Source organism: Gemmatimonas sp., assembly GCF_027531815.1.
Classification (GTDB): domain Bacteria; phylum Gemmatimonadota; class Gemmatimonadetes; order Gemmatimonadales; family Gemmatimonadaceae; genus Gemmatimonas.
Genome location: NZ_JAPZSK010000002.1, coordinates 288358 through 403700 on the forward strand (window position 1 = coordinate 288358; position 115343 = coordinate 403700).

The following is a 115343-nucleotide window of genomic DNA, read 5'->3' on the forward strand; positions in this document are numbered from 1 at the left end:
GGGGACATTCGCCAGGGCGTGACGCTCGAGGTGATGGGTGAGGGCGAGTCGATGGGACCGCTTTCCGATACCCTGCGCGCGGAGATGCTGTCGCAGCAGGGTGACATCCGGTACCCCATCACCTGGCGCACGCTGCGCGGCTATCAGGATTCCCTCGTGAAGAAGGGGATCAGCACCAACATCGCGTCGTTCGTGGGAGCGACCACCCTCCGCATCAATCACGTGGGGTGGGACAACCGTGAGCCCACCGCGGCGGAGTTGGCCGCCATGCAGGCCGATGTGCGGACGGCGATGGAAGAGGGCGCGCTGGGCGTAGGCTCATCGCTCATCTACGCGCCGGCGTTCTACGCGAAGACCCCCGAGCTGGTCGCGCTCATGAAGGCCGCCGCGCCCTACGGGGGCATGTACATCTCGCACCTGCGCAGCGAGGGAGGGCGCTTCGACGAGGCGGTCGAGGAGCTCATGACCATTGCGCGAGAGAGTGGCGCGCGCGCCGAGATCTATCATCTCAAGGCGGCGGGCGAGGCCAACTGGCCGAAAATGGCGGGGGTCCTGGCGCGCATCGATTCGGCACGGGCGGCGGGGCTCGAGATCACCGCCGACATCTACCCCTACACCGCCGGTGCCACCGGGCTCGACGCCGCCATGCCGCCCTGGGTGCAGGAGGGCGGGTATGCCGCGTGGGCGAAGCGATTGCGGGACCCGGCCATTCGCCGGAAGGTGGCGCAGGAAATGCGCACGCCAACGGACCAGTGGGAGAGCCTGCTGTTGGCTGCCGGCTCGCCGGAGCGTGTCGTGCTGGCGGGATTCAAGGCCGATTCGCTCAAGCAATACACCGGCAAGACACTGGCCGCGGTGGCGGCGCTGCGCGGCACCACGCCCGAGGAAACGGCCATGGATCTGGTGGTGAAGGATGGTACGCGTGTGGGCACCATCTACTTCATCATCAACGAGGACAACATCGCCGCTCAGCTGCGCAAGCCGTGGGTGAGTGTGGGGTCCGACGCCGCCTCCATGGCTACCGAAGGCGCGTTTCTCAAGAGCAACACGCACCCGCGAGCGTACGGCACCTTTGCGCGCTTCCTGGGCAAGTACGTGCGCGACGAGCAGGTGCTCACGCTGCAGGAAGGCATTCGCCGACTCACGAGCCTCCCCGCCACCAACTTGCGTATCGCACGGCGCGGCTGGCTCAAGCCTGGGTACCACGCCGACGTGGTGGTGTTCGACCCCCGGACCATCCGGGACAACGCCACCTTCGAACAGCCGCACCAGTACGCCACGGGTGTGCGCGACGTGTTCGTGAACGGTGTGCAGGTGTTGAAGGAGGGGGAGCATACGGGGGCCACCCCCGGCCGTGTCGTCCTCGGCCCGGGAGCGAAGCGATGACGCCGCTCTCCCGGCGCGCGTTCCTCGTGCAGGGGACGGCGGCCGCGTGCGCCGTGCCCGCGATGGGCGCGGTCGGGCCGTTCCTGCATGTGCCCGGGCGACAGGCGCCCGATCTGGTGCTGCGCGGCGGCGCGGTCTTCAATGGGTTGGGCGAGGCGGCCCGCGAGATGGACGTGGCCGTGCGCGCAGGGCGCATCACGGCCATGGCGCCACGGCTGGCGGCGCGCGGTCGCGAGGAGATCGATGCGCGCGGGCTGGCGGTGGCGCCGGGCTTCGTGGACATCCACTCGCATGGCGACAGCAGCCTCCGCGAGGATCCCCGGGCCGAGTCGGTCATTCGTCAGGGGATCACCACCATCGTGGTGGGCGCCGACGGGAGCTCGCGCTTCAGTGGCGCGGTGGGCCGGTCGTTCAGTGATTGGGAGCGCGACGTGGCGGCCATGGCGCCGGCCGTCAATGTGGCGAGCATGATCGGTCTGGGCAGCGTACGTGGAGCGGTCGTGGGAGAGGCCGACCGCCGGGCCACCACCGATGAGCTGGCCCGCATGGTGGCCATGGTCGAGCGCGCGCTCTCGGAGGGCGCCTGCGGCACCAGCTCGGGACTCGAGTACACCCCCGGGGCCTTCGCCACCGTGGACGAACTCGTGGCGCTCTGTCAACCGCTGGCGCAACGGGGGCTGCCGTACGCCACCCACATGCGCAACGAAGATGATCAGCTGCTCGAAGCCATCGACGAATCCATCGCCGTGGCGCGCGGCGCTCGCTGCGCGCTGCAGCTGTCGCATCTCAAGCAGCAGGGCACCCGCAACTGGGCCAAGCTCAATGCCTCGCTCGCGCGCCTGCGCGAGGCGCGTGCGGCGGGTGTCGACGCGTGGTTCGACGTGTACCCGTACGAAGCCTACCAGACGGGGCTCACCAATCTCTTCCCGGTGTGGGCGCGTGATGGCGGCGACGCGGCTTTTCTCAAGCGGCTCGACGACCCCGGCACCGCCCCCCGCATCAGGTCCGAGTCCTTGGCCAAGGTGGAGATGATCGGTGGCTGGGACAACGTGCAGATCGCACGGGTGCGCAACACCGCCGATCGTGATGCCGAAGGGCAGCGTCTCGGGGCGTGGGCTCGCACTCGGGGAGCGGATCCCTACGAGGCAGCGGTGGGGCTGTTGCGCCGCAACGAGGCCGATGTGGGCATGTTGGGCTTCGCGATGAGCGAGGAGAACATCGACCAGCTGCTCGCGCATGCCTATGGCATGGTGTGCAGTGATGGCGGCGGCTTTGCGATAGACGGCCCCACACGGCGTGGCAGCCCCCATCCGCGTGGCGCGGGCACCATGCCGCGGGTCCTCGGTCGATTCGTGCGGGAACGCCAGGCGCTGCCGCTGGCCGATGCCATTCACAAGATGACGGCGCGTCCTGCCGATCGGGTGCACCTGCGCGATCGCGGGCGGCTGGCGGTGGGCATGGCGGGTGACGCCGTGGTGTTCGACCCCGCCACGGTGGCCGATCGCGCCACGTTCGCCAATCCGTTTCAGTACCCGGTGGGCATCAGCACCGTGGTCGTCAACGGCGTGGTGGCCATTCGTGACGGGCAGCAGCTCGCCCGCACGGGGCGGGTGCTGCAGGCGGGGGGGGCAGCACCCGCGTTAGAATGGATGGCGTTGGGCGTTGTCTCCCGACGGCATGACGATGGCGGGTTCACACTTCGAGACCATGATATGACATCACGTCGCTCGGTCGTTCGGCAGCTCACGCTCGCGGCCCTCGCCGCCCCCTTGGCACCCTCGCTCGTTGCGGGCGCCGGGCGTCCGTTCACGCCGGCGCGGCGCAAGGTGCAGCAGCTGCGCATCACCATTCTCTCCACGATGCTCGCCGACAGCGGGCTCGGCGAGTGGGGCTTCGCCGCCCTGGTGGAGGTGGACGGACGTCGCCTGCTCTTCGATACCGGCGCGCACGACGACGTGGTGTCGCGCAACGCGCGCGACCTGCGGTTGGCACTCGATACGGTGCCCGAGGTCATCCTGAGTCACAATCACGGCGACCATACCGTTGGCCTGGTGCCGCTGCGCCGTGAGTTGGCGGCGACGCGCGCCGACGCGTTGGGGCGTGCGCATGTGGCCGAGGGGATCTTCGCGCCGCGGCGGCGCGAGGGCGAACCCGCCGATCTCAACGCGATGAATCGCTTCCGGCCGCTGTACGAAGCCACGGGTGGCGTCTTCGTGGTGCACAGGCAGGCCGGCGAAGTGCTGCCCGGTGTCTGGTTGACCGGCCCGGTGCCGAGGCGATACCCGGAGCGCAACTGGGGCGGCGCGGCGGCGGGACGCCTCGAGACCAAGGTGGAGATCGGCGGGCGCCTCGTCGAGGATACGGTGCCCGATGACATGTCGATGATCTTCGATACGGAGCAGGGGCTCGTGGTGCTCACCGGATGTGGACACGCCGGTGTCGTGAATACCATCGAGCACGCGCGCGCCGTGGTGCGGCCGGCGCCGGTGCACGCCCTGATTGGCGGCATTCACCTGTTCAATGCCTCGGAGCAGACGTTGACGTGGACCGAAGAGCAGCTGCGGGGCTTTGGCGTGCGCCATCTCATTGGTGCCCACTGCACGGGGGTGGAGGTGGTCTACCGCTTCCGGCAGTCACTCGGGCTCGACCGTTCGCGCTGCGTGGTAGGGGCGGTGGGGCAGGTGTTCGACCTCGCGTCGGGAATCCGCGCCGGGGCGATCGCCCGATAGCGGGCAGCAGGGGCCCGGTTGCCGCCGGCGGCGGCCGGCAGCGCGGCGCGACGCTCAACGCGGGGCGGAATCGGGCGTAGCTTATCTGTGTCCGGCGCACTGGCCGGACCCTCCCTCAACCGCCTCTCCGCATGATTCGCCGCCCCGCCCCGGTTCTCTTCGCCCTGCTTGGCGTGGCCCCGGCTCTCGCCGGTGCACAGCCGGCCAAGCCGGCGTCGCGCCCCGCCGCCGCCAGCGCTCGCGCTGCGGTTGCCCCCAAGGCCCCCTTCATGGCGTCGGTCGATCCGGCGCTCTTCCGTGGCATGCAGTATCGCCTCGTGGGGCATTCCCGCGGTGGCCGCGTCACCACGGTCGCCGGCGTGCCGTCGCAACCCAAGACGTTCTACATGGGGGTGGCCAGCGGGGGACTCTGGCGCACCACCAACGGCGGCGAGAGCTGGGAGCCCATCACCGACGGCAAGGTACCGGTCGGGTCCATGGGCTCCGTGGTGGTGGCGGACAGCGACCCCAAGGTGATCTGGCTGGGCACCGGCTCCGACGGCGTGCGCTCCAACGTGTCCACGGGGCGCGGCGTGTATCGCTCCACCGATGCCGGCGCCACCTGGGAGTTCAAGGGCCTCTACAACGCCGGCCAGATCGGTGCGGTGCGCGTGCACCCCACCAACCCCGACGTGGCGTGGGTGGCGGCCTACGGCGACATCTTCAAGCCCAACACCGAGCGCGGCATCTTCAAGACCACCGACGGCGGGAAGTCGTGGAAGAAGACGCTGTACGTGAGCGACAGCACCGGCGCCATGGATGTCGAGCTGCAGCCCGGCAACCCCGATGTGCTGTTCGCGTGGATGAACCGCATCGAGCGCAAGCCGTGGAGCATCATCTCCGGTTCGCGCGAAGGGGGCTTCTACAAGAGCACCGACGGCGGCGACACGTGGAAGCGCATCCAGACCACCGGCCTGCCCAATCAGCTCATCGGCAAGGGCAACGTGGCGGTGACGGCGGCCAACCCCAACCGGCTGTATGCGCTGGTCGAGGCGTTGCCCGGCGGTGGCCTCTACCGCAGTGACGATGCCGGCGAGAACTGGCAGCTGGTGAACAGCACGCCGGGGCTCATCACGCGTCCCTTCTACTATACCTCGCTCGGGGCCGACCCGACCAATGCCGACGTGGTGTACGGCGGTGCCGAGACCTTCTACAAGAGCACCGACGGCGGCAAGACGGTCACGCCGTTCCGCACGCCGCACGGTGACAATCACGACATCTGGATCAACCCGAAGGACGGCAACACGATGGTGCAGTCGAATGATGGCGGCGCCAACGTGTCGTTCGACGGCGGCAAGACATGGAGCTCGCAGGATATCCAGCCTACGGCCGAGTTCTACGGCGTCTGGCTCGACAATGCGTTCCCGTACAACCTGTACATGGCGCAGCAGGACAACAGCACGTACATCGTGCCGAGCCTCAACAACCCCTTCAACATGGGCGCCGTGCGCGTGGGCCCCGGGTGCGAAACAGGGCCTATCATTCCGCATCCGTCCGACGAGAACATCATCCACGGCAACTGCAAGGGGCAGTACGCCGTGATGAACGTGAAGGCCGGCGTCACCAAGAACTACTGGATCGGCGCGCAGTCGCTCTATGGCAATGACGGCGGCGATCTCATCTTCCGCATGCAGCGCACGACGCCAATGGCGACGTCGCCGCACGATCCCAAGGTCATCTACTACGGGTCGCAGTATCTGCACCGGTCGCGCAACAACGGGGCGAACTGGGAGAAGATTTCGCCCGACCTCACCGCCTTCCCCAAGTGCTGCCAGGGGGGCAGCGGCGAACCGATCACGCGCGACGTCACCGGTGAGGAGTTCTACAGCACGTTGTACGCGATCGCCGAGTCGCCGCTGGAGAAGGGCGTGATCTGGACCGGCTCCAACGACGGCCCGTTTTCCGTCACGCGCGACGACGGCAAGAGCTGGACGCGCGTCACGCCCAAGGGGCTTGGTGAGGGTGGGCGCGTGGCGTGGATCGATGCGTCGCCGCATCGCAAGGGCTCCGCCTACTTCGCCACGTACCGCTATCTGCTGGGCGACTACAAGCCGTACATCTACCTCACCAACGACTACGGCAAGACCTGGACGCTGCTCACCGACGGCACCAACGGCATTGCCGCCGACGTGCCGGTGCGCGTGGTGCGCGAGGATCCGGTGCGTGAAGGGTTGCTGTACGCGGGCACCGAGTTCGGCCTGTACATCTCGTTCGACAACGGCGGGCACTGGCAGCCGTTCAACCTCAACATGCCGATCATCCCGATCAACGACATCCGCGTGCACCGCGGGGATCTCGTGATCGCCACGCAGGGGCGTGCGGCGTGGATTCTCGACAACATCGCGCCGCTGCAGCAGCTGGGCCCCACCACGACCAGCGCCTCGTACACCGTGTTCCGTCCCCGCGACGGCTATCGCACCACGACGGGGCAGTCGATCCTTGGCCCCACCATCGACTACTACCTGCCCACGGCGCCCGCCGATACGGTGCGCATCGAGATCGTGGACGCGGCAGGCAAGGTGGTGAACAGCTTCAAGAGCGGCGTGGCGCCGGTGCAGCCGCCGCGGCGGCGCGGCGGCGAAGACGACGATCCCGACGAATCCATGATGGCGGGGCGTGGCGGCCGCGCCCCCGCCATGACGGCCGGACCGACGATGAACCTCGTGACGAAGAACGCGGGGCTCAACCGGTTCGTGTGGAACGTGCAGCACCAGAACGGGCTCGGCGCCCCGCCGGGGCAATACACCGCCCGTATCACCGTGGGCAATGACACCCAGTCGGTGCCGCTGCGCGTGCGCATCGATCCGCGACTGGCGGCCGACGGTACCACCGAAGCCGACCTGCAGGCGCAGTTTGCGCACAACGTGAAGCTGCGCGACATGGTGGCGGACGTGAATGCGCTGCTGGCCCGTGTGCGCGCCGCGGAGACCCGCTACAAGGGGGCCACCGGCGCCGCGGCCGACACGGCCAAGCAGGTCAAGGAGGTGAGCGAGACGCTCAACACCCAGCCCATCCGCTACGGCAAGCCCGGCCTGCAGGCGCATATCACGTATCTCGCCGGCATGACGGCGCGGGCCGATCAGAAGGTCGGTCAGGATGCCATCGATCGGTACGCGTTCCTGCGCAAGGAACTGGAAGCGGCCAAGGCCAAGCTGGACCGTGCCATCGGTCCGCAGCGCCGCATGTAGGACAACGGACCATCACATGTTCGATGCCCTTCGACGGTTGGTGAGCGACAGCGTCCCCGGAACCCCGGGGGCGCATTCGCGGGTGTACCCGCACGATGTGCGCATTGCCGCCTGCGCCCTGCTGGTGGAGCTCTCGTGCGCCGACGGCACCTTCAGCGATGCCGAGCAGCATCGCATCATGGAAAGCCTGCAGCGGCACTTCGGGGTCGACGAGGCGGGAGCGCGGGAACTGCTCGCGGAGGCGGCCTCGGCCAACCGGGACGCCGTCGACCACTTCGTCTTCACCCGTCAGGTGGTCAAGGAGTACAGTCTGGCCCAGCGTATCGTGCTGGCGGAGCTCATGTGGCAGGTGGTGCTGGCCGACGGGCACTTCGACGACCAGGAGGCCTACCTCATTCGCAAGCTGGCCAACCTGCTGGAGTTGGAACCGGCCTTCCTGTCGCAGGCCCGGCGGTCGGCCGAGTAGCGGGGGGGCGGGGAACAACCCGCTGGGGGGTGGTGATAACATTCAGGCGGCGTCCGGTGGGCGCCGCCTGATGTCTTTCCTCTACCTCACCATTCCTGCCATGACGATCTCTCGCTCGCTGGTCCGCGGTGCCTTTGCGCTCGCTGCTGTTTCGGTGTTCTCCGTGTCGGCCTCCGCGCAGGGGGGCATGCAGATGGGCGGTGGCCGCGGTCAGGCCCCCGCGTCACCGCGTGACTCGCTCACGGCCAGCGTCTCGGGCGCCGAGATCAAGGTGAACTACGGCCGCCCGTCGAAGCGTGGCCGCGTGATCTTCAACGGCCTGAACGACATGAAGTGGGGCATGGTGTGGCGCACGGGCGCCAATGAAGCCACGCACTTCACCACCAGCAAGGCGCTCGACTTCGGCGGCAAGTCCGTGCCGGCCGGTACCTACACGCTGTTCACGCAGCTCGAAGCGAACGGCAAGTGGGAGCTCATCGTGAACAAGCAGACCAAGCAGTGGGGCACCGCGTACGACAAGGCGCAGGACCTCGTGCGCATCCCCATGACGGTCACCGACAAGAACGCGGTCGTGGAGAAGATGGAGATCCAGGTGAAGCCCGCCGGCAAGGGCGGGGAGATCATCGTGATGTGGGACACCTACAAGGCGGTGGCGGGCTTCACGGTGAAGTGAGTCGGTCACAACCCGACTGTCACGATCCAAATGCAAAACCCGGAACTTCGCAGTTCCGGGTTTTGCATTTGGGGACGGGCGCTGAGGGGAACCGCTCAGTGATGCCCCGCAGCCCCCGCATCGCGATCACGCGGATCCGCGGCGCCTAGGCGCGCCCCAGTGCGCGGATCGATGGCAATGGAATGCGCCGTCCCCTGCTGGCTGCCGATGCGCACGAGGTGGCCCTTGGCTCGCAACGCGTCGAGGGTGGAGGCGGGGAATCCGTCACGCTCCACGCTGATGGCGTTGGGCAGCCACTGATGATGCAGGCGCGGCGCGTTCACCGCCTGCTGGATGGGCATGTCGAACGCCACGACGTTGAGCACGACCTGCATGACCGTATTGATGATCGTGCGCCCGCCCGGACTGCCCACGACCGCCACGAGCTTGCCATTCTTCGCGACAATGGTGGGGGTCATGCTCGACAGCATGCGCTTGCCCGGCTGGGCCACGTTGGGGGCGGTGCCGATCAGACCGGTGCTGTCGGTGAGTCCCGGCTTGCCGTTGAAGTCCCCCATTTCGTTGTTGAGCAGGAACCCCGCGCCCTCCACGACCGCGCCCAGGCCGTAGCCGGCTTCGAGCGTGTAGGTCACCGACACCGCCACGCCGTCCTTGTCCACCACGGAGTAGTGGGTGGTTTCGTCGCTTTCGTATCCCTGGTTCACGTCGGCCGGTGACGACGGCGAGGCCTTCGTCAGGTCGATGCCTGCCCGCAGGGTGTTCGCGTAGGCCTTGCTGGTGAGTCGCTCCACGGGGGGCTTGGTGAAATCCGGATCGCCCAGGTGGACCGCACGGTCGCGATACGCGCGCCGCATGCTCTCGGCGAGCAGGTGGACATACTGCGGCGAGTTGTGTCCCGCAGTCTTGAGGTCGAAGCCCTCGAGGATGTTCAGCATCTCCACCATGGCCACCCCACCGCTGCTTGGCGGAGGCATGGTGATGATGTCGTGGCCCATGAACGTCCCGCGAACGGGGGCCCGCTCCCGCGCCTCGTAGGCGGCGAGGTCCTGCTCGGAAATCAGCCCGCCGTACTTCTTCATTTCGGCCACGATGAGGTGCGCCGTCGTGCCCTTGTAGAAACCATCGCGCCGCAGGTCGCGAATGCGCCCCAGGGTATTGCCCAAATCAGACAGCCGCATGCGGTCGCCGGCGGCGTACGGCTTGCCGTCGCGATAATAGGCAGCGATGGTGGCGGGGTAGGCGCTCAGTCGCTCCTGCAGCCGCGCATTGCCCAGTGATGCGGCCAGGCCAACAGGAACGACGAAGCCGGTGTCGGCCAGGCGTGCGGCGGGATCGACGAGCTTCGACCAGCTCACCTTGCCGTACTTCTGATGCGCGAGATCGAAGCCCGCCACGGTGCCCGGCACGCCAACGGCCTTGTGCGAGCCGTGGTGAATGCGGGAGGAATAGACGCCGGTGCTGTCGGTGAACATGGTGGGAGTCGCCGCCGCCGGCGCCCGCTCGCGAAAGTCGATGGTGGTCGCGCGTCCGTCAGGGAAGCGAATGACCATGAACCCCCCACCGCCAATGTTGCCGGCCGTGGGGTAGGTCACGGCGAGGGCGAAACCGGTGGCGATGGCCGCATCCACAGCGTTCCCGCCGTTGGCCAACACCTCGCGCCCCACCTGACTGGCAATGGCGCTGGCCGACACGACCATGCCTTTGGCCCCCTCGGCGGGTGCGGCGGGCTTGGGCGCGCTCTGGGCCCGTGCTGGGGGGGCAAGGAGCCCGGGAGCAAACAACGCAACGACGGCGGCGCTGCGGAGCGCGCGCGAGAGGCAGGGGATGACGGACATGGGGCGGGGCAGGTGGCCACAGGAGGGAGCAACGGTATGCACAGACTACGTTGGGGGCCCCCGCTCTGCTGCCGGACCGCCTCGGTTTCCGCGGGCGGGGCGCCCCTGCGCCCACGGGCTGGCTGGCCGGGTTGAATACCGCTCCGTCAACCGGTTATATTGCTAGGCTACCCGGGTTTTTTTCCCGGGACGGGTGCACGCCGGAAACGCCGGTGATGCGAGGAGCCCGGAGCAACGTCACGTTGCCCAGTTGCACACACTGCCTGAGAGATTCGCATGGCCGTCAAGATCCGTCTCCGCCGTGAAGGCCGGAAGAAGACCCCGATGTACCGCATCGTCGTTGCCGATTCGCAGAGCCCGCGCGACGGTCGCTTCATTGAAATTCTCGGGCAGTACCAGCCGCGTGGTGGCGAGAACGCCATCAACCTCGACACCGAGCGCGTGAACTACTGGCTCAACGTGGGCGCGCAGCCTACCGACACGGTGCGCTCGCTCATTCGTCGCGCCGGTATCCTCAAGGCGCGCCACGAAGCCCGGCTTGCCGCCAAGCTGCAGTCGGCCGCCGTGGCCCTGCCTTCCGGCGAGGCCTGAGCTGGCCGAGTACATCGTCGTCGGTCGGGTCCGCCGCGCGCATGGTGTGCGCGGCGCCTGGGCCGTCGAATCGCTGAGCGGTGCGCCGGACGTGATGCTCGCGTCCGGCGCGTTGCTTTTCGCGGGCGATCGGGAGGGCAATCTCGCCCCCGATGCGGCGGCGCAGCCGCTCCACGTGGAGGATGGCCGCCCCATGAACAAGGAGTGGCTCGTGCGCGTCACGGAAGTGACCGATCGCGACATCGCCGACAGTTGGCGAGGGCGGTACCTCCTGGCAGACGCCGCCACGCTCCCCGAGGCCGACGACGACGAGATCTACGTGGGCGATCTGATCGGCATGCGGGTGGAGGTGGAGGGGCGCGGACTGGTGGGACATGTGCGCGACGTCTACGACGCCCCCCAGGGCTACATTCTCGAAGTCGAGACGGCGACCGGCCGTCCGCTGGTGCCGTGGAACGACGATCTGGTGCTGTCCGTCGATGAGAGCGCCGGCACCATCGTGTTCGCGCCGCTCGACGGCCTCTTCGACTGAGCGCACTGCCTGCGATGCTGCGCATCAACATCGTCACGATCTTCCCGGAGTTCTTCGCGGGACCGCTGGCGCTCAGCATCCCGGCCAAGGCCGCCGCAGCGGGCGGCGTGACGTACCAGCTGGTGAACCTGCGGGACTTCACCCACGATCGGCATCGCACCGTGGATGACTATCCCTTTGGTGGAGGGCCCGGCATGGTCATGAAGCCGGGGCCGTTCTTCGAGGCGGTGGAATCCCTCGGCGCCACGGCGCCCATCGTCCTGCTCTCTCCGCGGGGCCGCCGCTTCACCCATGCCGATGCCATGCGCTTCGCCGCGGGGCAGGAGCTCACCCTGCTGTGCGGGCACTACAAGGACATCGATGAACGCGTGGCCGCGCACCTGGCCACCGAAGAACTCAGTCTCGGTGATTTTGTCCTCAGCGGGGGCGAGCCGGCGGCACTGGCCATCGTGGACGCCACGGTGCGCCTGCTCCCCGGCGCCATGAGCGACCTGGAGAGTGCACGGACCGACTCGTTCTTCGATCGCGGCATCAGTGCGCCCAGCTACACCCGGCCGGCAGAGTATCGGGGCCAGTCGGTGCCGGAGGTGTTGCTGGGGGGCGACCACGCGCGGGTTGCCGCGTGGCGTGACGCGGAGAGCCTGCGTCGTACGCGGGAGGCGGAAGCGCGCGATGGCGCCGCGTGGGCCGCCCGCGCCCGTGACATCGCGGCCCGCGACGCCCGCCTGGCCGAAGCGGAGCGGCTGGCCGCCGAGAAGGCGGCCCGGAAGGCGCGCGCCAGGGCGGCGCGGGCGCGAGCCCGGACACGAAACGAGGACGCCTCGTGAGCGTCCGCATCATCGTCACCGGCGGCACCTTCGACAAGGAATACGACGAGCTGACCGGCACGTTGCACTTCGAGCAGACACACCTGCCCGAAATGCTGCAGCGCGGGCGGTGCATGCTCGACGTGCAGGTCGATGTGCTCATGATGATCGACAGCCTCGAGATGAAGGAAACGCATCGGCAGCGCATCGTGCAGGCCTGCCGCGATGCGCACGAGTCACGCCTGCTCATCACGCACGGCACCGACACCATGGTCGAAACGGCGCAATACCTCGCCGCTGCCGCGTTGCCCAAGACCATCGTGCTCACGGGAGCGATGGTCCCGTATGCGTTCGGCAGCTCCGACGGACTGTTCAACCTCGGGAGCGCCCTCAGCTTCGTGCAGTGTCTGCCCGCTGGGGTGTACGTGGCCATGAACGGCCGCTACTTCACCGCGGACAACGTGGAGAAGAACCGCAACGTGGGCGTGTTCGAGGAACGGCGCTGACCCGTACGCGGGACGCGACAGTGGTCCGTTGAACGAGCAGGTCGGCGCTGCCCCAAACGATCTGGAGCCGCGCCGTGTGCCTGTCGTGGGGAGACCGCTCAGCGTCTGGCTTTCACCACCGACAGCGTGATGCTCGAGGGCGTGGCGCCACCGTGGTGCACGGCATTGTGCGCCACCACCCCGCGCGTCTCCGTCACGTTGTCGCCCCCGGTGTTCAGGTTGCGGTCGAAGCGCGGGAAGTTGCTGCTCGACACCTCGATGCGTACCCGGTGTCCTGGCCGGAACAGATTGCTGGTGTTGAGTGGCCCGAGTGTGACCTTGTACACCCGGCCGAGTTCCATGCGCGTCTGCGGCCGGTCGTAGCCGGTGTGATAGCGCATGCGCTGGATCGTCTCGTCGAGATTCCATGCCCGTCCGGCGCTGTCCACATCGATCAGCTTCACGGTGAAGTCGGTGTCCTTCGCATCACTCGACACGTACAGCGTGAGGCTCACCGGGCCGGAGACCTCCATGGGCTCCTCGAGTGGTTCGCTCGTGTACACGAGGATGTCCGGGCGTGTCTCGCGCACGCGCTGGTCGAACGAACCCGCCTGGATGGCCGTGCCGGTGCAACACACGTTGCCGCCATAGCTCATGACGGGGTTGGCGGGGTCGTAGCTGAACGTATCCCGCTGTGCGCGGCGCGCCTTGGGAAGCAGCACCCCGCTGCCGTTCATGGTGTTGGCGTTGCCGGCGCTCGACAGGTACCACGTAACGGGGGCAGCCCCCCGCGGTGGCCAGCTGTCGCTGGCCTGCCACTTATTGCTGCCCATGGTGAAGTAGCGGATACGCGGCAGCGTATCCAGCAGGCCGGTGTTCTCGCCCTTGAGGAAGGTGTCGAACCAACCGTAGGTGAGCGCGTCGTAGTCGAGGCGCGGATCCCCCATGGGGCGTTCGCCCACCACCATGTTCGCGCTGGCACGGGTGTACGCACAGTGCGCGACCGGGGCGATGACGGCATGCTGCTGCTTCGCCACCTCAGGCGACGCGGTCTTCATGGCGTGCTGCCACAGCGCAATGTTGGGCCCCACCGACACATCGTACCAGGACATGAACCAGAGCGCCGGCGTGTCGAAGGGCATGTCGTCATGGTACAGGCCGCCCTTGTACCACGCCGGATCATTGGGGGTGCGGTAGATCATCGCGCCCCCCGTGGCCACGGGCATGGTGTCGGCATAGATGCCGCGCGGCCCATCCACCGCCCGCATGAGGTCCTTCATGGGGAGGTGCCAGAGCGCCTTCGACCAGTCCACCCGTGGCTGCTGCTGCGCGAGATCGAACGACTTCCGCAGGCGGGTCAGGTCGTCCTGGGAAAGGCTGGCAGGGAACAGGGGACGCTGCGTGTTCTGCTCGCCATACAGCCAGGCGATGAACAGCATCTGCACGGCGCCCCCACGATACCAGTTCCCCTGCTCGTACCACGGGCCAATGCGTCCCACACCGGCGCCGTATCCCTGCGGGATGATCGCCGCCAGCCCCTTGGGCTTCGTGCTCGCTACGGCCATCTGGTACTCGGCCGTGCTCGAGCAGCCAATCAGCCCCACCTTGCCGTTGCTCCACCCCTGCCGCGTGAACCAGTCGATGGCGTCGCGCCCATCGGTGATTGGCGGTCCGAGAATGTCGTACTCCCCCTCGCTGAAGAAATGGCCGCGTTCGTTCTGCAGGGCGTACGCGTAGCCGCGCTTCACCGCCGTCAGCGCCGCACCGAGGTCACGGGGGGCCCCGTTGCGCACGTCCCACCAGTTCATGTTGTACGGCGTCTTGCTCAGGATTAGCGGCACCCCGGAGGCCGGCCGCTGCTTGGGGACATAGACGTCGGTCATGAGCCGGGTGCCGTCACTCATGGGCATCATCACGGAACGATGGACCTCGGCCAACGCACGCAGTTCGCGCTCCTGCGCTTCGCGGGCGGCCACCAACTGGGCGGACGGGGCCGGGGCCTGGGCATCGGCCACCGTGACCAGAGTGCCGAGCGACAGAGCGCCGCCCAGCAGGAGACCCAGACGGCGGCGCCACGCCGGCAGGGGAGGGGAGAAGGGCACCATGGCGAAGTCCTGTGGGAAGGGGAAAGGGCAGGAGAAGTGTACGGCGCGCCGCCCGTGTCTGCCGTCGGGGGCGACCCGACGGCGCCTGCGCTCGCCCGACCGGCAGTTGGGCCACGAGGCCGGGTCCGCTTCCAGCCCCCTGTTCCCGTCCCCATTTTCCGTTCAGCAGGATTCCACGGCCGCTTCGGCGGCTCAGGCCGCATACCACCCCCGAATCTCCGGCACTCCCCGCATGGCGAAGATCAAGGTTGTGAACCCCGTCGTCGAGATGGACGGCGACGAGATGACGCGCATCATCTGGCAGTTCATCAAGGACAAGCTGGTGCTGCCGTACCTCGATGTGCAGCTCGACTACTACGACCTCGGGATCGAGCATCGCGACGCCACCGGTGATCAGGTCACCATCGATTCCGCCGAAGCCACCAAGCGGCATGGTGTGGCGGTCAAGTGCGCCACCATCACGCCCGACGAGGCGCGCGTGAAGGAGTTCGGGCTCAAGAAGATGTGGAAGAGCCCCAACGGCACCATCCGCAACATCCTCGGTGGCGTGATCTTCCGCGAACCGATCATCATCTCCAACATCCCGCGCCTGGTGCCGGGGTGGACCAAGCCCATCGTGGTGGGGCGCCACGCGCACGGCGACCAGTACAAGGCGACCGACTTCAAGGTGCCGGGGCCGGGTACGGTCACCATGACCTACACGCCTGCCGACGGCAGTGAGCCGATGCAGTTCGAGGTCGCGAAGTTCGGCCAGGACGGCGGCGTGGCCATGGGGATGTACAACTTCAACGACTCCATCAGGGACTTCGCGCGGGCCAGTTTCCGCTACGGCCTCCAGCGCAACTTCCCGGTGTATCTCTCCACCAAGAACACCATCCTCAAGGCGTACGACGGCCAGTTCAAGGATCTGTTCGAGGAGGTGTTCGCGGCCGAGTTCAAGGCGGAGTTCGATGCCAAGGGGCTCACCTACGAGCACCGCCTCATCGACGACATGGTCGCCTCCGCGCTCAAGTGGGAGGGCGGGTACGTGTGGGCCTGCAAGAACTACGATGGCGACGTGCAGTCGGACATCGTGGCGCAGGGCTTCGGTTCGTTGGGGCTCATGACAAGCGTGCTGCTCACCCCCGATGGCAAGACGATGGAGGCCGAAGCGGCGCACGGCACGGTCACCCGTCACTTCCGCGAGCACCAGAAGGGAAACAAGACCTCCACCAATCCCATCGCGAGCATCTTCGCGTGGACGCGCGGCCTCGCCCATCGCGGCAAGCTCGATGGAACGCCCCAGGTGACGGCGTTCGCCGAGACGCTCGAACGGGTATGCATCGAGGCGGTGGAGGCGGGGGAAATGACCAAGGATCTCGCGATCCTCATCTCGAAGGACACGCCGTACCTCCACACGGAAGACTTCCTCGACGCCATCGACCGGCGGTTGCAGGCCAAGATGGGGTGAGCCTGCGGTGCGAGGCACGAAGGAGCGGAGGCACCAGGGGGCGGAGGCACGGAGAACACTCCCTGTGCCTCCGCGTCCCTTTTGACGGGAGAGGGAGCGGGCGGTAGCATGGGTGGTCCCCTCCACCTCGAGACCCGTCATGCACCGACCACTCGCCGCCCTGCTGGCACTGGCCGCCCTCCCCGTCGCCCTCCCCGTCGCCCTCGGCGCGCAGCGACCCGCGCCCCCCGCCCCGCAACCCGTCGTTACGCCGGCGTTGTACCAGGGGCTCACCTGGCGACACATCGGTCCCGAAGGCAATCGTTTCAGCTCGGCGGTTGGCATACCGGGCGATCCGCACACGTATTACGTGGGCGCGGCCTCGGGCGGCATTTACAAGACGACCGACGGTGGGGTGCATTGGAGCGAGATCTTCGATGACGTGCCGGTGCAGTCGATCGGCGCACTGGCCATTGCCCCCAGTGATCCGAACATCGTCTGGGCGGGCACCGGCGAAGCGCACATTCGCAGCCATATCTCGATTGGCCAGGGGATCTACAAGTCCACCGATGCCGGCAAGAGCTGGCAGCTCATGGGGCTCGAGAAGACGGGGCGCATTGCGCGCGTGGTGGTGCACCCCACGAACCCCGATGTAGTCCTGGCGTGCGCGCTGGGAACCGCCTACGGCCCGCAGCAGGAACGCGGCGTGTACCGCACCACCGATGGCGGATCCACGTGGACGCGGGTGCTCTTCACCACCCCCGACGCCGGCTGCAGTGACCTGGCCATGTCCCCCGCCAATCCGCGTACGCTCTACGCGGGCATGTGGCAGATCGAGATTCACACCTGGGGGCGTCGCAGCGGTGGGCCGGGGAGCGGCCTCTTCAAGAGCACCGACGGTGGCGTGACCTGGACGAAGCTCGTCGGGAACGGCCTGCCGACGAAGATCACCGGCAAGCACGCGCTGGCGATCGCGCGCAGCAACCCGTCACGCGTCTACGCCCTCATTGAGACGGGAGATGGGCTGCCCTTTGAGGGAGAGGCAACCGAAAGCGGGCAGCTCTGGCGCACCGACGACGACGGTGCCACCTGGCAACTCATGACCCGTGACCGCAATGCCATGGGGCGCGCGCACTACTACTCGCGCACCGCCGTGGCCACCGACAACGACAACGAGCTCTACTTTCTTACCGCGAGCTATGCGCGGTCGATCGACGGTGGACGCACGCTCACCACGCTGACCGGTGGCGAAGCGCCGGGCGGAGACCATCACGATATCTGGATCGATCCCACGAACGCCAACCGGCAGATTGTGGCGCACGATCAGGGACTGTCCATCACGATCAACCGCGGCCGGACGTGGTTCCGCCAGCGCCTCAGCAACGCCCAGATCTATCACGTTACCGTCGACAACAACGTGCCGTACAACGTGCTCGGCAACAAGCAGGATGAGCCGAGCTATCGCGGACCGAGCAACAGTCGGGTGCAGAGCGGGCGCAGCGCCGGCATCTCGCGTGGCATGTGGCACTCCGTGGGGGGCGGCGAGAGTGGCTGGGCCACACCCGATCCGGTCGATCCGAACATCATCTGGAGCACGGCCTCCGGCAGCGGCATGGTCGGTGGCATCGTGGTGCGTTTCGAGGAAAACCGTCGGCAGTTCCGCAACGTCGAGGTGTGGCCGCAGCAGTCGAATGGGCCGGCCGAGGGGGTGAAGTACCGCTTCGTGTGGGACGCCCCCCTGCTCATCTCGCCGCACGACCGCAACACGCTTTACACGGGCAGCCAGCATGTGCATCGCACGCAGGACGGCGGCAACAGCTGGCAGGTGATCAGCCCCGATCTCACGCGCAACGACCGGTCGCGCATGAAGAGCTCTGGCGGCCTCACCCCCGACAACATCGGCGTGGAGTACTCCGGCGTGGTGTACGGCATTGCGGAGTCCCCCAAGGCCAAGGGCACGATCTGGGTGGGCACGAACGACGGACTTGTGCAGCTCAGCCGCGACAATGGCGCGACCTGGACCAACGTGACGATGAACGTGCCGGGGATCCCCTTCTGGGGATCGGTGCGCTCCATCGCCGCCTCCAAGTGGGATGCCGCCACGGCGTACATCACCGTGGATGCGCATCAGGAGAACGATCGCGACCCGCACGTCTACCGCACCACCGACTACGGCAAGAGCTGGACGAAGATCGTCACCGGCATTCCGCGCAGCATGCTGAGCTACGCGAAGATCATCATCGAGGATCCGGTGCGGCAGGGCATGCTCTACCTCGGCACCGAGAACGCGATCTACCTGTCGTACGATCGCGGCGACACGTGGTTGCCGCTGCAGAACAACCTGCCGCACGCGCCGGTGTCGGGCATCATCGTGCAGGAGCACTTCAACGATCTGGTGATCTCCACGTACGGCCGCGGCTTCTGGATCCTCGACGATCTGTCGCCGTTGCAGCAGCTCGATCCGGCGGTGCTGGCCAAGGGAGCGCACCTGTTTGCCCCGCGCGCTGCCTATCGCTTCCGCCCCATCACGGCCCCCAGCACGACGTACGACGATCCCACCGCGGGCAATGATCCGGAGTACGGCGCCGCCATCAACTACTACCTCAAGGCACCGGCCAAGGCGGCGCCGATCGTGGAGATTCTCGACAACGGACGTGTGGTGCGCACGCTGCGTGGCAGCAACCGGGTTGGGCTCAATCGCCTGCATTGGGATCTGCGTGACGAACCGGGCCTCGAGGTGCGCCTGCTCACGAGTCCGCTGTTCGCGGAGCACATCGTGACGGGACCGCAGGGGCGCGTGGCGCCGGGCACGAATCGTCTGCAAATCCTCATGCCACCGGGGACCTACACCGTGCGCCTGCGCGTGGACGGTGTGACGCAGGAACATCCGCTGGTTGTGCGCAAGGACCCGAACAGCGCCGGCACCGAGGCGGAGATCACCGCCCAGGTGCGCGTGCTCATGGCACTCAAGGCGGAGCTCGACAAGGCGGCCACCGCGGTGGCGCGCGTGGAGAACGTGCGGCTCCAGGTGCAGCAGCTCCTCGGGCAACTGCAGCGGGGGGGCGGTGACGCCGATGCCGCCACCCGCCTGCGCGCGCTCGATCAGCAGCTCATCGATGCTGAAATGGCGCTGGTGGACCTCCGACTCACGGGCACCGGACAGGACGGGGTGCGATTCGGTTCCAAGCTCATCGGCAAGATGGGCTATCTCAGCAATGGGGTGGCCGTGGCGGACTTTGCCCCCACGACGCAGCATGTCGAGGTGCAGGGTATTCTCGCCAACGAGCTCGGCGCGGCGCTGCGCACGATCGACGGCATTCTGGCCAGCGAACTGCCGCCGGTGAACACCATGCTCGACGCGAAGGGATTGCCGAAGATCGTCGACCGGGGCGCGTCGGCAACCCGCATCGTGCCGTGACGCGAACCCCTGCACGCAGGTGACCTCCACCGATCGACATGCGGTCGGTGGAGCAAGGCTGGGTGTCTGGCTGGTGGTTGCGGCGGCCTTTCAATGGGCGCTGTTGGGACCCGTTGCGCGTGTGGCGTTCGCCGAGGGGATCGCGCCGCTCACGGTGGCCTTCTGGCGCGCGACGGTGGCCGCCCTGCTCTTTGCCACGCACGCCTCGGTGACCCGCGCCCACGCCCTGCGGCGGCAGGACCGCTTGCCGGCCATGCTGTTGGGGGTCGTGGCAGTCGCCGGGCTGTACGTGTCGTACTTCGAGAGCGTCCAGCGCGGTGGTGCGGCGCTCGCGGCCATTCTGCTGTACTCGGCGCCGGTGTGGGTGGCGCTGGGCGCGCACTTCGTCATGCGCGAGCGCGTGCCTGCGCGCGAGGCGGGCGCGCTGCTGCTGACGTTCGGTGGGGTGGTGCTGGTGGCGCTCTTCCCGGCCTCGGGAGCAGCGGACATTGCGGCCACGCCGGCGGCCGTGAGTTGGGGGCTCGCCTCTGGCCTGGCCTACGCGTTGTACTTCCTGCTGGGGCGGTCGCTGTTCGCGCACAACGCCCCGGCGCGTGTGATGGCGTGGGCGCTGGCAACCGGCGCCGTGGTGCTCGCCCCGTTCGTGCAGTGGGGCACGCTCACGTGGCGTGCCTGGGCGGCCATCGCCTTTCTGGCCACGGTGGCCACGTACGGCGCGTATCTGTCAAACGCCAATGGCCTCAAGCGCATTGGTGCGTCGCGGGCGTCCACCATTGCCACCTTGGAGCCCATTCTCGCCGTGGGGGCGGCGTTCCTGCTGTGGGGGGAGCGGCTCTCGATCCTGGGGGTGGTGGGCGCCAGTGCCGTTGTTGGCGGTGTCGTGCTGGCGGCTACGGCTTCGCGGCGCACAACCACGTAAGCGCCACATCGGCCACCGATCCCTTCGAGACCGGTCCGAACCCCGGGATCTTCACTTCGCGGTGCATCCCTTCCTTCGTGCCCGCCTCATCGAGGTAGTACCAGCTTTCCTTCGTGGCCACCACGCGCTTGGCGCAATCGTACATGCCAATCGTCCGGGAGCTCTTGAGTTCTCCCTTGGGATGCTTGAGCGGAGGCACGAGGGCCACGCGCACGGCCGCCGTCACCACCGTACCGGCGCGAGACACCGTGCCCGGTTCCACCAGCACCGCCGTTGGCGTGCCGATGCTGGTGCGGCCGATTTCCTTCGTGCCCTTGCGCCCCTGCGCCAGCAGGAGCGCCGGGGCGCACATCAGGAACACGAGTCGAACCGAGGCAGCACGCAACGCGGACGGGGATAACGCGTGGATCATGGTCATCACTTGCGGCGGCGGGCAGTGGAATCGGGGACGAACTCGAACGGCAGCTGCATGACCTGCTGTACGATACGCCCCTTGCGGACCGCCGGTGCAAACCGCTGCTCGCGCACGGCGCGGCGTACCGGCTCCACGAACAGGCGATTGGTCGTGGTGACCGCACTGAAGGTGTCCATGTTGGCTTCGCCGGTCATGCTCACCACGAACTCCGCCAGAACCCGCCCGGGTGCCTGCGCATCGAAGAGCGAGTCGGGGTAGATGGGGCGAATCAGGTTCACGGAATCGGGGCGCGCGGCGGCGTCCACGTCGTTGGCGACGTAGGCTTCCCCCGCTTCGATCATCTGGGCAATGCGCATGGCGGGGGTGGGCTCGTCCTTCTTGCGCTTGCGCTCACGCGGCTCGCCGCGCTTCGACCAGAGTACAATGGTCCCGCAGGCGCTGCTCATGCGCTGGTTTCCCTGAAACTCCACCGGAACCGACGCCGCGCCACTGTAGATCTCGATCCCCTCGAACGTTCGCGGGTCGAAGGCGTCGAGGTCCACTTCGCCGGCATAGAGCGGCTGGGCGTCGAGCCAGACGAGCGGCGCGCAGCGGCTGCCGCGAATGCGCACGGCGTTCTGCAGGCCGCGCGATTCGATGCGCATGCCGGGCACCATGCGGAAGACGTCCGTCATGCGCGCCGCATTGCGGCTCGCGAGGTCGGACGCCGTGAAGAACCGCCCGCTCCCGTAGCCCATGCGCCGGTAGAAGCCGGCCATGGGACCGTTGACCTCGCGTCGGCCCACCACCTGGACGGTGCTCAGCTCCACGGCAATGCGCTCCAGCCGCACGGTCGCGCGCGCGGGCTCGCCTGCCGTGATCTCCACGGCAACCGAGTCCGGACGGTAGCCAATGCGTCGGGCCACCAGCCACGCCGACCCAAGCGGCACCCCCGCCGCCGTGAACGTGCCGTTGTCGTCCGACTCCACCGACGTGGTCGTCCCGCGTCCCTGAATGCGAAGGCGTACCTGCGCGCCGCCAATGGGGAGCCCCAACGTGGTGTTGACGGTGCCACGAACCGTTCCCGTTGCCCCGCCAGCGGACTGCGCACGCGCCACCGTCGCGCCCACGCCGGTGAGGGCGATCATCGACCAGGCAGGGACGAGCCGATACATCAAACGGGGCATGCGCATAGAGGGCGCGCTCAAGGGCGCGGACTTGTGTGGGCGCGCGGGCGGGCTACGATGAATCATGATTCGTGCCTCCTGTGTGGGCAAGCGCCACTGGCTCACGCTCTGTTCCCTCGTGGCGTTGCTCTCAGGGTGTACCCCGCTGCGCCGCGCCGTTCCCCCTGAGGAGCTCCCGAGGCGGGTCGTGCTGGCGCTGGACGGCCTCGACTACCGTGATGTGCTCGACGCCCGGCGGCGCGGACGCTTTGCCGCCTTCCATGAGCCCGCGCGACTGTTTTCGACCTTCCCGTCGATCAGCGACATTGCCTGGCATGCCATCTTCGGCGTGAAACCTCCGCCGGGGTACCAGCGGGTGTACTACAGCACGCGGCACCGCCGGGTGCTGGGTGATGCGCTCTCGGCCATTCGCCCCATCGAGTACGAGGAGCGCATGGACCAGGCCTTCGATACCAAGTTCCACCATCTGGGGGCCTATCTCATCTCCTGGCCGGTGGCCAGGAAGGAAGTGGACACCGACGTTGAGCATGTGCTCCGCTCGCGCGGTCGCGAAACCGTGTATCTCTACAATGTCGGTCCCGACGCACTGCAGCACACGCGCGGCGACATTGCGCCCTACCTCGATCACCTCAGTGATCGACTCGACGCCTTGCAGCAGCGATATCGACAGCGCACGGGACGTTCGCTGGACATCGTCGTACTCTCCGATCACGGCCACAATCGCGCCCGCGAGGCGGCCTTCGTGCCGATTGCCGAGGCGCTGGCGGCGCACGGATTCGAAACGGCGCGCGTGCTCGATGCCCCAAACCGGGTGGCCTTCAGTGTCGACGGCGTCACCACCGGGTTCGGGGTGTTCTGTCATCCCGACTCCGTGGCGCGTGTGGCTGCCTTGCTCACCACCGTGCCGGGTGTGGAAATCGTCACGGCGCACGTCGCGCGCGATCGCTACACGGTATCGGCACGGCGCGCCGACGGCTCCGTGGACGACGCGGTCATCGAAGAGACGGCCCCCGCGGGTGGGCGGGAGGCCCGTTATCGCTACTTGCAGCAGCGCGGCGATCCGCTGGAGCTGGCCGGTACCGTGAGACACCTGCAGGCGGCCGGGTTGCTCGATGCGAACGGGTTTGCCCCCGAATCGGTGTGGGTGCGCGAGACCGCATCACACAGATATCCCGCGGCCGTTGTGCGCATCGTGCATGGACATGTCCGCGCCACGCAGAACCCCGCGCCTGTGCTCGTGTCCGTGGCCGACGACCATCGCGTGGGTTTGGGGATGGTCTCGGTGGCCAATCGCATGCGACCCCTGGGCGGCACGCACGGCGCGCTCGGCGCCACCAACGCCGTGGGGATGGTGCTCAGCAATGGCGTCGTGCCGCACGACGACGTTGCCTGGCGGGTACGCGAACAGTTCGGCGGCTTTGGGGATCTCAAGTCCCGCCCGTCGCACGACGGCACGTTGCAGGTGGTGGCAGGGCAGGAGCTGCGCCGCGACCGCTTCGTGCAACGTGCGTGGCCGCAGTGGAACGCGATGCCCGACACCGGTGCCGTGGTGATGCTGACACTCCCCAGGCGCGTGCTCGACGACGACCCGCGTGGCCGTTTCCTGCGCTTCGAGGTGCGCGTGCGCGATCAGTCGTCGGTGGACGGACGGACGGTGCGCACGGTCGCGGTACCGCTGACGCAGGCGTGGCGCAGCACTGAAGAACGGCAGGTGGCCTTGCCGGCGGGAATGGTCGGCCTCACGGCCCTCGATGCCGACAGCGATCTCACGCTGCGGGTGGTGCTCGAAGTGCGGCGCCCCGACAAGGATGGCTGGGTGATTGCCCGTGAGCAGACCGTGCTCACCATGGCGTTGCGGGTCGCCCCCGACGGGATTCCCTGGAGCTACTGACCGGGCTGCAACAGCCCTTCTGTCGGTGCCGAGCGCGGCGTAACGTTGATCGGCGGGCAATGGTGTCCGTCCTCACTTGCCAACCGAGCATGTCCCTCCTGCATCGTTCGCGTTCGCGCGGCGCGGCGTTCGGCCTCGCGGCTGCTGTGCTGTTGACCGGCTTTCGTGCCCACGCCCAGTCGCCCACTCGGCTGCTGCGCACCCCCAGTGTGAGCAGCCGCCATATCGCCTTCGCCTACGCCAACAACGTGTGGATCGTGGAGCGCGCGGGCGGTAGCGCGCGCCGGCTCACGAGCTTTCAGGGGCAGACGCAGAATCCCAAGCTGTCGCCCGACGGACGGCTGGTGGCGTTCAGCGCGGAGTATGCCGGCAATACCGACGTATATGTCGTGCCGGTGGAGGGCGGCCAGCCGACACGCCTGACCTGGCACCCCGGCGCCGACGTGGTGCAGGGGTGGACCCCCGACGGCAAGCAGGTGATGTTCGCCTCACCCCGCGCCACGTGGGCGCCCAACGCGGCTCCGCGCTTCTTCACGGTGCCCGTGACCGGCGGCGTGGAAACCGCCCTGCCGCTGCCGCGCGCATATCAGGGGAAGCTGTCCCCCGATGGTGGGCGCATTGCGTATCGCATGCCCACGTCATGGGATGAAGAACGACGCAACTACCGCGGCGGACAGAACAAGCCCATCTGGATCGTCGATCTCAAGTCCATGGCGCTCGACAGCACGCCATTCGCCGGCACGAAGGAGATGGATCCGGTGTGGGTGGGTGACGCGGTGTACTTCCTGTCGGATCGTGATGGCGTCTCGAACGTGTGGGCATTCGACACCCGCAGCCGCCGCCTGTCGCAGGTCACGCGGTTCACCGATTTCGATGTGAAGTCCTTGGACGCCGCGGGCACGACCGTGGTGTTCGAACAGGCCGGGTACATCCATGAACTCGAGACGCGTACCGGCGCGAGCACGGTGGTGCGCATTACTGCCGCGGGGGATTTCCCGTGGATGATGCCTGCCTGGAAGGAGGTAGGTGGGCGGGTCACCAACCTTGCGCTGTCGGCGACCGGCAAGCGTGCCGCCATTGAGGCACGCGGTGAGGTGTTCACGGTGCCCGCGGAGAAGGGAGACGTGCGCAACCTTACCGCCACCAGTGGCGCCGCCGAGATTGCGCCGCTCTGGTCTCCCGACGGTCGATCGGTGGCCTACTTCAGCGATGCCAGCGGCGAGTACCAGCTGGTGATCGCCCCGCAGGATGGCCTCGGGGCGCGGCGCACCATCGCGTTGCCCGAACCGAGCCGCCCCTATTCGCCAAGCTGGTCGCCCAACGGTCGGCACATCGCCTTTCAGGATACGCACTTCCGCATCTGGCTGGTGGATGTGGCGAGCGGGCAGGCGAAGGTGGCCGACCACGATCCGTATTTCATGGCCGATCGCAGCATCGTGCCGGTCTGGAGCCCCGACTCGCGCTACCTCGCGTACCCGAAGCGGCTCAAGTCCCTCATGCGTGCGCTGTTCGTGTACGACGTACAGGCCGGCACCGCCCGGCAGATCACCGATGGCATGGCGGACGCGACGAGTCCGGCGTGGGACGCGAGCGGCAAGTACCTGTGGTTCTTTGCCAGCACCACCTTCGCGCTCAACTCGTCGCTGCTCGACATGACGAAGTACGAGCGTCCGGAAACCAAGGCGCTCTACCTGGCGGTGCTCGCGAAGGGAGAGCCGTCGCCCCTGCTCCCCGAAAGCGACGAGGAAGCGCCGCGCGCCCTCGCACCACGTGACTCGGGGGTGACAACCACACCGGCCAGCGCGCGTCCGCGGGCGGACAGCGCGCGCGGTGATGCCATGAGCACGGCCGTGCGACCGGTGCGGATCGACTTCGACGGACTGCAGCAGCGCATCGTGGTGGTGTCGGGGCTGGCCGAACGCGACTACGGTACGCTCGTGGCAGGGCCGGCTGGTACGGTCTTCTTCCTCGAGCCCATTCCCGCCACGGGCACGTCAGCGGGAAGCGCCGCCGGCACCGGCAACACGCTGCATCGCTTTCAACTGTCCGCGCGTCGTGCCCAGCTCTTCGCCAGCGGTGTGGCGCAGTACACGGTGAGTGCCGATGGCCGCCGGCTGCTGTATCGCACGGCCGGGCAGAACGGTGGGCTGTACCTGGTCGATGCCGACAAGACGGTGCCCGCGCCCGGCAGCGGTCGCCTGGCGGTCACGCTGCGCGCCTACATCGATCCGCGTGAGGAGTTTCGGCAGATCTTCAACGAAGGGTGGCGCAATCAGCGCAACAACTTCTACGTGAAGAACCTGCATGGCACCGACTGGGCGGCGGTGAAGACGATGTACGAGCCGCTGCTGGCGCACGTGAATCACCGGGCCGATCTGAACTACCTCATCGACAACATGGGGGCCGAAACGGCGATCGGGCACTCGTACGTGCGCGGCGGCGACCTGCCCGACGTGCCCAACGCCAGCGGCGGATTGCTCGGTGCCGACTTTACCATCGAGGGGGATCGGTATCGTATTGCCCGCGTTTATGATGCGGAGAGCTGGAACCCGGAGTTGCGGGCGCCGCTGGTCACGCCAGGGGTGAACGTGTCGCGCGGCGACTATCTGCTCGCCATCAACGGCGTGGAGCTGCGCGCGCCCGACAACGTGTACCGGCTGCTCGATGGCACGGCCAACCGTCAGACCGTACTGACGGTGAACAGCCGCCCCGATTTGCAGGGAGCACGGCTCGTTACGGTGGTCCCCGTCGCCAACGAGCAGGGGCTGCGGACCCGCGCCTGGGTGGAGTCGAATCGTCGGTACGTGGACAGCGTGTCGAAGGGGACGCTGGCCTACGTGTATCTCCCCAACACGGGCGTGCCGGGGTATACCAGCTTCAACCGCTACTACTTTGCCCAGCAGGACCGGCTGGGGGTCGTGGTCGACGAGCGCTTCAACGGGGGCGGATCGGCGGCCGACTACATCGTGGACCTGCTTGGCCGTGACTTCGACGGGTACTTCAACAATCCGGTCGGCGACCGCTTCCCGTACACCAGCCCGGCCAATGGCATCTGGGGGCCCAAGGTCATGATCATCAACGAAATGGCCGGTTCGGGTGGGGATCTCATGCCCTACATGTTCAAGCGGCGCAAGCTGGGACCGCTGGTGGGGGCACGTACCTGGGGTGGCCTGGTGGCCACTACCGACACGCCGCCGTTCGTCGACGGCGGATCGATGATTGCGCCGCGCTTCGGCTTCTTCTCCCGCGAGAACGCCTTCGCGGTGGAGAATGAAGGCGTGGCCCCGGACATCGACGTGGAGAATTTTCCGCGCGAGGTGAACGCGGGGCGTGATCCGCAACTCGAGCGCGCCACGCAGGAGGCGCTGCGTCTGCTGTCCACCTGGAAGAATCCGCGAGCCACCACGGAGCCCACGCCTCCCGTGTGGGGGAAGCGAGGTCGCTGAGCCATGCCCAATCCTCGTATTCTCAATCGCAAGCTCCACCGCTGGGGGGCCATCGCCACGGCGCTGCCGTTCCTGCTGGTCATCGTCACGGGCCTGCTGCTGCAGCTCAAGAAGCAGCTGCCATGGGTGCAGCCGCCCGAGCAGCGCACGGCGAACACGGTCCCGAGCCTCAGCATGGAGCAGATCCTGCGCGCGGCGAAATCGGTGCCCGAGGCGGCCGTCACCGATTGGCGCGATATCGATCGGCTCGATGTGCGCCCCGCCAAGGGCATCGTGAAGGTGACCGCGAACAACCGATGGGAAGTACAGGTGGATCTGGGCACGGGTGCCGTGCTGCAGGCCGCGTACCGGCGCTCCGATCTCATCGAGCAGCTGCACGATGGTTCGTGGTTTGCCGATGCCGCGAAGCTCTGGCTGTTTCTCCCGTCGGGGGTGGTGGTGCTTGGGTTGTGGATCACCGGGCTCTATCTGTTCGTGCTCCCCTTCCTCGCGCGCGCGCAGAAGCGCCAGCGCGAGTCCTGAGTCAGGGGCCATCATGCCGGTGCGGCATCCTTCGGCAGTCGTGACCTCTCCCCGCGACGTGCTGCGCTGGAGCGTGGCCCGCGCCCGGGCACGATTGCCACATCCCCCGCGCGCGCCCATCGAAGGGGTTGCTCCGGATCTGTCGTACCTGCACGCCAATCGCCACGAGCCCGCCTACACGTGGATTGGCCATTCGTCGGCGCTGCTGCAGATCGGCGGCGCCAACCTGCTGCTCGACCCGATGTTCAGTCGGACGGCGTCGCCGTTCCGCTATTTCGGGCCACGTCGGCATCAACCGCCCGGACTCACGGTGGCGCAGCTTCCGCACATCGATGCGGTGCTGCTCACGCACAATCATTACGACCACCTCGATCGGTGGTCGGTGCGCGCGGTGGCCCAGCAGGCTGGCGGGGCACCGGCGTATTTCGTGCCGCGCGGGCTCGAACGCTGGTTCGCGCGGAATCTGCCGCGGCGCCGGGGCGTGCTGCCGCACATCGAGGGGTTGGCGTGGCACGAAGGCGCGCAGCTGCCGGCAGGGAATGGGCCGCTCGGCTTGCACTTCCTGCCGGTGCAGCACTGGTCGAGTCGCACGGGCTTCGATCGCAACGCGTCGCTCTGGGGCAGCTGGGCGGTGCTGCACGACGGTTTCCGGTTCTGGTACTCCGGGGATCTCGGGTACTCGAACGAGCCGCGCGAGATCGGCGAGCGCTACGGCCCCTTCGATGCCGCGGCGATTGCCATTGGGGCGTACGAGCCACGCTGGTTCATGCGCGCCCAGCATGTAAATCCCGAAGAAGCGGTGCAGGTGATGCTGGACGTGCGGGCCGCACACGCGATTGGCGTGCACTGGGGCACGTTCTCGCTGACCGACGAACCGCTCGATCAGCCGCCGGTCGACCTGGCGTTGGCGCTGGAGGCCCGAGGCATTGCACCAGAGCGGTTCATGGTGCTGCGGCACGGGGAAACCAAGCGGCTACACGCCGAGGGGAATCGCATCCACCCACCACCCTGAACACACGACCCTCGACGCTGAACGGGTGTGCTGTCAGTCGGATACGCGAACGCCACGTGGGCGACTGCCGGTGATTCCCGTTCAGGGTCGGGGGTCGTGAGTTGAGGGTCTGGGGTGTGGGTACATTCCCAGGTACACCAGCAGCGGCGGACACCCCGTGAGCAAAGTGGCGACCCACCAGATCATGCTCCGCCCGCTTCGCCTGAGCTCACGCCAGAACCACGTGAGCACGATCGCCGTGAAGATGCCCATGTCGTTCCAGGCCATGAACACCATGGGATCCTGGCGCAGCGTCATCCATGCGTGGGCAAGGCCCACCGAGACGGAGCCGTGCTGCTGCATCCACGTGTAGAACGCCCACTGTTCATAGGCGAAGAAGAGCACCGCCGCGGTATAGAGCAGGGGACGCCGCATCAGCCGGGGGGACGCTCGTACTGTTCGGTGGGCAGGGCGAAGGCCTTCCTGAGCTTCGCATCGCCTTCGATCCCCACGACCCGTTGCGCGATGTAGTCGCCCACTACGGGACCGAACTTGAAGCCTTCCGCCTGCCCAAGGCCGGCGATCCACGCGTTGGTGGCGCCCGGCACGAAGTCGACGATGAAATTCTGGTTGATGCTCGACTCGTAGTGGCAGGCGCGCGTTTCCAGCAGCGGCGCGTTGGCGAGCAACGGGAACCGCGCCGCGAGAAACCGACGGGCGCCATCCACCCGATCCTGATTGGTCCAGCGCGGACTCAGGTCGGGATCCTGCAGCGCGGGGTCGGCCGGTGCCGGGGGCGGGGCAGGTGGCGGCGTGGTGCCGGCTGGCGGCGGCGGCGGGGCAATGGCGCCGCGCACGCGAAAGCCGCGGCTGTCCACCGGCAGCATCGGCCACCCGGTCACCCCGGGGAAGTTGAAGCTGGGCAGGTTGGGAAACTGGAAGCGCGTGTCGCCGACCGGCACGCCGAAATAGAGCGCGTGGCCAATGGGAATGCGCGCACGGTTCTCCATGTAGGGGAACAGCTTGCGCAGCCACGGCCCGCAGGCGAACACGTAGGCGTCGCCCCGAATGACGGTGCCGTTGTCGAGGATGACCCCGTCCATGCGGCCGTCCACAATGGGGCCCGGCCGCACGCGACCGATGACCAGCTCGGCACCCATCTTTTGCGCCACCGCCGCCACGGCCTGCGTCGCCGCACGGCAGCGCACGACACCGGCATCGGGTTCGGTGATGGCGACGGTGATGTCGTCGGCCTTGATGACCGGCCAGCGCTTGCGCGCTTCGTCACCACTGAGGACTTCGTGCTGGACGTTGTTCGCCTTCCAGAGGTCCACCGTCCTGGTGATGAACGGTTCGCGGGTGGCGCGCATGATCACGTCGCCCGTCTCGTGAAAGAAGGACGTGCGGAAGACCGGCGCCCATTCCTTTTCGAACAGCTTCCAGCGGGCAATGGCCGTGCGAGCCCACGGCGTCCACAGTTCGCCGCTGGCGCGATCGCCGTAGGACGAGCGGATCCCGCGCGTTTCGTCACCGCTGGTGGAGCGCGAGTTGCCGGGGCCGTACTGATCGATGAGGGTGACGCGCGCACCGCGAGCGCGGAGGTGGTACGCGGTCCACCCGCCCCAGGCTCCGGCGCCGATGACCACGATGTGCTGGCTGTTGCCGCCGCGAGCCTTCCCCGGCTGGATGCCAGGGGCCGGTGCCGCCGAGAAGGCCGCCGGTGGCGCGCACCCGGCGGCAAGGAAGGCGCCGGCGCCCACTCCGGCGAGACGGAGAAAATCGCGACGGGGGAGCGCGCCGTCCGCCGTGGCGGTGTCGATCAACGGGTCGGTGGCGTCGGCATCCGGCTGGGGCGCGGCGCGTTCGGGAACATCCGGGGTAGCAAAAGCGTCCATCGGCCGAAAATGTCGGTCGCACCGGTCCCTCGCAATGCAGACCGCCCGATTGCCTCGGCGGCGCTGCATCGCGAGGCCTCGTGGCGCGACTTGCCAGCGAAACGCTCCTCTTGCACGTTCATCCGCCATGCCCCGTCTCTTCCGAAATCCCAGCCTGTTCCTGCTTGCCGTCGTGGCGGTAAGCGTCGCCGCGGCCGCCCGCAGCACCGCGCAGTCCCCCCTCGCCCCCGGGCGGGCCGTGCTCAACGATCAGGACACGGTACCGGTGTACAGCGACTCCCAGGCAACCGCCGGTCAGGCGGTCTGGGGCAAGGCGTGCGCGGAGTGCCACGAAACGAAAGATGTGACCGGAGCGGACTTCCGGACGAAGTGGGCGGGGCAGCCGGTGTTCACTCTCTTCGAGCAGATTCGCACCACGATGCCCGACGGCAATCCGGGGTCGCTGCCGAAGGAGGAGTATGCGGCGGCGCTGGCGTACATCCTCAAGTTGAATGGGCTGACCGCCGGAGCCACGCCGCTCGCGACCGATTCCGTGGCGCTCGCGGGGGTGAAGTTGGTGCTCCCCGCTGCGCCTCCGGGGCTCTAGCCCCGCGCCACCCGGGCGGTTACCGGCAATCGGACAACGCGACCTCGAACGCCGGTTCGAGGTCGCGTTTTTCGTTGTTACGGTGGCACCATCCGCATCCGTTCCGGGATTCGAAAGAAATCGATAGGACAATGCCCCCCAAGTATTGACAGCCCGTTGTGTGAGTCGTACCCTCCGGCCACCGATACACCGGCGTCACAGGGCAGACGGAAAATGTTCCGCGTTTGGTCCCAGTTGGTGACGCGAAGCCTGCGTTCTGTTGTTCTCGGCGTGTCGGTCCTGCCTGTACCTCCCGCCTTTCCGCGAGCGCGATCATCCGCGCACGCGCTGCAGTGCCCCAACGAGCCTTCACGGAGCGGACTGTTGGTGTGTCCGCTGCCGAGCAAACCAGTGGCCCTGTCATTCCCGGTCGACTCGTCGCGCCTCCACACGTGCCGAGCCGCCGGCTGACGTGTGGCCATAACCGGTCACAACATCGGGTGGCCGGCGGGTGATCCTGATACGGGGAGTCACGAGATGCGATTGTTCGTTCCTGCTGCGTTCGCGCGTGGCGAGCGAGGTGGTGCACAGCCCAGCTGTGCTGCCAGCTGCTCGCCACCACACACCACCACGGCCCGTGCGCCGCTGATGCGTCGTCTGGTCACATCCGTTCTTTCGGCTGTCGCGGCCATCGGCTTGGCGTTGCCATCCGCCCTGACGGCTCAGGGGGCAGGGGGGACCGTCGTGGGGCGCGTGACCGACGCCAGCACCGGACTCCCCATTCAGCAGGCGCGCGTCCTGGTGCAGGGGACGCAGGTCGGCGCGCTGACCGCCGAAAACGGGCGGTACTCGCTTCGGGTGCCCACCTCCGGCGCCGTGGTGCTGGAAGTGAGCCGCATCGGCTATGAAGCCAAGCGGGTCACCGTCACCATCGGTGGCAACGCGCCCATCACGCAGGATGTCGCGCTTACGCAGGCGGCATTCTCACTGTCCGCCGTCGTTACTACGGTAACGGGGCAGCAGCGCAAGGTCGAACTGGCCAACGCCACCACGCAGATCGCTGTCGCCGAAAAGGTGGCCGAGCTCCCGGTGTCGAACATGGGCCAGCTGCTCTCCGGCCGCGCGGCCGGCGTGCAGGTCACGTCGGGCGGTGCCACCGGTTCCGGCTCGCGTATCCGTATTCGCGGCCAGGCCTCGCTGTCGCTCTCCAATGATCCGGTCGTGATCATCGACGGCGTGCGCATGACCTCCAACACCGGCAGCTCCTCCATTGGCGTGGGCGGGTCCACACCGTCGCGTCTCGATGACCTCAATCCCGAGGAAATCGAAAACATCGAAGTCGTCAAGGGGCCGTCGGCGGCCACGCTGTACGGCACCGAAGCCGCCAACGGCGTGATCAACATCACGACCAAGCGCGGCAAGGCGGGCAAGACGCGCTGGAACGTGTACACGGAAAACGGCCGGATCACCGATCCGAACACGTACCCGCTCATGTACTATGGCTGGGGCACCCAGCTCAGCGGCGCCGCGGCCGGCACGCGCGTGCGCTGCCCGGCCATTTCCATTGCCGCATCGCTCTGCCGTGCCGACAGCCTCCGCGTGGGTAACGCGTTCCTCATCGACAGCCTGAGTCCGGTCGATCAGGGCTCGCGCCAGCAGTATGGCATGCAGGTGTCGGGTGGTACCGATCGCGTGCAGTACTTCGTGTCCGGCGAGACCGAAGTGGAAACGGGCATCTACCGCATGCCGGAGATCGAAATCAACCGCCTCAAGACCGAGCGCGGCGTTTCGAGCATTCCGTCGTCGCAGATTCGCCCCAACGCGCTCGACCGCAATAGCCTGCGCGCCAACATCACGGCGCAGCTCTCGCCCAAGGCCACGCTGCAGGTCTCGTCCGGCTTCATCAACAGCCGTCAGCGCCTCCCGCAGAACGAGGACAACGGCAACGGGCTCATGGTGGGCATGCTGGGCGGCGAGTGGCGTGAAGACCTGCGAGACGGTCGCGGTGTGCCGCTCCTTGGCTGGCGCGCGTTCCCCATGGGCGACATCCTGTCGCGTACCACCAGCCAGTCGATCAACCGCTTCATCAACAGCGTGCAGCTGCAGTACAACCCCATCAGCTGGCTCACCACCCGTGCCATCGTCGGCTCCGACTTCACGGCGCGCAGCGACCAGGGCATCAACCTGTTCGACCAGGGCCCGCTGGGCGTGAACCGCGTGGGGCAGATCAACGCCAACCGGGCCGAAATCAATCAGCAGACGGTGGACCTTGGTGGGACGGCCAACAAGCAGGTGTTCTCCTGGCTGAACTCCAAGACCTCCGTGGGCATGCAGTACATCCGTAACTCCTTCGCCCAGTCCGAAGGCACGGGGCAGGCGTTGGTACCGGGCGCCACCACCATCACGGCGGCCGCCATACGCAACGCGTCGGAGGCGTTCGATGAGCGTCGCACGCTTGGCTACTATGTGGAGCAGGTGTTCAACGTCAACGAAAAGCTCTTCCTCACAGCTGGCTTGCGCCGCGACGCGGCCAGTGCCTTCGGTAAGGACTTCCGCGCCGTCAATTATCCCAAGATCGGGGCGTCGTGGGTGATCTCGGATCAGGGCTTCTTCCCGGCGTACAGCTGGCTCAATACCCTGCGCCTGCGTGCCACCTACGGCGCCTCCGGCCAGATCCCGGGGACCACGGACGCCCTCCGCTTCTTCTCGCCCTTTCCCACCACCATCTCCGGCAGCACGGACCAGCCGGGCGTCTCGCTCGGCGCGCTGGGGAATGCCACCCTCCGCCCCGAGTTCACGGCGGAAACTGAGGCCGGCTTCGACCTCACGATGTTCGACGGCAAGTCGAACTTCGAGTTCACGTACTACGACAAGAACACGACCGATGCTCTCATCGAACGTCGTGTGGCGCCCTCCATTGCCGGCGTGACGGCGCGCTTCGAGAACATCGGCAATGTGCGCAACACGGGGGTGGAGCTTGTGTACAACCAGAAGGTGATCTCGAACGACAATATTGGATTGGATTTCGTGCTCACCGGCTCCACCCTCCGGAACGAGCTCATCACGCTGGGTGAGGGTGTGAGCCCCATTCCCACCGGCAACCGCAACACGCAGTTGAACACGCCGGGTTTCCCGGTGTTTGGTCTCTGGGGGCGCCCCTACACCTACAACGATGCAAACGGCGACGGCATTCTGGTGGCCAGCGAGATGACGTACGGCGCCAACTCGTTCATCGGACCGACCCTCCCCACCCGCGAACTCGCCTTCACGCCCACGCTCGAACTGTTCGGCCGCAAGCTGCGCATCTCGGGGCAGATGGACAGCAGGTGGGGCATGAAGAAGCTCAACAACACCAAGCGCCATCAGTGCCAGGCCGGATTCTCATGCCAGGGGCTGTATGCCGGCGCCCCGTTGGAAGAGCAGGCCAAGGCGGTCGCGGCGGCGGCGTCGGTGTTCACCGGCTTCTACGAAGACGGGTCGTTCACCCGCTTCCGCGAACTGTCGCTGTCGTACCAGATGCCGAACGCCTGGGCCAAGGCCCTCAAGGCCGAGCGCTGGAACCTGGTGCTTACCGGCCGCAACCTGGGCGTCTGGACGCCCTTCACCGGCGTCGACCCCGAAACCACCGTCGGCAACGGCGACCAGCGCGGCAACGAGGAGTTCTTCTCCACGCCACCGATGCGCTACTGGACGTTCCGCATGAACTTCAACTTCTGATCGAGGCGAGCACGCTTTTATGCGATTCCCCTTCGTGACTCGTCGATTCCTCCGTCCGGCGAGTGCAGCATTCCTCGCGGTCGGTGTGGCGGCGGGGTGCACCACCGATACGCTCGAGATCACCGATCCCGACGTGCTCAACGTCGACGCTTACTCCACGGCCGCCGGGGCGACGCCGCTGCGGCTTGGCGTCATCCAGGACTTCCAGAACGTCTTCAGCGGGAACGTCAATCTGGATAACGTGATCGTCGTGACCGGCAACGTCTCCGACGAGCTGTACTCCACCGATACGTTCGACGACCGCCTGTTCCCCAATCAGCGGGCGATGAACGACAACCTGCCGGCGCTGGACGCCTTCTACCGCAACCTGCACCGCGCCCGGTCGGGCGCGACACGTACCATCAACGTGCTGCGGCGCGTGGCGCCCACGCCGGTGCAGAACATCGGCGAGATGTACGGCGTGCGCGGCTTTACCGAGACGCTCTTCGCCGAGACCTACTGCTCGGGGGTGCCGTTCTCCGAGGAGACCGACTCGGGCACGCAGTTCGGTGATCCGCAAACCACCACGCAGATCTACGCCCGGGCCCTTGCCAGCTTCGACTCGGCGTTGGCGAGTAGCGGCACCGACACGCGCGTGCAGAACATTGCTCGCATTGGCCGCGGCCGTGTGCTGCTCAACCAGGGGCGCTTCGACGATGCGGCAGCCGCCGTGTCGGCGGTGCCCACGAACTTTGCGTGGGTCACGGCGCACTCCACCGGGTCGCCGCGTCAGGAGAACGGCATGTGGCACGCGCTCACCGTGCCCAATTCACGCTACGCCATCGTGCTCCCCGACGCGCAGGGGCGCGGCGAGGGGCTCAACGGTGTCGCGTTCCTCACCTCGCCCGCCGACCCGCGTATCCCGTGGGTGCCGTCCACCCGCACCGGGTTCAATGGCTCCAGCCGTAACCTCCCCACGCAGCTCAAGTACGACCGTACCACCGGGGCAGTGGTGGCCAACGGCATCGAGGCGCGCCTGATCGAACTCGAGGCGCGTGTACGCCGCGATAACCAGGCCGATCGTGACGCGGTGTTCGCCGGGCTCAACAACCTCCGCGCCACGGCCATCTCGCCGGCCATGGCTCCGTTGCCGGGGTCGGCGCCCACCACGCAGGCAGCGGCGGTTTCGCTGCTCTTCGAGGAGCGCGCCAAGTGGCTGTATCTCACCGGCCACCGCCTGGGCGACCTGCGTCGCCTCGTGCGGCAGTACGGCCGTGCGGCCAACACGGTGTTCCCCACCGGCAACCTGCCGGCGCCGCTGGCCGGCGTGTACGGCAACGACGTGAATCTCCCCATCCCCTTCGACGAAAGGAACAACCCGAAGGCGACGGCGGGCTGCCTCGACCGCAACCCGTAAAGACCACGCCGACATGCACGAAGGGCCGCCGGACACTGTCCGGCGGCCCTTCGTGTTTCGCGCCTACGCTCAGCGACCGCTGGCCGCGCGACCGAGATCCACCGCCTTGAACCCCTGCTCGCCCCAACCAATCACGAAAACGCTGAAGCCCTCCTTCATGCGCTTCTCGATGTCCGGTGCGCCAGCGGGATAACCACACGGTACCTTGAACTCCTTGCAGGCAGCCAGCACACTCTGAATGGCCGCCTCCCACGCCGCTTCGTCAAACTTCCGCTGACCGTTCGCATCGGTGGTGGTGAACACCCCACGCAGGGTGCCGGCACCGGGGAAGAGCACACCCACGCCGGGCACGGCGGCGATCTCGCGAATGTGAGCGAGTCCTTCCTTGCTCTCCACGATGGTGAAGGTGTACAGCTCACCCTTGGGATTGAGCGGCCAGAGATCGGCCTTCTCCCGGTACTCCTTGTCGCTCATCCCCCAGCGAGCGGGCGCGGCGCCAACGTCGTCGGCACGGGTGCCCCCGTTGCTCTTGAAGCGTACGGCTGCGATCCCCTTCTTGAGCTCGTCAGCGTTGAGCACGTCCACGAACACGATGCCCATGACGCCCTCGTTCAACTGCTTGCCAATACGGGCCGTGGCCACGGCCGGATCGGGGGCAATCTCCGGCGTCTTTACGAACACCGGATGCGTGAGGCGCGGGGCCTTGCCCTTGCTCAGGGCGCCGCCGTCGGCCAGCGCCTTGGCGAATTCGGTGAAGGGCGGGTACGTCTGGTCGAAGTTGTACTCCATAGTGCCTTCGAAGACGTAATCCAGCTTCTTGTACGCCAGCGCCTCCGCCGCCAACTGGCTCATGCTTTTCACCGAGTCGGCCGGCGGTGCCGGCTGCCCGGGGCGCGCACGGCGATTGGCCGGGGCATAGAGCCCGAACACCGGCTTCCCGGCGGCTACGAGGTCGATGACCGGGTTGAGCCGCTGCGCCTGCACGGGCGCGGAAGGAATGAGGCCAAGGCTCAGGGCGGCCGAGGCGGACAGCATCCAGCGTGATCGCACGAACTCCTCCAGGTAGGGTGGGAGGGGGAGGGGGAGGGCCGCGGCCCGGCGGGTGTTGGCGGCGGCGTACAGCAACCTGCAGCTGCTCTAATCCACCCCAACGGCCGAGGGAGCACAAGCGCTGAGGGCAGGCGGCCTTCGGCACCGGGAGCCATGTTCCCGTCGTTGAACACTTTGGCCATCTTGGTCGTATCTTTGTTGTAAGCATTTTCGGGGGCGCGATCCCACCGGCGCCCCCACCCGACCACACCCGCCTGAGCCTGGAGGCCCGGGGATGAAGTCGTTGGTAGCTGCTGGTGCCGGTTGTGTGGCGCTGCTCGCCTTGACCACCGTGGATCGTCCCGAGGGCACGACGCCGTCGGGTGAGTCGCGCCAGTCGGCAAGCTCGGTGCCCGTGACTGCCACCTCCTACGATCTGTCGTTTGTGAATGCGGCCGCCGATCCTGTGCGGGGCAGCATCACCCGGGCCAATCGTCGCGCCGGACATCCGGTGCTCAAGCCGGCCGGCGCCACCATGACGGCTGCCGCGCTGGGTGAGGTGGTCAAGAAAACATGCGCCGGCTGCCACAGCGATCAGCGCCGTCAGGGTAACCTGTCGCTGCAGAATCTCGATCTGGCCACCATTGGGCAGACCGCCCCGGAAGTGGCCGAGAAGATGATCAACAAGCTCCGCACCGGCATGATGCCGCCACCGGGGCGCGCGAAGCCGGGTGGTGACACGCTGCAGATCCTGCTGGAATCGATCGAGCGCACTATGGACGCGCGCTACGCGGCCGATCCGAACCCGGGAACCCGCACCTTCCAGCGGCTCAATCGGGCGGAGTACGAGCGTGCCGTGAAGGACGTGCTTTCTCTGGACATCCGGGCCGACTCGTGGCTGCCGCTGGACACGAAGAGCGCGAACTTCGACAACATCGCCGACGTGCAGCTGCCCTCGGCCACGCTGCTCGACTCCTATCTCGACGCGGCCAGTGAAATTGCCCGTCTTGCCGTGGGCGACCCCAAGGCGAGCGTCTCCACCAGCACCTTCAAGATTGCGCGACTCGCGTCGCAGCTGGACCAGGTGGATGGCGCACCGATCGGGACGCGCGGTGGCGCGGCGGTCACGCACACCTTCCCCGCCGACGGCGAATACGTCTTCGCCATTACGCTGCACGCCATTCCCACCGGCCAGCTGTTCGCCTCCACCGCGCCCTTCGACGAAAAGATCGAAGTGTCGGTGAACGGCGAGCGCGTGGCGCTGCTCGATATCGATCGAGGCATGTCGCAGGCCGATCCGCAGGGCATGGAGATCCGGACCAAGCCGGTCCCCATCCGCGCGGGTCCGCAGCGCATCGCCGCCACCTTCGTGCGCACCTTCGAAGGGCCGGTGAACGACAACATCACGCCGCTCGGGCACAGCATCGCCGATACGCAAATCGGGGCGCAGGCTGGCATTACCGTGCAGGCGCACATCCAGAACTTCGCGGTCACGGGGCCATACAACCCCACCGGTGTCTCCGACACGCCCACGCGCCGTCGCATCTTCAGCTGCCGTCCCTTGTCGGCACCCGAAGCGCGGCCTTGCGCCGAGAAGATCCTGACCCGGTTGGGCGCGCAGGCGTACCGTCGCCCCATGCAGGCCAACGATCTCAAGGGGCTGCTGGCGTTCTACGATGAAGGCGCGAAGGCCGGTGGCTTCGAGATCGGCATCCGCACGGCGCTCGAAGCGATGCTGTCGAGCCCGCACTTCATCTTCCGCATCGAGGAAGTGCCGGTGGCGGCCAAGGGGCGTGTGCCGGTGAGCGGTGTGGACCTCGCGTCACGTCTCTCGTTCTTCCTCTGGGGCGCTCCGCCTGACTCGCAGCTGGTGGCGCTGGGGCGCTCGGGGCGTCTGGCCGACACCACGGTGCTGCTGGCCCAGACGAAGCGCATGCTCGCGGACCCGCGCAGCGAGGCGCTGGCCACTCGCTTCGCCTCCCAGTGGCTCCGGTTGCAGGACATCGAGCTGGTGCACCCCGACGCCAACCAGTTCCCCGACTTCCGCGAGCAGCTGGCCAAGGAGATGCGCCGCGAGACGGAGCTGTTCTTCTACGCCCTCGTGCGCGAGAACCGCAGCCTGCTCGACCTGTTCACGGCCAACTACACGTACCTGAACGAATCGCTGGCCAAGCACTATGACATTCCGGGGGTGGTCGGCAACGACTTCCGCCGGGTCACGTATCCGGCCGGGTCGCCGCGCAGCGGCATTCTGGGGCACGGGAGTGTGCTCACACTCACGTCGGTGGCCAATCGCACCTCGCCGGTGCTGCGAGGCAAGTGGGTGATGGAGGTGCTCATGGGCTCCCCGCCGCCGCCGCCGCCGCCGAACGTACCGGACCTCGAGGAGACCAAGGGGGCGCAGGAAGGGCGTCTGCTCACCACGCGTGAGCGCATGGAAATCCACCGCGCCAACGCCACCTGCAAGTCGTGTCACCAGTTCATCGATCCCATTGGTCTGGCGCTCGACAACTTCGATGTGATGGGACGCTGGCGCATTCGTGAGAATGGCTCTGCGCTGGATACGCGCGGCGACTATTACGACGGCACGCAGATCACGAACCCCACGGAGCTGCAGCGGGCGTTGCTCAAGCGGCCGGTGCCACTCATGCGGTCGTTCACGCAGAACCTCATGGCGTATGCGCTGGGACGTCGTGTGGAGTGGTACGATGCACCAACCGTGCGCCGCATCGAAGCAGCCGCGCGCCCGAACAATTATCGCCTCAACGATTTCATCCTCGGGGTGGTGAAGAGCGATGCCTTCCGCATGCGGAAGGTGGTGGCAGAGCAGCCGAGCAAGGCCGCGCCTGCCACGACCGCTCCCGCCGCTCCCGCCTCGAAAGCCCCGGCCGCCGGCCGCGGGCGCTGATCCCCAACATACCAATACGACCGGAGACCGACCGATGTATTTCCTGACCGGAAAGGCCATGCCGCGCCGTCAGTTCATGCAGGGGATGAGCGCCACCATCGCCCTGCCGTATCTCGACGCCATGATTCCCACGGGCCGCGGGGCCTTCGGCAGCGCCAAGCAGGCACCACGCCTGGTGGCCATCGAGATGGTGCACGGGGCGGCCGGCTGCAACGAGTGGGGCGCCAAGATGAACCTGTGGTCGCCAGCGGCCACCGGAAAGCAGTACGATCTCGCCCCCACGGCGCTCTCCTCCCTGGAGCAGTACCGCGACTATCTCACGATCGTCAGCAATACCGACGCGCGCGAAGCCGAGCCCACCTCGCCCAACGAGATCGGCGGTGATCACTTCCGCTCGAGTGCGGTGTTCCTCACGCACATGCATCCCCGGCAGACGGAAGGCTCGGATGTGAAGGTGGGCACGTCGCTCGACCAGATGTACGCGCAGCGGTTCGGACAGGACACGCCCATCCCGTCCATGCAGCTGTGCATCGAAAACGTCGATCAGGCCGGTGGCTGCGCGTATGGCTATGCCTGCGTGTACACCGACTCCATCAGCTGGGCCTCACCGTCGGAGCCGCTGCCGGTCATCCGTGACCCCCGCGTCGCCTTCGAGAAGCTGTTCGGCGTGGGCGGCACGAGTGCCGAGCGCGCCGAGCGTCGGCGCACGCGTCGCAGCATCCTCGACTTCGTGTCGGGGGAGATGGCGTCGCTCAAGGGGGCGCTGGGGCCTGAGGACAAGGTGCGGCTCGATCGCTACCTCACCGACATTCGTGAGGTGGAGCGCCGCATTCAGCGTGTGGAAGCGCGCAACAGCAGCGGGGAAGTACGCGAGCTGCCCGAAGCGCCGGCCGGCGTGCCCGACTCTTTCGCCGAACATGTGAAGCTCATGTTCGACATTCAGGCGCTGGCGTTCGCGGCCGACATCACGCGCGTCTTCTCGTTCAAGATGGGACGCGACGGGTCCAGCCGCACCTATCCGGAGAGCGGCACCGACAAGCCGTTCCACCCGGCGTCGCACCATGGCGGCACGGAGCGCGGGGTGAAGGACTTCAACATGATCAACAAGTACCACGTGTCGATGCTGCCGTACTTCCTCGACAAGCTCAAGAGCATTCAGGAAGGCGAGAGCAACATGCTGGACAAGACGATGATCATTTACGGGTCGCCCATGGGCGACTCGAACCTGCACAATCATCGCCGCTGCCCGCTCATCGTGTTGGGCAAGGCAGAGAACCGCCTGGCCGGCAACCTCCACATCAAGGCGCCCGACGGGACGCCCATGGCGAACGCCATGCTGAGCATGATGCACACGCTCGGACTCGACGACATGACGACGTTCGGCGACAGCAACGGCATCCTCAACCTGAATGCCGCCAATGCCTGACCTCACCCATGGGGCTCGACGCCGGCTGCCGGGCCGCATGCGTGCCGCGGCGGTGTGCGGCGCCTGCGCGTCGGTGGTGCTGCTGTCGGCGGCCCGTCCATCTGAAGGGGCACGTGGTGGCTACACCACGCACGGGGTGCGCAATCCGGTGGAGGCGCCGCTCGCCGATGCCGTGATGCGCGGCGATACGGCGCGCGTCCGCGCCCTGCTCAAGCAGGGAGTGGATGTGAACGCGGCGCAGCCCGACGGCATGTCTCCGTTGCACTGGGCGGCGCAGCGCGGTGATCTGTCGTCGGCGCAGGTGCTGGTGTATGCGGGCGCGCGTGTCGATGCGCTCACGCGCAACGGCAATTACACGCCGTTGCACATCGCGGCGCGCGAAGGGCGCGCGGCGGTAGTGAAGCTGCTGCTCACCAGCGGGGCCGATCCCCTGGCCGTTACCAGCACCGGTGGCGCGACGGCGCTGCACTTTGCCGCCGGCCATGGCGACGCCGAAAGCGTGCGCGCCGTGCTGGACAGGAAGGTCCCGGTGGATGTGCGTGAGACGGCCTGGGGGCAGACGCCGCTCATGTGGGCGGCCGCGTATGGTCGGGTGGCGGCCATCGATGTGCTCATCAAGGCCGGCGCTGGTCTCGAGGCGGCGTCGAAGATCGAGGATATTCCCAAGCAGGAGCGGGAAATCCGCACACAGCTCATTGCGCGCACCCGCCGCGTGGCCGCCCTCAAGTCGGCCGACTCGCCGTTCGCGCCCAGCACCGTGACCCCCAACCTGCCGGTGGGGTCCGGGCCGGTCACGGCGAGCCCCGCGCCCGCCGCCCCCGTAACTGTGGCCCCCGCTGCACCGGCACCCGCTGCTCCAGCGCCCGCCGCACCGGCGTCTGCGGCACCGGCCGCGCGTCCCGCACCGCGTGCCTCTGGCGATTCGGCACGTCCCGCCACCGGGTTCCAGCAGCGCGGTCCCTCCTACGGGGAACTCATCGGCAACAAGGGCGGCCTCACGCCACTGCTCTTTGCCGTGCGCGAAGGCCATGTGGAAGCGGTGCGCCGGCTGCTCGATGCGGGCGCCAACATCAACCACGTCAGCGAAGGCGATCACTCGTCGCCGCTGCTCATGGCGGCCATCAACGGCCGCTTCGATCTGGCCAAGCTGCTGCTCGATCGTGGCGCCGAGGTGAAGCTGGCCAGCGATGCCGGGGCCACGGCGCTCTACGCCGTGATCAACACGCAGTGGGCGCCCAAGTCGCTCTATCCGCAGCCCACCGCGCAGTTGCAGCAGCAGGTCACGCACCTCGAGCTCATGGAGCAGATGCTCAAGGCCGGCGCCGATCCCAACGTGCGCCTCAAGAAGCATCTCTGGTTCATGTCGTACAACTTCGACCTGCTCGGCGTGAACACCGTGGGGGCAACGCCGTTCTGGCGCGCCGCCTACGGGCTGGATGTGCCGGCCATGAAGCTGCTGGTGCAGTACAAGGCCGATCCCACCATCCCCACGATCAAGCCGCTCGGGCGCTTGCCAGGAGATGACGCGCCGGAAGAAGGCGCGGCCGGTGCCACCGACCCTTCCGGTTTGCCGCCCGTGCCTGATGGCGGGCCGGGGGTGTATCCCATCCACGCCGCCTCGGGTGTGGGGTACGGTGAAGGGTACGCGGCCAACTCGCATCGCCACGCCCCCGATGCGTGGATGCCGGCGGTGAAGTACCTGCTGGAAGAGCTCAAGGCCGATCCCAACGCGCGCGATCACAACGGGTACAACCCGCTGCATCATGCCGCCGCGCGCGGGGACAACGAGCTCATTCAGTATCTCATGAGCAAGGGCACCGACGTGAAGGCGATGAGCCGCCGCGGGCAGACCACGGCCGACATGGCCAACGGCCCCGTGCAGCGCATCCCCCCCTTCCTGGAAACGGTGGAGCTGCTGGTCAAGCTGGGATCGAAGAACAGCAACAAGTGCCGCAGCTGCTGATCTTCAGCTGCTGACCAGCAATCGCTGAGAAGCGGTTGCCGGTCAGTCGTCGTGACTGAGCTCGTACTGGCGCTGGGCGTGCATACGCTCAGCGCCTTGTGCTTGGTCCCGCCGCTTGGCCGCCTGCATGGCCTTGGCCTGTGTACCAGATGTTTTGATGGCGGGGAGCGCGAGCTGCCGTTCGAGGGTCACACTGCCGCAGGCGGGGCAGGAGGGGACGGCGCTGCCGCGTACCAGCGTCTCGAACGCATGCTGGCAGGAGGTGCAGACGAAGTCGAACATCGGCATATTGGCCGTATCTCCCTGGTGTCCGGTATCGGGTTCCAGATCTTCGCGACAACGAGCTCCATCCCGGAGCCTTACGCAATCCCCGGAGGAAATGCGATGCGTGCAGTACGCCCCGTTTCGAAGTCATCGGTCACGCCAACGGTCGCCGCGCTGGCCCTCTCAATCCTCGCCGCCGCCCCGCTCTCGGCGCAAGCGTCGGGCGCCCGGACGCCGGTGGTGGGGGAAGGGCAGCGCATCACCGCCACGCTGAGCCCCGGCATTCGCGTGGGCAACCAGCTCTTTGCCTCGGGCCAGCTGGGTACCAGCCCGAACGACACCACCATTGCCGGCCAGACCACGCGCGCGCTGGAGAGCACGGAAAAGGTGTTCAAGGCAGCCGGCACGACGCTGGCGGCCGCGGCGACCAAGTGCACGGTGTTTCTCACCGATGTGAAGGACTTTCAGGGGATGAACGGCGCCTACACCAAGTTCTTCCCCAGCAACCCGCCGGCGCGCTCCACCGTGGTGGTGGCGGCGCTGGTGGTTCCCAACGCCAAGGTCGAGATCGAGTGCCAGGGGATCATCCCCTGACACCCGATCGGTCAGGGCGTGGTCAGCGGCCGGTAGGCCACACCACGCCCTGGCTGCCGCGCGGCACCGCGCCAATGCCCTTGTAGCGGAACTTCTGTACGCGCTTCCCCTCGTAGGTTTCCGTGGTGTACACGTTGCCCTTCGAGTCGGTGGCAATGCTGTGTACGGCGAAGAACTGCCCAGGCTGGCGACCGCCGTCGCCAAACCAGGTGAGAATTTCGAGCGACTGGCGGTCCATCACGTACACCCGCTCGTTCTTGCCGTCGGCCAGGTAGAGGTACTTCTGCTGCGGGTCGCGCGAGAAGGCGATGTCCCACACCGAACCGTCGCCCCGCGTTTCCTTGGCCACGCGCACTTCCTTCACGAACTTGCCGTCCTTCTGGAACACCTGGATGCGATCGTTGGGGCGGTCGCACACGTACACCATGCCGTCGTTCGTGGGTTCGGCGCAGTGTACCGGGTTGCGGAACTGCTGCACCAGCGGCGCCGACGGGTCGTAGGGCGGGAGTCGCGCGTCGTCGGGCTTGTTGCCGTAGGCGCCCCAGTAGCGCTTGATGCGCCCGCTGTTCACGTCGATCACGGCCACGCGCTTGTTGCCGTAGCCATCGGCCACGTACGCCTCACCGGCCTTCGGGTCGAAGGTGATCTTGGCCACCCGCCCGAAGTGCGACGTGTCATTGCTGTTGGCGGCCTGCTTGGGGGCGCCGTACTGCGCGAGGAACTTGCCGTCGTGCGAGAACTTGAGGATCTGCGAATCCATGGCGCCGTTGCCGCCGATCCACACGTTGTCCTTGTCGTCGATGGCCACGCCGTGGTTGGACGACGGCCAGTCGTAGCCGGCGCCCGGACCGCCCCATGCCTTCACGAGGTTGCCATCCGGGTCGAACTCGAGCACGGGCGGCGCCGAACGGCAGCACTCACCAATGGGCGGCGTGGCATTGGCCCCCGCCTCCGTGCGCTGGTTGAGCGTGGAATCACCCCGATGGATGATGAACACATGGTCGCGGCTATCCACGCCGACCCCGATGACGGAACCGAGGATCCAGTGATTGGGGAGTGGCCGCGGCCAGAGCGGATCGACCTCGAAGCGCGGCGCCTGCACCGTCTGACGGCTGTTGGCCTGCAGGACGGCCTGGGCACCGCCGAGGCCGACCAGGGCAAGCGCCAGCAAGGACCAACGGGGAGGGGGAACGAACCTCGGCATCTCGTACTCCGAAGGGGGGCGGGAGGGGCAATGCCCGTGCCGCAGGGGGTAGGCCGGCGGCGGGCCCAGCCCCGTGTGCAACGCGCATCCGGGTGGTAACTTCGTCCAACCTACCCGCCTGTTCCTCCCTGTCCAGAGACACGTTGCGCTTCGCTCGCTTCCTGTCGGTGATCGCCATCGTGGTGGCTGTCGCGCTGCCCGGTCGCGTGGCCTTGGCCCACGAGATTCCACGGCATGTGGGCGTGCGCGCCTGGATCGCGCCGCTGGCCGATCGTGTGCGCCTGCTGGTGCAGATCCCCATGGACGCCGTGCGCGACGTGGACTTCCCTCTGCGCGCCAACGAAGCGCTGGAGCTGTCGCGGGCGCAGCCGTTCCTGCGCGACGCCGCCCAGCTGTGGGTGGCCGATGCCATCACCCTGCGCGATGGCGGGCGTCCGTTGCCCGCGCCGCGGGTGCTCGCGGTGCGCGCCGCGCTTCCCGCTGATCGCGCCTTCGAGCAGTACACGTCAGCCCTCCACGCGGTCACGTCGCAGCCGCTCGCCGACTCGATCAACGTGCCACACGGGCAGCTGCGGCTGGAAGTGCTGCTCGAAGTGCCGGTCGCGTCACCCGTGCGCGATCTGGTGATTGTGCCGGCGTGGGCCAATCTGGGCGTGCGCACCACCACCGTGCTCACCCTGGTGAACACCGACGGTGCCGAACGTCGCTACGCCTTCGATGGCAATCCCGGCGAGGTGCGCGTTGATCCGCGCTGGTGGCACGCCGCGTGGATGTTCACGCAGGAAGGCATCCATCACCTGCTGCTCGGCTACGATCATCTGCTCTTCCTGCTCTGCCTGGTGCTCCCCTTCCGGCAGCTGCGGCCGCTCATCGGTATCGTCTCGGCGTTCACCGTGGCGCATTCTCTCACCCTCGTGGCGTCGGCCCTGGGCTTCGCCCCCGACGTGGCGTGGTTCCCGCCCTTCGTGGAAGTCGTGATCGCGGCGTCCATTGTGCTCATGGCCGTGGGGAATCTGCTGCGTCCGCAACTCGAGCGTCGCTGGGTGCTGGCATTCGTCTTCGGGCTCGTGCACGGCTTCGGATTCTCGTCGGCGCTGCGCGACAGTCTGCAGTTTGCCGGTCCGCACCTGCTCACGTCGCTCCTCGCCTTCAACGTGGGGGTGGAGGTGGCCCAGGTGGCGGTGCTGCTCGTGGCGGTGCCCGTGCTCGACCGCCTCTTCACCCGCATTCCAGAGCGCACAGCGATCGTCGTGGCCAGTGCGTTTGTGGCGCACGAGGCGTGGCATTGGACGCAGGAGCGTTATGCCGTGCTGGACTCGTATCCCCTCACCATGCCCGTGTTCGACGTTTCCCTGGCCGTGTTGATCGTACGTGCGCTCATGGCGCTGCTCGTGCTCGTGGGTGCCCTGTGGGCTGTTCAGGGGCTCATGGCGCGCCTGCAGCGGCGTCCGCTCGTCTCGGGCGGAGCGCCCGGTGCCCGGAATGGTGTGGTCGCGGTGCTGTTGTTCGCGGCGGTGGCGGGGCTCGTGCCCATGCGCGCCGAGGCGCAGCCGCGCACGACCATGGCCGGTGTGTATACCACCGAGCAGGCCACCAAGGGGCGCGAGGTGTTCACGAGCAATTGTCTCGGGTGCCACACCACCGCAACACACATGGGCCCCGCCTTCCAGAACAAGTGGTTCGGGCGCCCGCTGTTCGACTTGTATGACTACGTGAGTCAGGCCATGCCCAAGGCGGCACCGGGCAGTCTCACGGAAGACGAGTACGTGTGGGTCACGGCGTACATCCTGCGCCTCAACGGGATGCCCGCCGGCCGCACGGAACTCAACCCCGAGCCGGCGTGGCTCAAGGGGGTCAAGGTCGACTCCACGCTGCGCGCCGTCGGTTCGCCGAAGCAGGTTGCTCCACTGTCCCGCACGCCGTCGTTACCGCTGTTTTCGCTCGTTCCTCGCCCTCGCGCACGTACGGAGAACCCATGACCCGACGCGGTCCCCTCCCCCGAACGACCGTCACCTCCCTTGTCCTCGGGGCCGTCGTGGCCCTGGGTGGAACCGGCCGCGATCTGTTCGCGCAGGCCGCAGCCAGGCCGGCCGCCGCCGGAGGGCTGGTGCGCGGCAATGCCTTTGGTGAATGGCGCCATTGGGGTGCCGACCAGTGGAGCACGCGCTATTCGCCGCTCGACCAGATCAACGCCGACAACTTCGGCTCCCTGCAGGTGTCGTGGGAGTGGAAGGGGGGCGAAAAGCACGGGCCCGACGAGTACTACCGCACCACGCCGCTGTATGCGAACGGGCGGCTGTTCACCGTCACCTCCACCAAGCGGCACGTCGTGGCGCTGGATCCCGAGACCGGCAAGGAGCTGTGGGCGTACCGCGTGGAAGAGGGGATCCGCTGGCAGAAGGCGCCGCGGCAGTTTGCCGGCCGCGGCCTCGCCTACTGGAATCAGGCGGGCAAGGAGCGCGTGCTCGTCACCACGCCCGGATATCATCTGGTGTCGCTCGACGCGAAGACCGGCAAGCCGGACCCGCTCTTCGGCAAGCAGGGCACCGTCGACCTCATGGAGGGGCTGGGCTATCCGATGAAGAAGCTGGCCGTGGACGACAGCGGTCCGCTCATCATCTCCGACGCCGCGCCGTATCGCGAAGCCAAGCCGGGTGAAGGATGGGACCCGGTCAAGAAGATCGGCGCCGACGGCACGGTGGGCATTCTCAGCCAGATTGCCGCGAGCTCGCCGCCCATGGTGGTGGGCAACGTGCTCATCGTGGGCAACTCGTCCATTCACGGCTACTACCCCATCCGCGCGTCGAACCCCATCGGCACCATCCGCGCGTTCGACATTCCCACGGGCAAGCTGCTGTGGAAGTTCAACCTCGTGCCGCAGCCGGGGGAGTTCGGCGCCGACACATGGAAGAACGGCTCCAAGGAAGGCACCAAGGGCGTGGGCAAGACCGACGCCTGGGCTCCGTACGCTGCCGACGAAGCGTTGGGCACCGTGTACATCCCCGTGGGCATGCCGCTCATGGACGAATACGGCGGCCATCGCCCCGGCGACAATCTGTTCGGCAACTCGCTCGTGGCGCTTGACGTGAAGACGGGCAAGCGCAAGTGGCACTTCCAGATGGTGCACCACGACATCTGGGACTACGACACGCCCATGGCGCCCAACCTCATGGACGTGACCATCGACGGCAAGCCGCGCAAGATCGTGGCGCAGCCCACCAAGCAGGGGTGGCTGTACGTCTTCGATCGCATCACTGGACAGCCCATCTGGCCGATGCCGGAAACGCCGGTGCTGAAGAGCGGTGTTCCGGGTGAGGAATCGGCGGCCACGCAGCCCATTCCCACCAAGCCGGCGCCGTATTCGCAGCAGGGGCTCGTGGAGGCCGATCTCATCGACTACACGCCGGCCATTCGCGACAGTGCGCTGGCCCTGGCCAAGAAGTGCCGCATGGGTCCGTACTACATTCCGCCCGCCGCGGCCGATGGCAAGGACGCGAGCGGTTATCGGTGCGCGTGGTATGCGCCGGGCGCCAGCGGTGGCGTGAACATCGACGGCGGTGCCACCATCGACCCGGAGACGGGGAAGATCTTCGTGGCCAGCATCACGGGGCTCAGCACGGCGTCATTGCTCAACGATCCGTGCAGCGAGTTTGCCTACAGCTCACCCGCCAGCAACTGCGGGTTGCTGGGCGCGCTGCCCACGCCGGAAGGCTACAAGAAGCCGGAAAACGTGGGCTTTGCGGGCCGCGCGTCCGGCTCGATGATCGGCGGCATTTCCATCGCCAAGCCCAAGGAGTTCGGCGGGATCACGGCGTACGATCTCAAGACCGGCGACAAGAGCTGGTGGGCGCCCAATGCGGGCTTCCTCAAGCAGACGAGCCGCGATCCGCTCTTTGCGGGGGTCACGCTGCCGCCGCTGCCCGGTCGTGGCCAGGCGCAGGCCATTACCACCAAGACCCTCGTGATTTACGGAACGGGGCGCAGCGGTGGGCTGCCGGGTGAGCCGCCCAAGCTGTTCGCGCTGGACAAGGCCACCGGCAAGACCGTGGCCACCGTACAGATTCCCGCCAAGACCACCGCCGTGCCCATGACGTTCCTGCACAAGGGGCAGCAGTACATCGTGTTCGCGACCGGCGCGGAAGAGAACACGAGCCTGGTGGCGATGAAGTTGCCGAAGTAAAGACGTAGATCGCGTTCGGGCGAGGAGTTTGTAGTGTGTAGTGATAGTTGTAAGTGGTCAGTTCGACTGACGACCAAGAACTTCCACTACGAACTACAAACTCCTCAGTCCCACACGCGATATCAGCGCGTCACTTCTTCCGCTCGTACCGCTTCAGCGCCTTCTGCCCCACCTCGGCGCCGTAGATATTGCCCGCCGCATCCACCGCCACGCCTTCCGCACTCGACGTGCTGGGCGGATTCACGGCGGGGTCGGGAATGAATGCCGTCACTTCACCCGTCTTCGCACTGCCGATGCGAATGCCGCGGGTCCATGCCACGTGCGGCGGGTTCACGGAGCCGCTTTCCGAATCGGCCACGTAGATCAGGTCGTTCTTGTCGATCCAGATGCCGCTGGGGCGGCTGAACTGATACCACGTCTCGAGGATCTTGAAGTCCTTGTCGACGATCAGGATGCGATCGTTGCCGCGGTCACCGATGAAGAGGCGCCCCTTGCTGTCGAAGGCGAGGGCGTGCGGCTGATCGAGCTGCCCCTCACCCTTCCCCCAGGTGCCCCACGTCTTCTTGAGTCCGCCGTTCTTGTCGAACACGAGCACGCGCGCATTCGCGCCGGCGCGCGAGGAGTGCCCCTCGGCGACATAGATGTCGCCGTTCGACGCGGTCACGATCGCGTTGGGCTGCCAGAAGAAGGCCGTGTCGCGGCCGCCGCCCGACTTGCCGAGCGACATGAGGTAGGAACCGGTCGGGCTGAACTTGTGGATCTGGTGCCCCTTGCCCGCCGGTGCCTGCGCGGCGCCCAGCGTACAGGCGCAGTCCACCACCCAGATGTTGCCGTCGCGATCCACGTGAATGCCGTGCGGCGACAGGATCATGCCGCTGCCGAACGACGCGACGAGGTTGCCTTGCGGATCGAACTTGAGGATCGGGGCGAGAGTGGAGCCGGCGCAGTTGTTCACGCTGCACCGTTCGGCCACCCAGATGTGCTTGCCGTCCTTGTCGATGGCCACCGCGCTGGTGGAGCCCCACGTTCGGCCGTCGGGGAGCTTGGCCCACCCCTCCACGGTGGTGTAGGGATTGGGTTTGTCGTTCACCGGCGGCATAGTGGACGACGACTGGGCCGCAAGGAGGCCTGGGGCGGCGAGGGCCGCTACGAGGAGAGATGTGCGCATGCACTAAAAGTGCACTCCGAAACAACGGGACCGCAAACCGCGCTCGCGCTACCCTGACCCCGACGCTCCCGTCATGATGCCCACCGCCTCCGTCATCGTGATCTCCGCCGTATCCACCAGCGCCACCCGTCGCCCCAATCGCTGAATGTGGATGCGATCGGCCAGGTCGAACACATGCGGCATGTTGTGGCTGATGAGCACCACCGATAGTCCGCGGTCGCGCACCCGACGGATGAGATCGAGCACCATGCCGCTTTCGCGCACGCCGAGGGCCGCGGTGGGTTCGTCGAGGATCACCACGTGCCGCGCGAAGGCGGCGCTGCGGGCCACGGCGATCCCCTGCCGCTGACCGCCGGAGAGCGTCTCCACCGCCCGCGTAATGGAGCGCACGTTCACGCCGAGCGCCGCAAGTGCGTCGGCCGCTTCGCGCTGCATGCGCGGGTGATCGAGACGGCGCAGCAGCGATCCGCCAAGCCCCGGTCGCCGCAGTTCGCGCCCCAGAAACAGGTTTTCGGCAATGCTCATGGCCGGCGCGAGCGCGAGATCCTGATACACGGTCTCGATGCCGGCCGCGCGCGCGTCGGCGGGTGATGCGAAGCGCACCGGCGCGCCGTCCAGCCACAACTCACCGGAATCTGGGAGGAGCGCCCCGGACAGCGCCTTGATGAGCGACGACTTGCCGGCGCCGTTGTCGCCGATCACTGCGAGAATCTCCCCGGCGCGCACATCGAAATCGGCGCCGTCGAGTGCCACGACCTGCCCGTACTGCTTGCGGAGTGCGCGTGCCCGCAGCACGGCCTGAGCATTGCTGGCCACGCTCACGTGCTGCGTCTCGACCATTGATCGGTGGCAACGGCCAGAATGACGAGCACTCCAGTCACCAGAATCTGATAGACCGAGGAGACGCCCATGAGCGTGAGGCCATTGCGGAACACGCCCACGATGAGCGCTCCCACGAGCGACCCGAGGATGAGGCCGCGTCCACCGAAGAGACTGGTGCCCCCCAGCACCACGGCGGTGACGGTATCGAGATTCTCCGTCTGCCCCGCCTGGGGATCGCCCACGCCCGTACGCGCCACCGCGAGCAGCGACGCCACTCCATACAGGGCACCAGCGACGGTGTACACGGCAAGCAGCACCCGATTGGTGTTTATGCCCGCCAGCCGCGCGGCCTCGCGGTTGTTGCCCACCGCATAGACATGGCGCCCCGCTGCCGTCTCCCGCAGCAGCCACCAGGCCAACGCGAACAGCGCGAGCAGCAGCAGCGTGCCATAGGCCACGCGCGTCCCCAGCAGCGGCACGGTGTTGCCCAGCGCCGTCATGAGCGGTGGCAGGTCGGTGACCGTCTGCGAACGGGAGACGAGCTGGGTCAGCGCAAACGCAATGTTCATCGTGCCCAGCGTCACGATGAACGGGGGCAGAGTGATTCGCGTGACCAGCAGTCCGTTTATCAGCCCCGCCACGGTGGTCGTACCCACGCCGGCCAGGATGGCGAGCGCGGGGTGCATCCCCGACTGTCCCGCAAGCAGCGTCATGACCACGCCGCCGAGTGCCATGAGCATGCCGCACGACAGGTCGATGCCGGCGGTGAGGATGACGAGCGTCTGCCCAATGGCCAGCACCCCCACGACGGTGACCTGCTGCGCCACCAGCGAGAAGTTGCCGAGGGTGAGAAAGCGCGGGGACTGCGTGGCGAAGAAGGCGACCGCCAGGAGCAGGGCCAGCAGCGGACCCAGCGCCGCCAGGCGACGCAAGGTCACTTCGTGCCCCAGCAGCGCGCGGCGCCCTCCTCGACAGTGAGGCTTTCCACGCCGGGCAGCTTCGTGCCGGCAACGAGCGCCACGCCGGTATCGGTGAAGCCGCTGGGCTTCTTGCCGCTACGCAGGTATTCCACGCCGGCCAGCACGCCCAACTCGGCCATGCGCACCGGATACTGCTGCGCCGTCGCGGCGAAGTGCCCGGCCGCCACGTCGGCCACCCCGCGGCAGCCACCGTCTACCGTCACGATGAAGACGTCCTTCTCCCGACCGGCCTTGACCAGCGCGTTCCAGGCGCCGGCTGCGCTGGGCTCGTTGATGGCGTACACCACATTCACCTGCGGTGCGCGCTGCAGGCAGTTTTCCATGACCGTCTGGGCCTTGGCCTGATCGCCCACGCTGTCGCCCGAGCACACCACCTCGGGCGGTGCCGCGTTTTCGTTGCTCGCCCGGTCATTGGTGGCAACGCCAAGGCCCTTGAGAAAGCCGTTGTGGCGTTGGGCCCCGGTGGGATGCCCCGGCAGGAGATCGATCGTCACGGCCTGAGGGGAGGTCGTGCCCAGGCGCGCCTTGGCATAGGCGCCGATCAGCTCGCCCGCCCGATAGTTGTCGGTACCGAAGAACCCATCGGTCGCATCGATCGGATCGGCAGGGCTGTCGAGCGCGATGACCAGAACCCCCTCCTTACGGAGCCGGGTAATGGTGGGCACGATGGCTTTCGCATCGCTGGGGGAGATGAGGATGACGCGCGCCCCCGCTGCCACCTGATTCTCGATGGCGGCCACCTGGCCGGCATTGTCGCCGTCGGAACGGCCGGCACCGGAGAGTAGCGGGATGACCTGCGCCGCGGCCGTCCGCTCGGCGCCTTCCTTCATCTTCACGAAGAACGGATTGGTCTCGGTCTTGGTCACGAGGCCAATGGACCCCGGCTCGTCGGTCGCGTGGGCGCACGCAGTGAGCAGCAGCGCGCCGAGTACGCGCCAGCGGCGCATGCCACCGGCGAATGCCGATGGCGGGGGAGGGGGAGGCGCCGACGCGCGGCGCGCGGAGGGCAGGAACGGGAAGTACATGACCCGATAATCAGCAGGGCGGGCACGATGGTGGCAACCCGGCCGTGGGGGCACCCCGGTCGATTGCGCTTCGCGGGGCGCCGGCACAGGCTTGGTGATGCGCGACCTCACCACCGGCTCCATTCCCCGCCATCTCGTGCGCCTCGCCCTGCCCATGGCGCTGGGGATGATCTTCCAGACCCTCTACTACCTGGTCGATCTCTGGTTCGTGACGCGCCTGGGCGATGCCGCCGTGGCGGGAGTGAGCGCCGCCGGCAACGTGCAGTTCATCGTTATGGCGCTCACGCAGATCCTTGGTGTGGGCACGATGCCGCTCATCGCGAACGCCGTGGGGCGCAAGGATCAGCCTGATGCCAATCTGGTCTTCAACCAGAGCGTCGTGTGGGCGTTCGTGTGCGCGCTCATCACCCTCGTGGGTGGGTTCGCGTTGGCCGGTCCATACATGCAGGCGGTCGGCGCCGACGAGGCCACCCGCGCCGCCGGACTCTCGTACTTGCGGTGGTATCTGCCCGGGCTGGCGCTGCAGTTCGCGCTGGTCTCCATGGGGGCAGCGCTGCGCGGCACAGGCATCGTGAAGCCCACCATGCTCGTGCAGATCGTCACGGTGATCATGAACATCATCCTCGCGCCGGTGCTCATTGCCGGGTGGGGCACGGGCCGGCCGCTGGGCGTGGCGGGGGCGGGGCTGGCGAGTTCGGTGGCCATCGGCGTGGCGGTGCTGCTCATGGTCGTCTACTTCGCGCGGCTGGAGCACTACGTCGGCTTTCGGCGGGAGCTGCTCACGGCGCGCCGGGACGTGCTCATGCGCATGCTGCGCATTGGCGTGCCGCCTGGTGCCGAGTTTGCCCTCATGTTCCTGTTCACGGCCGTCATCTACTACGTCATTCGCGATTTCGGCTCGGCGGCGCAGGCAGGGTACGGGATTGGCTCGCGCGTCATGCAAAGCATTTTCCTGCCGGCCATGGCGGTGGCGTTCTCGGCGGCGCCCCTGGCCGGCCAGAACATGGGTGCCGGCAACATGGCCCGGGTGCGCGACACCTTCCGCTGGGCGGCGATCATGGGAAGTCTGCTCATGGCGCTGCTGACGCTGCTCTGTCAGATCCGTCCCGAACTCCTCGTACGGGGGTTCACGAGCGAGGCCGCGGTGCTGGTGGTGGCCACCGAGTTCCTGCGCACCATTTCGTGGAACTTCGTGGCGTCCGGGCTCATCTTCACCTGCAGTGGGCTGTTTCAGGCGCTGGGGAACACCGTGCCGTCACTCATCAGCAGCACATCGCGGCTCATCACCTTTGCCGTGCCGGCGCTGCTGCTGGCCCAGCGTCCGGGCTTTCGCCTGCGTCACGTCTGGGTGTTGAGTGTGGTAACCATGACCGTGCAGGCGGGGTTCACGCTCTGGCTGCTCAATGGCGAGATGCGGCGCCGCAACAGAGTTGCCGTGGGCTGATCCGCGCCACAGGTTGGAGGCACTCCCCCCTTCATGCCCACACATCCGCGTCCATGATTCGCAGCATCGTCGCCGTGGTGTCCGGCTTCGCGCTCATCGCCCTGTTGAGCATCGGCACCGATCTCGCGCTCATGACAGCCATGCCGTCGCTCTACGAGGCCGATGGCAGTACCACCAGCACCACGGTGCTGCTGCTCTCCATCGGGTACGTGGGGCTCTATGCCACGCTCGGCTGCTACCTGTGCGCTCGCCTGGCGCCCCACCGGCCCATGCAACATGCGCTGGTGCTGGGCGCGCTGGGACTCCTCTTCAACGTGGCGGGCACCGTGGCACGCTGGGACATGGCGCCCGCGTGGTTCCATCTCGTGTCCCTGACGCTCGTCATGGTGTGGGCGTGGCTGGGTGGGCGCATGCGCACGCGCGAGGTGGCGCTCATGCCCTCGCGGCCGATCACGCTGTGAGTCCCTCCTTCCCGCGCGTGTGTCTTCGCGCCGCGGCGGGCGCCGTTGCGAGCGCGCTGCTGCTGGCTGCCTGCGGCAAGACGAAGGACCTCGCGCCGTCCGACGTGGTGGTGCAGTTCTATGTGACGCTCGAGCTGAGCGGCGTGCGTGATCTGCCCGAACCACGCGCCATGCCGCCACTTGAACCGTACCTGACCCCCGAGTTGTACCGTGGGCTGCAGCGCGCCAGACACCAGCGCGACTCGGCTGCGGCGGCATCCCCCAGCGAGAAGCCCCCGTTCGCCGAGGGCAACCTGTTCAGCAGTCTCTTCGAGGGGCATTCCACGTATGTCGTGCAGAAGACCGCCGGGCGCGGCGACACGATGACCGTGCCCGTGGCGTTCTCCAACACCGACCAGAAGCCGGCCGTACAATGGACGGACACGCTGGTGGTGGTGAACACCGCCATAGGCGCCACCGAACCCCGCTGGCGCATTGCCGACGTGCGCTACGGCGGCAACTGGGAGTTCGGCTACCGCGGGTCATTGCTGCAGCTTCTCGGTACGCCCTAGGTCTCTCCTGCACTGCGCCTCGGTGCGCTTCCCTTCGCCCTCCCTCTCATGACTCGCCGACGTCGCACCTTCGCGCTGCTCGCCGCCACGTTCGGCGCATTGCCGGCAGTGGAACCGCTGTCGGCCCAGGTCCGCGTTCTCCCCAATCCTCCGGTCGTGGTGGACAGTGCGGACCCGGTGGCCCTCCTCGTGGCGCGGCTCGACCTGGAGAAGTACAAGGGCACCATCAAGGGGCTCACGCAGTTCGGTGATCGCCGTCAGGGCACCAAGCGCAACCGTGATGCGGTGGACTGGATCGAAGCCCAGCTCAAGAGCTACGGCTGCGCCAACGTCGAGCGCATCACCTACGAATACAATCCGCCTGCCTTCGCCGAGCGTCCCGCCAACGCGCCGGCAGCGGGGGCGGGCGCCGCGCCGCGCCCCGTATCCACGCAGGCCTCGGGTGGTGGTCGGGCCCGTGGCGTGCGCACGCGCGCCGGTGTGAACAACGATTCACTGGCGCAGCCGGATGCGCGGCTGCGGGCCCTCAATGCCGAGCCGAGTGTGAACGGCATGCGGCAGGAGGTGTACTGCACGAAGGTGGGGACCACGCGCCCCGACGAGATGTACATCATTGGCGGGCACATGGACGGCATCGGCTGGGGTGAGGCCGCCAACGATGATGCCTCGGGCTCGGCCATCGTGATGGAGCTGGCGCGCATCTTCTCCGACCCGGCGGTGCAGACGGAGCGGTCCATTCGCTTTGCGCTGTGGAACAACGAGGAGACGGGGCTGCAGGGCGCGCGCGCCTACATCGAGCAGCGCGCGAAGCTTCAGGGGATCGAGGAACCGCGTGGCTCGGGGAAGTACCCGGAGCCCAAGTGGCTGGGGATGATCCAGCACGACATGATGATGTTCGATCATGGCATGCCCAATCCCGACGGCACCATGCGCAAGGAGCAGCGCCCGGAGGCCGACGTGAACATCGAGTTCCAGATCAACTCCAAGCAGGCCGACGCGTCGATGAAGCTCGCGTTCGTGCTGCATCAGGCCAACAGCAAGTACGCCACCGACTATCCGGCGCAGGTGGGGCCGCACATGACCAACACCGACTCGGGGCCGTTCCAGGATCTCATCCCGGCCGTGAGCCTGCGCGAGAATGAGCGCGGCACCCAAGTGGGCAGCGGGTGGGACCCGCACTGGCACCAGCCCACGGACCTGTTCAAGACCTTCAGCGACGCGGATTTCCGGCTGGGGCTGAACGCCGCGCAGACCACACTGGGCGCGGTGGGGAAGCTGGTGGGGGCGACGCTCAAGCGGTAACGCCGGGCTGACGCGGGCAGCGCCGCCGACACCGTCTGGCCTCGTCCCAGGCTTCTCACATCGTTGGCGCCGAAGGACAGCTGAACCGGTTGGCGAAGCCGCTTGGGTGATCGAGACATGACGCATGTGCCGTATGCATGCACGCGTCGTGCGCTAGACTATAGCGCGTGAACTTCTCGTCCCGATTCATCATGCGCCCTCGACTCCGCACCCGCCTCACGACGCTCGCCGTAGCGACCGCGATCTTCGGCATCGGCCTCGACCTCCCGGCGCAGTCCGCCAGCCCTGCAGGCCCGCACCCCATCCGCCGCGAGTTCCGCGGCGCGTGGGTCGCCTCGGTGGCCAACATCGACTGGCCCAGCAAGCCGGGGCTCAGCGCGTGGCAGCAGCAGGCCGAGCTCATTGCCATTCTCGACCGCGCGCGCGACCTGCGACTCAACGCCATCCTGCTGCAGGTGCGCCCCGCCGGTGATGCGCTCTATGCATCGACGCTGGAGCCCTGGTCCGCGTACCTCACCGGGGTGGAGGGGCGCCCCCCCGAGCCCTACTACGACCCGCTGGCGTTCGCGGTGAAGGAAGCGCATGCGCGCGGGCTCGAATTGCACGCCTGGTTCAATCCCTATCGGGCGCGTCATCCCAGTGCCACCGGCCCGCATGCCCGCACGCACCTGTCGGTGACCCACCCGCACTGGGTGCGGCGCTACGGCAAGTACGAGTGGATGGATCCCGGCGAGCCCGGTGTGCTGGCGCACTCCGTGAAGGTCGCACTCGATGTGGTGAAGCGGTACGACGTGGACGGCATTCACGTGGACGACTACTTCTACCCCTACCCGGAGACCGACAGCACGAAGGCCGAGGTGCCGTTCCCGGATAGCACCTCGTACGCGCGCTATCGCGCGAAGGGTGGTGCCCTCGGCCTCTCCGACTGGCGCCGGTGGAACGTGGATCGCTATGTCGAGCGGGTGTATGTCGGCACCAAGCGCCTCAAGCCGTGGGTGAAGGTGGGGATCAGCCCGTTCGGCATCTGGCGCCCCGGCTATCCGGCCAGCATCCAGGGCTTCGACAGCTACGAGAAGCTCGCCGGCGATTCACGCAAATGGCTGCGTGAGGGGTGGGTGGACTACTTCACGCCGCAGCTGTACTGGCCGATCGCGCGCACGGCGCAGAGTTATCCGGTGCTGCTCGACTGGTGGATTGGCGAGAACGTGAAGGGGCGCCACATGTGGCCGGGGCACAACTCCAGCCGCGCCGCGGCGGGGAGCGCGGAGTGGGGCCCCGATGAACTCAACAACCAGGTGCGCGCCACCCGCGCCACCACGGGCACGGGGCAGGGCGCCACCGGCGACATCTTCTTCAGCATGCGCTCGCTCATGCCGGTGCAGGGTGCTGCGCGCTCGCCCCAGTCGGTGGGGGTCGCCACGCAGCCGCCACCGCCGGCGCAGGCCGAGGCGCTGGCAGACAAACTGGTGGCGGAGCTGTACGGCGAGCCGGCGCTCATTCCCGCGTCGCCGTGGCTCGGTACGCAGCGGCCAGCGCGCCCCGTCGCGCGCGTGGAGCGCGACGCCGCCTCCGGTGACGAGGTGGTGCGGGTGATGTCGGCGTTGGGCGTGCGCTGGATCACGGTGCAGGTGCGACGCGGTGACACCTGGCGCAGCTGGGTACTTCCTGCTGCGCAGCGGTCGCTCGTCATTGGCGACGCCGACAGCGCCCCGGCCGATGACGTGGTGGTGCGCGCGGTGCACCGCAACGGGCGTGAAAGCCTGCCGCTGCAGCTGCGCGGGGCGCACCGCTGATGGCCCTGCTGTCCATGCAGGAGGTGCGCGTAGCCTTTGGCGGACCGCCGGTGCTCGATGGGGCCAACTTCGCCATCGAACGTGGTGAGCGGGTGTGTGTGCTGGGGCGCAACGGAGCCGGAAAGAGCACGCTCATGCAGGTACTCGACGGCACGCTGCGCCCCGACGATGGCCTTGTGGTACGTCAGGGGGGCGTGTCGGTGGCGCGACTCGAGCAGGCGGTCCCGCGCACCCTCACGGGTGCGATGTTCGACGTGGTGGCGTCCGGACTCGGGGAGTCGGGCGAACTGCTCGCCCGCTATCACGCGGCCTCGCTGCGCGTGGCCACCGATCACTCCGAGAAGGCGCTGCAGGAACTCGACCGGTTGCACCGGCAGGTGGACGTGGCCAACGCCTGGCAGCTGCATCGGCGTGTGGAAACGGCACTGCAGCACCTCGGCCTCGATCCGGAGGCGCGCATCGAGCAGGCGAGTGGCGGACGCACACGTCAGGCGTTGCTCGCCCGCGCGCTGGTGAATGCGCCCGACGTGCTGCTGCTCGACGAACCCACCAACCATCTCGATATCGATGCCATCGAGTGGATGGAGCAGTTCCTCATCGACGAGGGGATCACGCTGGTGTTCGTGACCCACGACCGCGCCTTCCTGCGCCGCGTGGCCACGCGCATCGTCGAACTCGATCGTGGCCGCCTCGCCGACTACGGCACCACCTACGACAGCTACCTCGAGCGCAAGGAGCAGATGCTCCACGCCGAGGCAAAGGAGTGGGAAGACTTCGACCGTCGTCTGGCCATCGAGGAGACGTGGATTCGCACCGGCATTCAGGCGCGCCGCACGCGTAACGAAGGGCGCGTGCGACAGCTCGAGGCGATGCGCGTGGAGCGGTCGCAGCGCCGCGAGCGGGTGGGCACCACGCGCGCGCAGATCCAGGAGGCCGAGCGGTCGGGACGGCTGGTGCTGGAAACTCAGGGGCTCACCTTCGCCCACGGTGATCGCCCCATCGTGCGCGATCTTACCACCACGATCATGCGCGGGGATCGGGTAGGGCTCGTGGGGCCGAACGGCTCGGGCAAGACCACGCTGCTCAAGCTGTTGCTCAAGGCGCTGGAGCCGCAGGCGGGGTCGGTGCGTCACGGTACCAACCTCGAGATCGCGTACTTCGATCAGCTGCGCGAGCAGCTCGACCCCGAAAAGAGCGTGATCGAGGCGGTGGGCGACGGCACCGATTGGGTGCAGGTGGGCGGGCAGCGCCGCCACATCCACGGCTATCTCTCCGACTTCCTCTTTTCCGCCGATCGCGCCCGTACCCCCATTCGTGCGCTCAGCGGCGGTGAACGCAACCGGGTGCTGCTCGCGCGGCTCTTTACCCGGCAGTTCAACGTGCTGGTGCTCGACGAACCCACCAACGACCTCGATATGGAGACGCTCGACGTGCTCGAGCAGCTTTTGGTCGAGTTCAGCGGCACGTTGCTGCTGGTGTCGCACGATCGCGCGTTTCTCGATGCGGTGGTGACGAGCACGCTGGTCTTCGAGGGGCAGGGTGGCGTGAAGGAGTACGCCGGTGGTTACGCCGACTGGGTTCGTCAGCGCCCGGCGCCGGTGCACGCGGCGGTGGCGCCGAGGCCCGTGGCGACCGCCGCGGCGAAGCCCGACAAGCCGAAGAAGCGCAAGCTGACGTTCAAGGAAGGGAAGGAACTCGAGGCGCTTCCCGACCGCATTGCGTTACTGGAGGGAGATCGCGACGCGGCGTTGGCCCTGCTGGCCGACCCGAGTGTCCTGCGCGACGGCCAGCGGGTGCTGGAGATCCATGCCACGCTGGCGAAGCTCGAGGACGACCTGCTGGCTGCGATGACCCGCTGGGAGGCGCTGGAGACGATCGCCTCGGAGTAGAGGGCCACGAGGGTGGTGTGCGCGGTGCACGGGACGTAAGGTAGGGCGGATTCGCGACCGCCCTGCCACTCGCCATTGGAGTCTCCCCTCGTGTCCAATCGTCCGCTGTCGTCCGCTCTCTTCGCGTGCGGTCTCGTGCTTCCTGCGGTGCTCACGGCGCAGGGACCGGGCATTCCCCCCACCACGCGACAGCAGTTTCCGGCCGACGCCAAGGCCAGCGTGCCGGTGGTCTCGCAGCTCATGCGCAGCACCACGAGTGAACTCGCCGATGTCGTGACGCGCTTTGCCGCCGATCAGGCGGCGCTGCAGCGTCGCTACGATGGCAACGATTCGCCCGTGCAGCGCCGTCGCCTGCGGGCCTTCTTCACGGCGTGGCGGGAGCAGCTGGCCGCTCACGACTTCGAGCGGTTGTCGCAGGAGGGCAAGGTGGATTACGTGCTGCTCGACAACCACCTGCGCTACCAGCTCGATCTCATGACGCGCGAGGAGCGTCAGCTGGCGGAAGTCACCCCACTGCTGCCCTTCGCCGACACGCTGCTGGCCCTGCACGAAGCCCGGCGTGACCTGCTCTCCATCAACGGGCAGCAGGCGGCGCGCACGCTCGCCACGGTCACGCTGCAGGTGGACAGCCTGCGCCAGTTGCTGGAGCCATCGCCGCCGCGCGCCTCGGGTGACAGTGCGCGGGCCTCGCGAGCCGCCGCTCCCCGGGTGTCGCGCACCGCCGGCAACCGGGCGGCCGAGCGCCTCGACCGGATTCGCGCCACGGTGGGGCAATGGTACCGCTTCTACAGCGGCTACGACCCCATGTTCACCTGGTGGGCCGCCAACCCGTACCAGAAGCTCGACGAGGCCATGCGACGGTACGCGCAAACCATCCGGCAGCGGGTGGTGGGCATTCAGGGCGCCACCGCGGCACCCGCCGTGGCCGCTGCGGCGCCTGCTCCGGGCGGCGGTGCTGGCGCGGCGCCGACGCCACCACGCAATGCGGCCGCCGCCAATGAGCCCATCATTGGCGACCCCATTGGGGCCGACGGGTTGGCCATGGATCTGCGGCACGCCATGGTGCCGTACACCGCCGACGAACTCATCGCCATTGCCGAACGCGAGTACGCCTTCAACGAGAACGAGGCGAAGAAAGCCGCCCGGCAGATGGGCTTCGGCGACGACTGGAAGGCGGCCATGGAGAAGGTGAAGAACGCCTATGTGGAACCGGGGCGGCAACCCGATCTCATTCGCGATCTCGCCAACGAAGCCGAGGCGTTCTTCGGCCGGCACGACTGGGTCACCATTCCGGCGCTCGCCCGTGAAGACTGGCGCATGGAGATGCTCTCCCCCGAGCGGCAGCGGGTGAGTCCGTTCTTCCTGGGCGGGGAGAACATTCTCGTGTCGTATCCCACGAACGACATGACCGACGAAGAGAAGATGATGAGCATGCGCGGCAACAATCCGCACTTTTCGCGCGCCACGGTCTTTCACGAACTCAACCCCGGCCATCACCTCCAGGGGTTCATGACGGCGCGGTACAACCCGCACCGTCGGCTCTTCAACACGCCCTTCTGGAACGAGGGGATGGCGCTCTACTGGGAGTTCTTCCTCTGGGATCATGACTTTCATGTGCGCCCCGAAGACCGGTTGGGCGCGCTGGCGTGGCGCATGCACCGCAGTGCGCGCATCGTGTTCTCGCTCAGCTTCCACCTGGGCAAGATGACGCCGGAACAGTGCATCGAGTACCTCGTGGACAAGGTGCCCTTCGAGCGCGCCAACAGTGAGGCCGAAGTGCGGCGCAGCTTCAATGGCTCGTACTCGCCCATCTATCAGGCCGCGTACATGTTGGGTGGGCTGCAGCTCCGCGCGCTCTACAAGGAGCTCGTCATGAGCGGGCGCATGAAGGACCGCGAGTTCCACGATGCCCTCTATCGCGGCGGGCCCATGCCCATTGCCATGGTCCGTGCGCGGGTGGCCGGTACGCCGCTCGCACGCGATGGCGCGGCGCCGTGGCGCTTTGCCGAGCAGTTGCCGCCGCACCGGCCATTCCCGGTTCGGTAGACCGGGTCGACACCGGCCGGGTGGCCGGCGAGCGTCAGCGCCGGCCGAGCACGTCGAGGGTTTGCGTGGGACGCGGGGGAATGGGCTCGAACGCATCGGCGGCGTAGGCCGCGCTCCATCGCATCACCGCGGCCCTCGCCATGGGCGTGGTGGGGTCCGCGCTATTGGCCAGGCGGACCCATTCCATCTCCGCGGTTGGCGCCGTTGCCGCGGTCGTGGCAGGACGTTCGGTGGTGCTCAGCACCAGCAGTGGCGTGCGCGAGGTGCCTTGAGCCGCGAGCAACGGCGCGAGCGCCGGCGAGGCCAGATGCCAGCGGGCGTGCGACCAGCGGGTGGCCAGTTCGCGCCCATCGCCGCTCTGCGTGGCCACCTCGAGGGCGCCGAACCACGTGACGCCCGCGGCGGCCAGCAGGTCGAGTGACGCCAGACGTCGCGGGTACAACGTGACCGGTCTTCCGTTCGGCACGCGGGCGTTTGCGGTGGGCGCGACATCGAACACCATGATGCCGTCAACCGCCGGCAGCTGCCTGGCCACGCGCACGCGCTCGTAGAGGGCTGCGATGCCCACGCCGCCATAGGCGACGGCGAAGAGCACCGGTCCGCTCGGTTGGCGACGCTTGAGCTCCTGCACGGCCGCCGCGAGATCGAGGGTGTGGGCCTCCGGCGGATCGTCACGTGCTTCGGTGCCGCGCGAGCGACCGTTGCCGCGCAGCGACAGGCCAATGACGTTCATCTGCGTGGATGCGGCCAGCGCCTCGTTCCAGCGGGCAAAGAGGGAGTCCGCTTCACCCAGCCCGTGCACGATGACCACGCTGCCGCGCGAGCGCATCACCAATTGCCGTGCGGACAGGTTGATGCTGTCGCGCGTGACGAACGTGCGCTCGCCGCCCTGGGTACTGGTGGGGGCGCTGCCAATGCCGGGACGCGTGAGCACTCGCGTGGGGGCCCCGCGCTGGAGCATGACGCCCAGTGCGCCGCCACCGGCTGCCAGCACCACGGTGATCGCCAGGAGTGGGCGCCACACGGAGCGGCGCCCTGCCGCCTTCATGAGAACACGGGTTCCACGCCCATGTTCAGGAAGACGAAGCTGTACACATCCGCCACCTCCTCGATCTGCTTGGTCAGCGAGGAGCTGCCGTGGCCGGACTGCGTTTCGATGCGGATGAGGACTGGCGTCTCTCCCGCGTGCGCCTCCTGCAGTCGCGCCGCGAACTTGAACGAGTGCGCCGGCACCACGCGATCATCGTGGTCGGCTGTGGTGATGAGCGTGGCCGGGTACGACACGCCATCGCGCAGATTGTGCAGCGGCGAGTACGCGTACAGGTAGCGGAACGCCTCCGGATCTTCACTCGATCCGTAATCGGCGATCCAGTTCCAGCCGATGGTGAAGGTGTGGAACCGCAGCATGTCCATCACTCCCACGGCGGGGAGCGCCACCCGCGCCAGCTCCGGGCGCTGCGTCATGATGGCGCCCACCAGCAGGCCGCCATTCGAGCCCCCCTGCACGGCCAGGCGCTCGCTCCGGGTGTACCCCGCGGCGATGAGCCACTCGGCCACGGCAATGAAGTCGTCGAAGACGTTCTGCTTGTGCTCCTTCATGCCGGCCTGATGCCACGCCTCGCCGTATTCGCCGCCGCCGCGCAGGTTGGCTTGCACGTATACGCCCCCTTGCTCGAGGAACGCCACCCGCAGCGCGCTGAACGCCGGTGGCAGCGACACGTTGAACCCGCCGTAGCCGTACAGCAGCGTGGGATTGTTGCCGTCGAGCGTGAGCCCCTTCTTCGCCACAATGAACGCCGGCACGCGCGTGCCATCGCGGCTGGTCACGAACACCTGCGTCGTTTCGAACGCCGTCGGGTCGAAGGGCAGCTCCACACCGCGATACAGCGTGCTGGTGCCGGTGCCCAGGTCGTAGCGATAAACGGTGGCGGGTGCCGTGAACGAGGTGAACGTGTAGAACAGCTGGGTGGCGTCCCGTTCGCCGCCAAAGCCCATGACCGTACCCAGCCCAGGCAGGGTCACGTCGCGCTCGAACACCCCGTCGTACCCAACCACGTGCACGCGCGAGGTCACATCGTGCAGGTACTGCGCAAACAGGCGGCCCCCCGCCGTCCCCACGGCTTCCAGCGGCTCGGCACGCTCGGCGATGACCGTGGTCCACGCGGCGGGCGCCGGGTTGCGCGGGTCCACGCGCACGACCCGCTGGTTCGGCGCGTCGTGATTGGTGAGGATGAGCAGGGCGTCGCCGTCGTTCTCGAGCACGGTGAACTGGTCATCGAACGCCGTCCACACCGGCATGAACTCGCCGTGCGGATCGCGGAGATCCTTCACCAGCAGCGCGTTGCCGTCCTTTCCCTTGCCCCGGTCGCTCACGGAGAGCACCGCGAAGCGCTCGTCCTCGGTGGTGCCCAGCACGTGAAAGCGCTGCAGGTTTTCGGGATCGTGGTACACCAGACGATCGTGTTCCTGCGGCGTGCCAAGGGCGTGGTAGAACACCTGATGGTCGTCGTTCTTCGCGGAGAAGGCCCCCTCGTCCGCGCCCGGTTCGGGATACCGGCTGTAGAAGAATCCATCCCCGTGCCACGCAATGGCCGACACCTTCACCCAGTCCACGGTATCGGGGAGCACCTGCCGCGTTTCGACATCGATGACGCGAATCTGCTGCCAGTCGGAACCGGCATGGCTCACCATGTAGGCGATGTAGCGCGCGTGCCGGTCGAAGGTGAGGCCGGCCACGCGCGTGGTGCCGTCGGGAGACAGGGCATTGGGGTCGAGCAGCACCTCGGCCTCCCCGGTCTCACCCCGCTGCACGTAGTAGACGGGCTGATTCTGGAGCCCGTCGTTGCGCGCAAAGAGCAGCCAGGGCCCTCGCTGCTCGGGCGCCGAGGTGCGCGGATAGTCGACCAGCGCCGTCAGACGCTGCCGGAGCGCCTCGCGCCATGGGATGCGATCGAGGTAGCCGAAGGTGACGTCGTTCTGGGCGGCCACCCAGCGGGCGGTTTCGTCCGAACGGTCGTCTTCGAGCCAGCGGTACGGGTCGGCGACCAGCGTTCCGTGGTAGTCGTCGACCTGGTCCGTTTTCCGAGTAATGGGATACATCAGGGGAGCCATGGCGGGATTCTAACGGGCGGGCGGCCGCGGGTGGGGGCTGCGGCGGCGCAGCGTGTGCCCCTACCACCGCCGGCCGGGTGCAGCTATGTTCCAAAGCTATCCCGGATTCCCGGGAAGCCGCAGCAGTCGCCCGGTACCTCCGTCACGGAGCACCGGGTTGGCGATGCCACGTCGATTCGGCCGGAAGACTTCGCTTCCGAGTCCACGTCCTGGCCTCTCGCACCGGTGGTCTGGTTCGCGCACCGTTCGGAGCGCGGTGGACAACGGTATCCGTAGCACCCCGAATTCGGGCCGCCTCTGTGGGCCCGGGAGCATGCCATGCATCCGTTTATCGAAACCCAGAAAGAGTGGATGAAGGACGTCGCCCCGTTCCGCGCCGGTGACACGGTGCGCGTGAACGTGCGCGTGAAGGAAGGCGACAAGGAACGCATCCAGGCTTTCGAAGGGGTGTGCATTGCCCGTCGTGGTGCCGGCGTGAGCGAGACGTTCACCGTGCGGAAGGTGTCGAACGGCGTGGGTGTGGAGCGCATCTTCCCGGTGCACAGCCCCATGCTGGAAAGCATCACGGTGGTGCGTCGTGGCGCCGTGCGTCGCGCCAAGCTGTACTACCTGCGCAACGTGACGGGCAAGGCCGCCCGCATCAAGGAGCGCAAGGTCGTTCGCCCGACGGCCAAGTAACTGGCGCGGGGGCGGCACGGCGGTGGCTCGCTGGAGCCCCATCGAGCGGACGCTGCGCGAGCAGTTTGGTCCCTTGCTCGCCGGAGTCGATGAAGTTGGACGGGGCCCGCTTGCGGGCCCCGTTGTCGCTTGTGCCGTGGTCATGCCCCCGGACCGGCGGGCCATTCCCGGGGTCAACGACTCCAAGCAGCTCGACCGTGCCACGCGCGTGACGCTCGCCGCGCGTATCCGCGACCAGGCGCTGGTCATCGCCATTGGGGCGGCGAGTGCGCGCGAGGTGGATCGCCTCAACATCTACCACGCCACGGTGCTGGCCATGCGCCGTGCGCTCGACCGGGTGCCGGCTCGCCTGGGGCAGGCGCCGCATCACGTGCTGGTGGATGGCAAGCCGCTCCGCACCCTCGGCGTGCAACACACCGCCGTGGTGAAGGGCGATGCGAAATGCTACGCCATTGCCTGCGCCAGCATCATGGCCAAGGTCACCCGCGACCGCCTCATGACGGCGCTGGCCCGGCGTCATCCGCACTTTGCGTGGGAGCGCAACAGCGGGTACGGTACGGACGTGCATCGCGGTGCCATCGCCGTGCACGGGCTCACGCCGCATCATCGCCGCAGCTTCTGCGAGGAGGTGCAGGGGAGTCTCGACTTCTCCGACGACGTTGTCTCCTCCACCCCAGTGCGCGAGCCAGAGCCTCGCGAGGAGTTGCCCGGTGTCTCACCCCGCCGCTGAACCCACCCCTGCCGTCTTCGCGCCCGGTCTGCTGGCCGGACAGGTAGCCCTTGTGACCGGCGGCGGCACGGGCATCGGTCTTGGCATTTCGTCACTGCTGGCCGAGCTTGGCGCGCACGTGGTGATCGCCAGCCGCAAGCCCCAGCATCTGGAGACGGCGCTGGCGGAGATCACCGGGCGCGGACATCGCGCCAGCGTGGTGCAGCTCGACGTGCGCGACCCGGAGCGTGTGCGGGCAGTGGTGGATGAGGTCGCCGCCGAGCACGGCCGCATCGACCTGCTGGTGAACAATGCCGCGGGCAACTTCTACGCGCCGAGTGCCACGTTGTCGCCGAACGCGTGGAAGGCGGTCGTGGAGATCGATCTCTACGGCACGTTCTACTGCGCGCAGGCGGTGTACCCCATCATGGCGCGACAGGGCGGGGGGCGCATTGTGAGTACGAGCATGACGTTGCACTACCGCGGCTGGCCGCTCATGGCGCACGCCACGGCCGCCAAGGCGGGGGTGGACGCGCTCACGCGCACCCTGGCGGTGGAATGGGCGCCGCAGCGCATCCGCGTGAACGCCATTGCCCCGGGCCCCATTCCCACCGAAGGCGTACGCAAGGCGTTCACGCCCCCCGCCGACAGCGGCGTGCCCGACCTGTTCGCCGCGGCAGAGGAGAAGATGGCGGCGTATGCGCAGACCAGCATTCCGCTGGGGCGATGGGGGACGCCGCGGGATATCGCCAACATGGTGGCCTTTCTCGCGTCTCCCGCCGGCGACTGGATTACCGGCGCCATCTTCGTGGTCGACGGTGGGGAGTGGTTGGCCAAGAACGCCGGCTGAGGCGGTCGGTCGCGTCACGCCACGCCTGAGAAACGTACGGGCTACCGGGCCGGTCACGCGGTTTTGGTGCGCCAGATTACACCGCGGTGCGCCGGGGTGATGACCGTCACGGCGCTGGCACTTCCGTCACGGTGATGTTCGTGCTGTGGTTCGCGCTTCGGTGCGCCGAACCCGCCAGACGAGTCGGTCATCACCATCAGGAACGTGAGGAAGTGTTATATGCGAAAGATCCGGTATGCCGCCATGATGGCGCTTGCGGCCACGACGCTCAGCGCGTGCGCGACCAAGGGTTTCGTGCGCAAGGGAATTGAAGCGCAGCGCGTGGCGCAGGCCGCGGCGATGGACAGCGAGCGTCAGGCCCGTGAGGCGGGCGACGCCGCGCTGCGCACCGATGTGAACGGGCTGCGTTCCGACCTGAATGCGCTGCGCAACGATCTGGGCACGCTGCGCAACGACTTCGGGGCGCGCATCACGGCCATGGAAGACCAGGTCCAGTTCGCCATGCCGGTGCACTTCGGATTCGACGATGCGGCGGTGCGCCAGCAGGATCAGGCGGCGCTCGCGAAGTTCGCCCAGGTGGCCAACGCGCACTACAAGGGCGCGACGATCACCATCGAAGGCTTCGCCGATCCCGCCGGCAGCCAGGAGTACAATCTGCGTCTCTCGCGCGAGCGCGCCGACGCGGTGCGTGACTTTCTCGTGACCAAGGGGCTCGACGGCGCGCAGCTGCGCACGGTGGGCTACGGCAAGACGCGCCTCGTGCGGCCGGGCGCCCGCGCGGCCGACGAAGGGGCCGAGCTCAACCGCCGCGTGACGTTCGTGGTGGAGACGCCGGCCGGTGCCGGTGCCGCCACCGTGGCCGCGATGACGGCGAGCCGCTAACGCCGCCGGGGCATCGCGGCGTTGTGCACCGGCGTCGAAGCGGCTGCCGCAGAAAACAAATGGAGCGCGTCGGGAGACCCGGCGCGCTCCATTTGCGTTGGACCATGACCGGGGTGGGGATCGAACCCACGACCTACGGATTAAAAGTCCGCTGCTCTACCGACTGAGCTACCCGGTCGACCGGTGCCCCGGCACAGACTGCCGTATCGGCACACACCGAAGAATCATTCATCAGGCGCAGCCGGTCAACCGGTGTCGAGAGTGTCCCGTTATCATTGAGCATGCTCCGCATGCGATCTCTCCGGCGCGCCCTCCTGCTCGTGGTGTTCGTCGCCAGCCCCGCCGCTGCTCAGCTCGGGTTTGGCAGCCGGCCCCCACAGGACAGCGCGCCCACCGCCGTATCGCCCGCGTCACCGCGAGCGGCGCTGCAGGAGTTTCTCCGCCACGCCAACGCCGAGGATTGGAACGGGGCCGCCGAGTTTCTGGCCGTGCCTGCGGCGCAGCGGGAACGCGCCCCCGTGCTGGCGCGTCGGCTCAAGACGGTCATCGACCAGCGGCTGGCGTTGGATGCGAACACGCTGTCGCCGCTCGTCTCCGGCGATACGCTCGACGGGGATCTCACCGGCGACAAGGTGGCGGATCTGCTGGGGGCCACCGGGCGTGAGGAATCCCTGCGTCTCGTACGGGTCGTGGGGCCGCCGGTGCGGTGGGTGTTTTCGCAGGCCACGGTGAATCACGTGGACGGATGGTTCGATGCCCTGGGCAACCCCTGGGTACGCGAACGGCTGCCCGCCACGCTCATGCGTGAGGGGCCCTTCCACGTGTACTGGTGGCAGTGGCTCGGGCTCGGTCTGGCCATCCCGGTGCTGGCGCTGGTCGCGTGGGGACTCGGCGCCCTGCTGCGCAACCTGCTGGGGCGCATCGCGCGGCGCACCGTAACCGATTGGGACGACGTCCTGCTCGAGAACCTGCGCGGCCCCTTCCGCCTGTGGGCGGCGGCGCTTGCGGGCGGGCCGGTCTTTGCGCTGCTCGAACTCAATCCGCGCGTGAGCACCTTCGTGTCGGCGCTCACGCGCGGGGGCGCGCTCATCGCGCTCTTCTGGGCGCTGCTGCGCTTCATTCGCATTGCGCAAACCCGCCTGCAGAATGCGGCGTGGGAAACGGGACAGGGCGCCCAGGCACGCACGCTGGTGCCGCTGCTCGGCAACTTCCTGCGCGTCACGCTGGCGATCATCGCCCTGCTGGTGGCCCTGGCGCAGTTCGGCTATCCCGTGGGCACGCTGCTCGCCGGCCTCGGCATTGGCGGTATTGCCGTGGCGCTCGCGGCGCAGAAAACGGTGGAGCATCTCTTCGGCAGCGTGAGCCTCGCGGCCGACAAGGCCTTTCGCGTGGGCGACTGGGTGCGCGCCGGCACCACCGAAGGCGAGGTGCAGCGCATTGGCCTGCGCAGCACGAGCTTCCGCACCATCGACCGCACCGTCGTGCGGGTGCCCAACGGTCGCCTTGCCGACGAACGCATCGAAACGTTCGGCGAACGCGATCGCATTCTGCTGCGCACCGACATCGACCTCACCTACGACACCGCTCCCGCACAGATCCAACGCATTCGCGATGCGCTCGAGGCGGCACTGCGGGCGCACCCGAAGATCTGGCCCGATACGGTGCGCGTGCACGTCGTGGCGTTCACCGATTCGGCCGTGCGCCTCAATGTCGTGAGCTGGTTCCAGACGACCGAGTGGAACGAGTTCCTCCAGATTCGCCACGATATGCTGCTGCAGTTCATGCGCATCATCGGGGAAGGCGGTGCGCACTTTGCCTTCCCGTCGCGCACGGTGTACCACGTCACGCAGCCGGGGCAGGGGACGCCGCCGGTGGACGGCTGACGGTGTTGCCGGTTGGCCTGTCGGCCGTGATGGCGCTGCGACAGGTGGATGTGCCTGTGGATGCGCCGCCTCTCGTGGCGACCGAGCTGGCGGCCACGCTGCTGCAGGGCGCCATCACCACCGGGGTGGCCGTCCTCTGTGTGCATCTGTACGCCCGCTACCGTCGCCCGTGGTTCGGATGGTTCGCGGTGGCCTGGGGTGTGTACGTGGCGCGGCTGCTGTGCATCCTCAGCTTCCTCCTGTCGGGCCAGCGGGTGTGGCTCTACTGGCACCAGGTCACCACCGGCTGGACGGCGCTGGCCCTGCTGTGGGCGGCGCTGGTGTTCCTGCGCCAGCCGCGCCCACGACCCGTGTATCTGCTGCTGGCGCTTTTCCCGCTGCTCTGGTCGTACATCGCCATCTATGTGCTCGACCACTTCCTGTGGGCGGCGCTGCCGGCGGTGCTCTTCCTGAGCGGGGCCACGGCGTGGACCGGATGGGTGTTCTGGCGCCACCATCGCATCACGGGCTCCATGGGCGCGAAGCTGCTCGCCATCTCCTTCGCGCTCTGGGGGCTGCACCACCTCGACTACCCCTTTCTGCGCGCACAGGGCGCGTGGACGCCCTGGGGGTACTACCTCGACATCAGCTTCGAGCTGCTGGTCGCCGCGGGGCTGGTGCTTCTCGTGCTCGACGATCTCGGCCGCGGGGTGCAGGCACTGTCGGCGCTCTCGGGCGACCTGCAGCGGCGCACCAGCGACACGCAGCCGCTCGACGTGCTGCTGTCGCGCCCCCTCGCGTTGCCCGGAGTGCGCGGCACCGCAATGTACATCTTCGATCCCGCGGCACCCGATGCCGCGCGCGGCGAGGCAGACGGTGAGGACGAACCGCCCGTGGACGCCCTCGACCGCGTGCTCGAGGCCGCGCGCGAGCCGCGCCCGCCAGCCATCGCCGCCGGTGCCACCACGCTCTACGGGCGCGTGCTGCGTGGCGCCGGTGTCTGCGAGAGCTGGGTGGGGAGCGACCTGCAGCCCGATGTGCGCGACGCCCTCACCCGCATGCGCGTCTCGCGGCGCCCGCAGGTGGTGGCCGCCGCGGGGGAACAGCCGTTCGTGGCGGTGCTGCCCGTTGGCGCCGGCGCGCATCTGGTGGGTGCCCTCATCATGGCTGGTGACATTCGCAACCCGTTCACGGCACTCGATGACGACTTTCTGCTCGCGCTGGGGCAGCAGGTGGGCGCCGCGCTCGATCAGTGGTCACTCGACCGGCAGCTGGCCGCTCGCACGCGCGCGCTCGAGCAGCTCTCGGCGCGCATGCTGCGCCAGCACGAGGAAGAGCGGCGACGCCTGTCGCGCGAACTGCACGACGAAACCGCCCAAGTGTTCTCGGCGGTGAAGATGCAGCTCGAGGCGCTGCGCGGGGCGCTGACCAACGAGGCGGCGCCACGGCTCGACCGACTGCTCGCCCTCGTCGACACGGGTATCGCCAGCATCCGGCAGGTCACGAGCGACCTGCGTCCCACGCTCCTCGACGATCTGGGGCTGCGGCCGGCGCTTCACTCCCTCGTCACCGACTTCACCGAGCGCAGCGGCGTGCGCGCCACCTTCTCGGCGCCAGCCACCCTGCCGGTGCTCTCGGGTGACGCCGACCTCGCGCTCTTCCGCGGGCTGCAGGAGTCGCTGTCGAACGTGGTACGCCACGCCGATGCCACCCTGGTGGAGGTGGCCGTGCAGGTGGAGGCCGAACGCCTCACGCTCACCGTGACCGACAATGGCCGGGGGTTTCCCACGTTGCGCGGCGGGCGCCTGCGTGACACCGACCACCGCATGGGGCTCACCGGCATGCGCGAACGCCTGCTCGCCGCCGGTGGCAAACTGCACATTGCCAATCGCGCGCCGGGGGCGGAGGTGCTGATCAGCGTGCCCCTGTCGACCGCCGCCATCCGGAGCAGCTGACATGACGACCCCCACGCCCGCGCGCATTCGCGTGCTCATTGCCGACGACCACGCGCTCGTACGCGAGGGGCTGCGCTATGTGCTCGACGCCGACCCGCTCATCGAGGTGGTCGCTGAAGCCTCCAACGGACGCGTGGCCGTGGAACTCGCGCTCGAATACCGGCCCGATGTGGTGGTGCTCGACATCACCATGCCCGAGGAAACCGGACTCAAGGCCGCCGCGCGCGTCCGCGAACTGCTCCCGGCGGCGAAGGTGCTGCTGCTCAGCATGCACGATCAGGGGGAGTACGTACGCGAAGGGATGCGCATTGGCACGCACGGCTACCTGCTCAAGGACTCGGCCGGCGAGGAGTTACGGGCAGCCATTCGCGCGGTGCACGCCGGGGGGACCTTCTTCAGCCCTGCTGTGGTGCGCCGTCTGGCGGCGGCGGAGGCGGTGCCGGAGAACAGCCCGGCGCTGCAGCTCGAGCTGCTCACCCCTCGCGAGCGCGATGTACTGGGCGGCGTGGCGCGCGGCCTGACCAACAAGGCCATTGCTGCCGAACTGGGCATCAGTCGGCGCACGGTCGAGGCCCATCGCGAGAGCCTCATGCGCAAGCTGCAGATTCACTCGGTGGCGGGGCTCACGCGCTTCGCGCTCGAAACCGGGATCGTGGAAGCGGGCTGACGCGGCGCGTGCGTGCGGACGAATACCCTGCTGGCAGGCGAGCGAACGGCCCACGGCAGCCGCCTGAAGTGCCGGCCGACCGATCGCGCCCGCCGGTCGTTGGCGTTCGTGGGCACGTCGTCGGCCTCGCCGATCATGGTCCCTCCACATAGCTTCCCTCGCGTGCATCCTGCCCTCACCCTCCCGGCAGGACGGTTCCCCGCGGCGTGGCGCACGCGGCTCGTGCGCGCGCTGTCGTTCGTGCTGCTGGTGCTCCTGCCGGCATGTCGCGGTTACCGTCCATCGAACCCGCCGCTCCCCCAGCCCATCCCGGCCGCCCCGCACGCGGTGGCGGTGACGACGGCTGTACCGGAGCCCCAGCCCCCGGCGCGCACCGTGGCGACGGACCCGGCGACGCCAGACGATGTGGTCCGGGCGGCCATCGCCGTGTTCGGCGATTCCACGGCGGTGGCGGTGGCGGACGCCGACGCAGTTGGCGAGGGGCCTGTGTGGGACATCGACGTGCGGGCCTACGAAACGCACGACCGGGTGGAGCATTACGTGGAGCTGTTCAGCAGCAAGGCCAAGGAACGCTTCGCGTCGCGGCTTTCCCGGGGGACCCGCTACGAGCCCATGATCCGCTCCAAGCTGCGCGCGAGCGGCATGCCGGAGGACCTCACCTACCTCGCTCTCATCGAAAGCGGGTATGACCCGCACGCGTACTCGCGGGCCGCGGCGGTGGGGATGTGGCAGTTCATGAGCAGCACCGCGCGCGACGTGGGCATGCGGGTGGACTGGTGGATGGACGAGCGCCGCGACCCGGCGCGCTCCACCGATGGGGCAATCCGTTTCCTTGGCGTGCTGCAGAAGCAATTCGGCTCGCTGTACCTCGCCGCGGCCGCCTACAATGGCGGCCCGGGGCGGGTGTCCCGCGGGTTGACCCGATTTGCCGAGGAGCTCGAGGGGGCGGAGGGCGAGGATCGGTTCTTTGCGCTGGCCGAGCAGGACTACCTGCGCGCCGAGACCAAGAACTACGTGCCACAGCTCATTGCGGCCGCTCTGGTCGCGAAGATGCCGTCGCGGTACGGGCTGCGCATCGATTCGTTGCCGGCCTACGCCTACGACTCGGTGCGCGCCGCCGCGGGCACCAGCCTGGCCGCGGTCTCGCTCCATGGCGGGGTGGCCAACGGCGTGCTGCGGGAACTCAATCCGGCGCTGCTGCGCGGCATTACCCCGCCGGACGCGGAGGTGTGGCTGCGTGTTCCCGCCGGCCGTGGCGAGGCGTTGCGGGTCATGCTGGACAGCCTGCCAGACGGTGTGTTGCGCGGCTATCGCACCGCGAAGGTCACCGACGCCATGACACCCGCGGCGTTCGCGAGCCGCCACGGCGTGTCGCTCAAGCAGCTGCGCTGGTTCAACCCGTCGTGGCGGACCGCGCGCAAGGGGCGGCTCGTGGCGGGGCAGACGCTGCGGGTGCCGCAGGAGCAGGTGCTGGCCGATGCCCGGGACATCCCCGACCCGTCGCTCGAGAAGTACGGTGGCAGCACCGGAACGCGCGGGCTCTCGGCGCGTGGCGTGCACGTGGTGCGTCGCGGGGAGACGCTGGGGGGGATTGCCCGGCGCTACGGGCTGCGGGAATCGCAGCTCAAGGCCATGAATGGCCTCCGTGGTTCGCGCATTCTGGCGGGACAGACGTTGCAGGTGCGGAAATCCACAACGGCGGGGTCTTCGCGCAGGAAAGTGACAGCGACCAAGGCGACATCACAAAAATCCACTGTGAAGAAGTCTGGGGGAAAAGCCAAGGCGGCAAAGAAGAAGGCGGCCTCCGGTACAAAGCAGGCCGCCTCATCCAAGTCCAAGAAAAACAAGTAGTTGGCTAGTCCAACGTGCCGCGGCCGCGATAACCTTTTGTCACAATTGTTTCGTAGCCGTTCGCGGGGCTTTTGCCCATGGCAAGGGCGCGTCCCACGGCGACCGGACCGCGATTGTACACCAGCAGGGCCAGCTTGAGGTCGCCCTTGTACTCGCGAATGAGGCCGCGCAGGTAGCGGAAGCCGATGCGCAGGTTCACGTCGGCGGTGAGCAGCTGCTCGCGGGTCACGTTGGGTTCGAACACGCGCGCCGTTGAGGGCATGAGCTGGGTGAGTCCCAGCGCGCCCGCCGGGCTTTCCGCCTTGGGGTCGAAGACGCTCTCCACCCGCACCAGGCGGAAGCCAAGCTCCGGCTCGATGCCCGCGGCTATGGCGGCGTCGTAAATGCGGCGCGAAAGATCGGGCTTGATGCGGTACTTCGCGCTGTAGTTGTAAATGTGGTGCCAGCGATTGAGCGACTCGTGCCGCTCCGTGAGACGCAGGTCGGTGCCAAAGACCAAGGCTGGTGCCCCGGCGGTCTTTTCGCGCTTGAGGATCTCGCCCGGGCGCCGCCAGAGGGGCTGGGCCGCCAGCGGGGCCGGGCGCAGCAGCGACGGGCTGCCCGGTGCCGAAGCGGGTACCGATACGGATGCCGTGGCCGGAGCGCCGGTGGACCGCGTCGACGCCGTATCGGCTGGCGCCCCCTGACGCTTGAGCAGCAGGGCACCGATGAACACCACGGCCGAGGCCACGATGGCCTGACGGATCCTGCCCTGCGCGCGTCGCCGCATGAGGCGTTCGCGCCGTGCCAGCGCGTCCTGCTGTGGCGCGGTTACCACTGTATCAAGAAAATCGTGCATGGGCTCTCTCTCTCATCGGGTCATTCACGGACTCCCGGTGAAATCCCCCTTCGTGCCGCCGCGCTTTTCGCGCAGCACGATGTTGGAAATCACCATCGTCCGGTCGACCGCCTTGGCCATGTCGTAGATCGTGAGCAACGCCACGGACACGGCGGTCAACGCTTCCATCTCCACCCCAGTCTGGGCGGTGGTTCTGACAAAACCCTCCACCTGGCAGCCAGGTAGCGATGCATCGAGGTTAATCCGAACCTCCACCCCCGACAACGGCAGCGGGTGGCAGAGGGGGACGAGCTCAGCCGTGCGTTTGGCTGCCTGAATTCCGGCCACCCGTGCCACGGGGATAACGTCGCCTTTTTTCAACCCATTGTCCCGTATGAGGTTGAATGTTTCCGGCTGCATCGTGATGGACCCGCTGGCGAGCGCCGACCGTACGGAAATCGGCTTGTCGCCCACGTCCACCATCTGAAAATTTCCTGCCCGGTCCACGTGCGAAAACTCGCGTGCGACCTCCGGATTGGGGTCGGCAGGGGAGGGAGACGGCGCGTCGTTGGAGTGGGTCATGGAGGCGTTCAGGGTACGAGCGCGCGGTGCATCGCCTGCAGCAGCGAGGCGGTCAGCAGGTTGGGGCTCACGTTGTGTTGCACCTTCGTTTTGGTTGCTTCCACGAGCGTCATCACGCCCGCCGTGCGTCGCGCATCGCTCTCGTGGCCTGCTTTCACGAGCTGCTGGACACGTGCGTGCAGCACATGCGTGAGGGCATCGAGCGTGTCACTGTAGCTGCCGCGCGCACCGGCCACGCCCTGCTTCGCCGCGGCCTTGATGCGCACGACCGTTCCGTCGGGCGTACGCGGAGCGAGGGCGGCCTCCAGCAGGACGCGCGCGTTGGCAAAGGCGGCGGCGGTCCCATCGCCGGCGAAGAGCACCCCCGGCGCTCCCCCGGCGCGCGCCAGCAGCTCCTCGTGTGGCGCGCGGGACAGCTGGCGCGCCACGGCCGGATCGGCCAGGAACGCCTCCATGTCGGCGCGCGGCAACGTGGGGACGCGCACCGACACCACGCGTGACTTGATGGTAGGGAGCAGCGCGCCCGGTTCACTGGTGGTCAAGATGAGCGTGACCCCCGGCGGCGGTTCCTCGAGCAGCTTGAGAAAGGCGTTGGCCGATTGGTCGGCGCCTTCCTGCGTGACCATGCGTTCGGCATCCCCCACCACGAACACGACCCCCTTGGCCATCGCCGGCCGGTTGGCGGCCATGCGGATGAGGGCGCGCATGACGGCGACATACAACCCTTCCGTGCCAGGCGGCGGTGCGTAGAGCCCGTCGGCGGCCAGCCGTTCGGCGATGGCTTCGCCCAGGTCGGCCTTCACGTCCTCGACGTCAGGATCCTTGTCCTTGAAACGGGGGCGCGGAAAGAACCAGTGCAGGTCGGGGTGCACGCCGCGTTCGGCATACCGGCAGTGCTGGCAGGCGCCACACGGGTCGGGGAGCCGCTCGGCCGTGGCGCGTTCGCACAGCAGGTATTGCCCCAGCCAGAGCGCCAGCCGCTGCTTGCCCACACCACGCAGCCCCTGAAACAGGAGGCTGGCCGGGAGCCGGCCATCGCTTGCGGCGGCACGCAGCCGGGCGCGAACGGCGTGGTGGCCGTAGAGGGGACGGAAGGGCATCTTTCAACTTAATGCGCTCCCTTCTGCTCGTCGGCCTGTTGGCCCCGGCCATGCTCTCGGCTCAGGTGCGGGCCCGTACCGTGGGCCTGGCGCCGGGGATCTTCGCTCCCGGGCCCTTCAACGCCATCACCGATGTCGCCGGCGTGCGCGTGGGGCACGCCACGGTGTCCGAAGGGGATTCGCTGCGCACGGGGGTCACGGCCATCGTGCCCCATGGCGGCGACCTCTATCGGGAGCGGGTACCGGCGGCACTCCACGTGGGCAATGGCTTCGGCAAGCTGCTGGGCGTCACGCAGCTGCGGGAACTTGGCGAAGTCGAGACCCCCATCCTGCTCACCTGCACACTGTGCATCTGGCCCGCAGGCGATGCTCTCGCCCAATGGATGCTGCAGAAGCCGGAGAATGCGTCCGTTCGCTCCATCAACCCCATCGTGGGCGAGACCAACGACGGGCAGCTCAACGCCACCCGCTGGCGGGGCGGGATTGGCCGTGCCGTCGTGCAGGCGTTGGAGTCGGCGAACACGGGCGCCGTTGCGGAAGGGAGCGTGGGTGCCGGGCACGGCACCGTGATGTTCGGCTGGAAGGGCGGGATCGGCACCGCCTCGCGGGTGTTGCCGGCCTCACTGGGCGGGCACACCGTGGGGGTGCTGGTGCAGGGGAACTACGGCGGCGTGCTGCAAATGGCGGGGGTGCCCATTGGGCCACTGCTTGGGCGGTATGCCTTTCAGCGCGACGTGGCCCCCACGCGCCCGGGTGGCGCGGGCGGGCCGGGCGACGCTCAGGCGGAACGGGGCGACGGGTCGTGCATGATCGTGATCGCCACTGATGCGCCGCTGCTGGCGCGCAATCTCGAGCGACTCGGGGCGCGCGCCATCATGGGCCTCGCGCGGACCGGATCGAGTGCATCCAACGGCTCGGGCGACTATGTGCTGGCCTTTTCCACCAGCCCGCGCGTACGCCGCCATCCGGATGCGGCGCTGTCCACCAACGACGAGCTGGGGAACGACGCCATGTCGGCGCTCTTCCAGGCCGTCACCGAGGCCACCGAGGAGGCGCTGTACAATGCCCTGCTCATGGCCACGCCGGTGTCGAGCCGCGCCGGTACGGTGCGTCCGCTGCCGGTGGATTCGGTGCGCACCCTGCTGCGGGCGCGCGGCCTCGGACGCTGACGCCGTCGCGGGCCAATCGCGTGCACCACGCGGCTGGCCTCACGACCGGCCAGCTGTCCTTTACCCGCCAGCGCCGGCCAGGAGATCCGACAATACGGCCCCCGCTGTGGCCAACCCGCCGGCGCCGGCCCCCTCGAATACCAGCGATCCCGCCGAATCGCTTTCCACGACGATGCGATTGCGCGGCCCGGTGACCTGCGCCCACGGATCCGCGGCATGGACACGCGTGGGGAGAATGCGCGCCACCAGCGCCCCTTCTTCGCGGGCCACGGTCGCCAGCAGCTTGACCCGGTCCCCTTCGGCGGCCACCCGCCCGGCCCACGCCGCCGACTCCGCATCCAGGCCACGGCGCGTGACCGACAGCGCGTCGGGGGGAACACCGAAGGCGAGCCACGCCAGAATGCGCAGCTTGTCCTCGGCATCCTGCCCGTTGAGATCGCGCGTGGGATCGGCCTCGGCGTACCCCAACTGCTGAGCGGCGGCAACAGCCATGGCCAGCGACTCGCCGTGGGCCACCCGTTCGAGCACGTAGTTGCTGGTGCCGTTGAGGATGCCGCTGACCCGGGTAATGCCCACACCGGCAGCCCCCGCACGCACACAGCGCACGACGGGGACGGCCCCACACACGGCGCCTTCGAAATCGAGCCGGGTGTTGCCGGCCGCAGCGAGCGCCTGCAACGCGGCCCCCCGTTCGCCAAGCAGCGCCTTGTTGGCGGTCACCACCCGCACGCCGCGTGCGAGTGCCGTTTCCACCAGCGTGCGCGCCGTGCTGGTCCCGCCAATGAGTTCCACCAATACGTCGATGTCGTCGTCGAGCAGCGCGGTGACATCGGCGGTGAGTGCCGTGGTGCGAGCGAGGCCGGCGTGTACCGCGCGTTCCAGCGCTGGGCGCGCGAGGGCGGCATTGCGCACCAGCACGCGCTGCACCTCCACGTTGGGCCCGGGTGCTGCCGCCAGCCGTCGCTGGGTGAGCAGGTCGAGCAAGCTGCTGCCGACATGCCCGCATCCGGCAAGGGCGATGCGCAGGGGAGCAGACAGGGCACGGCTCACGGCTGCGCTCCCCACGCCAGGTCGTGGGCGCGCGCGCGGGCACCGGTGAGCGCGCCATGAATGATGCGCGCCACGCGCTCCACCTCGAGCAGGAACGCGTCGTGTCCGTGGACCGACGGCAGGTCGAGGTAGCGCGCGGCGCACGCGTCTGCCCATTCACGCACGGCATGGTCGGGATACAGCTGATCGCCCGGAATGCCCACGCCAATGAGACGATCGGCCACCGGAGCCAGCGCCGCCGCCACCCCGCCCCGTCCACGCCCCACATCGTGCGCGTCCATGGCGTCGAGCAGCGCGCTGTAGCTGGCGGCATCGAAGCGCTCCACCAGGCGGTCACCGTGCGCCTCAAGCCACGCGTTGACCTGGAATGCGCCCCGCTCATCCTTCGTGCGCCCGAACCGGCGTTCGAGTGCTTCGGGTGTTCGATAGCTGAGCATGCCGATCATGCGGGCCAGCGCCAGCCCCTCGCGTGCACCTCCCAGCTCCAGGGCGCGGCGCATGAGCGCATTCCATGCCAGCCCCTGGGCCGTCTGTACCGCCGGCGCCGCCAGGCACACCGCGCTGCGCACGCGATGCGGGAAGCTGGCGGCAAATTCCAACGTGACCATCCCGCCCAGCGACCCGCCGCACACCAGCAGCGGGGCTTGCACGTCGAGTGCGTCGAGCAGGCGGGCCAGCAGCGCCGCCTGATCACGCGTCGTGATGGGCGGCAGCGCATCAGGGGCGTCGAGGCGTGGCCCCGTTGTCCCGTCGCAACCGCCGAGCAGGTTGGCGCAGAGGACCGCGTGTTTCGTGGGGTCGATGGCTGCACCTTCGCCAATGACCCCCTTCCACCACGTGCTGGCCTGCACGGTACCGGTGAGCGCGTGCACGACCAGCACCACGTTGTCGCGCGCGGCATTGATCGTGCCCTCCAGCTGGTACCGCACGCGCACGTGGGGCACGATGTCCCCACCATCGAGCGCGATGTCCTGCCATTCGATGCTGTCGTCCACCACCTGCGGTGTGTGTGCCGAACTTCGAGCCGTCACGCCGCGCTCTCCGCGTGCTGCGGGCCGGCAGTGGCCGTGCGTACGCTGTCGGTGGCGATGGCCGCGGCGAGCGCCCGATCGAGATCGGCAATGAGATCGTCGGCGTCCTCGAGCCCGATGGAGAGTCGCACGAGATCGGCCGTGACGCCCGCCGCCTGACGCCCCGACTCGGAGAGCTGCTCGTGTGTGGTGGTCCACGGATGGATCACGAGGCTCTTGGCGTCACCCACATTGGCCAGCAGGGAGAACAGCGTGGTGCCCTTGATGAAGCGCCGCGCACCGGCTTCGCCTCCGCGCACGCCAAAGGTGAGTACGCCGCCAAAGCCCCCACTGAGTTGGCGCGCCGCGTTGGCGTGCGTGGGATGTGAGGGGAGTCCGGGGTAGCGCACCCACGAGACAGCCGGATGCGATTCGAGGAACTGCGCCACCGTGAGCGCGTTCGCGCTGTGCTGCCGGATGCGCAGCGGGAGCGTCTCCAATCCCTGAAGAAAGAGGAAGGAGTTGAACGGCGAGAGCGCCGCCCCGATGTCGCGCAGCAGCAGCACCCGAAGGCGGATGGCGTAGGCGATGTTGGCGCCACCCACATTGCCGAACGCCTCGGCGAAACGCAGGCCGTGATACGCCGGCTCGGGATCGCTGTAGAACTTGCGGAAGCGTGCCGTGCCGCCCCAGTCGAAACGACCGCCGTCGACGATGACGCCGCCGATGCTCGTGCCGTGGCCGCCAATCCACGTGGTGGCGCTGTGCAGCACGATGTCGGCCCCATGTGCAAGCGGCTTCACCAGCACGGGCGCAAAGGTGTTGTCCACCACGAGCGGCAGGTTGAACTCGTGCGCCAGCCTGGCGAGCGCTTCGAGATCGGGCACATCGAGTGCCGGGTTGCCCACCGTCTCCACGTACAGGGCGCGCGTCTGCTCATCGATGGCTGCCGCGACCGCCTTGAGATCGTGGATGTTGACGAAGCGGGTGCGGATGCCCAGGCGGGGCAGGGTGTTGGCGAAGAGCGAGACGGCGCCGCCGTACAGCGACTGCGAGGCCACGATGTTGTCGCCGGCTTCGGCGAGGTTGAGAATGGCCAGCGTTTGCGCCGCCTGGCCACTCGCCACGCCAACGGCGGCCACCCCACCTTCGAGTGCGGCAATGCGCTTCTCGAACACATCGGTCGTGGGGTTCATTATACGGGTGTAGATGTTGCCGAAGGCCTTCAGGCCGAAGAGATCGGTTTCCTGGCCGGCGTGCAGCGCAATGGTGTCGGCGGCAAGCGGGCGGGTAACGGAAGCATCGGACATCGTAGGCACTCTCCCAGGGAGTAGTGCCGCCAGAGAACACGACGCGCCCGGACGGAGGGCCGCCGGGCGCACTCGCTGTTTAGCTCCTTGTTTAGCGTGGCGGCAATCGGCGGCAAATCACCACGGCACCGGAATGGTGCGGTCTTCTGTTGTCGTGTGCGCGGCGATTTCCCCACGAGAGTGCCGGAAACGCTGACGGCCCTCGCCGATTTGCATCGTCGAGGGCCGTCAGGACCGCGACTTAGACGGAAGGTCAGCACCACTGGTGCTGAGTGCGCGGCCCGTCAAATCGGGAAAATCGCCGCGTACACCTGCAGTATCGGCAAACGGGAGCGCGAAATCAAGTCGGGTTGCCGCGGGCCCCCACCTACGTCCCTCCACTTACGACCCGAAACGTATCCCGCGCAATCAGCAGTTCTTCGTCGGTTGGCACCACCCATGCCTCCAGCGTCGAACCCTCCACCGAGAAGCGGCCTTCCTTCCCTCCCACCAGCGCACCATTGGTTTGCGCGTCGACGTGCAGCCCCGCCCATTCGAGACCGGCGCAGATGCGCGCGCGAATCTCGGCGCTGTTCTCGCCAATGCCGCCGGCAAACACGACCGCATCGGCGCCGCCAAGTGCCGCGAGATAGGCCCCGATGTATTTGCGCGCCCGATAACAGAAGATCTCGATGGCCAGTCGAGCGCGGCGATCCTGCAACTCGTTGGCTTCCGCCAGCAGGTCGCGCATGTCATTGGTGAGACCGGAAATGCCCAGCAGCCCCGACTGGCTGTTGAGCATCGCCTCCACCTGGGAGAGCGAGAGTCCTTCCTTGGCGGCAATGTAGTCCAGCAACGCCGCGTCGAGGTCTCCCGATCGCGTTCCCATCACGAGCCCCTCGAGCGGCGTGAAGCCCATGCTGGTATCGATCGACACGCCGCCCTGAATGGCGCAGGCCGAACAGCCATTGCCAAGATGCAGCGTAATGATGCGCACATCGCTGCGCGCGCGTCCCGTGATCTTGCGATAGCGGTAGGCGATGGATCGGTGGGACGTACCGTGGAAGCCGTAGCGGCGAATCTTGTGTCGCCGGTACAGGGGATAGGGTATGGCGTACAGGTACGCGTGCTCGGGGAGCGTGTGGTGAAACGCGGTGTCGAACACCGCGACCTGTGGCACGCCAGCGCCGAGCGCCTGGCGGGTGGCTTCGATGCCGCGCAGGTTGTGCGGGTTGTGCAGCGGCGCCAGCTCCACATTGTCTTCGATGCCCTGCAGGACGGCCGCGTCGATGAGCACGCTGCTGCGGAATTGTTCGCCGCCGTGCACCACGCGATGCCCCACGGCGTGAATGTCGGCCCGGGCCGAGAGGCCGCTACCGCTCTCTGGCGAGGTGACATGGCCAACCAGCCAGTCCACCGCGCCCCGCATGTCCCGTAGCGCTGCCGTCAGCCGACGCGTCGTACCGTCGGCGTGGCGCACGGTGATGACCGATTCGCCGCCGATGCGTTCGATCTGGCCGCGCAACAGCTTGGTGTCACCGTCGCTCGCAATGCGCTCCGCATCGGTGGCCACCACCTGGAACTTGACGGTCGCCGAGCCGACGTTGAGCACCAGAATGTTCATGCCGTCAGAACGGCTTGTAGAGCGCCATGTACACGGCCACTCCCGCCAGCAGCGGCAGCAGGAAAATGAACGGCCGGGCGAGCGCCGGCTTGCGATACGGCAGCAGCACGATGGCGCTGAGCACGAGCCAGACGATGATCTTCACCCAGAGCCAGCCGGGGAAGTTGCTGCCGTGCTGAAAGCCGATGCGCGCCAGCATGCCGAAGCCACCAACCAGGATGAGCAGCGCGCCGATGCCGTGCATGCTGCTCATGAGGCCGCGCGTCTGGCTCTGGGCCTTCGTGCCGCCGTTGGCGGCATGGGTGGCAACGCCGCCAATCGCCAGGAATAGCATGGCGATGCCAATGATGTGCAGGATCTCGTAGAAGTCGCGTGGAAACATGTGCAGTTAACCGGGCGCTAGAGCAGAGGGTTCCGTACAGCGGGGCGAAGTCAGGAGGTCACGTGGGCAAGCACCGGTTCGTGCACATCGAAGCTGGCCACGGTGCCTGGTGACAGTCGACGATAGCACTCCAGCACGCGACCCAGCGCATCCTGTGCATCGGCGCCGATCGCCGAGAGGTGGCCCATCTTGCGGCCGGCGCGGGCCCCGGCCTTCCCGTACAGGTGGAGGCGGGTACCGGGAATGGCGAGCGCGTGCGAGATGTTGGGCGCCGATTCCTGCAGCCACACGTCGCCCAGCAGGTTGGCAATCGCGGATGGCGCGAAGACATCGGTGGCGCCGAGCGGCAGGTCGCAGATGGCGCGCACGAGCTGCTCGAACTGGCTGGTGGCCACGCCCCGTTCGCTGTGGTGATACGTATTGTGGGGACGCGGGGCGAGCTCATTCACCAGCAGTTCGCCCGTGGTGGTCACGAAACACTCCACCGCCAGCAGCCCCACGATCCCGATGCGCTCCGCCACAGCCTTGGCGAGCGACTGGGCGCGTGCGGTCATGTCGTCGCTGATCACCGCCGGGACCACCGCCCAGGTGAGCACACCGCTCGTGTGGTGGTTGCGTGACGGCGGGTACACCGCCACCGCGCCACTCGGCGAGCGGGCCACCAGGACCGAAATTTCGTAGTGGATGTCCACCATCTGCTCCACGAGGCACGCGCGGGCGCCGAGGGCGTCCCAGGCATCCGCGCCCTGCGCCGCTTCGCGCAGGCGCACCTGTCCGCGCCCGTCGTAGCCACCGTGCGTACTCTTCGCGATGCACGGGCCGAAGGTACTGACCGCATCGGCAATGTCGCTGGCCTGGGTGGCGGCCACGAAGTTACCCAGCGGAAACCCCTGCGCCGCGAGCCACTGCTTCTGGCGGATGCGATCCTGAATGATGTAGACGGGCTCGCGCCCCGGGCGCAGTGCACAGCGTGCCGCCACGGCATCGAGCACGTCGGGATGGATCTGCTCGATCTCCAGCGTCACGACGTCGCACTCGGAGGCGAGGGAAATGGCGGCCTCCACATCGTCGTACTTCGCGGTGATCGTGCGTGACGCCACCGGACGCGTGGCGCAGGCCGCCTCCGGGTCGAGCACCTGGATGTCATAGCCCATCGAGCGCGCGGCGAAGGCCGTCATGCGCCCCAGCTGTCCCCCGCCCAGAAAACCGATGGTGGCGCCCGGAAGGATGGGCGAGGGTGCGACGGTAACGGTCACGTGGCGGCGGGGCGAATGGCGTTGGGGGCGTCCAGCGGACGGGCGAGCGCTTCGGCGGCCTTGGCCGCGCGACGGTCGGCAAGACGCGCGAGGAGCGCCTCGTCGTGCGCGGCGAGCAGCTGCGCGGCGAACAGGGCGGCGTTGGCCGCTCCCGGCTTGCCCACCGCGAACGTGGCCACCGGCACGCCGGCCGGCATCTGCACGATGCTGAGCAGGGCGTCCATGCCGTTGAGCGGGGTGGCCACCACCGGCACCCCCAGCACGGGCACCAACGTCTTGGCCGCCAGCATGCCGGGGAGATGCGCCGCCCCTCCGGCACCGGCAATGATGGCCCGCAGCCCACGCGCTCCCGCCTGCTCGGCGTACTCGAAGAGCCAGTCGGGCGTGCGATGCGCCGACACAACGCGCGCCTCGTACGGAATGCCAAGTTCGGCCAGGATGTCGCAGGCCGGCGCGAGCGTGTCGAAGTCGCTCGCGCTGCCCATGACCACACCGACGAGCGGTGTGGGAGCAGCAGGGGTCACGCGGTCTCCGGAGTGAGGGGACAGGGGAAAAGTACCCTCACCCGGAAGGGGCCGCCCCGCGCCTATTCCTTGCCACCGGGCGCCACAATGGGGCGCGTGCTGCCACTCCACTCCTGGAACGATCCGTCGTACATGCGCGCGTCGCGCTGCAGCAGCGTAGCCACGAACCAGAGCAGCGTGGCCTGCTGACCGATATGGCAGTAAGTAATGACCGGCTTGCTGCGATCCACCTGCTGCGCCGCGAACAGCGCCTCCAGTTCGGCGCGCGGGCGGAGGAAGCCGTTCACGCTGACGCTGGAGATCGGGATGTTCACGGCCGTGGGAATGTGTCCCGGGCGCGGGTAGCCGCCGCCGTCACCGTTGTAGAAGCGGGTGAGCCGCGCGTCGACGAGGAAACGCGAGCGGTCCTGGGTGGCCGATTCCACCTGCCCCACCACCGCGATGAGTTCGGGGCGCACGCGCGGGGTGAAGGTCACCGGGGCCACGGTACTCGGCGCGGCGGTGCTGACGGCGCGCTGCTCGCCCTTCCACGCCTGGTAGCCGCCGTCCATGAGTGACGTGCGATCACCGGCGCCCAGATACGACAGGGTGAAGAACACGCGGGTGGCGCTCTGCAGGTTGAAGTCATGCGGTACCACCACCACGCGGGTCCGGTCGCCGATGCCATTGCGCACCGCCCACGCCGTGAGCTGCTCCGTACCGGCCATCTGCAGCGAGAGCCCGCCTTGCACCTGTGGGAGGGCAATGTCTTCGAGCGACACATGGCGGCTGCCGGCCACATGGCCGCTGTCGTACTGCGCCTTGGTGCCCACGTGCAGCACGACGAGGTCGCGATCGGCCGCATGCTCGGCCACCCACGCCGTGGACACGAGCATCGGCGCGGCATCGGCCGCTCGGGCGTTGGCGGGGGACGGGCGGGTGGCCGGTGTCTGCCGACAGGCGGACGCGACCAGGGAAGCAGCAAGCAACAGGACAGACCGTCGAGCAGAACGAAGCATCGGGAATGAGACTCGGTTGAGGGAGGTCACGGCACGATAACCGGGCGGCCGCGGGCGTCACGCACCTCGACCGGCGCGATCTTCGTGGCCTTGAGGGCGGGCTCGATCGTCGCGCGGTCGCCGGTGATCACGATGGTGAGCTTGGACGGATCGAGGTACTGCGCGGCCACCCGCTGCACGTCGGCCGTCGTGACCTTCGCGATCCCCGCGTCGAACGCGCCGAGGGTGGACAGCGGAAGGCCGTACGGCACGAGGTTCGCCACCTGGGCGGCGATGTCGCCGGTGCTCTCGAACCCGTCGGCGTACCCGAGGCGGAGATAGCGCTTCACCTTCTCCAGTTCGGCTGCCGGCATCGGCTTCCGGATGCTGCCCAGCTCCTTCATGAACTCAATCAGCGCCGAGTCGGTCTTGGCCGAGACCACCTCGGCGCGCGCCGTGAAGGGGCCGCGTTCCCGCCGCATCGCGAACGACGACCCGGCGCCGTAGGTGTATCCCTTCACCTCCCGAAGATTGTTGTTGAGCCGCGAGGTGAACGAACCGCCGAGGGCGGTGTTCATCACCTGCAACGGGTAGTAGTCGGGCGTGCGGCGCGCGACGCCGATGCCGCCGATGCGGAAGCTCGACTGGGCCGCCTTGGGCTTGTCCACCACGTAGACGGTGGTGGGGCGGGGCGCCGTGCGGTTGGCGGCGTACACCGGGGCGGGTGGGAGCGTGGCGCGCTCCCAGTTGCCGAACGCACGAAGCGCCAGCGCCTCGGCCTCGGCAACGGTAAGGTCGCCAACGAGCACGAGCGTGGCGTTGTTTGGCCGATACCACCGCGCCCAGAACTGTTTCGCGTCGTCGAGCGTGATGGCCTCCACCGTTTCCTGCACACCGTTCGGGCTTCGTCCGTACGGGTGCTGCTCACCGAACACCAGCGACGCGTAGGCCCGATCGGCCATGGCAGGACCGCGATCCTGTTCCTGCAGCAGCGCGGTTTGGCGCTCACTGCGCAGGCGCGTGAACTCCTTCTCGGGGAAGGTTGGGCGCCGCACCACGTCGGCCATCACGGCCATCGCGCTGTCGAGGGTGGCGCGCGTGGTATGCAGCGAGACGGTGCTTTGCTCCAATCCGGCGAACGTGCCCACGCGGATGGCCAGAAAGCCGATCTCGTCGGCCAGAGCCAGGGCGTCGCGCGCGCCGGCCCCCTCGTCGAGCAGGTTCGCCGTGAGCGTCGCCAGCCCCGCCTTGCCGGCGGGATCGGCCTCGCTGCCGGTGCGGATCACGAGCTGTGCATCGACCACCGGCAGCTCGCGGTGCTCCACGATCACGAGCCGCAGACCGTTGGGTAGCGTGCGCTCGATCATGGCGGGGAGCCTGAGCGGCGTGGGCGCGGCGAGCGTGGGGGGCGTGCTGCTGGCCGCCTGCTGCGCACCGGCAAACGCGGGCCGTACGCCGACCGCGACCGCCGTGGCCATGGTGGTGATGATGAGTCGGCGCATCACTTGATTCCTCCGAGCGTGGCGGCCGTCAGGGCGACCGAGCGCTTCCCCTCCGGCACGATGGTAAGCACCACACGCGGGGTGCCGGCCAGGTAGGTCCGGGCTGCGCGCTGCACCATGGCCGGCGTCAGCGCATCGTAGCGCGCGAGGTCCTGCGCGAGATAGTCCGGCTGCCCGGTGAGATAGTTGTAGTAGCTCAGGCGGAACGCCTTGCTGGCCACGTTCGAGAGGCCATCGAGCATGCTGGCGCGCATGCCGTTCTTGACGCGGGTGAGTTCCCGCTCGCTGGGACCGTCGGCGATCAGGGCGTTGAGGGACCGCGTGATCTCGGCGTCGATCTCCTGTGGCGTGACGTCCGGACGCGCCGTGACCACCAGCTGGATCATGCCATCGAGCTTCTGCGACTGGTTGCTCATGCGGACGTCCTGTGCCAGCTGCTTCTCGTACACCAGCGTGCGGTACAGCCGCGAACTCTTGCCACCCGCGATCACGTCGGCCACGGCATCGAGCGCAGCGTCATCCGTGCTGAACGCCTTCACACCGTGCCACGTGTAGTAGAGCCGGGGCAGCTGTACGCGGTCCTCGAGTACCAGCACCGTGTCGCGCGTGCGTGTGATTGCCGGGGCCGTGGGCCGGGTGATGGGCGAGGTACTGCGGGGAATCTGGCCGAAGTACTTCCGGACCCACACCTTCGCCGAGTCGGGGTCGAAGTCCCCGGCGATGGTGATGGTGGCATTGTCCGGCGCGTAGTATCGGCGGAAGAAGTCCTTCACGTCGTCGAGCGCGGCGGCGCTGAGGTCGTCCATGGAACCGATCACGTCCCACGAGTACGGATGCCCCGTGGGAAAGAGCACGGGCAGGATCGTTTCATCGGCCTTGCCGTAGGGGGCGTTGTCCACGCCCTGGCGCCGCTCATTCTTCACCACATCGCGCTGCAGGTCCAGCTTGGCCTGGTCCATGGTGGGGAGCAGCCATCCCATGCGGTCGGCGTCGAGCCAGAGCATGAGTGGCAGCGCGTTCGACGGACCGGTTTCGTAGTAGTTCGTGCGGTCGAAGTTGGTGGAGCCGTTGTTGCTCGCCCCCGCGGCCTCGAGCCACTCGTCGAACTTGCCCACAGGGACGTTCTGCGAGCCCATGAACATCACGTGCTCGAACAGGTGCGCGAAGCCGGTGCGCCCCGGCTTCTCGTCGCCCGAGCCGACCTTGTAGAAGTTCTCCACGGTGACGATCGGCACCGATCGGTCCACGTGCAGAATGACTTCGAGGCCGTTGGGCAGGGTGAACTTTTCGTGCGGGATGGCGGGCGCCTTCTGGGCGCCAGCGCCCAGTCCCGGCAATGCGAGCAGCAGGGCGGACGCGAGCGGCACAAGGCGGCGGCCTCGCGGGGGCAATCGAAGCATGAGGGCGGGCTGGTGAATTCCGGGGTACGCGGGTAGCGAAGGAAATGTATACGGGGCAGTTTGGCCCCAGAGCCGCGCTGGTGGCCGCCCTGCGGCTCGGCTTTCGTCCACCGGTCTTCTTTCCCGCTGAGGAGCGCCTGCCGTATGACGATGTCCACGCCCCGTGTTGCCGGACTCACCGTGTACCCGCTCAAGTCGGCCGCCGGGATCGCGGTGGAGCAGATGCCGCTCGACGACCGCGGCGCCGTGGGAGATCGGCGGTGGCTGCTCGTGGATGGGGGAGGGCAGGCCATTACGGCGCGCGAGTGCCATGCGCTGCTGCACATCACGCCGCGTTTTGCCACCGCCGATCGTGATGGTGCCCTGCTGCTGGACGCCCCGCGACACACGACCCTCACGGCGCCGGTGCCCGGGGCCGACGCCATGGCGCGGCCGGTGTTCGTGTGGGAGGATGCCACCCTGGCGCTCGACGCCGGCGATGACGCCGCCGACTGGTGCAGCGACGTGATCGGGCGAGCCTGTCGTCTGGTGCATCTTGACGATGACGCGTCACGACCACTCAAGCGCAAGTACGCCGGCCCGCTGCCGCACGAGGCCCGGCGCGTGGCCTTCACCGATGGGGCACCCCTGCTCGTGCTGGGGCTGCCGAGCGTTGATGCGCTCAATCTGCGGCTCCTCGAGGCGGGGGCGTCGGAGCCCCTCGATCGGCGACGCTTTCGCGCCAACGTGTGGCTGAGTCACCTCGAGCCGCACGAGGAAGACCGCTGGAGCCGCGTAACCGTGGGTGAGGTGACGCTCGGCGTGGGATCGCTCTGTACCCGCTGCGTCCTCACCACGGTGCACCCCGACTCCCTTGCGCAGGGCGTGGAGCCGCTGCGCAGCTTCGCCGACTATCGGCGCACCAGCGAGGGCGTGGTGTTCGGCGTGAACGCCACGCACGCCGGTCCGGGGACGCTCGCGGTGGGCGACGCCGTAACCGTGCTCGAGCCCCGGTGACCCGTCGCCACCGGCGCGCCCACGTACGGCTCAGTACCGCGGTGCCCAGCGGCGTCGGTGGCGCGGGTGAGAATGGCCGACCCGCGCAACGCCGACGCCGTATCAAGTGAGTCCTGCTGGATCAGGTTTGAGGGCTAGACCATGTGGCCCGCCGGCACTGCAAGCGGGGAGGCGATTTTCGGGGTAACTCCAAATTGGATGTACCCCGAAGCGCCGCATCCACGACGCTCACGCTGGACGACCTTCGTCCCCGATCCGACGTGCCACCGTCGCCCCCAAGCCAGTGTGAGTCGGGCGTCTTCGAGATCGGATTCACAGCCAGCGTCCCTCAAGCTGGTGGTCAGTGCGTCGTTCTCGGCGAAGGGACCGTCGTCGTGCAACGGCGGGGCGCACCCGCCCGGGCGCTTCGGTACTGTCGCCAGCAGCGCGCTGGAACAGGAGAACGCGCACGTGAACCTCCTGTGCGGCGGTCTATCCCTCGGAGAGTGGTGCACTAATGCCTCAGCGTGTTGCGGCATCCCCACAACAGACGAGATTCATTCGGGCCATGGTGGCCGACGGTGACGTCTGCGACGTTCTTGTCGTGCATGCCCTCCACGATGCGGCTTCCGTCGTCCGTCGCCTCGTTGGGCCGCGGTGGCGGCGCATGCAGTAGGCATGGTATGTCTATTGCACTGTATGTTGCCGTTGTCGCCCTTGCATGCCACTGCGCTATCCTTCCGGGATTCGATTTCGGTGCGTGGTCGGCAGGCAACGAACGGTCCGCGCAACCATTTGTCCCCGTCAAGCATGACTATCCCACGTTTCTCGCGTTTCCTGGCGGTCGCGACCGCACTCGCGGCCTTTCCCGCGACGAGTTACGCCAGCCCCGTATGTGCTTCGAATTCCCAAGTGCTCGGGACGTCCGACGGCGCCACGTTCACCCTATTCTACGGAATCACCGGCGGAACGACGTGGACCGCTGCGAATACGGCCGGGTGTACGCCAGGGGGGAGATTGGCCGTGCTGGACAACACGACCCGAATGAACGACGTGTCCGGGTGGCTCGGGGCATTCTTGAACAGTAATCCCAGACCCGATGGCATCGTGAACGGTTTGCTTGGACCGTGGGTGGGAGCCTATTCAGATGGTCCCGGTTCGGGTTTCTTCTGGATTAACGGATCCCCCATCACGGACAAGACAAACGGATTCAATTGGACTCCTGGTCAACCGGACTTTCGCACGCAAGATGCGCAGGGTGTGACCTACGGGCACGGCAGCGCTCCGATATTCTCTTCGTTTGGCGACTACGGACAGCAGTGTGGCACGACTCCGCCGCCGGGAAATTTTACGCCGCCGGCGAGTTGCATAGCCGGGCCCGTCACCGCCTTCGTATGGGAATCATCCGTCGTGGTCCCGGAGCCCTCGACGTACGCCCTCCTGGCGCCCGGCTTGTTCGCGCTTGGCGTGGCCGCGCGGCGTCGCCGGAACGCCTGAGGCGCAAGCCTCCGACCCTGCATCGACCTCCAGTCCGGTGGAGCGGCCGACCGCGACTGGGACCGTTGGACGGTGGCGAGGAGGTCGGTTCCGGGTGACATCGACGTGAGCTGGCGCCGAGGCGCCCGGAGCCAGTCAGTCACTCCTCGTGGAACGCAGGAATCCAGCCGGTTGAGCGGCGCTGTCACTCCAGACGGCGCCGCTGTTTGCGTATGGGAGCTCCCGCAATGGTCTGGGCGGCGGATCCGGGGCGGTACATTCCGCTCACCCCAGATGGTCCGCACCGAAATTCGATACTGGGCCGCGACCTTACGGGGCCGCTCGCCCGCGTACAGCATCGACTGGACGGCGTGTCAATCCAAACATCCTGAGCATCCTCCTCGTGCGCCTCCCGCCCGGGGCACTGACCTACCCAGGGTCGACGCTATGGTGGGGCGAAAGGGCTCAGGTGTGACAGACTTTAGCGAGATACCGTGACGGAGTTTAGAGACCCACACCTCGAAACCCGGGGCGGTTCAGCCGTGGGCGGAAAGCAGCGCCGTTGTCGCTCTTGCAGATACAACGGGATTTCGCGTCGGACCTCGAGTCACGAGGCCCAATGCGTCTCGGGGAATGCCGAAGGCTCGCCCTTTATCCGGTGTAGCACCCGTGTAGATCCAAACGAAAAACGGCCAGCCCCTAGAAGGCTGGCCGTTCTCGTAAGTCGTTGATATTCAACAGCTCCCGGGGAGGGACTCGAACCCCCGACAGGGTGATTAACAGTCACCTGCTCTACCACCTGAGCTACCCGGGAATACCTCTCCGACAGCTACCTGCGTTGCCGGAGCCCCAAATAATCAACCACCTGCCGGGCAGAGTCAAGCGGCCCGGGCTACCGGGGAAGCACGGTCTGCAGCCACCGCCCCGTGTGCGAGGACTCCGTCGCGGCGATCGCTTCCGGCCGTCCCATGGCCACCACCTGACCGCCGCCATCCCCGCCGTCGGGGCCCATGTCGATGATCCAGTCGGCCAGCTTGATCACGTCGAGATTGTGCTCGATGAGCAGGAGCGTGTGCCCCTGGTCGAGCAGCCGCTCGAACACCTGCGCCAGCTTCCGGATATCCTCCAGATGCAACCCGGTGGTGGGCTCATCGAGGACGTAGAGCTTGCGGGCCGAGCCCTTCGCGGTGAGCGCCAGTTCGCGCGCAATTTTGAGCCGTTGCGCCTCGCCGCCGGACAGGGTGGTGGCCGGCTGGCCCAGCCGTAGATACCCCAGCCCAACCTGCTGCACGTGCCACAGCGCCTGCGCCAGCTTATCCTCGCGCGGGAAAAAGCGGATCGCTTCGTCGACGGTGAGCTCGAGCACGTCGGCGATACTGCGGCCGCGCAGCCGGACCTCGAGAACCTCGGGCTTGAACCGCTTGCCCCCGCACGCATCGCACGGCACGAACACGTCGGCCATGAACACCATCTCCACCTCGATCGCGCCGGCGCCCTCGCAATGCTCGCAGCGGCCACCGGCCACGTTGAACGAAAAGTGCCCCGCGCCGTAGCCGCGGGTGCGCGCCAGCGGGGTCTCGCTGAACAGTCGCCGGATCTCGTCGTACGCCTTCACGTAGGTAACCGGGTTGGAGCGCGGCGATTTGCCAATGGGGCTCTGATCCACCAGCACCACATCGTCGAGGTGCTCGTCGCCCGAGAGTGAGACGAAGTCGCCAACGGTCTCGCCGAGATGCTCCTTCGCGGAGTGCTCACCATGCAGCCGCGATTCGATGGCGTGAAAGAGCACATCGTGCACGAGCGTACTCTTCCCCGACCCCGACACACCGGTCACCACCGTCAGGGCGCCCAGCGGGATGCGCACGTCCACGCCGTGCACATTGTGCGCGCGCGCACCGCGCAGCGCGAGCCAGCGCGGGCCGAGCGTGCGTCGCGCCGCGGGGACGTCAATGCGTCGCGCGCCCGTGAGGTACTGCCCGGTGAGTGGGCTGCTGGCGACGTCGGCCATGGGGCCGGCAAACACCACCTGGCCGCCCTGTTCACCGGCTGCGGGCCCCATTTCCACCATGAAATCGGCAATGCGCATGGCTTCGAGGTCATGCTCCACCATCACCACGGTATTGCCGAGGTCACGGAGCCGCACGAGCAGCGAGAGCAGCCGGTCGAGATCGCGCGGGTGCAGCCCGATGCTGGGTTCGTCCAGCACGTAGGTGGTGTCGACCAGGGCGGCCCCCAACGCGTTCGAGAGCGTAATGCGCTGGGCCTCGCCGCCGCTGAGGGTGCGCGTCGCGCGATCGAGCGTGAGATAGGTGAGCCCCACGTCGGCCAGGAAGCGCACACGCGCGCGCGCCTCGCGCAGCACGGTCTCCGCGATGTGCGCAGCGCTGCCGGTGAGCGTCAGCTCATCGAGCCACCGCCGGAGATCGCGCACCGGCAGGCGCGTCACGTCGGCAATGGTGCGCCCCCCGATGCGCACCTGCAGGGCGTCGGCCTGCAGCTTGGTGCCGCCGCAGGTGGCGCAGTCCTGCGCGCTCTGGTATTTGCGCAGGAAGATGCGGATGTACTGCTTGTAGCGCTTGTCCTCGAGCGCCTTGAGGAACGGATAGATCCCGGTGTACTGCCGCGTGGCGCCGTGGAGCAGGTCGCGCCGCACCTTGGCGGGGAGCGATTTCCACGGAGCATCGGGCGAAGCGCCAAGCGCGCGAACCTGATCGACGACCAGCCGGCGCTGCTTCTCGTAGCGCGGCGCCGTCCAGGGATCGATCGCCCCGTCGCGAACGGAGCGATCCGGATTGGGAACGATGAGTTTCTCGTCGTAGTCGAGCGTGGCGCCAAAGCCGTTGCACGTGGCGCAGGCCCCGCGCGGGTTGTTGAAGGAAAAGAGCTGCGGCGTGGGGGCCGGGGCGCGGGTGCCGTCGTTCGCGCACTCGAAGCGTTCGGTGAAGGCCATCCGGGTTACCGGGTGCCCGGCGGGGGCCGCCTGCAGCACTGGTGGTGGCAGCACCGGTTCCGGGAACAGCAGGACCGCGTCGCCGTCGCCCTCGAGAAACGCCGTCTGGACGGCTTCGGCAATGCGGCCGGCCGCCGCCGCCTCGATGCGCAGCCGGTCGATCACGACATGGACGTCGGGGGTGGCGGACAGGTCGAGCGTGTCCGCTGTCACGTCGTCGAGGTGGTGCACCACCTCGCCCACGGCAACCCGCACGAACCCGCGGGCCCGCAGATTTTCGGCGATGACGGCGTGCGTGACCTGCGAGGAGCGCACGAGCGGGCAGGCCACCATGAAGCGCGTGCCGGCGGGCAGGGCCAGCACCAGGTCGGTAACGGATTGCACCGTGTCGGGGCGCAGCTCACGGTCGCAGATGCGGCAATACGTACGGCCAACGCGTGCCCAGAGCAGGCGCAGATAATCGTAGATCTCTGTGGCGGTGCCCACCGTCGAACGGGACGTGCGGGTGGGGTTCTTCTGCTCGATCGCCACCGCCGGCGACATGCCGTCCACCCCGTCCACCGCCGGCTTCTCCATGCGCTCGAGGAACTGGCGCGCATAGGCGGAGAGTGACTCCACGTACCGGCGTTGTCCTTCGGCATAGAGCGTGTCGAAGGCCAGCGACGACTTCCCGGACCCCGAGACCCCGGTGATGACGGTGATGGCGCGTCGGGGCAACTCGAGGTCGAATCCCTTGAGGTTGTGCTGCCGTGCGCCACGGATGCGGATCTTGTCCTTCATCCGTGAAAGCTATTGGCTCGCGCAAAGGGGGGCGGCGGGGCGAGGGCGGGGGCCTGCTAGATTGCGCGGGTCATGGCTGCCGCCCCTGCTTCCGCCCACCCCGACGACGACGCCCTGGGCGCGGCCTACGACGCGCGGCTGGTACGGCGCCTCCTGCGCTACGTGCGCCCGTATCGGGCCCTCGCGGCGGCGGCCCTCGGGTGCATCGGGGTGGCGGCGGCGCTGCAGCTGGCCGCGCCTATCCTGACGCGCTGGGTCATCGACGTGGCGTGGCCCGCGCGCGACCGCATGCTGGTGGTGCAGGTGGCCGGCGGCTTTGCCGCCCTGCTCGTCCTGCAGTTTGCCGCCTCGTACGGCGAGACGCTGTTCACCGCGTTGCTCGGGCAGCGCGTGATGCGCGACCTGCGGGCGGAGCTCTTTGCGCATGTGCAGCGGCTGCCCATCGCCTACTTCGACCGGACGCCCGTGGGGCGGCTCGTCACGCGTGTCACCAGCGACGTGGAGGCGCTGAACGAGCTGTTCACCTCCGGCGTGGTATCGGGGGTGGGAGATCTGTTCACGCTGGTGGCCATCAGCGTGGTCATGCTGGTCGTGGACTGGCGCCTGGCGGTTGCCGCCTTCGTGGTGATTCCTCTGGTGCTGCTCACCTCCCGCGTCTTCCAGCGGCACGTGCGGGAGACCTACCGCGAGATCCGGGCGCGGGTGGCGCAGGTGAACGCCTATCTCGGCGAGCGACTGTCCGGCATGCGGCTCATTCAGCTCTTCGGTCGCGAGCACAGCGAGGCGCAGCGATTCGCCCGGCTCAACGACGGGCACCTCGACGCGCAGCTCCGCTCGATCACCGTGTACGCGCTGTATTTCCCGGTCATCGAGTTCCTCACCACGCTGGCGCTGGCCAGTCTGCTCGTGACCGCCGCCGGCGAAGTCGCGGGCCAGCGGGTGACCGTGGGGACCGTGGCGGCCTTTCTCCAGCTCGTGCGCCGCTTCTTCCAGCCCCTCCAGGATCTGTCGGAGAAGTACAACATCCTGCAGGCGGCCATGGCGGCGTCGGAGCGACTCTTCGGGCTGCTCGATACCCCGGGCACGGCCGGCCACGCCCCCTCTCCGGACCGGGAGGTCCGGGTGCGCGCCATGGCCAGCCAGGGGGTGACCGTGCAGTTCGAGCACGTCTGGTTTGCCTACGGTACCGCCACGCCGTCCGACGAACCGGTCGGAGAATCGGTGAGGGAGCCGGTCGGGGAGCCGGCGGGGGAACCGCACAGGGCACCGGAGACGGGCGACAACGTCCCCTGGGTACTGCGCGATGTCTCCTTCACGGTGGGACCCGGCCAGTCGCTGGCGCTCGTGGGGCACACGGGGGCCGGCAAGAGTACCATCGTGAACCTCCTGCTGCGCTACTACGAACCCCAGCGCGGGCGCATTCTGGTGAATGGGGAGGACGTCCGGCAGTTGCCGCTGGACGTGCTCCGTTCCCTCATGGCCTATGTCCAGCAGGACATCTTCCTCTTCGCCGGCGACGTGCTCACCAATGTGCGCCTGTCGGCGCCGCTCGGTGAAGCGGAGGTCCGTCGGGCGGCGGCGCGGGTGGGGGCCGACCGTGTGATCGACCGGCTGCCGGGGGGCTGGGGGCATGTGCTGGGAGAGCGAGGGGCCGGCGTGAGCGTGGGGGAGCGGCAGTTGCTCGCCTTCGCCCGCGCTATTGCGGCTGATCCCGCGGTCCTGCTGCTCGACGAAGCCACCAGCGCGGTGGATTCGCGCGTGGAGGCCGACATCCAGGAGGCGGTACGCGCGTTGATGCGGGGGCGCACGACCATTGCCATTGCGCACCGACTCAGCACCATCACCGATGCCGACGAGATCCTCGTGCTGCACCACGGCGAAGTGATCGAGCGTGGCACGCACCGCTCGCTGATCGAGGCCGGCGGCACCTACGAGCGCCTGTTCCGGCTGCAGGCCGGCGACGATGCGCTGGCAAACTTGCCCTCAGCCCAAGGGACACGCTTGCCAACCGACGCGACTGTCGGGTAGCTTCGCCTGTGGCCGTCCTGCTCCTTGGGGGGCGGCTGCTGAGTTCCCAGTACTTCCTCTCCGGACGAACACCCCACCCACGTGCAGCTATCTGTCGCCGCCGGTACCGATGTCGGACGCATTCGGGCAGGCAATGAAGACAGTCTCTATGCGGACGCCGATCAGGAGCGCGGGCTCTTCATCGTGGCCGATGGCATGGGGGGACACGCCGCTGGTGAAGTGGCCAGCGAGATGGCGGTCCAGATTGTCGCGCGGGATCTCTCCGACGTTCGTGACCTGACGACGGGCGGCGCCGGGTCGCGCATGGCCGACGCGCTCAAGAGCGCCAATCGCGCCATCTACGAGCGCACCATTCAGGAAGCCGACAAGCAGGGCATGGGCACCACGGCGTCCTGCCTGCTCATGGGGCAGGGTCGGTTCATCATCGGCCATATCGGCGATTCGCGCGTGTATCTGCTGCGCGACGGCCAGCTCCGGCAGATCACGAAGGACCACTCGTACGTGCAGGAGCAGGTCGATGCCGGTTTCCTGACCCCCGAGCAGGCGCGCTACCACCCCTACAGCAACGTCATCACACGTTGCGTTGGCGCCAACGCCGTGGTCGAGGCCGACGTGCTCACCGGCGAGCTGCAGATTGGCGATCTCTATCTGGTCGCCTCCGACGGACTCACGGGCATGGTCGAGGACCCGCAACTCAAGAAGATCCTCGAATCCAGGCAGACGCCGGGACGCATGGTGGACGCCATGATCACCGAAGCGAATCGGCGTGGCGGTCTGGACAACATCACGGCCATCGTGGTGCAGGTAGTGAAGGTCACCGGCATCGCGACGGGCGAAATGCCCGCGGTCCTTGGCTGACGAGACGGTCGGCGGGTTGGCCGACCTGTATCTCGGCAACCTGCTGTACGCGCTCGAGCGGTGCGCACTGTCGCTCGAGTCTGATGGAAAGCCGCTCGACGCCGCGTTCTATCGCGGCATCGGTCGAAAACTGGCCGACGCCCACCGACAGGCGCGCCCCGGTGACGCGGCCTCTCCCTCCCCCTCCCCCTCCTCCGGATCGCTGCCATGAGCTCATTCCGTCGCTGTGCGATTGCCCTCCTGGGCGGCGCGGTGCTGGCGCCGACCGCCCCGCTGCGGGCGTTTCCGGCCCCCTTTGCGGTCGCCAATGGCGGCGCTGGTTCCGGCCTGGTGCCATGCGGAGCCTCGGCATCGCGCGTACGTCCGGCGCCTGAGGCGGCGCCTGAGGCGTGGCCCGTCCCGGCCTACGCCGACAGCACGCTGGCCGCCCTGCACGCCAGCGGACAGTCGTTCGCCGATTTCGTTGCCGCAACGAAGGCGCGCCGGGACGGGTGGCTGCGGCTGGCCGATAGTGCGCAGGTGGACGACGCCCTCGTGCAGCGCGCGCGGGCAGCGGGGGGAAGCTGGAAGCTGCTGGTGGTGGCGGTCGACGCCTGCGGGGATTCGATGAATACCGTGCCGTACGTCGCGCGTCTCGCCTCCCAGGCTGGCGTGGACCTGCGCATCGTGCTGCCGACGGCCGGCCGGCCGGTGCAGGAGCAGCACCGGTCGCTCGACGGCCGCGTGGCCACGCCCACCTTCGTGCTGCTCGACGCCGAGGGGCGCGAGCGCGGCTGCATTGTCGAGCAGCCCCGGGCCCTGCGCGAGTGGTCGTCAGCTGAGCGGAAGCGCGCGCCGCTGGACTCGGTGCACGCCGGGATCCGCGCCTTCTACGCCAAGGATCAGGGCGCGGCCATTGCCCGCGAGACCGTGGAGATGCTCGAGGCAGCGGCCGCCGGCCGCGTCCACTGCGACCGCGGCAGCGCCGCCAGCTGACCAGTCCGGCTCCCCGGTCAGGGGAAGGTCGGCGCAGAATGCAGGCGGGTCAGCCCAGGAGCGGCTGTCCCGTATCGAGCCGCCGGGTCACGTCGCCGGCATCCATGCGAAGGACCGCCAGGACCCCACGTTCCGGCACCGGCGCGCGGTTGGCCGTGAAGACCCGCAGGCGCCGCGCACTGCGGTAGAGCTCGTCACTCAGGCGCGGCAGATTGAGCGCGCCCTCCCACCCATCGGCGGTCAGCTGCACCACGCGACCGTCGCGCCGTTGCATGGGAATGTCCACCCCCAGCATCTGCGTCTTGGCGGGGTAGTCGAGCAGCACCGCGCCCGACGCCAGTCCCAGTTCAGCGGCCAAGGCATCTTCCACCCGGCGGGTCAGACGATAGTCGGAGGCAATCCACTCCCCGACATCCTCGCCCAGCGTAGCGGCGGGGCATTCGTAGGCCCGCTTGTGCAGACGTCGGATGCGGATGGCGTCCAACAGGCCACGCGCCTCCGGCACCAGAGCGGGCGTGTCGAGATGCACCAGCAGCCCTTCGTCGGTGAAGCGCGCCACGCTGTCGGCCGCCACGGCGCCGGTATCGATGGCCACGGCCACCAGCCGCTTGTACATGGCCGTGGCACTGCGCACCGCGTGGTGCCAGTACACGTTGCGATACATCTGATACTTGGCGAACAGGAGCGACTCGAGCGCGGAGAGCCCCTTCTCGTGTACGCCGATGGCCGGACCCTGCCCCGGCAGCGACACCAGCACCAGCGAATTGAGCAGCCGGTCCACATCGATCTCACCGTACGGGACACCACACATGGTCGCGTCACGCTTGAGGTACTCGATCTTGTCGAGGTCGATGGATCCGGAGATGAGGCCCTGCAGCGGGTGTGTGCTACGTCCGGTGATGAGGGCGAACACCTCCTGTGGGGCGTACCCCCCGAGGTGCGTACGCAGGCAATCGCCAATTACGCCATCGGTGACGAGTGGGCGGGCGACCTCTTCGTGATCGGTGACGCCGATCTCCTCGAGCGCATGGGAGAACGGGTAATGCCCCACGTCGTGCAGCAGCGCGGCCGCGCGCACCACCTGCTGCTCCCGTAGAGTGATGCCGTGCAGCGCGCCACGTTCGTCGAGCAGGCGCAGCGCCATACCCGCCAGATGCCACGCGCCCAGTGCGTGTTCGAATCTCGAATGAGTTGCTCCCGGATACACCAGGAAGGCCAGCCCCAGCTGCCGCACATAGCGCAGCCGTTGCATGACCGGGGTTTCGAGCAGCGCCAGCGCCAACGGGTCGAGGCGGATGTTGTTCCAGAGCGGATCGCGCAGGATTTCCATGGTGCTAAAGATATGCAGGGCCCCCGTCACGCACCTGTCATCATTCGACACGGCCGGCGTCATTCACGCCCGACACAACGAAACGACCGACTCCCGCATTTACCTGAGAGGCGGGTTGTCATCCCGTGCAGCTGCGGCAACGATCCGGCTTAACGAACGCCGGGATCCTCTCGTCCAATCGTCGTGACCCTTTCCTCGCCTGTTCTCCGGCGCGCCCTGTGTGCGTTGACGGTGTGCCTTGCCCTTGCGGGCAGTGCCGCGTCCGCCTTGGCGCAGCAAGTCGATATCATTCGCGGACGCGTGCTCGGGACCGACACGCTCCCCATTCCCAACGTGCTCGTCACGGCCATGACGCTGTCAGGCAACGTCAGCCGTACGGCGCGCACCAATGCGCAGGGGCGCTACACCATTTCGTTCCCGGGTGGCGAAGGGGACTACTGGGTCACCTTTTCGGGCATCGGCCTGGCGCCCCGGCGGTATCAGGTCAAGCGCACGGCCGACCAGGAAATCCTCATCGCCGACGCGCGGATGGCACCAGCGACCATCACGCTCGACGCCGTGCAGGTCACGGAGCGGGTCGCCGCCTCGCGCAGCGATACGGTGTCCGACGTGGGTGGGACGGAACGCAGCGTGAGCGACGAAACCGCGGGCTTTCTCAACGCCGAGCAGCTGGGGGACCTCGCGGCCATGGCGTCGGCGATTCCGGGGGTGCAGCTGCTCATGGGGGCCGACGGCGCGGCCGACGCCTTCTCGGTCTTCGGTCTCGGTGGCGACCAGAACAATACGCAGCTCAACGGGCTCAACTTCGGCGACGCGCAGCTGCCCCGCGACGCGAACGTCATGTCGTCGCTCAACACGTCGCCCTACGACGTGTCGCGCGGGGGCTTCTCCGGCGGGCAGTTGCAGGTGCGCACGCGCGCGGGGTCCAACTTCGTGACCCGTCGCCTGAGTGGCAACTTCATCTCGCCCCAGCTGCAGTGGACCGATCGCATCGGCGTAGCCACCGGTCAGCAGTACACGAACATGTCGCTGGGCGGCTCGGCGTCGGGGCCGATCAAGCCGGATCAGATGTTCTACAACACCTCGTTCCAGTTCGATCGCCGCCTGCAGGATCTGCAGACGCTCATCAACAGCAACGACGCCGGGTTCGCTGCGGCTGGCGTGTCGGCCGACTCGGTTGCGCGACTCATCGACATCCTCGGCTCCGAGCAGGTGCCGGTGACGGTGCCCGGCTACGATCCGCAGCGCATCAACACGCGCATCAACACGCTCAACAGCTTCGACTGGGTGCCGCAGAACTCTTCCCGCGGCAGCACCTACTCCTTCACGCTGTCGGGGAACTTCAACCGCACGTCACCCGTGGGTGGCGGCGGCGGCTTCGGTGGGTTCGGCGGGTTCGGTGGCGGCGGCACCAGCCTCATCACGCCATCGCGCGACGGCACGCGCACCAACTGGGGCGGGTCGGCCCAGGCGCGCCACAGTGGGCTGCTGGGGTGGAAGGGGATCTTCTCGGAAACCACCATCGGCTACAGCATGAGCCGCAGCGATGGTGACCCGTTCTTCTTCCTGCCGTCGGGGAATGTGCGCGTCAACTCGCAGTTCGCCGACGGTTCCGCCTCGGTGACCAACCTGCAGTTCGGCGGCAGCACGGCGCTGAACAATGCCAACGGCAACAGCTCGCTGGCCGGCAACAATACGCTGTCGTGGTTCTCGAGCGACAATCGCCACCGCGTGAAGCTCACCACGGAGCTGCGGCGTGACGAGTTCTCGTCGCTGTTCAACTTCAACGAGTTCGGGTCGTTCGGCTACAATACGCTGGCCGACCTGCAGGCAAACCGCCCCGCGTCGTTCACGCGGCTGCTCTCGCCGCGCACCCGCGTGGGGAGCCAGTATGTGGGCGCTGTGTCGCTGGGTGACGCCTGGCGTCCCACCAACGATCTCCAGGTGCAGTACGGCGTGCGGGTAGACGGGAATCACTTCAACATGGGCCCGCAGAGCAACGCCGACGTGATCGACAAGTTCGGCTACGACAACGCCGCGGTGCCGAATCGCATTTACGTGAGCCCGCGTCTCGGTTTCTCGTGGACCGTGGGGCAGGCCGACCAGATGGCGTTGCTCCCCGGCATGATCCGCGCGCCACGCGCCGTCATCCGCGGCGGGGTGGGGCTCTTCCAGAACACGCCCGGCACGCAGCTCATTTCCAACGCGATCGACAACACGGGGCTGCCGAGCGGGTTGCAGCAGCTTACGTGCGTGGGGGCGGCCACGCCGTTTCCCGATTGGACGTCGTATGCGGCCGACGTGAACAACATTCCCCGCACCTGCGCCGACGGGACCAACGGGACGGTGTTCTCCAACAGCGCACCCAACGTCACCCTGTTCCTCCCCGACTTCTACGCCCAGCGCTCGCTGCGCGGAAACCTCGGCTGGCAGGGGCCCATTCTCCGCAATCGCTTCAACTTCTCGGTGGACGCGACCTTCTCGCGCAATCAGCGGCAGCAGGGCGGTATCGACATCAACTTCCCCAACCGGCAGCGCTTCTCGCTGGCCGACGAAGCCAACCGCCCCGTCTACGTCACGCCCACCGCCATCGTGCCGGCTACGGGTCAGGTGGCCTGGCGTGAGGCGCGCCTCTTTCAGCAGTACGGTCGCGTGACCGCGCAAACCTCCGACCTGGAGTCGGAGAGCCGGCAGGTCACGGCGTCGCTGCGCCCGTTCGTGTTCAACACCCGCTGGAGCTGGAGTCTCTCGTACGTGCTGGCCGATGTCCGCGAGCAGTTCCTCGGCTTCAACAGCACGGTCGACACGCCGGTGGGTATCGAGTGGTCACGCGGCGCCAACTTCTCGCGGCACCAGATCCAGTACTCGCTCAGCTACAATGCGTGGGACGCGGTGCGCATCTCGTGGTTCGGCAATTTCCGCTCGGGCATCTTCTACACGCCCACGGTCAATCAGGACGTGAACGGCGACAGCTACGGGAACGATCGCGCGTTCATCTTCGACCCGGCGGCAGTGTCCGACCCCCAGCTCAGGGCGGGGCTCGAGAACTTCCTTGCCACCGGCACGCGTGAGGCCACGGCGTGCCTGCGCAACCAGCTCGGCCGGTTTGCGGCACGCAATTCGTGTGAGGGCCCCTGGTCGATGACGGGGAACCTGAACATCTCGTTCAACTCGCTGAAGCTTGGCCTGCCGCAGCGTGCCAACCTCTCCTTCCAGGTCGCCAATCCGCTCAACGGTATCGATCGCCTCATCAACGGCGAGGCGGGGCTCAAGGGGTGGGGCGCGTTCGTGAATCCGCAGAGCAACGGGGCGCTGCTGTTCGTGCGCGGCTTCGATCCGGTGGCGAACCGCTACAAGTACGAAGTGAACGAACGCTTCGGCTCGACGCGTCCCAGCCAGACGACGCAGCGGTCGGCGCCGGTGACCTTCACGATGCAAATGGGGTGGGACCTCGGCCCCACGCGTGAGCAGCAGCAGCTGCTGCAGCAGCTCGATCGCGGCCGTTCGCGCCCCGGCAACAAGCCCAGCCTGCAGCAGCTGCGACAGACGGCGAGCGTGGGGCTCATCAACCCCATGCAGCAGATCCTCCAGCAGGCCGACACGCTCAAGCTCACGCGCAAGCAGGCCGACAGCCTCGCCACGCTCAACCGGCTGTACGTGCTCAAGAGCGACAGCATCTGGACGCCTGTGGCGCGCTTCCTCGCCGACCTGCCCGACAAGTACAACCACGACGATGCCTACGGGCGCTACCGGCAGGCGCGCGAGTCGAGCGTGGATATCCTCATTCAGGTGGCCCCCGGCATTCGCACCCTGCTCACGCCGGAGCAGATCCGCATTCTCCCCGAGTCGCTCATCCCGTTCATGGACAAGCGGAACCTGCAGGGCATTCGCTCGGGTACTGCTGGTGGGAACCGCTTCATGGGTGGTGGCATGGGCGGCGGCATGGGTCGGCGCTGACCATGAACACCTCCGGTACGCACACCTCTCTGGGACATCCCATGCACATGATCGCCCGCACGACCGGGTCGTTGGCCCGCTGGAGCGCCGTGGGCGTGCTGCTCACGGCCGGCACGGCGCTGGCGCAGAACGCCCCACCGACCAGCCCCACCACGGCGCAACTGCGGGTGCGCGAAGTCACCGCGGCCATCGCCCGCAGCGCGCAGCCCATCCTGAGCGCCACCATGGTGCGGCCGCTCAGCGACGGGTCGGTGCTGGTGAACGACGTGCAGAAGCGTCAGTTGCTGCGCTTCGATGCCTCGCTCAAGAACACCCTGGTGGTTGCCGACACGGCGCGCGGGGCGCTCATGCCCTATGGGCAGCGCCCCGTCGGCCTGCTGCCGTACGCCGGTGACTCCAGCATCGTGGTCGATGCCTCCACGCTGTCGCTGGTGGTCATCGACGGCATGGGGCGCACCGTGCGGGTCATGGCATCACCGCGCCCCAACGACATCAATCTGCTTACCAGCACGAACCTCGGATCACACGCATTCGATGCGAAAGGGCGGCTCTACTACCGCCAGGGTGGCACCGGAGGAGGGCCCGGCGGCGGCGGCATGGCGGGCATGATGTTCGGCGGCGGGAACGACCGTGGAGGGGCTCGCGGACTCCAGGGGGGTGGGCAGGGGGGCAATACCCGCACCCAGGCCGCCCGTGGCGGCGGTGATGCCGGTGCTCCGCCGGGTGGTGGTGCCGGTGGTGCCGGTGGTGCCGGCGCGCAAGCGTTCGGTGGTCCCGGGGGGCGCGGCTTCAACCCCGCCAACCAGCCGGACTCGGTCCCCATCGTTCGTGTCGATTTCGACACCCGCAAGGCCGACACCGTCACCTTCGTGAAGGTGCCGAAGAACGAAACGCAGATGACGCGCGGCGAGGATGGGTCGACGCGTCTCACCATCAAGATCAACCCGCTGCCGCAGGCCGATGACTGGGCCTTGCTGGCCAACGGAACCGTGGCGGTGATGCGCGTGCTCGACTACCACGTCGACTACTATCGCCCCGATGGCACCCACGTCGCCTCCGACAAGCTGCCGTTCGACTGGAAGCGCATCTCCGACGAGGAGAAGACCAAGCTGGTGGATTCGCTGGCCACCATGGCCAAGGCGGCGTCCGAGCGCTCGGGGCAGGGCGGAGGCGGTGGGTTCCGCATGAGTTTCGAGCCGATCGGCGCTGACAAGCTGCCCGACTACTACCCACCGGTGCGTCAGGGCTCGAGCATTGCCGATCGCGATGGCAACCTGTGGGTGGTGCCCACCACCTCCAACCTGTCAGCGCAGCTGGCGCAGACGTTCATGGGGGCACGCGGGGCAGGTGGGCCTCCGCCGGGTATGATGGGGGGCGCAGCGAGGGCACCCGGCGCAGCGAGAGCGCCCGGTGCGCCGGGTGACTCCACGCGGCAGGCGCCTCCCGCGGCCCTGATGGCCATGATGGGCGCCATGGCCAATCAGCCGCCACTCGTCTACGACGTCATCACGCCCGAAGGCACGCTCATCGAGCGCGTCAAGCTGCCACCTGGTCGACAGGTGGTGGGCTTCGGCCCCAACGGATTGATCTACGTGACGGCGCGCGAAGGGCGCCAGCTGTTCCTCGAGACCGTCCGTCTGGCCGACCCCAAGTAGCACGCGCCCGTGCGTGGGCCACGTCCCATACGGCAGCGAGCCCGCTGAATCGACGGATTCAGCGGGCTCGCGTGTCATGCGACGGGGCCGCGCGCTCAGCCCTGCGGGCCAGCGGCGAGAATGGCCGGCGAAACGGCGTCGCCGAACTTCCGGATGTTCTCGCGGAACATGCCGGCGAGCTTCTGCGCCTGCGCGTCGTACTCGGCGCCGTTCGCCCACGTGCCGCGCGGTTCGAGCACCTCTCCCGGCACGTCCGGTACCCACTTCGGAATGTGCAGGCCGAAGACGGGATCGGCGACGAACTCGGTGCCATCGAGCGCACCGCCAAGCGCCGCCCGCACCATGGCGCGGGTGTAGCCGAGCTTCATGCGCCGCCCCACCCCATACGCGCCGCCACTCCAGCCCGTGTTCACGAGCCACACCTGCGAGCCGTGCTCCTTGAGCAGTGCCCCCAGCATCTCGGCGTACTTGGTGGGGTGCCACACGAGGAAGACGGCGCCGAAGCAGGCCGAGAACGTCGCCTGCGGTTCGGTGACGCCGCGCTCGGTGCCGGCCACCTTGGCCGTGTACCCCGAAAGGAAATAGTACATCGCCTGCTCGGGGGTGAGCCGCGCAATGGGCGGCAGCACGCCGAAGGCGTCGGCGGTAAGGAACACCACGTTCTTCGGGTGGCCGCCGCGGCCGCTCGGTACGTGATTCCCGATGTACGGCAGCGGATAGGACGCGCGCGTATTCTCGGTGATGCTCTGGTTGGCGAAGTCGACCGTACGCGAGGGCTGGTGCAGCACGACATTCTCGAGGATCGTGCCGAACATCTGCGTGGTCTGGTAAATGTCCGGCTCCCCCTCGGCCGAGAGGTTGATGGCCTTCGCGTAGCACCCCCCCTCGAAGTTGAAGGTGCCCTCGCTCGACCAGCCGTGCTCATCGTCGCCGATGAGGCCGCGCTCGGGGTCGGCGGAGAGCGTCGTCTTGCCGGTGCCGGAGAGGCCGAAGAAGAGCGCCGTATCGCCGTCCCGGCCGATGTTGGCGGAGCAGTGCATGGACAGGACACCCTGCTTGGGGAGCAGGTAGTTCATGACCGTGAACATGGCCTTCTTGAGCTCACCCGCGTAGCGCGTGCCGCCAATGAGAATGGCGCGCTCGGCGAGATTGAGCACGATGAACGTACCGGTGCGCGTACCATGACGGGCGGGATCCGCCTGCATTTCCGGTGCGTGATACACCGTGAAGTTGGGCAGGAACCCCGCCAGTTCGGCGACATCGGGACGAATGAACATGTTGCGCACGAACGCTGCGTGCCACGCATTGGGGAGCACATAGCGCACGCTCAGGCGCGTGGCCGGATCGGCGCCGCAGTACAGGTCCTGCACGAACAGTTCATCGAGGCCGTTGAGATACGCCTGCACATCGGCCTTGAGCGTGGCCCAGTGCTCGGGCGACAGGGGCTGGTTGACCTTGCCCCAATCCACATCGGCTTCGCTGGACGGTTCCTTCACAACGAACTTGTCGTTCGGCGAACGTCCGGTGTGCGGCGAGGTGACGGCCACGAACGGTCCCATGTGCGCCAGCGTGCCTTCACCGCGGCGAATGGCCGACTCGATCAGCTCCGGGGCGACGTAATTCCAGTGGACCGTTCCACGCGGGGCGATACCCTGCGGGGCGAGACCGTCGGCACTTTCGCGGACGGGAGCGGACGGGGAGACCTGTGTCGCCATGCGTGCGACCCTCATGGAAATCGGAAAGCGGCGCTGCACCAGCAACAGCGGAGCAGGCCGCATGAAATTCGGTGGGGAGTACTGCCGAAATCACCGGCTTCGGCGTCCCTTTGGGCGCCGTGCGGCCGGATTCCGGAAATCTGCTCCAGTGTGACCGTCCGCTCAAGCGTTTGGCAACATGAAACGGCAGCGCACCAGCGCCTCGCGCGCTGTCGGGTCCCGCTTCGCCGGGTCAGCGTGCGGCGTAGCTCCGCAGTGTGCGCAGCATGCGGCCGTCGAGATGGGCCGGTGTATCGCCCTTGGGCGTTTCGATGATGCGTGGGACGTGGGCCAGTCGCTCGTCAGTCATGATGCGTCGGAACACCTCGCCGCCGATCGTGCCTTCGCCGATCAGCTCGTGGCGGTCGAGATGCGAGCTCAGCTTGGCCTTGGAGTCGTTGAGGTGCAGGCACCCCAGCTGCTGGAATCCGAGCTCGTCGCCGAAGCGCTGCCACACGCCGTCGTAATCGCCGACCAGGTCGTAGCCTGCGGCCCATATGTGCGCGGTGTCGAGGCACACACCCACGCGCGCGCGCAACGGTGCCGGAATGCGCCCAAGCAGGTCGGCCATTTCCTCGAAGGTGGAGCCAAGGACGGTGCCTTGACCCGCGGTGAGCTCCATCAGCAGCCGCGTGGGTCCCGCTTCCGCCTCAAGCGCCTGCACAATCCCGTCGGCGTTGCGGGCGATGCCGCTGGCCCGGTCATCCATGTAGTTGCCCGGGTGCGACACGAGCGCGTTCAACCCCAGCGCGTGACAGCGACGCAGCTCGGCACGGAAACTCTCCACCGAGCGCGTCCGCAGGTCGGCATCCGGCGACGCGAGGTTGATGAGATACGAGTCGTGAGCGCAGATCCAGCGCACGGGTGTCTCCGCCATGGCCGCGCGGAAGCGTGTGGCCTCGGCCGCGTCGATCTCGCGTTCGGCCCAGCGGTTGGCCTGCTTGGTGAAGATCTGGGCGCCCGTGGCGCTGATCTCGCGCGCCCGGGCTGCGGCCTCCCAGGTACCGCCGGCGATGGACACGTGCGCACCGAGCGGCGCGACATCGGTGGTGTGATCACCGGCATCGACGGTGATCGGGGCATCGATGGGCGGCGCCTTTGGCGACGCCGGCTTGCGGGTGCTGGGCTTCGTGGCGGCGGTGCCGGAGGCCGGCTTTGCGGCGGTCTTCTTGGCAGGCATGTCCCAACAGTAACAGCCGGCCGTGCCCGGGTCAGCGTCCTCGTCCGCGTCCGCGTCCGCGTCCGCGTCAGCGCCGGGCGCGCAGATACTCCAGTGGATCGATCGCGCGCCCCTTGGGGCGGATCTCGAAGTGCAGGTGCGGCGGCAACTCCGGATCGATATCCCCCACGGTACCGATGACCTGCCCCTTGTTCACCTGCTGTCCGCGACGCACGCCGATAGCCTGCAGCGAGCCGTACACGGAGTAGTCGCCGCCACCATGTTGCACAATGACGGTGGGGCCATAGGTGCCCACGTTGTCGGCCAGCACGACTTCGCCGCCCGAGATGGTCTTCACGGCCGTCCCCGCGGCGGCGCCAATGCCGATGCCGTTCCAGCGGGTCGTGGTATTGTTGGGGTTGACCACGCGCCCGAAGCGGTACAGGATGGCGCCGTCCACCGGCCAGTCGAGCTTGCCCAGGTCACTGGTGCGAATCGTCGACGGTGCTGCCGGTCGCGCATCGGGCGCCATCTCGGCACGGCGACGCGCCGTTTCGAGCGTGTTGATGGCATTGGCAATGCGCGACTCGTTGCGCGTCAGCTGCTGCAGGCGCTCTCGCGTGCGCTGGGCACTGAGCTGTACCGCCGTGAGGTTGCGCTGGCGCGTCGACTCCAGGTCGGCCAGTCGGCGCGCCTCGCGTTCCTTTTCCTGCCGGTTGCGGCTCACTTCGTCCTGCAGTCGCACCAGGAGCATGCGCTGCGTGATGATCTGATCGCGCAGCCTCTCCACCCGGCGCACGAGATTGCGATCGTTCAGCGCCAGTTCGTGCAGGTACCTGTAGCGCGCGACAAGGCCGGCGAACGATTGGGCCGACAGCATGGCTTCCACGTCGTACAGGCTGCCGCGCTTGTAGATCTCCACCATGCGGCGCTGCAGCCCGCTCCGCTTGGTATCGAGTTCCCGTTCGGCGCGTCTCAGGCCACTGCCCGCCTTCACCACTTCCTCGTTAATTGTTTCCAGCTGCCGGTCGAGCGCGGCCACGAGGCGTCGCGTGGTCTGGCGCTGTGCCTCGAGGTTGTTCACTTCGTCGGTCAGGGAGCGGGCGCTGCGCTGCAGTTCGGTCATGCGCGTCTCCAGGTCGGCCCGCTCCTTGCGCAGCTTGTCCAGCTCGTCCCGCTGCTGGCGCAACCGCTGTTCGGGGGTCGCCTGTTGTGCGCGCAGCGCCAGCGGCACCACGCTGCCGGCGAACAGCACCGCGACGCCCATGATGGCCACGATTCGCAGGAACCCACGCATGCGGGTCGGGGCGATCAGTCGCGCCACACCTGGCGCAGGTGGCGTCCCACCGACACCCAACTGCCGAGCAGGCCCAGCAGCCCGCCCGCCAGAATGCCGAGGAACAGCTGCCGGGCGTCGAAGAACTGCGTCTGCATGAGCGAACGTGCCAGCACCACCGTGGTACCGTACGACAGGATGGCGGCCAGGATGCCGCCCAGCAGCCCCTTGAGCGCGCCGTCGATGAGATACGGCAGGCGTACGAACATGTTGGTGGCACCCACCAGTCGCATGATCTCGATCTCGCGCGTGCGCGCCAGGATGGCCATGCGGATGGTACTGCCAATGATGATCACGGCCACGAGCGCGAAAACGCTACCCAGCACCGTGCCCACGAGCGCGGCGATGTTGCGGATGCGGTAGAGCTTCTCCACCCACTCTCGCCCGTAGCGCACTTCCTCCACGACGGGGTAGGTCTGCAGGTGTCGCGCGAGCTCGGCCACCGTCTCGGGATCGCGTTGCCCTTCACGCAGCCGCAGTTCCACCGACCCCGGCAGGAACGTGCCATCCATGACGTCGCGGAACTCCTCGAGCTCCGCGCGCGCGCGGGCGAGCGCCGAATCCGGCGACACGTACCCCACGTCAGCCACGGCCGGATTCCTCTCCATGCGCCGCATCAGTTGCTCGACCTGCGTATCGGTGGCGCCCTCCACGAGGAACGCGCGGATCTCCACTCGGTCTTCGACTTCGCGCAGCGCCGTACGAATGTTGAGCGCCACCAGGCCAAAGAGCCCGAAGGCGAAGAGCGAAAACGCGATGGTGACGACCCCGAGGATCGCCAGGAGCGGCGCGCGGCGGGAGGCGAGGATAACCTCGCGCAGGGCGAGCTTCATGGCCGGCTCACCCGCGCCGTCCGCGCATGTTGGCCACCAGACTACCCACGTCGGTGCCGTCGAACACGAGCTGCCCGTGGTCCAGTTCAAGGCAGCGCATGCCCGCCCGCTGAATCATGGCCACGTCGTGCGTCGCCATGAGCACCGAGGTGCCGCGCGCGTTGATCTCACGCAGCAGCAGGTAGATGGCGTGGGTGGCACGATCGTCGAGATTGCCCGTGGGCTCGTCGGCAAGCAGCAGGAACGGATCGTTGGCCAGGGCACGCGCAATGGCCACGCGTTGCTGCTCACCGCCCGACAGCTCGTGCGGATACGCCGTGGCCCGAGCGGCGAGCCCCACCTGCGTCAACAGTCGCGCGACCTTCGGCGCAATCTGCGCGCCGGGTGTCCCCGTCACCTCGAGGGCAAAGGCGATGTTCTGTTCGGCCGTGCGGTCGGGAAGCAGGCGGAAATCCTGAAACACCACGCCAAGGCGGCGGCGCAACTGCGGGATCTCACGCGGCCTGATCGAAACGCTGGAGAAGCCCGAGACCCGCACCTCGCCGGTGGTGGGGCGCTCGGCCATCGTGAGCAGCTTGAGCAGCGTGCTCTTGCCGGCGCCCGAGTGCCCCACGAGAAAGACGAACTCGCCCTTCTGCATCTCGAAGGTGACATCACGCAGCGCCATCCCCGAACGTGGATACTCTTTCGACACGTTCGCAACATGAAGAATTCCGGACATCGGCTACGCGGGAGAGGCGGCCGTAACGGCCAGGGCGGCGGCCAGGGCATCCATGACGTGTTCGGCGGGCTCCAACCCCACCTCCACGCGCAACCATCCGGACTCGCCGTGCGCGAGGAACCGGGTGGCCACCCGCTTGGGCCCGACGCCCTGCTGGAGGCGCGCGGTGGCGTGCGCGCCCACGCGCGCGGGGTTGTGTCCGTCGGGCAGCTGCAGCAGCAGCAGCGCACCGGTGCCCCTGAACGACTGCGCCAGTACCGGGTGGTCCGGGTGGTCGGGGAGACCGGCGTATACCACGCTGGCCACGTGGGGGTGCGTACCGGCCCACTGGGCGACCTGATGTGCCGCGTTGTTCTGATGGTGCACACGCACCTCGAGGGTGGCGAGGCCGCGCTCGAGCTGGGCGTATGCCGCCGGGTGGGGCTCAGCACCCCAGGCCTTCATCTTGAGCCGCACTTCCTCCACCAGCCCCTCGGTACCGGCCACGATTCCCACCTCGCCCTCGCCATGCGGTTCGATGAACGCCGTGGCGTCGTGCAGCACGACATCGGCGCCATGCGCCAGCGGGGTGAAGTTGACCGGTGAGGCGCCCGTGGCGTCCACGATGAGCGCGATCCCGAGTTCATCGGCGATGGTGCGGGGCGGGCGCAGGTCCACCAGCCGTCCGCTGTCGATCACCGGTGACTCCACGAACAGCGCCCGCGTGGTTCGCTGCAGACCGCGTCGCCAGCCACGCGGCTCCCGCGGATCGACGTACGTAACCTCTGTGCCAAGCGCGGGGAGTTCATGCATGAAGAACTCCCGCGTGGACACGCGCAACGCCAATCCGGCCAGCAGGTGATCACCCGGCCGGAGCAACGCGAGCGCCGTGCAGGCAACTGCCGCGCGACCGCTGGCCAGCACGAGGGCCGACTCAGCGCCCTCGAGCTCGGCCAGCCGACGGGACAGCGATTGAGACACAGGAAGTGGGGATCAGGGACGAGGACGGGGAGGGCGGTCTACCCGGAGGACCCGGATGACGTCCGCCAGCGAAGCCCCCACCACGTCCCGCAGGACGACGGCCCCGCGCGGGAGCGATTCATCGATCTCGAGGACGGCCAGCTCGGAACAGCGGTCCGATACCACACGCACGAGATCGCCGGCGGTCACGAGGCGAACGAGCGCGTCATCGGGGCGCATGCGCACCATGGGTCCGCGGTCGGGATCGCCCTTGCGGGTGCCGATGAACCCCATCACCTGCAGCGGGGGGGAGAACCCGCTGAACACCCCCAGCTTGCGCCCCCCGCCAACGGAGCCCCCGAGGCGCTTCTTGTCGTCGCTCACTGTACTCCCTGTCCCTGGCCCGGCAGCGTGCCGGACGCGCCGTGGACCACGCCCGGTACCGAATACCCCAGCTCGTGACGCATGACGAGGCGACGGCGGGCCAGACGCTCCAGCTGCCCCTCGGCGAACTCCAGTGCCACCCCCAGCAACGTGGCAACGGTGGCAGAAACCACCGGCCCGTGGTCCCGCACCGTGAGCCAGTGATCGCGCTCGTCGTCGTCCACGTAGCCGAACAGCTCCGCCTCCCCCTCGTGCCAGGAGACCAGCGCCAGGGCGTGCCGTTCGAGCACGGTTTCGATGGGATCGATATGGCCTTCGTGAATGCCGCGGAA

At 67.9% G+C, this 115343-nt stretch carries 87 protein-coding genes, 2 tRNA genes and 1 riboswitch (2 of these 90 only partly in view); of the genes, 49 read left to right on the forward strand and 40 right to left on the reverse strand.

The genetic code is table 11. The annotated features are described in order from the left end of the window. The 5 genes from O9271_RS02430 to O9271_RS02450 all read left to right on the forward strand — a co-directional run. Positions 1–1386 carry the 3' portion of a D-aminoacylase gene (locus tag O9271_RS02430; RefSeq protein WP_298265861.1) on the forward strand. It extends 333 nt beyond the left edge of the window, so 1386 of the gene's 1719 nt are visible here — the last part of the coding sequence; the start codon falls outside the window, past its left edge; the stop codon is at positions 1384–1386. Beyond that, entirely contained in the window at positions 1383–4115 is a 2733-nt protein-coding gene (locus tag O9271_RS02435) for an amidohydrolase family protein (RefSeq protein WP_298265863.1), read from the forward strand. Before O9271_RS02430 ends, O9271_RS02435 begins: the two co-directional genes overlap by 4 nt. 131 nt (positions 4116–4246) lie before the next feature. Continuing rightward, positions 4247–7342, forward strand: a complete 3096-nt coding sequence (locus tag O9271_RS02440) for a hypothetical protein (RefSeq protein ID WP_298265865.1) — start codon at positions 4247–4249, stop codon at positions 7340–7342. Positions 7343–7358: 16 nt separating this feature from the next. Then, positions 7359–7808, forward strand: a complete 450-nt coding sequence (locus O9271_RS02445; RefSeq protein WP_298265867.1) for a TerB family tellurite resistance protein — start codon at positions 7359–7361, stop codon at positions 7806–7808. Between the two features lie 100 nt (positions 7809–7908). Beyond that, positions 7909–8481 (forward strand): DUF2911 domain-containing protein, encoded by a 573-nt coding sequence (locus tag O9271_RS02450; protein ID WP_298265869.1) that lies wholly within the window; start codon positions 7909–7911, stop codon positions 8479–8481. Between the two features lie 95 nt (positions 8482–8576). Here O9271_RS02450 and ggt read toward each other — a convergent pair whose 3' ends face one another. Then, complete coding sequence (gene ggt, locus O9271_RS02455) at positions 8577–10316, reverse strand: gamma-glutamyltransferase (protein WP_298265871.1); 1740 nt, start codon at positions 10314–10316, stop codon at positions 8577–8579. A gap of 276 nt (positions 10317–10592) precedes the next feature. On the opposite strand from ggt, the gene rpsP reads away from it, so the two are divergent. Genes rpsP through O9271_RS02475 form a run of 4 tightly spaced genes read left to right on the forward strand, consistent with a single transcriptional unit; the run spans position 10593 to position 12751 of the window. Further along, complete coding sequence (gene rpsP, locus O9271_RS02460) at positions 10593–10907, forward strand: 30S ribosomal protein S16 (RefSeq protein WP_291261069.1); 315 nt, start codon at positions 10593–10595, stop codon at positions 10905–10907. After that, the gene (rimM, locus tag O9271_RS02465) at positions 10855–11439 is read left to right on the forward strand and encodes a ribosome maturation factor RimM (RefSeq protein WP_298265873.1); all 585 of its coding nucleotides are present in this window, start codon (positions 10855–10857) and stop codon (positions 11437–11439) included. Before rpsP ends, rimM begins: the two co-directional genes overlap by 53 nt. 14 nt (positions 11440–11453) lie before the next feature. Further along, the gene (gene trmD / locus O9271_RS02470) at positions 11454–12266 is read left to right on the forward strand and encodes a tRNA (guanosine(37)-N1)-methyltransferase TrmD (RefSeq protein ID WP_298265875.1); all 813 of its coding nucleotides are present in this window, start codon (positions 11454–11456) and stop codon (positions 12264–12266) included. Beyond that, the gene (locus O9271_RS02475) at positions 12263–12751 is read left to right on the forward strand and encodes an asparaginase domain-containing protein (protein ID WP_298265877.1); all 489 of its coding nucleotides are present in this window, start codon (positions 12263–12265) and stop codon (positions 12749–12751) included. Before trmD ends, O9271_RS02475 begins: the two co-directional genes overlap by 4 nt. 98 nt (positions 12752–12849) lie before the next feature. Here the strand turns inward: O9271_RS02475 and O9271_RS02480 are convergent, their stop codons facing one another. Next, complete coding sequence (locus tag O9271_RS02480) at positions 12850–14835, reverse strand: CocE/NonD family hydrolase (RefSeq protein ID WP_298265879.1); 1986 nt, start codon at positions 14833–14835, stop codon at positions 12850–12852. 232 nt (positions 14836–15067) lie between these two features. On the opposite strand from O9271_RS02480, the gene O9271_RS02485 reads away from it, so the two are divergent. The 3 genes from O9271_RS02485 to O9271_RS02495 all read left to right on the forward strand — a co-directional run bounded on the left by O9271_RS02485 (position 15068) and on the right by O9271_RS02495 (position 20601). Further along, positions 15068–16285: an NADP-dependent isocitrate dehydrogenase gene (locus O9271_RS02485; protein ID WP_298265881.1), complete on the forward strand. Its 1218-nt coding sequence runs from the start codon at positions 15068–15070 to the stop codon at positions 16283–16285. A 139-nt stretch (positions 16286–16424) separates the two neighbouring features. Continuing rightward, positions 16425–19682: a hypothetical protein gene (locus tag O9271_RS02490; protein ID WP_298265883.1), complete on the forward strand. Its 3258-nt coding sequence runs from the start codon at positions 16425–16427 to the stop codon at positions 19680–19682. A 19-nt stretch (positions 19683–19701) separates the two neighbouring features. Further along, positions 19702–20601: a DMT family transporter gene (locus O9271_RS02495; RefSeq protein ID WP_298265885.1), complete on the forward strand. Its 900-nt coding sequence runs from the start codon at positions 19702–19704 to the stop codon at positions 20599–20601. On the opposite strand, the gene O9271_RS02500 is transcribed toward O9271_RS02495, so the two are convergent. Both O9271_RS02500 and O9271_RS02505 read right to left on the reverse strand, forming a co-directional pair. Next, positions 20573–20953, reverse strand: coding sequence for a surface-adhesin E family protein (locus O9271_RS02500; RefSeq protein WP_343213863.1), 381 nt, complete (start codon positions 20951–20953; stop codon positions 20573–20575). The two genes, O9271_RS02495 and O9271_RS02500, sit on opposite strands and share 29 nt — an antisense overlap. A gap of 65 nt (positions 20954–21018) precedes the next feature. Then, entirely contained in the window at positions 21019–22182 is a 1164-nt protein-coding gene (locus O9271_RS02505) for a carboxypeptidase regulatory-like domain-containing protein (protein ID WP_298265888.1), read from the reverse strand. A 64-nt stretch (positions 22183–22246) separates the two neighbouring features. On the opposite strand from O9271_RS02505, the gene O9271_RS02510 reads away from it, so the two are divergent. The 4 genes from O9271_RS02510 to O9271_RS02525 all read left to right on the forward strand — a co-directional run bounded on the left by O9271_RS02510 (position 22247) and on the right by O9271_RS02525 (position 29053). Continuing rightward, entirely contained in the window at positions 22247–24073 is a 1827-nt protein-coding gene (locus tag O9271_RS02510; protein ID WP_298265890.1) for a hypothetical protein, read from the forward strand. 89 nt (positions 24074–24162) lie between these two features. Next, entirely contained in the window at positions 24163–27519 is a 3357-nt protein-coding gene (locus tag O9271_RS02515; protein ID WP_298265892.1) for a S41 family peptidase, read from the forward strand. A 3-nt stretch (positions 27520–27522) separates the two neighbouring features. Beyond that, entirely contained in the window at positions 27523–28041 is a 519-nt protein-coding gene (locus O9271_RS02520) for a PepSY domain-containing protein (RefSeq protein ID WP_298265894.1), read from the forward strand. A gap of 40 nt (positions 28042–28081) precedes the next feature. Beyond that, positions 28082–29053 carry an MBL fold metallo-hydrolase gene (locus tag O9271_RS02525; RefSeq protein WP_298265897.1) on the forward strand — a complete coding sequence of 324 codons (972 nt, stop codon included), beginning with the start codon at positions 28082–28084 and terminating at the stop codon, positions 29051–29053. An 81-nt stretch (positions 29054–29134) separates the two neighbouring features. On the opposite strand, the gene O9271_RS02530 is transcribed toward O9271_RS02525, so the two are convergent. After that, positions 29135–29467, reverse strand: a complete 333-nt coding sequence (locus tag O9271_RS02530; RefSeq protein ID WP_298265899.1) for a DUF2834 domain-containing protein — start codon at positions 29465–29467, stop codon at positions 29135–29137. Continuing rightward, on the reverse strand, positions 29467–30927 hold the full coding sequence (locus O9271_RS02535) for an FAD-dependent oxidoreductase (RefSeq protein WP_298265901.1): 1461 nt from the start codon (positions 30925–30927) through the stop codon (positions 29467–29469). The genes O9271_RS02530 and O9271_RS02535 overlap by 1 nt, the downstream gene beginning before the upstream one ends. Before the next feature lie 127 nt (positions 30928–31054). On the opposite strand from O9271_RS02535, the gene O9271_RS02540 reads away from it, so the two are divergent. The 3 genes from O9271_RS02540 (at position 31055) to O9271_RS02550 (ending at position 36605) form a co-directional block, all read left to right on the forward strand. Continuing rightward, positions 31055–31513 (forward strand): cytochrome c, encoded by a 459-nt coding sequence (locus O9271_RS02540; RefSeq protein ID WP_298265903.1) that lies wholly within the window; start codon positions 31055–31057, stop codon positions 31511–31513. Between the two features lie 516 nt (positions 31514–32029). After that, positions 32030–35209 carry a SusC/RagA family TonB-linked outer membrane protein gene (locus O9271_RS02545; RefSeq protein WP_298265905.1) on the forward strand — a complete coding sequence of 1060 codons (3180 nt, stop codon included), beginning with the start codon at positions 32030–32032 and terminating at the stop codon, positions 35207–35209. Positions 35210–35243: 34 nt separating this feature from the next. Beyond that, positions 35244–36605, forward strand: coding sequence for a hypothetical protein (locus O9271_RS02550; protein ID WP_298265907.1), 1362 nt, complete (start codon positions 35244–35246; stop codon positions 36603–36605). A 69-nt stretch (positions 36606–36674) separates the two neighbouring features. Here the strand turns inward: O9271_RS02550 and O9271_RS02555 are convergent, their stop codons facing one another. After that, positions 36675–37655 carry an aldolase/citrate lyase family protein gene (locus O9271_RS02555; RefSeq protein ID WP_298265909.1) on the reverse strand — a complete coding sequence of 327 codons (981 nt, stop codon included), beginning with the start codon at positions 37653–37655 and terminating at the stop codon, positions 36675–36677. Between the two features lie 274 nt (positions 37656–37929). Here O9271_RS02555 and O9271_RS02560 point away from each other — a divergent pair, with 274 nt between their 5' ends. Genes O9271_RS02560 through O9271_RS02570 form a run of 3 tightly spaced genes read left to right on the forward strand, consistent with a single transcriptional unit; the run spans position 37930 to position 43931 of the window. Next, a complete protein-coding gene (locus O9271_RS02560; protein ID WP_298265911.1) occupies positions 37930–40542 on the forward strand; it encodes a DUF1592 domain-containing protein in 2613 nt (870 codons plus the stop codon). Positions 40543–40576: 34 nt separating this feature from the next. Continuing rightward, positions 40577–41968 carry a DUF1552 domain-containing protein gene (locus O9271_RS02565; protein ID WP_298265913.1) on the forward strand — a complete coding sequence of 464 codons (1392 nt, stop codon included), beginning with the start codon at positions 40577–40579 and terminating at the stop codon, positions 41966–41968. Continuing rightward, the gene (locus tag O9271_RS02570) at positions 41961–43931 is read left to right on the forward strand and encodes an ankyrin repeat domain-containing protein (protein ID WP_298265915.1); all 1971 of its coding nucleotides are present in this window, start codon (positions 41961–41963) and stop codon (positions 43929–43931) included. Before O9271_RS02565 ends, O9271_RS02570 begins: the two co-directional genes overlap by 8 nt. A gap of 42 nt (positions 43932–43973) precedes the next feature. Here the strand turns inward: O9271_RS02570 and O9271_RS02575 are convergent, their stop codons facing one another. Next, positions 43974–44219: a zinc ribbon domain-containing protein gene (locus O9271_RS02575; protein ID WP_298265917.1), complete on the reverse strand. Its 246-nt coding sequence runs from the start codon at positions 44217–44219 to the stop codon at positions 43974–43976. 96 nt (positions 44220–44315) lie between these two features. On the opposite strand from O9271_RS02575, the gene O9271_RS02580 reads away from it, so the two are divergent. Beyond that, positions 44316–44789, forward strand: a complete 474-nt coding sequence (locus O9271_RS02580) for a RidA family protein (protein ID WP_298265919.1) — start codon at positions 44316–44318, stop codon at positions 44787–44789. A gap of 22 nt (positions 44790–44811) precedes the next feature. Here O9271_RS02580 and O9271_RS02585 read toward each other — a convergent pair whose 3' ends face one another. Continuing rightward, the gene (locus tag O9271_RS02585) at positions 44812–45993 is read right to left on the reverse strand and encodes a hypothetical protein (RefSeq protein ID WP_298265921.1); all 1182 of its coding nucleotides are present in this window, start codon (positions 45991–45993) and stop codon (positions 44812–44814) included. Between the two features lie 167 nt (positions 45994–46160). On the opposite strand from O9271_RS02585, the gene O9271_RS02590 reads away from it, so the two are divergent. Both O9271_RS02590 and O9271_RS02595 read left to right on the forward strand, forming a co-directional pair. Next, entirely contained in the window at positions 46161–47972 is a 1812-nt protein-coding gene (locus O9271_RS02590) for a HupE/UreJ family protein (protein WP_298265923.1), read from the forward strand. Beyond that, the gene (locus O9271_RS02595; RefSeq protein WP_298265926.1) at positions 47969–50173 is read left to right on the forward strand and encodes a PQQ-binding-like beta-propeller repeat protein; all 2205 of its coding nucleotides are present in this window, start codon (positions 47969–47971) and stop codon (positions 50171–50173) included. Before O9271_RS02590 ends, O9271_RS02595 begins: the two co-directional genes overlap by 4 nt. Positions 50174–50303: 130 nt before the next feature. Here O9271_RS02595 and O9271_RS02600 read toward each other — a convergent pair whose 3' ends face one another. From O9271_RS02600 to O9271_RS02615, 4 genes are read right to left on the reverse strand one after another with little or no spacing between them, the layout of a single operon-like run. After that, positions 50304–51341, reverse strand: a complete 1038-nt coding sequence (locus O9271_RS02600; protein WP_298265928.1) for a hypothetical protein — start codon at positions 51339–51341, stop codon at positions 50304–50306. 48 nt (positions 51342–51389) lie between these two features. After that, positions 51390–52181: an ATP-binding cassette domain-containing protein gene (locus tag O9271_RS02605; protein ID WP_343213860.1), complete on the reverse strand. Its 792-nt coding sequence runs from the start codon at positions 52179–52181 to the stop codon at positions 51390–51392. Continuing rightward, a complete protein-coding gene (locus tag O9271_RS02610) occupies positions 52160–53101 on the reverse strand; it encodes an ABC transporter permease (protein ID WP_298265932.1) in 942 nt (313 codons plus the stop codon). The genes O9271_RS02605 and O9271_RS02610 overlap by 22 nt, the downstream gene beginning before the upstream one ends. Beyond that, on the reverse strand, positions 53098–54090 hold the full coding sequence (locus O9271_RS02615; RefSeq protein WP_343213864.1) for a sugar ABC transporter substrate-binding protein: 993 nt from the start codon (positions 54088–54090) through the stop codon (positions 53098–53100). Before O9271_RS02615 ends, O9271_RS02610 begins: the two co-directional genes overlap by 4 nt. Positions 54091–54265: 175 nt before the next feature. On the opposite strand from O9271_RS02615, the gene O9271_RS02620 reads away from it, so the two are divergent. The 7 genes from O9271_RS02620 to O9271_RS02650 all read left to right on the forward strand — a co-directional run bounded on the left by O9271_RS02620 (position 54266) and on the right by O9271_RS02650 (position 63654). Continuing rightward, positions 54266–55612, forward strand: a complete 1347-nt coding sequence (locus O9271_RS02620) for an MATE family efflux transporter (RefSeq protein WP_298265936.1) — start codon at positions 54266–54268, stop codon at positions 55610–55612. 53 nt (positions 55613–55665) lie between these two features. Further along, complete coding sequence (locus tag O9271_RS02625) at positions 55666–56073, forward strand: hypothetical protein (RefSeq protein WP_298265938.1); 408 nt, start codon at positions 55666–55668, stop codon at positions 56071–56073. Next, on the forward strand, positions 56070–56624 hold the full coding sequence (locus O9271_RS02630; RefSeq protein ID WP_298265940.1) for a hypothetical protein: 555 nt from the start codon (positions 56070–56072) through the stop codon (positions 56622–56624). Before O9271_RS02625 ends, O9271_RS02630 begins: the two co-directional genes overlap by 4 nt. Positions 56625–56672: 48 nt before the next feature. Further along, the gene (locus tag O9271_RS02635) at positions 56673–57926 is read left to right on the forward strand and encodes a M20/M25/M40 family metallo-hydrolase (protein WP_298265942.1); all 1254 of its coding nucleotides are present in this window, start codon (positions 56673–56675) and stop codon (positions 57924–57926) included. Between the two features lie 191 nt (positions 57927–58117). Continuing rightward, the gene (locus O9271_RS02640; protein ID WP_298265944.1) at positions 58118–59719 is read left to right on the forward strand and encodes a family 10 glycosylhydrolase; all 1602 of its coding nucleotides are present in this window, start codon (positions 58118–58120) and stop codon (positions 59717–59719) included. Beyond that, positions 59719–61608 (forward strand): ATP-binding cassette domain-containing protein, encoded by a 1890-nt coding sequence (locus tag O9271_RS02645; protein WP_298265946.1) that lies wholly within the window; start codon positions 59719–59721, stop codon positions 61606–61608. Before O9271_RS02640 ends, O9271_RS02645 begins: the two co-directional genes overlap by 1 nt. A gap of 90 nt (positions 61609–61698) precedes the next feature. Continuing rightward, complete coding sequence (locus O9271_RS02650; protein ID WP_298265948.1) at positions 61699–63654, forward strand: DUF885 family protein; 1956 nt, start codon at positions 61699–61701, stop codon at positions 63652–63654. A gap of 34 nt (positions 63655–63688) precedes the next feature. Here the strand turns inward: O9271_RS02650 and O9271_RS02655 are convergent, their stop codons facing one another. Both O9271_RS02655 and O9271_RS02660 read right to left on the reverse strand, forming a co-directional pair. Beyond that, entirely contained in the window at positions 63689–64678 is a 990-nt protein-coding gene (locus O9271_RS02655; protein WP_298265950.1) for an alpha/beta fold hydrolase, read from the reverse strand. A 20-nt stretch (positions 64679–64698) separates the two neighbouring features. Next, complete coding sequence (locus O9271_RS02660) at positions 64699–66765, reverse strand: prolyl oligopeptidase family serine peptidase (RefSeq protein WP_298265952.1); 2067 nt, start codon at positions 66763–66765, stop codon at positions 64699–64701. A 318-nt stretch (positions 66766–67083) separates the two neighbouring features. Between O9271_RS02660 and rplS the strand changes: the two genes are divergently transcribed. The 4 genes from rplS (at position 67084) to O9271_RS02680 (ending at position 69884) form a co-directional block, all read left to right on the forward strand. Continuing rightward, positions 67084–67443 (forward strand): 50S ribosomal protein L19, encoded by a 360-nt coding sequence (rplS, locus tag O9271_RS02665; RefSeq protein WP_298265954.1) that lies wholly within the window; start codon positions 67084–67086, stop codon positions 67441–67443. Positions 67444–67465: 22 nt separating this feature from the next. Continuing rightward, entirely contained in the window at positions 67466–68173 is a 708-nt protein-coding gene (locus O9271_RS02670) for a ribonuclease HII (RefSeq protein ID WP_298265956.1), read from the forward strand. Continuing rightward, positions 68154–69002, forward strand: a complete 849-nt coding sequence (locus tag O9271_RS02675; protein ID WP_298265958.1) for an SDR family oxidoreductase — start codon at positions 68154–68156, stop codon at positions 69000–69002. Before O9271_RS02670 ends, O9271_RS02675 begins: the two co-directional genes overlap by 20 nt. Before the next feature lie 219 nt (positions 69003–69221). Next, the gene (locus O9271_RS02680) at positions 69222–69884 is read left to right on the forward strand and encodes an OmpA family protein (RefSeq protein ID WP_298265960.1); all 663 of its coding nucleotides are present in this window, start codon (positions 69222–69224) and stop codon (positions 69882–69884) included. Between the two features lie 105 nt (positions 69885–69989). On the opposite strand, the gene O9271_RS02685 is transcribed toward O9271_RS02680, so the two are convergent. Next, a tRNA-Lys gene (locus O9271_RS02685) sits at positions 69990–70062 on the reverse strand. A gap of 112 nt (positions 70063–70174) precedes the next feature. On the opposite strand from O9271_RS02685, the gene O9271_RS02690 reads away from it, so the two are divergent. The 4 genes from O9271_RS02690 (at position 70175) to O9271_RS02705 (ending at position 76219) form a co-directional block, all read left to right on the forward strand. Further along, positions 70175–71767 (forward strand): mechanosensitive ion channel family protein, encoded by a 1593-nt coding sequence (locus tag O9271_RS02690; protein ID WP_298265962.1) that lies wholly within the window; start codon positions 70175–70177, stop codon positions 71765–71767. 2 nt (positions 71768–71769) lie between these two features. Continuing rightward, the gene (locus O9271_RS02695) at positions 71770–73701 is read left to right on the forward strand and encodes a sensor histidine kinase (protein ID WP_298265964.1); all 1932 of its coding nucleotides are present in this window, start codon (positions 71770–71772) and stop codon (positions 73699–73701) included. A gap of 1 nt (position 73702) precedes the next feature. Further along, positions 73703–74368, forward strand: a complete 666-nt coding sequence (locus tag O9271_RS02700) for a response regulator transcription factor (RefSeq protein WP_298265966.1) — start codon at positions 73703–73705, stop codon at positions 74366–74368. Positions 74369–74530: 162 nt separating this feature from the next. Beyond that, complete coding sequence (locus tag O9271_RS02705) at positions 74531–76219, forward strand: lytic transglycosylase domain-containing protein (RefSeq protein ID WP_298265968.1); 1689 nt, start codon at positions 74531–74533, stop codon at positions 76217–76219. A gap of 4 nt (positions 76220–76223) precedes the next feature. Here O9271_RS02705 and O9271_RS02710 read toward each other — a convergent pair whose 3' ends face one another. From O9271_RS02710 to O9271_RS02720, 3 genes are read right to left on the reverse strand one after another with little or no spacing between them, the layout of a single operon-like run. Beyond that, complete coding sequence (locus O9271_RS02710) at positions 76224–77057, reverse strand: transglycosylase SLT domain-containing protein (RefSeq protein ID WP_298265970.1); 834 nt, start codon at positions 77055–77057, stop codon at positions 76224–76226. Between the two features lie 24 nt (positions 77058–77081). Beyond that, on the reverse strand, positions 77082–77618 hold the full coding sequence (gene moaC, locus O9271_RS02715; RefSeq protein WP_298265972.1) for a cyclic pyranopterin monophosphate synthase MoaC: 537 nt from the start codon (positions 77616–77618) through the stop codon (positions 77082–77084). 8 nt (positions 77619–77626) lie between these two features. Further along, a complete protein-coding gene (locus tag O9271_RS02720) occupies positions 77627–78718 on the reverse strand; it encodes a hypothetical protein (RefSeq protein WP_298265973.1) in 1092 nt (363 codons plus the stop codon). Positions 78719–78729: 11 nt separating this feature from the next. Here O9271_RS02720 and O9271_RS02725 point away from each other — a divergent pair, with 11 nt between their 5' ends. Then, positions 78730–79887 carry a P1 family peptidase gene (locus tag O9271_RS02725; protein ID WP_298265976.1) on the forward strand — a complete coding sequence of 386 codons (1158 nt, stop codon included), beginning with the start codon at positions 78730–78732 and terminating at the stop codon, positions 79885–79887. A 60-nt stretch (positions 79888–79947) separates the two neighbouring features. On the opposite strand, the gene O9271_RS02730 is transcribed toward O9271_RS02725, so the two are convergent. The 10 genes from O9271_RS02730 to O9271_RS02775 form a co-directional block, all read right to left on the reverse strand. Then, positions 79948–80937, reverse strand: a complete 990-nt coding sequence (locus tag O9271_RS02730) for a homoserine dehydrogenase (RefSeq protein WP_298265978.1) — start codon at positions 80935–80937, stop codon at positions 79948–79950. Continuing rightward, complete coding sequence (locus O9271_RS02735) at positions 80934–81968, reverse strand: alpha/beta fold hydrolase (protein ID WP_298265980.1); 1035 nt, start codon at positions 81966–81968, stop codon at positions 80934–80936. Before O9271_RS02735 ends, O9271_RS02730 begins: the two co-directional genes overlap by 4 nt. Continuing rightward, positions 81965–83257, reverse strand: a complete 1293-nt coding sequence (locus O9271_RS02740) for an O-acetylhomoserine aminocarboxypropyltransferase/cysteine synthase family protein (protein ID WP_298265982.1) — start codon at positions 83255–83257, stop codon at positions 81965–81967. The genes O9271_RS02735 and O9271_RS02740 overlap by 4 nt, the downstream gene beginning before the upstream one ends. A 58-nt stretch (positions 83258–83315) precedes the next feature. Beyond that, a riboswitch (SAM riboswitch) is annotated at positions 83316–83391 on the reverse strand. A 233-nt stretch (positions 83392–83624) separates the two neighbouring features. Continuing rightward, on the reverse strand, positions 83625–84860 hold the full coding sequence (locus O9271_RS02745; protein ID WP_298265984.1) for an acetate kinase: 1236 nt from the start codon (positions 84858–84860) through the stop codon (positions 83625–83627). 4 nt (positions 84861–84864) lie between these two features. Next, entirely contained in the window at positions 84865–85242 is a 378-nt protein-coding gene (locus tag O9271_RS02750; protein ID WP_298265985.1) for a hypothetical protein, read from the reverse strand. 50 nt (positions 85243–85292) lie between these two features. Next, the gene (gene purK, locus O9271_RS02755; protein WP_298265987.1) at positions 85293–86498 is read right to left on the reverse strand and encodes a 5-(carboxyamino)imidazole ribonucleotide synthase; all 1206 of its coding nucleotides are present in this window, start codon (positions 86496–86498) and stop codon (positions 85293–85295) included. After that, entirely contained in the window at positions 86495–86983 is a 489-nt protein-coding gene (gene purE / locus O9271_RS02760; RefSeq protein ID WP_298266283.1) for a 5-(carboxyamino)imidazole ribonucleotide mutase, read from the reverse strand. Before purE ends, purK begins: the two co-directional genes overlap by 4 nt. Positions 86984–87084: 101 nt before the next feature. After that, the gene (locus O9271_RS02765; RefSeq protein ID WP_298265989.1) at positions 87085–88020 is read right to left on the reverse strand and encodes a rhodanese-like domain-containing protein; all 936 of its coding nucleotides are present in this window, start codon (positions 88018–88020) and stop codon (positions 87085–87087) included. A gap of 26 nt (positions 88021–88046) precedes the next feature. After that, positions 88047–89501: a pitrilysin family protein gene (locus O9271_RS02770; RefSeq protein WP_298265991.1), complete on the reverse strand. Its 1455-nt coding sequence runs from the start codon at positions 89499–89501 to the stop codon at positions 88047–88049. Next, a complete protein-coding gene (locus O9271_RS02775) occupies positions 89501–90868 on the reverse strand; it encodes a pitrilysin family protein (RefSeq protein WP_298265993.1) in 1368 nt (455 codons plus the stop codon). Before O9271_RS02775 ends, O9271_RS02770 begins: the two co-directional genes overlap by 1 nt. Before the next feature lie 177 nt (positions 90869–91045). On the opposite strand from O9271_RS02775, the gene O9271_RS02780 reads away from it, so the two are divergent. Both O9271_RS02780 and O9271_RS18435 read left to right on the forward strand, forming a co-directional pair. Next, a complete protein-coding gene (locus tag O9271_RS02780) occupies positions 91046–91897 on the forward strand; it encodes an MOSC N-terminal beta barrel domain-containing protein (protein ID WP_298265996.1) in 852 nt (283 codons plus the stop codon). Positions 91898–92920: 1023 nt separating this feature from the next. Continuing rightward, positions 92921–93373 (forward strand): PEP-CTERM sorting domain-containing protein, encoded by a 453-nt coding sequence (locus tag O9271_RS18435; RefSeq protein WP_343213865.1) that lies wholly within the window; start codon positions 92921–92923, stop codon positions 93371–93373. A 720-nt stretch (positions 93374–94093) separates the two neighbouring features. On the opposite strand, the gene O9271_RS02785 is transcribed toward O9271_RS18435, so the two are convergent. Next, positions 94094–94166 (reverse strand) — tRNA-Asn (locus O9271_RS02785). A 78-nt stretch (positions 94167–94244) separates the two neighbouring features. Continuing rightward, positions 94245–97082 (reverse strand): excinuclease ABC subunit UvrA, encoded by a 2838-nt coding sequence (gene uvrA / locus O9271_RS02790; RefSeq protein ID WP_298265998.1) that lies wholly within the window; start codon positions 97080–97082, stop codon positions 94245–94247. Between the two features lie 72 nt (positions 97083–97154). Here uvrA and O9271_RS02795 point away from each other — a divergent pair, with 72 nt between their 5' ends. The 4 genes from O9271_RS02795 (at position 97155) to O9271_RS02810 (ending at position 100943) form a co-directional block, all read left to right on the forward strand. Further along, positions 97155–99110: an ABC transporter ATP-binding protein gene (locus O9271_RS02795; protein WP_298266000.1), complete on the forward strand. Its 1956-nt coding sequence runs from the start codon at positions 97155–97157 to the stop codon at positions 99108–99110. Positions 99111–99191: 81 nt separating this feature from the next. After that, entirely contained in the window at positions 99192–99968 is a 777-nt protein-coding gene (locus O9271_RS02800) for a Stp1/IreP family PP2C-type Ser/Thr phosphatase (protein WP_298266002.1), read from the forward strand. Then, the gene (locus O9271_RS02805; protein WP_298266003.1) at positions 99961–100179 is read left to right on the forward strand and encodes a hypothetical protein; all 219 of its coding nucleotides are present in this window, start codon (positions 99961–99963) and stop codon (positions 100177–100179) included. The genes O9271_RS02800 and O9271_RS02805 overlap by 8 nt, the downstream gene beginning before the upstream one ends. After that, positions 100176–100943 (forward strand): thioredoxin family protein, encoded by a 768-nt coding sequence (locus tag O9271_RS02810; protein WP_298266005.1) that lies wholly within the window; start codon positions 100176–100178, stop codon positions 100941–100943. The genes O9271_RS02805 and O9271_RS02810 overlap by 4 nt, the downstream gene beginning before the upstream one ends. Positions 100944–100992: 49 nt before the next feature. On the opposite strand, the gene O9271_RS02815 is transcribed toward O9271_RS02810, so the two are convergent. Beyond that, positions 100993–102273, reverse strand: coding sequence for an HD domain-containing protein (locus O9271_RS02815; protein ID WP_298266007.1), 1281 nt, complete (start codon positions 102271–102273; stop codon positions 100993–100995). A gap of 183 nt (positions 102274–102456) precedes the next feature. Between O9271_RS02815 and O9271_RS02820 the strand changes: the two genes are divergently transcribed. Continuing rightward, positions 102457–106230 (forward strand): TonB-dependent receptor, encoded by a 3774-nt coding sequence (locus O9271_RS02820; protein ID WP_298266008.1) that lies wholly within the window; start codon positions 102457–102459, stop codon positions 106228–106230. Between the two features lie 41 nt (positions 106231–106271). Then, positions 106272–107885 carry a hypothetical protein gene (locus O9271_RS02825; protein WP_298266010.1) on the forward strand — a complete coding sequence of 538 codons (1614 nt, stop codon included), beginning with the start codon at positions 106272–106274 and terminating at the stop codon, positions 107883–107885. 95 nt (positions 107886–107980) lie between these two features. Here the strand turns inward: O9271_RS02825 and pckA are convergent, their stop codons facing one another. The 8 genes from pckA to O9271_RS02865 all read right to left on the reverse strand — a co-directional run. Beyond that, positions 107981–109600: a phosphoenolpyruvate carboxykinase (ATP) gene (gene pckA, locus O9271_RS02830; RefSeq protein WP_298266012.1), complete on the reverse strand. Its 1620-nt coding sequence runs from the start codon at positions 109598–109600 to the stop codon at positions 107981–107983. Positions 109601–109832: 232 nt separating this feature from the next. Beyond that, on the reverse strand, positions 109833–110819 hold the full coding sequence (locus O9271_RS02835; RefSeq protein WP_298266014.1) for a deoxyribonuclease IV: 987 nt from the start codon (positions 110817–110819) through the stop codon (positions 109833–109835). 67 nt (positions 110820–110886) lie between these two features. Beyond that, entirely contained in the window at positions 110887–112095 is a 1209-nt protein-coding gene (locus tag O9271_RS02840) for a peptidoglycan DD-metalloendopeptidase family protein (protein WP_298266016.1), read from the reverse strand. Between the two features lie 14 nt (positions 112096–112109). Further along, positions 112110–112967 carry a permease-like cell division protein FtsX gene (locus O9271_RS02845; protein WP_298266018.1) on the reverse strand — a complete coding sequence of 286 codons (858 nt, stop codon included), beginning with the start codon at positions 112965–112967 and terminating at the stop codon, positions 112110–112112. Positions 112968–112974: 7 nt separating this feature from the next. Next, on the reverse strand, positions 112975–113679 hold the full coding sequence (gene ftsE, locus O9271_RS02850; RefSeq protein WP_343213866.1) for a cell division ATP-binding protein FtsE: 705 nt from the start codon (positions 113677–113679) through the stop codon (positions 112975–112977). Between the two features lie 12 nt (positions 113680–113691). Further along, entirely contained in the window at positions 113692–114648 is a 957-nt protein-coding gene (locus O9271_RS02855) for a PLP-dependent transferase (RefSeq protein ID WP_298266022.1), read from the reverse strand. A gap of 12 nt (positions 114649–114660) precedes the next feature. Then, positions 114661–115011, reverse strand: a complete 351-nt coding sequence (locus O9271_RS02860) for a molybdopterin dinucleotide binding domain-containing protein (RefSeq protein WP_298266025.1) — start codon at positions 115009–115011, stop codon at positions 114661–114663. Next, positions 115008–115343: the 3' portion of a hypothetical protein gene (locus O9271_RS02865; protein WP_298266027.1), read on the reverse strand. 249 nt of this gene lie beyond the right edge of the window; only the last 336 of its 585 coding nucleotides appear in the window; the start codon falls outside the window, past its right edge; it ends in the stop codon at positions 115008–115010. Before O9271_RS02865 ends, O9271_RS02860 begins: the two co-directional genes overlap by 4 nt.

Bases quoted from the DNA above. Each gene is read 5' to 3' on its own strand.
- O9271_RS02530 (WP_298265899.1), bottom strand. From the start codon at position 29,467: ATGCGGCGTCCCCTGCTCTATACCGCGGCGGTGCTCTTCTTCGCCTAT.
- O9271_RS02750 (WP_298265985.1), bottom strand. From the start codon at position 85,242: ATGTTTCCACGCGACTTCTACGAGATCCTGCACATCATTGGCATCGCC.
- O9271_RS02560 (WP_298265911.1), top strand. From the start codon at position 37,930: ATGAAGTCGTTGGTAGCTGCTGGTGCCGGTTGTGTGGCGCTGCTCGCC.
- O9271_RS02700 (WP_298265966.1), top strand. From the start codon at position 73,703: ATGACGACCCCCACGCCCGCGCGCATTCGCGTGCTCATTGCCGACGAC.
- ggt (WP_298265871.1), bottom strand. From the start codon at position 10,316: ATGTCCGTCATCCCCTGCCTCTCGCGCGCGCTCCGCAGCGCCGCCGTC.
- trmD (WP_298265875.1), top strand. From the start codon at position 11,454: ATGCTGCGCATCAACATCGTCACGATCTTCCCGGAGTTCTTCGCGGGA.
- O9271_RS02600 (WP_298265928.1), bottom strand. From the start codon at position 51,341: ATGCGCACATCTCTCCTCGTAGCGGCCCTCGCCGCCCCAGGCCTCCTT.
- O9271_RS02490 (WP_298265883.1), top strand. From the start codon at position 16,425: ATGCACCGACCACTCGCCGCCCTGCTGGCACTGGCCGCCCTCCCCGTC.
- O9271_RS02480 (WP_298265879.1), bottom strand. From the start codon at position 14,835: ATGGTGCCCTTCTCCCCTCCCCTGCCGGCGTGGCGCCGCCGTCTGGGT.
- uvrA (WP_298265998.1), bottom strand. From the start codon at position 97,082: ATGAAGGACAAGATCCGCATCCGTGGCGCACGGCAGCACAACCTCAAG.
- O9271_RS02815 (WP_298266007.1), bottom strand. From the start codon at position 102,273: ATGGAAATCCTGCGCGATCCGCTCTGGAACAACATCCGCCTCGACCCG.
- O9271_RS02720 (WP_298265973.1), bottom strand. From the start codon at position 78,718: ATGCCCTTCCGTCCCCTCTACGGCCACCACGCCGTTCGCGCCCGGCTG.
- rpsP (WP_291261069.1), top strand. From the start codon at position 10,593: ATGGCCGTCAAGATCCGTCTCCGCCGTGAAGGCCGGAAGAAGACCCCG.
- O9271_RS02565 (WP_298265913.1), top strand. From the start codon at position 40,577: ATGTATTTCCTGACCGGAAAGGCCATGCCGCGCCGTCAGTTCATGCAG.
- O9271_RS02535 (WP_298265901.1), bottom strand. From the start codon at position 30,927: ATGGACGCTTTTGCTACCCCGGATGTTCCCGAACGCGCCGCGCCCCAG.
- rplS (WP_298265954.1), top strand. From the start codon at position 67,084: ATGCATCCGTTTATCGAAACCCAGAAAGAGTGGATGAAGGACGTCGCC.
- O9271_RS02580 (WP_298265919.1), top strand. From the start codon at position 44,316: ATGCGTGCAGTACGCCCCGTTTCGAAGTCATCGGTCACGCCAACGGTC.
- O9271_RS02770 (WP_298265991.1), bottom strand. From the start codon at position 89,501: ATGCGCCGACTCATCATCACCACCATGGCCACGGCGGTCGCGGTCGGC.
- O9271_RS02810 (WP_298266005.1), top strand. From the start codon at position 100,176: ATGAGCTCATTCCGTCGCTGTGCGATTGCCCTCCTGGGCGGCGCGGTG.
- O9271_RS02635 (WP_298265942.1), top strand. From the start codon at position 56,673: ATGACTCGCCGACGTCGCACCTTCGCGCTGCTCGCCGCCACGTTCGGC.
- O9271_RS02690 (WP_298265962.1), top strand. From the start codon at position 70,175: ATGCGATCTCTCCGGCGCGCCCTCCTGCTCGTGGTGTTCGTCGCCAGC.
- O9271_RS02640 (WP_298265944.1), top strand. From the start codon at position 58,118: ATGCGCCCTCGACTCCGCACCCGCCTCACGACGCTCGCCGTAGCGACC.
- O9271_RS02445 (WP_298265867.1), top strand. From the start codon at position 7,359: ATGTTCGATGCCCTTCGACGGTTGGTGAGCGACAGCGTCCCCGGAACC.
- O9271_RS02435 (WP_298265863.1), top strand. From the start codon at position 1,383: ATGACGCCGCTCTCCCGGCGCGCGTTCCTCGTGCAGGGGACGGCGGCC.
- O9271_RS02835 (WP_298266014.1), bottom strand. From the start codon at position 110,819: ATGCCTGCCAAGAAGACCGCCGCAAAGCCGGCCTCCGGCACCGCCGCC.
- O9271_RS02500 (WP_343213863.1), bottom strand. From the start codon at position 20,953: ATGTGCGCCCCGGCGCTCCTGCTGGCGCAGGGGCGCAAGGGCACGAAG.
- O9271_RS02570 (WP_298265915.1), top strand. From the start codon at position 41,961: ATGCCTGACCTCACCCATGGGGCTCGACGCCGGCTGCCGGGCCGCATG.
- O9271_RS18435 (WP_343213865.1), top strand. From the start codon at position 92,921: ATGAACGACGTGTCCGGGTGGCTCGGGGCATTCTTGAACAGTAATCCC.
- O9271_RS02625 (WP_298265938.1), top strand. From the start codon at position 55,666: ATGATTCGCAGCATCGTCGCCGTGGTGTCCGGCTTCGCGCTCATCGCC.
- O9271_RS02575 (WP_298265917.1), bottom strand. From the start codon at position 44,219: ATGCCGATGTTCGACTTCGTCTGCACCTCCTGCCAGCATGCGTTCGAG.
- pckA (WP_298266012.1), bottom strand. From the start codon at position 109,600: ATGGCGACACAGGTCTCCCCGTCCGCTCCCGTCCGCGAAAGTGCCGAC.
- moaC (WP_298265972.1), bottom strand. From the start codon at position 77,618: ATGACCCACTCCAACGACGCGCCGTCTCCCTCCCCTGCCGACCCCAAT.
- O9271_RS02450 (WP_298265869.1), top strand. From the start codon at position 7,909: ATGACGATCTCTCGCTCGCTGGTCCGCGGTGCCTTTGCGCTCGCTGCT.
- O9271_RS02540 (WP_298265903.1), top strand. From the start codon at position 31,055: ATGCCCCGTCTCTTCCGAAATCCCAGCCTGTTCCTGCTTGCCGTCGTG.
- O9271_RS02710 (WP_298265970.1), bottom strand. From the start codon at position 77,057: ATGCACGATTTTCTTGATACAGTGGTAACCGCGCCACAGCAGGACGCG.
- O9271_RS02585 (WP_298265921.1), bottom strand. From the start codon at position 45,993: ATGCCGAGGTTCGTTCCCCCTCCCCGTTGGTCCTTGCTGGCGCTTGCC.
- purE (WP_298266283.1), bottom strand. From the start codon at position 86,983: ATGGGCAGCGCGAGCGACTTCGACACGCTCGCGCCGGCCTGCGACATC.
- O9271_RS02660 (WP_298265952.1), bottom strand. From the start codon at position 66,765: ATGGCTCCCCTGATGTATCCCATTACTCGGAAAACGGACCAGGTCGAC.
- O9271_RS02725 (WP_298265976.1), top strand. From the start codon at position 78,730: ATGCGCTCCCTTCTGCTCGTCGGCCTGTTGGCCCCGGCCATGCTCTCG.
- O9271_RS02825 (WP_298266010.1), top strand. From the start codon at position 106,272: ATGCACATGATCGCCCGCACGACCGGGTCGTTGGCCCGCTGGAGCGCC.
- O9271_RS02745 (WP_298265984.1), bottom strand. From the start codon at position 84,860: ATGAACATTCTGGTGCTCAACGTCGGCTCGGCGACCGTCAAGTTCCAG.
- O9271_RS02845 (WP_298266018.1), bottom strand. From the start codon at position 112,967: ATGAAGCTCGCCCTGCGCGAGGTTATCCTCGCCTCCCGCCGCGCGCCG.
- O9271_RS02510 (WP_298265890.1), top strand. From the start codon at position 22,247: ATGATTCGTGCCTCCTGTGTGGGCAAGCGCCACTGGCTCACGCTCTGT.
- O9271_RS02840 (WP_298266016.1), bottom strand. From the start codon at position 112,095: ATGCGTGGGTTCCTGCGAATCGTGGCCATCATGGGCGTCGCGGTGCTG.
- O9271_RS02740 (WP_298265982.1), bottom strand. From the start codon at position 83,257: ATGTCCGATGCTTCCGTTACCCGCCCGCTTGCCGCCGACACCATTGCG.
- O9271_RS02520 (WP_298265894.1), top strand. From the start codon at position 27,523: ATGCCCAATCCTCGTATTCTCAATCGCAAGCTCCACCGCTGGGGGGCC.
- O9271_RS02645 (WP_298265946.1), top strand. From the start codon at position 59,719: ATGGCCCTGCTGTCCATGCAGGAGGTGCGCGTAGCCTTTGGCGGACCG.
- O9271_RS02780 (WP_298265996.1), top strand. From the start codon at position 91,046: ATGACGATGTCCACGCCCCGTGTTGCCGGACTCACCGTGTACCCGCTC.
- O9271_RS02605 (WP_343213860.1), bottom strand. From the start codon at position 52,181: ATGGTCGAGACGCAGCACGTGAGCGTGGCCAGCAATGCTCAGGCCGTG.
- O9271_RS02795 (WP_298266000.1), top strand. From the start codon at position 97,155: ATGGCTGCCGCCCCTGCTTCCGCCCACCCCGACGACGACGCCCTGGGC.
- O9271_RS02765 (WP_298265989.1), bottom strand. From the start codon at position 88,020: ATGCTTCGTTCTGCTCGACGGTCTGTCCTGTTGCTTGCTGCTTCCCTG.
- O9271_RS02440 (WP_298265865.1), top strand. From the start codon at position 4,247: ATGATTCGCCGCCCCGCCCCGGTTCTCTTCGCCCTGCTTGGCGTGGCC.
- O9271_RS02515 (WP_298265892.1), top strand. From the start codon at position 24,163: ATGTCCCTCCTGCATCGTTCGCGTTCGCGCGGCGCGGCGTTCGGCCTC.
- O9271_RS02615 (WP_343213864.1), bottom strand. From the start codon at position 54,090: ATGCGCCGCTGGCGCGTACTCGGCGCGCTGCTGCTCACTGCGTGCGCC.
- O9271_RS02505 (WP_298265888.1), bottom strand. From the start codon at position 22,182: ATGCCCCGTTTGATGTATCGGCTCGTCCCTGCCTGGTCGATGATCGCC.
- O9271_RS02680 (WP_298265960.1), top strand. From the start codon at position 69,222: ATGCGAAAGATCCGGTATGCCGCCATGATGGCGCTTGCGGCCACGACG.
- O9271_RS02545 (WP_298265905.1), top strand. From the start codon at position 32,030: ATGCGATTGTTCGTTCCTGCTGCGTTCGCGCGTGGCGAGCGAGGTGGT.
- O9271_RS02620 (WP_298265936.1), top strand. From the start codon at position 54,266: ATGCGCGACCTCACCACCGGCTCCATTCCCCGCCATCTCGTGCGCCTC.
- O9271_RS02485 (WP_298265881.1), top strand. From the start codon at position 15,068: ATGGCGAAGATCAAGGTTGTGAACCCCGTCGTCGAGATGGACGGCGAC.
- O9271_RS02595 (WP_298265926.1), top strand. From the start codon at position 47,969: ATGACCCGACGCGGTCCCCTCCCCCGAACGACCGTCACCTCCCTTGTC.